Genomic DNA, 113687 nt, shown 5'->3' on the forward strand with positions numbered 1-113687 from the left:
GACCCGCGTATCCTCGCAAGCGATTACGCTTGCTGCAGCAAGCGTTTCCAGGGCCCTGACGGTGATATCACCGAGGTTGCCGATCGGCGTGGACACGATGTAGAGCGCGGGTTCCAGATTGGGTGCAGTGAAGACATGTTCGGAGAGGCTGTAGCGGTTCTTGTCCGCAGCCGGCCCGGCTGTTTCCTTGACCATGTTGCCTTTCCTCTTGTCCGCCGCGAATAGCAGCATCGGCCCCGTTTGCGCCCTTGCGCTAGCCTTTCAGTACAACCGATGCAAGGCAAATCCACCGTTGATCGGGCCGATATGCCATTGAAAGGCCACTAAATCTTTACAGGCCTGTAGCGAATACGTAAGTCTTTCCCAAAGGGTGAACCAACAAATATGGCAAGTGCAAGACGGGGCGACATCGTGCAACAGCACAGACGTGTTTTCTTGAAAACGGCGCTGGCTGGAGCCAGTACGATGTTGCTGGGTGGCTGCATGGGGTCCACGCTCGGCTCTCTGCCGGGTGACCAGATCCAGCCAAGTGCCCAGCCGCAACCGACTGGTGAAATCATCGGAACGGGCGGGGTGCGCATCGGATTGCTGTTGCCATTGGCAAGTTCCGACGGCAATGCCTCCATCGGTACGGTTTTCAAGAACGCCGCCTCTCTGGCGCTGCAGAACTTCCCGAGCGCGGATGTGCAGTTGCTGGTGAAAGATACCGGCGGCACGTCCGAAGGCGGACGCGCGGCAGCGCAGGCTGCCATTTCGGAAGGCGCGGAACTGATCCTTGGCCCGGTGTTCTCACCGGCGGTATCCGGCGCTGCGCAGGCTGCGCGGGCAACCGGCGTTCCGGTCATTGCCTTCTCTACCGACACCTCCGTCGCATCCCGGGGCGTCTATCTGCTCAGCTTCCTGCCGGAAAGCGACGTGAAACGGGTCGTCGGCTATGCCAACAGCCAGAAGAGACATTCCTATACCGCCCTGATCCCCGAAGGCTCCTATGGTGCCATCGTCGAGGCGGCGTTCCGCCAGGAAGTCGGCCGCGGAGCAGGCAGGATCGCATCGATCCAGCGCTATTCCATGAACGGATCGGACACATCCGATCTTGTTGCCAAGACCACGGCGCTGAAATCGGTTCTGAACAATGCAGACGCCCTGTTCGTACCGGCCGGGGGCGGTGTGCCGGCAGTTGTCGTGCAGACCCTGGTCAGCCAGGGCGCCAATCTGGGCAATGTGAAATTGCTCGGTACCGGACAGTGGGATTCTCCCCAGGTCAAGAACAACCCGGTGCTTGCCGGTGCCTGGTTCGCCGGGCCGGAGGACAAGGGTTTCCTGGCCTTTGCCCAACGCTACCAGAGCATCTATGGCTCCGCGCCGCCGCGCAATGCCAGCCTGGTCTATGACGGTGTCACGCTGGCCGCGGGTCTGATCCGCTCCGCCGGACAGCAGCGCTTCCAGCAAAACATCATCACCAACCGCGATGGCTTCATCGGCATTGACGGATTGTTCCGCTTCCAATCCAATGGCCTCAACCAGCGGGGCCTTGCCGTCTACCAGATCACCGGGCAGGGCACACAGGTGATTTCTCCGGCACCACGGGATTTCCGCACCGGATTCTGATCTTATCCGCCGACACCCTAGGAGTGCTGAGTTAAGATGCTGAGCGGCAAACAGATCGTCCTGATCATCAGCGGCGGTATCGCTGCCTACAAGTCCCTTGACCTGATCCGCAGGCTGAAGGAACGCGGCGCCCGGGTGATCCCGGTGATGACGAAGGGCGCGCAAGAATTCATCACGCCTCTGGCTGCCGGGGCTCTGGCCGCAGAAACCGTCTTCACCGACCTGTTCGACCGGCAGGCCGAGCACGACGTCGGCCACATCCGCCTGGCCCGCGACCATGACCTGATCCTGATAGCGCCTGCCACCGCCGATCTGATGGCCAAGATGGCCCACGGGATTGCCGACGATCTGGCGACAGCGGTGCTGCTGGCAACCGACAAGCCTGTTCTGGTTGCCCCTGCCATGAACCCGAAGATGTGGCAGCATGAGGCGACCAAGCGTAACCGGACGATACTCAAGGCGCGTGGCATTGCCTTTTGCGGCCCAGCATCCGGCGAAATGGCGGAAAGGGGCGAAGCCGGTACCGGCCGGATGAGCGAGCCGCTGGAGATCGTGGCAGCTGCCGAGGCCGTGCTGCGGGAAGAAGCGATCCGGGCCGGCAGTCTGCCGCTTGCCGGAAAACATGTTCTGATAACCTCAGGCCCGACCCATGAGCCGATCGACCCCGTCCGCTACATTGCCAACCGGTCTTCCGGCAAGCAGGGCCATGCGCTAGCCCGCGCCGCCTATGAAGCGGGCGCTCGGGTAACGCTGGTGTCCGGCCCGGTAACACTGCCGGATCCGGCCAATATCCATGTCATCCACGTGGAGTCCGCTTCCGCGATGCTAAAGGCGGTGGAAGGCAATCTGCCGGCGGATATCGCCATCATGGCCGCCGCCGTCGCCGACTGGCGTGTCGCGAGCGAGGGGGCCCAGAAGATCAAGAAGGATGGGACCGGCAAACCGCCCGCGCTGGAGCTGACGGAAAACCCGGACATTCTGGCGACTGTCGGTCATCATCCGGACCTGAGGCCAAAGTTGCTGATCGGCTTTGCCGCCGAGACGCAAAACCTGATCGACAATGCCCGTGGCAAGCTGGAACGCAAGAAGGCCGACTGGATTATCGCGAACGACGTCAGTCCGCAGACAGGCATCATGGGCGGCGACGCCAACACCATTCGGGTCGTCAGCCGTGACGGCGTCGAAGACTGGCCGGAAATGGACAAGGGTGAGGTAGCCCGCAGGATCATCGCCCGCGCAGCCGAGGCGCTCGGCTCGGACTGAGCCGAGCCAAACTGTTTCACAAACGTACGCGATGAAGGACGGGTGTTTCTGCCCGGCAGCTTTCTGCCTTTTTTCACCGAAACCGTTCTGCAGGCCTGCGCCCCTGCCGGAGCAGGGACGGTCGATGGGGCTGGTCAGGCCGCGAAGCGGAAGTAGCTCATGCTGATGGAGCCGTACTCGTAGCTTCTATGGAGAAGCTGGGCCTTTGCATCCGTTCCGCCTGCGCCAAAGGCGAAGAACAGCGGCAGAAGGTGCTCGTCCGTCGGGTGGTTGCGGCGAAAGTTCGGTGCGCTCTGGATATCGTCGAAATATCCGATCGATCCAGACTTGAGGCCATCGTCCAGCCAGCGGTCGAAATCAGACGCCCACACAGGCGTTGGCGAGCCTTGCGGCCCGAATTCACGCAGGTTGTGCGTGGTGCTGCCGGACCCTGCCAGCAACACGCCCTTGTCCTTGAGCGGTGCCAGCGCCTGGCCAAGGGCATAGACGGATGCGGGCGTGCTGCCGTGCGGCAGCGACATCGCCACGACCGGAATGTCGGCATCCGGATAGGCAAGCGACAGCGGCACCCAGGCCCCGTGATCAAGCCCCCAGTGACTGTCGAGTTCCACATCGTGGCCGGCAGCTTCCAGGAGGCGTGCCGCTTCGTCGACGTGATCCACATCGGCCTTTGCGGGATAGGAGATCTCGTAGAGCGGGCGCGGGAAACCGCGGAAATCATGATAGGTCCGCAGCGGTCCCGGTGCCGACAGCTTCAAACCGTCTGTTTCCCAATGCGCGGACAGGATCAGGATTGCCTTGGGGCGTGGCTGGCTTGCGGCAAAACTCTTCAGGAACCGGCTGGCAGCGGTGTCTTCAAGTGCCAGGGTTGGCGCACCGTGGGCAAAAAAGACGGGCGAAATACGGTTTGGTGTAGCCGTCATGGGACCACTCCTCGGGAGAATTGTTTCTACCCGAGAAGATAAGCTATTCGTCCGGAAGGATTAGACCAGAAAGGGAAGAAGGCTCGTTCGACACATGTGAACAATCCCTGCCTTCGATTTCCACTGTTCAGTCATACCGCTTCCGCTTACGGGAGCGGTATGTGTCCTTGCTTGCCGGTATCAGGCGGGCTTCAGAACGCCTGGCCCAAACCCGCCTGAGCGGCCCTTACCTGTAACCCAGGTTGATCAGCTGAACGCGCCGGTTGATGGCGGCATCCGGCTTGGACGGATCGCGCAGCTGTTCCTCACCCAGGCCCACAGCGAAGAGATAGTCGCCTGGTACGCGGAATGTGGTCACCAGTGCTTCACGCACCGCCTGCGCCCGTTTCAGCGAAAGTTCCAGGTTATATTCGCGTGCACCCTTTGCATCCGTGTGACCGACGATGAAGAAAGTCTGCCCCTGCAGATAAGGCGTGTGCAGGGCATCCGCGATCAGGCCAACGGTTTCATAGGATTCCGGGCGAATGCGCGCGCTGTCGAAATCGAACGTGATTTCCACGTTGAACTGGCGCAGAGAGGCCAGCTTGTCGGCAAGCGGCAAGGTGTTGGGAGCATTTGCACCCGGATATTTCTGGATATTTTCCAGCGCTGCTTTCTGCAGTTCATCGGCCGTAAGATCGACCTTCTGCTGGGCCCCCTGCAGGGAGTTGATGATCTCGTTGCGGCTCAGCTTGGTCTGGGCTGCAAGGCCCGAAGCGGACACGGCGAGAAAGGCGGCCGACAAACCGGCCAGAAGTATCTTGTTCATGAAAAATCTCCCGGTGCCGAGTTAGCGGTAGCCGGCCAGGTCAATGGCCGTGTTGCATTTTTCGCTGACGGAAGGCTGGGCCTTCAGCAGGCAGCGCAGAAGATGGCCCGCACCGGCCTTGACGCCCTTGCAATATTGCGCGGCATCGCGCTGGCACAGTTTGGGCGCTTCCGCCTGGGCCGCCAGCCGTGCCTGAATGAGCGAAGTCACGACCAGACGGTCGGCGTTGCACTTTTCCGAAACCTTGGACTGATTCTGTTCAAGACACTGAGTGATGCCGTTGTTGGCCAGTGTCGCGGACTTGCAATAGGATTCGATGTCCTTGCCACAGCTGGCGGCCAGGATCTTGATGGCGTCGGCATAGCCGACGGTCTGGGCGAAGGCAGCCGGTGCAGCGACCAGCATCAACCCGGTGGTAAATGCAAAAATCAATCGTCTCATGTTGCCAATCTCCCAATCGCTGGCACGTTACGATGCGTCAGAGTGTTTCAGGTGAGGATTACGACTTCAAGTAGATATCTGATTTTCATGCGAAGTTTCGTGAATGCCCGCCAGCCTTGACACGGACCGGCGAATATCGTCACTCGCCAGCAACGCTCACTGCCGGACACTTTCAATGCCTGTTACCCTGGAACTGAAGCGACTGGAGCACGGTCGCGATCTGCCACTGCCCGCCTATCAGTCGGTGCTGGCCGCCGGACTTGACCTTCTGGCAGCCGTTGACGGCAAGATAACCCTTGCACCTGGTGCCCGTGCCCTGGTGCCAACTGGTCTTGCCATGGCTCTGCCCGCCGGCTTTGAGGCTCAGGTTCGCCCCCGGTCAGGCCTTGCCGCCAAACATGGCGTCACCGTCTTGAACACGCCGGGCACCATTGATGCCGACTACCGCGGAGAGGTGAAGGTGATCCTGATCAATCTCGGTGACGACCCCTTCGAGATTTCACGGGGAGACCGGATCGCCCAGATGGTGATTGCACCTGTTCTGCAGGCGGACATTGTCGAAGTCGAGGTCCTCTCGGAGACCGAGCGCGGTTCCGGCGGTTTCGGTTCGACTGGCCGCGCGTGATGTCTGAGCTGATCATATTCGATTGCGACGGCGTTCTGGTCGATACGGAACGCATGGCCAACGCCAACATGGCCGCGATCATCAGCGAGCTTGGCGTTCCGATGACCGGGCCGGATTGTCAGCGCAGGTTCATGGGACGGACACTGGAAGACGTCCAGTCCATGATCGAAGAGCTGACAGCTCAGGTGTTGCCTGCCGACTGGCCGGACCAGGTTCGGCTGCGCGATCTGGAGAGCTTCAAGGCGGGTGTTCCGGCGATCGAAGGCGTCGCCGGCGTGCTGGACGAACTCGACCGGCGCGACGTCGCCTATTGCGTCGGGTCTTCCGGCAAATATGAAAAGATGCGCACAACGCTCGGCAGTTCCGGTCTGCTGCCCCGGCTGGAAGGCCGGCTGTTTTCCGCACAGGACTGCGAGCGCGGCAAGCCCGCGCCGGATGTGTTCCTGCTGGCAGCACGCACCATGGGCCATGCCCCGGAAAACTGTACGGTAATCGAGGACAGCCTGCCCGGCGTTCTGGCAGCCCGGGCAGCGGGCATGGGCGTCTATGCCTTTGTCGAGGATCCCGCTTGCGACCGCGAGGCCATGCAGGGCGCCGGGGCCGTCCTGTTCGAGGCAATGGCGGATCTGCCGGACCTGCTCTTTTCCAAGACCTGAAGCTTTTCTGGAAAAAGGTTTTACCCGCAGGATCGCAAAGGTGCTTTCGGCCCCTTATAACTTGCCGAAACCCGTACTATCTTATCGCTCCGATAGTCGAACGATGCCGGCGGAAGAAGATCCGGCCAACTTGGGAGACCTGCCATGACGATCAAGACCAGTGGTCGCGGAAAAATCTATTCCTCCATCACCGAGACCATCGGCGATACACCGATCGTCCGGCTGGACCGGCTGGCCAAGGCGCACGGTGTCAAGGGCAACCTCCTGGCAAAGCTTGAGTTCTTCAACCCGATTTCCAGCGTCAAGGACCGGATCGGCGTTGCGATGATAGAAGCGATGGAGCAGGCCGGCCAGATCGTTCCGGGCAAGACCACGCTCGTCGAGCCGACCTCCGGCAACACAGGCATCGCGCTGGCATTTGTCGCTGCCGCCAAGGGCTACCGGCTTATCCTGGTAATGCCGGAGACCATGTCGGTGGAACGCCGCAAGATGTTCAAGATCCTGGGCGCCGAGCTGGAATTGACCGAAGGGCCAAAAGGCATGAAGGGCGCAATCGCCCGCGCCGAGGAACTGATCAGCGAAATCGACGGTGCGGTGATGCCACAGCAGTTCGAAAACGCCGCCAACCCTGAAATCCACCGCAACACCACCGCGGAAGAGATCTGGAACGATACCGAAGGCGGTGTTGACGTGTTCGTCTCCGGCATCGGCACCGGCGGCACCATCACCGGCGTTTCCCAGGTGCTGAAGGATCGCAAGCCGGGCCTTCATGTCGTTGCCGTCGAACCGGCCGACAGCCCCGTGCTTTCCGGCGGCCAGCCCGGTCCGCACAAGATCCAGGGCATTGGTGCCGGTTTCGTGCCGGGCGTGCTCGACACCTCCGTCTATGATGAAGTCCAGACCGTCGCCAACGAAGATGCCTTCGCCATGGCCCGGGAAGTGGCAAAGACCGAAGGCCTGCCGGTGGGCATTTCTTCCGGCGCCGCGCTCACCGCTGCCATCCGCGTCGGTCAGCGCGAAGGCATGGAAGGCAAGAACATCGTGGTGATCATTCCGTCCTTCGCAGAACGGTATCTTTCCACGGCGCTGTTCGACGGCCTCTGAGCACCCAGTCGCGAAATTTCACCCCGTCGGCCGGTTCACTCCGGCCGGCGGGGTTTTTCATGTCTTGCGGTGATGCAGAACCCTGCCGATGGTGTTCATGAGAACCTGTGCCGCAAGGGTGCTTGTGGAACCGGTCGGGTCATAGTCCGGCGCAACTTCCACCAGATCGATGCCGACGATGTCGCCCTGTCTTGCCAGACCGTCGAGCAGCTCCAGCACTTCATAATAAAGAAATCCGCCGTGGCTCGGCGTGCCCGTGCCCGGTGCGATGGACGGATCGAAAGCATCGATATCGAGCGTCAGGTAATAGCGCTTGCCGGCTGGTATCCGGGCCAGAAGCGCCTCGGTGCCGAGCTTGCGGGCCTGCCGCACGGACAGGATGTCGGAGCCCATCCTGCGGGCGTCCTCGTAGCCATCGCGCGAGGTGGAGGAGACGTTGCGAATGCCGATCTGCGTCAGGCCGGTGACATAGGGTTTTTCCGCCGCGCGGCGCATGGGGTTGCCATGGCCGTAGCGCACGCCGTGTCGTTCGTCGACGAAATCCAGATGCGCATCGATCTGGACGACGTGGATCGGGTCTTCGCCATCAAAGGCGTTGATGCAGGGAATGTTGACCGAATGATCGCCGCCCAGCACCACCGGCAAGGCACCGGCCTTAAGGATCTTGCGTACGCCGAATTCGATGCGTCTGTGGCTTTCAATCGTGTCCGTATGGACGATATCGGCATCACCCAGATCGACAATGCGGGTGGTTTCCGCCGGCAGGTAGGTGATGTCGTCCTCGAAATCATAAGCACCCGCATGGCCGAAGGAAAACAGCGTCGAGGCCTCCCGGATCGCACGCGGCCCCATACGCGCGCCCGAACGCCACTGGGTGCCGAAGTCGAACGGAGCCCCCATGACGGCAACATCCGCATCGATGGCGTCCCAATCCGGCTGATAGGGATACTTGCCGAAGGTGCAGATGCCGACAAAGGGCAGGTTCAATCGCCCGCTTTCATAACCGTGTGAGGACATTCAAAGGCTCCTGTTGGGGACCGGCCAACTAGAGCATCATTGCGGAAGGGGGGAAAGGGCGGGGTTGAGGCAACCAAAAAACTACTGGCTCTGAACCTGGCTGAACTCCCTAAACCTGCTTTTCCATACGTGTCGCGGAGGAAAAACCGAACAGAAGTTCGAGATACCCGGTCTTTTCTTCCCCAACCGCCTTGAACCCCGAGCGCTCGTAAAGAGCTTTTGCCCTTGGGTTCGTGTCGATCACATCCAGCCGCACACGGGTGAGCGAGCGCTGGCGTGCTTCTTCGCCAATGGCTTTCAGCAAGGTGCCGCCGATGCCGCGGCCGCGGGCGCTTTCGGCCACAAAGATGCCGTCCATCAGCAGGCAGTCCGGCTCGATCCTGCGTTCCAGAACTTCCAGTAGAAGTCCGCGCCAGAGGCCGCCGAACGCGCCGTAAACCGCCGTCATGTCGGCGAGGCTGCCGCCGACAAGAGCTCCGTCCCGGGTCTTGTAACCGGCAAGGCCTAGCAGCCGTCCCTCCCGGTCGATAGCGCTGATGGCAAAATCCGGGTTGAGGATGCGCTCGACAAGTCGAAGCGCTTTTTCTTCCGGGGCCAGTACCTTGCCGAGCTTGCCGGAAAAGGCCTGCCAGAACAGGCGGGCGGCAACCAGCCGCTGGTCTTCCGGGAAGCCGGGAGAAATGAAAAGGTCGGATGACATGGCAGGATCAGCGGATGAAGACCGCGGTCCCTGTGGCGCTGACCATCAGCATGGAGCCGTTCTGGCCTACGGTTTCGTAATCGAGATCGACGCCGATCACCGCATTGGCGCCCATTGCCTGGGCCTGCTGGCACATTTCGTCGATGGCGATCTTGCGCGCCTTGCCAAGCTCTTCCTCGTACGCACCGGAGCGGCCGCCGACAATGTCACGGATGCCGGCAAAGAAATCCTTGAAGATATTCGCGCCAAGGATCGCCTCGCCCGTCACAAGACCCTTGTAGTCCAGATCCTTGCCCTGAATGGTGTTGGTGGTGGTGACCAGCATGCATTGTCTCCCTTTTGAACCGATGTTCGAGACATGGGTTCGTCCTCGTGGTTTTGCAAGAAACGGCGAGAATGGAAGAGGTTAGCCAGCGACAAGTCCTGCCATCACCTTCAGCAAGGCCTCGCCCTCCTCTTCCGTTCCAATGGAAATGCGCAGCCAGTTGTCGATGCGGTCCTTATTGAAGTGGCGCACCAGAATGCCTTCATCCCTAAGGCCTGTCAGAAGATCCCCTGCTGCCCTTGTTTCATGCGAGACGAACAGGAAATTGGCTGCCGACGGCAGCACGTTGAACCCGAGAGAGCGCAGGCCTTCCGCCATCCGATGCCGTTCCGTGATCACAAGGCGCCGGGTCTCCTCGAACCAGGCGGTGTCCTGCCAGGAGGCTTCTGCTCCCGCGAGTGCCAGGCGGTCGAGAGGGTAGGAATTAAAACTGTCCTTGATCCGCTGCAGTCCCTCGATCAGGTGCGGCTGACCAAGAGCAAATCCGACACGCAGGCCCGCCAGGCCGCGCGACTTGGAAAAGGTCTGTACCACCAGAAGATTGTCGAACTCGGGAACCAGACGAGCGGCGCTCTCCGCGCCGAAATCGACATAGGCTTCGTCAACCAGCACCACCACATCCGGGTTTTGCTCAAGAACGCTTCGCACCGCTGCAAGATCAAGCGCAATGCCGGTCGGGGCGTTCGGATTGGCAAGCACGATGCCACCACACGGCCCACCCAGGCTGGCCGGATCAATCCGGAAATCATCATCGAGTGGCACAGAACGGTGCGAAATGCCGTAAAGCTCGCAATAGGTCTTGTAGAAGCTGTAGGTGATATCGGGGAACAGCAGCTTGTCCTTGCCACTGAAAAAGCCGTGAAAGGCATGGGCCAGGATTTCGTCCGAGCCGTTGCCTGCAAAAACGTGATCCACACCCAGACCGAAGCTTGCCCCGATCGTTGCCCGCAACGCACCGGCTGCCGGATCGGGGTAGAGCCTCAGGCTGTCTTCGGTAGCTGCGCGGATTGCCCCGAGCGCGATGGGCGACGGGCCATAGGGATGCTCGTTCGTGTTCAGCTTGATGAAGCTGCGGTCCTTTGGCTGCTCACCCGGCGTATAGGGCACCAGCTTGCTGACTATGGGGCTCCAGAACCTGCTCATGGACCGTATCCTGACGGGAATTGCTGTGGTTTTTTCGCACAATAGGCGCCAAACCGGTGCGGTAAAAGTGATTTTGACGTTGTTCTTTTCCGGCGTTGCCGTAGCTCTGCTACGCGCAGAGACCGCTGCGTCTCGGGGCGGGAAAGGTTCAAGCCTTCGGTGGGGTAGGGAGACGCTGTTCCAGGGCCTCTCCGCACTCGTGAAATGGTAGGCCGCTTTCCAAGCAATTCTGTCACCAACCTCACGTCGTCTTCCCGGCCAAGCGAAGCGCGAGCCGGGATCGGGGAGGCACGAACGTTTCGATTTGGACGCTAACCTGTTGCAGCCACGCGTTGGTGGTTCCCCGGTCCCGGATCTTCGCTGCGCTACGTCCGGGATGACGATGGTGAGGGTGTGGGTGAGGGTGTCGTGAAAAAGGAAAGCGCCGGGGGACATTTCCCCCGGCTCTTCCATTTGGTCAGGTCCTGTCCGCGTTCCCGGTCAGGACAGGTGATGCACCTGCTGAAGGCCGTAGACCGGGGTCGGCAGGCCTTCCATCCGCGCTTTCAGCTGTAGCGCCAGATACTGGGAGTAATGGCGCGACTGGTGCAGGTTGCCACCGTGGAACCAGAGCGCTTCCTGTTGGGTCGGTTTCCACATGTTCCGCTGTTCGCCTTCCCAGGGACCCGGGTCCTTGGTGGTGTCGGAACCAAGGCCCCAGACCTTGCCAACCCTGTCGGCCATGTCCTGGCCCATCAGGTCGGCAACCCAGCCGTTCATCGAACCGTAGCCGGTGGCATAGACGATCACGTCCGCTTCCAGTTTCGTGCCATCGTCCAGAATGACACCGTCTTCCACGATCTCGGTGACCTGGCCACGCTTCAGCTTGATCTCGCCGTCGATGATGAGCTGGCTGGCGCCGATATCAATGTAGTAGCCGGAGCCCCTGCGCAGGTATTTCAGGAAAAGGCCGCTTTCGTCGTCGCCCCAGTCCAGCCAGAACCCGGCTTTCTCCAGCCCTTCGTAGAAGTCCGCGTCCCGCTTCTTCATCTCGGCATAGGCGGGGATCTGGAACTCGTGCAGGATCCGGTAGGGCAGTGAGGCGAAGATCAGGTCCGCCTTTTCCGTCGTCACGCCGGACCGGACCGCCTCTTCCGAGTAAAGCGCGCCGAGGCCAACATCCATCAGGGTGTCCGAGCGCACGATATGGGTGGAGGACCGCTGCACCATGGTCACATCGACATCATTTTCCCAAAGCGCTGCGCAGATATCGTGCGCCGAATTGTTGGAGCCGACCACGACCGCCTTCTTGCCGCGATACTGATCCGGCCCCGGATGTCTGGACGAATGATGCTGGTCGCCCTTGAAGGTGTCCATGCCGGGGAATTTCGGAACGTTTGCCTTGCCCGACATGCCGGTTGCCATGACCAGTTGTTTCGGTTTCAGAACCACTTCCTCGCCGTCACGATCCACGACGACTGTCCATTCCTTCTTTGCTTCGTCGTAAGTTGCGGATTTGGCAACGGTCCGGGTCCAGTAGTTCAGTTCCATGACCTTGGTGTACATTTCCAGCCAGTCCCCAATCTTGTCCTTGGGGCTGAAGATGGGCCAGTTTTCCGGAAACTTGATGTAAGGCAGGTGGTCGTACCAGACGGGATCGTGCAGGCAGAGGGACTTGTAGCGGTTGCGCCAGCTATCGCCGGGCCGGTCATTCTTTTCCACGATGATTGTGGGCACACCGAGCTGCCTCAGGCGCGCGCCGAGCGCGATGCCGCCCTGGCCGCCACCGATGATCAGGCAATAGGGCTGGGTCTTGTAACCGAGGTCCGCCAGTTCACGCTCGCGCTCCTCCTTCCAGCTGGTGCGGTGCTTGCTGGCGCCGTGCTTGGCCCCCAGCGGCCGGTTGAAGCCCTTCGGCTCCTCATGGCCCTTCAGCTCGGCCATGGTTGTCAGCAGGGTCCAGATCTTGCCGCCCTTCAACCGGATCAGGCCGAAGCAGCGAGCCCGTTCGGTATCGAACTGAATCCAGGCCGTGACGACATCGCCCTCTTTCGTCGGTATTTCACCTTCCGCGATGCGCCAGTTGCTCGGCCCGGTGGAGGCCAGTTGCTTTTCCAGCATGTCGCGGACCTGATCCTTGCCCTCGACGGTCTTGATGTTCCAGGTAAAGGCAATCAGGTCCCGCCAGTAGCAATCGTCCAGGAACATGTCCGTTGCAGCATCGATCTTGCCGTCTTCCAGCGCCTTGCCGAAAGTGTTGAGAAAAGTCTCGGTCTCGTGAACCAATGGTTTGTCGAGCATTCCAGTTCCTCCCTGTTTATGGAGGAAACAATGCAGAGCGCCCCTGCATTTTTCCATGGAACGCCCGTCAATTGATGACGTTAAGGGGCAGAAACTCGGTTTGCTGTTGCGCACGCAACAAGACGCAACAGATAGTCATGCACGCGGCTTGGGGTGTGGCTCCAGGCCGAGAGAGCGCATCCGCCGGAGCACCGTCGACCGATTGACGCCAAGCCTTCGGGCGACATGAGACATGTTCCAGCCACAGGCGTCCAGAAGTGCTTCCAGATCCTGTTTCGGGTCGGTTTCGACGCGTCTGGACAAAGACGCCTGCGGCAGATCGGTAAGGTCGATCACATCGGTTTCTGCAAGCGCTGTCGCGACATCCAGCAAGGTCGCGAGTTCACGGATGTTGCCCGGCCAATGCCGGCCGCTGAGTTCGGCGCGTGCCGAAGGTGACAGGCGCAGGTCCCGCGGAGAGCGTCGCAGCAGACGATCGACCAGCCAGTCGAAATCCTGGCGATGCCGGAGCGGCGGGATCCGGATGAGAGACCCGGCAAGCCTGAAATAGAGTTCCGGCCGCAGTGCGCGGATGCTTGTGGAACCTGCCGGATCCTGCCGCGTGGTGGCGACCACGCGAAGGTCACTTCGATGTTCCAGCAAGGCAAGCAAGGCAGCCTGGCCCGCCACGTCAAGATCTTCGATCCCGCGCAGGAACAGCGTTCCGGCTGCTGCGTCAGACAAGGCGCCGACCTTTTCCGGTTTCAGGGCGGAACAGCAGAGCGTATGGAACGACCGGTCGGCCGGACCCAGAACATGGATGGCCCTTGCCAGATATTCCTTGCCCGTTCCGGTTTCGCCAGACAGCAGGATAGGAACCTGCGTTGGTGCAAGCCGGGCAACTTTCGACACCACCTGCGACAGCGTCGCATCCTGCCCGCAGATGCCGCGCAGCGGCGTGGGCAAGGTCCCGGAAACGGGGCTGCGTGCCATGCGAGCGGCTTGCGGAGCGATGGCATGACCGTATAACCCACCACCGTCGCGCCGGCGCAGAACCCGATCTTCCGCCGGGCGGCCTCGCATCAGGGACGGCAGATCGTCGACATCCAGGTCCAGGTACATGTCGATCCGGCTACCTATGAGGTCTGTGGAACCGGTCGGGGCCAGACAGGCGAGTGCGCCGTGCGTCATTCCTGTTATCCGTCCGCTGTCGTCCAGGGCGATGGCGGCTTCCGGATCGACTTCCAGAAACTCCGGCGATGTCGAGAAGCGCAAGACCCATTCCTTGCGCGTGGTCGCCATCAGGTTGGCCATCTCGACCCGGCGAGTGGAAGCCTTCACCAGGTTCATCGCGAGGTTCTGGCTCGATTTCGGGCTTGGGGAGCGCAGGAGGGAAATATCCAGAACCGCCGCCAGCTTGCCGCAGGTGTCGTAGATGGGGGCCGCCGTACAGGACAGCGGTGTATGCGACAGCCCGAAGTGATCGCTCTGGTGGATCGTGACGGCTTCCCCCGTCACGATGCAGGAGCCGACACCGCAGGTTCCCGCAAGATCCTCGGACCAGTCGGACCCGAGATAAAGGCCCGCCTGCCGGAGATCGTCCTCGAACCGAGGATCGCCAAAGAAGTCGACGCACACACCCTTGGCATCGGCCAGCAGCAGTACGTAGTTGTGCCCGGCCACCTGCTTGAACAGGGTGCGCAGGCCGGAACGAGCCGTCGCGATCAACCGCTCGGACTGCTCCTGATGTTCGCGCAGTTGCTGCTCGGTGACGATATGTGCCGGTTCCGGACGCGCCGGATCCATGCCGTACGTCTGGACACAGCGCCGCCAGCTTTCCGACACCAGCCCATCCCTGCCGGTCTCGTACCCCTTCAATACGCGGTCGATTTCACTCACATGTTCAAGGTCGCGCATGTCATCCTCCCTTGACACAGCACTTCACGATAGCCTTTCGGGCAGGCTTTGCAAATTTTGCCGGCGCAATTCTGCGTTCGTAAAGCTTGTGCAGCGGGGAAGCCGGCCAGGGATATCAGCCTGGCCAGGTCAGAAGCGTGTCCTTGTTGATGGTGAAATTCGCATTCGGCCTTCTGGCGTTGGCGGCAACGTTGAGATCGACAATGTTTTGGAAGGTGGACGTCGCCTCGATTTCCGTCATGCCATACTCGGTGAAGACCTCCGGGCCGAAGATATTCTTTGCCAGAAGCGGGTTGGTGAGTGCCTGGGAGAAGGCGTCGGACCCGACCATGGCCAGAAGCAGGGGCGGCAGCGGGCGCGCCCGCATCTGGTCTTCTGCCAGCAGTCCGATGGGAAGATCGACCCGGTCGATGCCGCGCACGCCGTTCCAGTCGGGATAGAGTGCTTCCAGCTCTCCCGCCAGACCGGCGTCGCCTCCGGTCAGTTCCAGGAAACTGTCGTACGGACGCAGCTTCCAGGAGGCGCGGTAGGCGTTGAAGGGGGCGAGCCGGAACCTGCGGGCAAATGCCAGCGTACGTTCTTCCGCGCCTTGCAGGAAGAACGGGGTGTTGTGAAGGGTCAGCTTGCCTGCCCGCTGGCTCGCCGCCGCATCGATGACCGCCTCGACCCCGTGTTTTTCGATGATCGTGTTGTTGAAGCGGAAATTCTCGTTTTCCAGTACCTCGCCTTGGAACAGGAACCGATCCGGAACCATGGCATGCCAGCGGTAAAGCAGGTCGAATTCCAGCGAGATCCGGTTGGTGCGGTACCACAGGCGCTTGTCCGCATCGCCAGGCTCCACGAAGATCTTGAACGGCGAATTGGCAAGGTGGTTGATATAGTCCTCGATAATGACCTTGAGCAGCTTGACGATGTTGATGTTGCGGGCCGTTTCGAAGACGCGGTCCGGACCGAAGTGCGGGTTCCGTTTGCCGATCTCACGCGCGAGACGATTGTGCTCGCGCAGGAAGATCGTGTTGAGTGCGCTGTAGAGGATCGTGGAATTGGCCCGTTCCAGGCCGGCCGCATAGTGGCATTTCCAGCGCTCCGGCGTGACGGCCCAATCCCCGATACCGGCCAGGAGTTCCCGAAGCTTTTTCGCCGCGCCCCATTCCGGATCGGCCCCCAGGAAGGTCGTTGCCCACATGGGCATGAAATGAATGCCGGCAAACTCGGCTTTGACTGCCAGATCCGGGCCCGCGAGCAGCGGCGGCAGCTCGCCGACGGGTGTCTGCCGGGACTTCAGAAAAGCGCCTTCCCGTAAAAACGAGGTCGTTTCCTCGCCAAGACCGTAGATCTGGCAAAGATCGATTTCGTGGTTCGAGGTGTTCAGCCGTTTGTTCAGCGGGTGAGTGCGCAGGAAACTGTCGGTGAACCACTGGGCAAAGAAGCAGAACAGCGTGCTGGTGTCGCTCTCGACCATCGCCTTGCGCCGGTAAAGTTCCGCCACCCTCGGCACTTCCGGCAGGGCATCGACAAAATCCTGATCAACGGGTGGCAGGTGCCGGCCGGTGTAGCGGCGGTCAACCAGACCCGGCCAGCTGGCGAAGGTGCTGGTGGTCTTTTCCGGATCCTTTGGGCCCGCAACCTTTTCCAGATGCGTTTCCGGATCATGCGGTGTCCAGAGGGAGAGCGGGAGCGGACGACCGGGTGGCGCGTTCGAGATGCCGTTGATGACAAGACGGTTGATCACCCGGCTGAGCGGACCGCAACGCTTGACCAGCCGGACGAGGGCGGGAAAGGCCTCGGCCAGTTTCAGTGCCTGGCCGCCGATGAAACCGAGGATCCGCTTGTGCACCGGCGGATCCCGCAGAACGTCCCGTTCAGAGCGGACGCCGAGCTGATCCAGAAACGGCACGAACACCAGGGCATAGAGGATATGCGGCCAGACGTGGTGGTGCCAGACATCCTGCAGCACGAATATGAACACAAAGGCGACGACCACATTGCCGCCGATGAAGATCCAGTAGCCGATGCGCAGTCGCCGGAACATGAGCCAGTTGGCATAGGCGCCGGCCCCCAGCGCCAGCCCGAGGACCATGTGTATCGGATCGAAATCGTAGCGGAAGAATTCCTCGACGCCGCGATAGGCCATGATCGTCCCAACGAGCAGGCAGATGATGTCGAGAAACGTTCCCTTGAAGGATGCGCTAAGCCTCATGACCGCCCCGCATATTGCTTGGATTTGAGATATTCGATCAGTGCGGATTTCTCGCCGTCCGGAAGACCGGTGCCGTAAAGATGTCCACCGTTGCCGTTACCGGTCAGCTGCGTGTCGAACAGGAAGCCACTTTCGCAGGCAAAGCCGACGTCCACCGGATCGAAATCCGTGCAGCCGCGATAGAAGGTCGCCGGACGGTCTTCCGGCGCTGACAAAAGCGCCCGAAGCGTCGGCACGGAACCATTGTGGAGATAAGGCCCGCGTGCCCAGATGGCGTCCAGCGGCGTGTTTGCATAGCCGTCCGTTGCCCGGTAGTGCGAGAACCGCCAGGTGTACCCCTTGCCGACATCGCCGAAGCGGCTGACGAAGGCTTCGTCGAAGAGGTCAGATCGTGCCGGGTCTGTCTGAAGGTCAGAAAGCGGCGTGACCTGCCCGAAGCTCTCGCCTCCTGGGTCATGACAGGTGCCGCAGCCTTCCCTTTCGTAAATCGCGGCGCCGTCTGCTGCCATGTCAGCATTGACTGGCAAGGGGTAGGCGGGCGGTGGCAGGTCCCGCAGCCATTCCGCCTGGGCATCGATCAGCCCGCGTTGCAGCAGCCATTCCTTGGCGCCGCCGGCAAGGGCGGCGGAATAGTTGCGCTCGATCAGCGAATTGTTGTTGCCGTCCCAGTGGAACCAGCCGCCCTCGCGGATGCCCTGGTTCCAGACCGAGGGAAAGTCGACCGTTCCGACCGCCTCGTCCTTTTCCGGGCCATAGCCCCAGCGCGCGCGCCAGTTGTTGCCCGCGTCCGTGCGCCCGGGGCCATGCTGCGGTTTCACCTTCATCCAGCTGAAAGCGGTCGCCAGTCCATCGGCCTGGTCCTTGATGCCGGGTACAAGAATGGTGCGCACCAGAAGACGGTCGATTGGGCCCAGAGGTCTGCCGGCCTGCGCGGCGCTTTCGATCACCGCATCCGCCGTCAGCTTGTCACTGGCGGCAACGTAGCCAAGGAACAGGATGTAGGACTGGATATCGAGCTTTTCGGCAGGTGCACCCAGCAGCAACATCGTGTTGCCGCCTGCGGTGACTTCCACGCTGTGGCAGGTGGCGCAATTGAAACCGACCCTCGGCACACCGACGCGCCGGATGCTGAAGCCGATCGGAAGTTTCTGTCCCGGTTCCTCGATGAAGCCGAATGTGCGCCAACCTTCGGGCAGCTCGTCCTTGAAAATCGCCGGCAATTCGCGCCAGACCATATAGGGGAAACCGTCCCATTCGGCGCCGATGGAACCGTATTTGAATTCGGCGGCCGGATTGTCAAAGGTTTGTGGCGGACCCGGCTTGATTGTGAGGCGCTTGCCTTCCAGGACCAGGCAGGCGATCAGCAGCAGCGCCGCGACAATCGCCAACCAAAGCGGCATGCCGTCGTTTCTGGGCGATACGGAGGGTTGTTGCATCTTGTAGCTTTCCGGAATGCCGGCAAAGACGGGTGGAACAACGCCATTGACTTCATGCCGCTTGCAAGCGGCACTCTCATAGGCTTGTCGCCGGGCAAGGTTGATGGCGCCGACGGGCTCGTGCGCCGGCAGGCTGTTCCAGGGTGAAAAGGCGATGTTCTCCGCCAGTGGGGCGTGTTGATCGACGTCCTGCTGAAAGATCTCCAGCGTCGCCAGCTTTTCGTGACGCGCGCCCGGCACCGCCGACCAGGCAATCGACGGATCATCAACCGGCTGCGCGGCCGGATCTATCTGAACATCGACGCCGAATTCAAAAGTGACCGGGCAACGGATCAGGGTTTCCCTCAGCGCGACGGCCAGTTGATCGCGTGCGGATTTGACCTCAGGTGGATCCACCGGCACCGGCCTTGGCGTCGCGGTATATTTCACCAGAAGATCGCCAAGCCGATAAGGCGTGGTGCTGAAGTATCGGCTTGCAAGCGGAGACACCGGGCGATGAGAGACAAAGGCCCGGATCCTGCCGAAAAGATAGAAGCCCGTGAACAGAAGCCGAGACAGGGGCTTCAGGCGGGCAAGACCGCGTTTCAGCACCAGGGTGTTGATGTCGTCATAGTCGCCGAGGTCACCGGTGAAAAAGGTTTCATGGTCGACGAGAATGAAGTCCTGCACCCTGCCGTCCGGGTTTTCAGCCGACAGCCACTCCCTGTCGATGCCCAGCACCTTGATGGCTATGCCGTGGGCGTCGCGCTTGCGGTCATCCAGTTGGCGGCCGTTGGAAAACCGGACAAGGGCGTCATATGTGCCCGGCAACGCGAAGAGACCGTGACGCAAGTCCTCCGGCACTTCGCCGATAATGAAGCGGGCGCGGACACAGCCGTGATGTTTCGGGTGCTGTGGGCGGCGGGCCAGACCGGGAACCGTGGAAATGGCCTCGGCATTGGTACGGGCGATGCTGTCGATCAGCCCCGCTTCTCCACCGGTTTCCGATTTGCCCGGCCGTGCCGGTTCTCTCGAGGCCATTCAGCCCGCCCTTTCGCGTTGGTGGGTCAAACGCATGGACCGGCTCTTCAACTGCCGATGCGTTTAATTACCTTACGTAAGGCTAGCTCTTATTATCAGGGAAGGGAAGGTTTCCGGCCGTTGTCCGTCACGGTGGTGTGACGGCATCCTTTTGAAATACAACCTGATTTAGCCACCGGGTTGTATTTCTTCATTCCGGCAATCATTTCTGCTCCGTGCCAGACGCTCGGGATGGCAAGGTGGCCCGGGTCAAAACTTTTGATCCGGGCCCTGTTGCCTCACAGGAGTTCAGTTGGAACTGAGGTCGACATCCGTCCCGTAGATCCGGGCGATGTCCCGAAGCATTGCGCGGGCTGCAAGAATGCCCTGCGACGTTGCCCAGACACCGTCATCGACCTTGTGGGCGTTTCCCGCCTTGACGACTTCCAGATTGGCCCAGAGAGGGTCTTTCAGCGTCTCGCCCTCCAGGGCCGTGCCCTCTCCATTGCCGGTGTCATATGTCAGGTAGAACATCCGGTCGGCTTCCATGTTCGGGATGCTTTCCTTGCCGACGGCAAGAGCCAGGCCGTCCTGCGCCTGTACCTCGGGCCGCTTGAAACCGATGTCGTTCAGCACAACACCGGAGAAACTGTCATGGCGATAAACGTAAAGCTGGCCGGGCACGAAACGGACGACGGAAACCGTATCCCCGGCATTCTCGCCGAGGGCGGCGCGCAACCGGGCGACGTCGGCCTCATAGGCGCTGACGAGCGCTTCGCCTTCCGCTTCCATGCCGACCGAGCTGGCATAGAGCTTCATGTTGTCCTTGAAATCCGTGGCATTGACCACGAACACCGTGGGCGCAATGGCGGAGAGCTGAGGATAGATTTCCTCGTGCCGCTTCTTGCTGCCGAGGATCAGATCCGGCTCGAGCATGGCCAGCCGTTCCAGGTTGACCGCAAGCTCCGTCCCCACAACTTCAACTCCGGCCATCCGGTCGCCCAGATGCGGGTACCAGGGATCGCCATACCATGATGACGCAGCCCCAACAGGCGTCTTGCCCAGCATGAGCATTGCCTCGGTGCCTTCGTTGGTGAGAACGACAATCTTCTTCGGAGTGTCCGGCACCTCGGTGGTGCCCATGGCATGGGTAATCTCGGCAGCGGACAAGGCGCCGGGCAACAAGGTTGGCAACAGGGCTGCGCAAAAACAAAGGCTGGACAGAAAACGCAAGGGGTATCTCCGGCATTACAGGTTATCTGGCTTGCCGAACCCCGACTGGCTTGAGGAATTTTCTCTTGGAAATTGCCGTCTTTGTCAAATGAAGAAGCTCAGGCCTGCAGGAACCGTCCGGGTGCAAGCTGGTCCTGTGTGATACCGAAGGCGGACAGATCACCCGGCAAGTCCCGGCCGGCAACGAGGGCCGCCAGTGCCCTGCCCATCGCCGGGGATGTCAGAACCCCGCATCCGCCCTGGCCTGCGCTGACAAAATACCCCGGATGATCGGGAAATCCGCCGCAGACCGGGTTTCGGTCAGGCGCAAACGTGCGCAATCCTGCCCAGCTTGCGGATGGACGCGGCACGGCCAGCTCGGTGTCGATGCCGATATGATGGATCGCCTCTGCAAGTCGAAGATCATCTGCATAAACCTCTCCCGGAGAAACAGGATCGGCCTCTGCCGGTGACGCCGTGAAGCCGTGCGGCTGCGGATGGACGTACCAGGTGTAATCAGCCGTCGTGACATGTGGCCAGACACCGGCGTCCTGACGGTGAAGCGGAAACGTGAAGGCCGAACGGCGGAAGGCGTTGAGGCCAAGCGCCGGGACACCGGCAAGATCCGCAATCCGGTCCGCCCAGGCCCCGGTTGCATTGACCAGAACGGGCGCCGACACCGTCCGGTCTCCGGCCGTCACCTGCCATGTGTCGGCAATCCGCCGGATGGAAGTGACCTCCGCCTTGCAGACGAAGCGAGCGCCATTGGCAGCAGCCGCCTTGCGATAGGATTGAAGCAGCAGATCGACATCGATATCCATCGCATCTGCTTCGAAAACGCCCGCATGAACCCGTTCCGGCCGGAGGGCCGGAAACAGGGCCAAAGCCTCTTGTCTGTCGACAAACCGGCAGTCCGACCCGGCCTCCTGCAGCCTTGCCATCAGCCTGTCCAGAACAGGCCGATGCTCCTCACGCCCAACCGTCAGGCCGCCGCGGGGCGCGACAAGCGTCTGCTCGCAAAATCCCGGCGGCGGCGCCTGAAAGAACGCACGGCTTGCCGCGGCCAGCGCGCGCATTGTATTGGCGGAAATGCCGGCCGTGAATTGCCCTGCCGTGCGGGCTGAAGACTGCGTTGCCAGTGCCGGCTCGCGCTCCAGAAGCGTCACTTGCGCAAACTCGGACAGAAAACAGGCCGCGCTCAGCCCGGCAACACCGCCGCCGATGATGATGACGTCTGCTGTCATTGCGTCAGACAATCCCTCGCGGTGTCACGATCAACGCTTTCAAGCCGCCTTGCGGGACATGTCTTCGCCGCGGTAACTCAAGGCCTCCGCCAGGTGAATGCGGCCAACCTGATCCGCACCGTCCAGATCGGCCAGCGTGCGGGCGAGTTTGAGGACGCGGTGATATCCGCGTGCGCTCAGGGCAAGACGCTCGGCAACATCGCGCAGGAAAGCGAGCCCCTTGTCATCTGGCCGTGTCATGGTTTCGACAATCGATGCCGGTGCCTGGGCATTTGTGCGGCAGGCAAGGCCAAGTTCCAGGAAGCGTTCTGCCTGGATGCTGCGCGCTTCAGCGACCCGAGCGGCCACGACGGCGGACGGTTCGCTGGCCGCAGGGCCGATCAGGTCGGCCGCCGTAACGGCCGGAACATCGATCCTGACGTCGATCCGGTCAAGCAGCGGTCCAGACACCCGGGCCTGATAGTCGGTGACGCAGCGCTCGCCCCGGCGGCACTGGTGGCCCGGCTCGCCCGCATGGCCGCAGCGGCAGGGGTTCATGGCCGCCACAAGCTGGATGCGAGCCGGATAGGTGACCCGGTGGTTTGCGCGGGCAATCACCGCTTCGCCCGATTCCAGCGGCTGGCGCAGACTGTCGAGAACCTGCGGATTGAACTCGGGAAGCTCGTCGAGGAATAACACTCCGTTATGGGCGAGCGAGACCTCACCGGGCCGGGCGCGCATCCCGCCACCGACCAGGGCGGCCATGGAGGCGGAGTGATGCGGCGCGCGGAAGGGACGTCGTTCGGTCAATTTGCCTTCGGCCAGCTCGCCCGCGAGCGAGGCGATCATGGACACTTCCAGAAGCTCGCGCGGGGTCAGGGCCGGCAGGATGGACGGCAGGCGCTGCGCCAGCATGGATTTGCCGGAGCCGGGAGGACCGGTCATCAGCATGTTATGCACTTGAAGACCCCTAAATGGATGCTCTATCAGGAACCTAAATACCACCATGCAAACAAAGAGTAACAGGTTGAAAGCATACTCGTATCTCCGCTTCTCCACTCCAGAACAAATGAGAGGCGACAGCTATCGACGTCAAGCCCAGCTGGCCAAAGACTACGCAGAACGGCATGGCCTTATCCTCGACGACAAGCTCACTTTTGAAGACTTGGGTGTTTCTGCATACAGGGGCCGCAATCGTGACGCGGGTGGCCTAGGTGCCTTCTTGGCTGCTGCTGAGGCCGGGCTCGTTGAACGTGGTAGTTATCTTCTTGTCGAAAGCCTTGATCGTATCTCACGAGACAAGGCTCGCAAGGCCTTCCGCACCTTAGAGGACATCTGCGAAGAAGGAATCACTGTTGTCACTCTTGTCGACGGTAGGCGGTACACCGCGAAGACATTGGATGAGGATCCAACCTCCCTTCTGATGTCAATCCTTATCTTCATGCGGGCAAACGAAGAGAGTGCGACCAAGGCGAGGAGGCTCAAAGCGTCTTGGGAGGCGAAGCGGGCGAAGGCAAGTGAAGTCCCTATGTCTTCTCGTGCACCGGCTTGGCTTTCACTCGACAAAGACGCTGGTCGATTCAACGTGATTGAAGAAAGAGCAGCAGTCGTTCGACGGATCTTCCAGCTTGCCTTGGACGGGGTAGGACAACACAAGATCGCTGAGCTGCTAAATGCTGAAAACGTACCTGTCTTTGGCAGGGGGAAATACTGGCACCGGTCATACGTGGCGAAGATCCTTGATAGCCAAACAGTGATTGGGACCTTTCAACCTCATCGATTGGAATACTCTCAAGGCAAGAGGAAACGTGTGCCTTTGCCAGCTATCGAGAACTACTATCCAGCAGTTATCGACCCAGCCAGCTTTGAACGTATGCAAGCGATGCGACACAAAACGTCGACACCCCAACGAGGTCGACATGCTGGGAAAGAACTCAGGAACCTCTTTGGTGGACTCGCGCTATGTCCACTCTGTGGATCTCACATGACGCGAGTTAGCAAAGGCAGCCGGAAGAAGGCTGGCCAACCTCGGTTGGTCTGTACAGTGGCTAAGGTTGGCGCAGGCTGTGAATACCGATCAGTGCCATACCAGGACGTGGAAGATGCATTTCTGCAGAATGCAGACTACCTTCTTGGAACCATACCAGCAGGTAAGGACGATCCAGAAGTTGACGCCGAAATTTCGAACCTTGAGAGGTCGATATCAGGCCTAGAGGACGGTCTGGAACGGCTCCTTGATGCTCTCCAACACCAAAGCTCTCAAGCGATCATTGACAGGGTCCACAGTAGCGAAGAGGAGCTTGATCGCCTGCGTCGTCAACACGATGAGATGTTGCAACTCCAAGCTCTGACTACAAATCCGTTGGCGTACGTAAAGGCCGGTGACCTAGCCGCGATACTGGAAACAGGTGAGCTGGACAGAGGACTGGTCAATGCACTCTTGAGACAAATGATGACAGGTATCACCGTGGACTTCAGGACAGGTACCTTGCATTTCCATTGGCTACATGGTGGTGAGAGCAACGTCACCTATGCCTGGACCGAGGACGGCGATGCTTAGCCGCACCATCAAATTCAATTGTAACCGAAACTAAACCTGCCCACTGACTGGCACTGTAGATCGTGGAGGGACTAAGTCCTCACGAGCCTTACAGCTGTTTCAGTCGATGCCAGTGCAGGGTGGCTATCTTTGGGTACGTCAATCTGAGGAACTATGAAGGCAAATCAACAACGAGAAGTCGAAGCAGATACGGTGCTATCGGTGCAACTCAATGATCGCCCGTTCAACCCGTGGCGAACACCAAAGAGCGACAACGTTAGGCTCGTCATCGAAGAAATCATCGGCATGCTGCAGGCCTACGAAGAGCACTTCGGCCTCAGGCAGCGCAAACGCAAGCCAACTGACCAAGAGACGTTTGAGCAGGCTGTGTCGGCAGTCCTTTGTGATGTGATGTATCACCACCTTCTGGGCGAGCCGGGAGGTGTCGCGATCACCCGTTCCAACACCGTACTTGGACGTAAGAGCCGCTACAGGCCCAGCGCCTACAACAAGAAGCTACCTGCCATACTTGATCTGATGGCTGCTCCCGAGATGGCGTTCATCACGCAGGAGATGGGGCACCAAGAGCATTTTTCTGCCGCGAGACGAACTGTGATCGCCGCCGGGAGCCGCACCGTTGATCGGATCAAAGCAAACGGCATCAAGCTCTCCGACTTCTGCTTGGCTGACCAGCGAGAGGTCGTTTTTCTGCGCAGAGAGAAGGACGACTTCTGGGACGATGGCGGGAACATGGAGTACGACGACACCGCCGACACGGTGAAGTTCAGAGAACAACTCAGGCAGATCAATCAGTGGCTCTCAGCAGGGAATATCGACTTCGGCGAACTCTCGGACACCACCCGAGATCGACGTGTGGACCCCTTTGATACCCATCTTCGACGCATCTTCACACAAGGTCGCTTTGTCTCGGGTGGTCGTCTGTTTGGCGGGTTCTGGCAACAGCTGTCGAAGAGAGACAGGTTCGAGACAGTCTTCATCGACGAGGAGGAGATCGTAGAGCTGGACTTTGGACAGATGACACCCCGGATTCTGTACGGATGGGCTGAGGTGAAACCTGCAGGTGAAGACCTGTATCAGGTCCCGGGCTTCGAGGAACACCGAGCAGGTATCAAGCAGTTGTTCAACGCTATGGTGTTCTCAACCAAGCGGCTAAGCAGGATGCCTCAAGGGGTCCGCAAGTCCTTCCTGAAGGAGCACTCTGTTGAGCAGGTGATGAGGCAGATCGAGAAGGTACATGCACCCATAGCGGGTTACTTCTTTGTTGGTGCTGGACACGGGGCTCAGTTCATTGAAAGCAACATACTCGTAGACGTCCTGCTGGAGTTGAAAGAGCTTGGTGTGACAGCTCTGCCCATTCACGATGCAATCCTAGTACCCAGGTCGAAGGTAGCAACCGCGAGGTCCACCATGTTGGAGGCCTTCAGGAGGCACACAGGAATTGAGGGTGTCGTGTCTGTCGCGGAGGGTGAAGCTCTTGGTTGACTACCAAGCTGTTCCTCCTCGGCCACTTCACGCTGCACCTAGGGGGAAGACACCTACATCAAGGTGTCAATCTAGTAAGTGGTGCTGGAGGGTGGTCCCCTTTGGCTACCACGTAAGTATCCACCCTAGGTTCCCCCTTTGAGGGACTCATAAGGACATGAGCAACATCAATCAGAAGATCCGCCGCAAAGCCGAGGTGAAGGCGAAGGCACAAGAGCCGAGTTCAATCTTCGGCCTTTGTCGTGTCATTGGATGCGGAAAACCCACTCGGGCTGCCACGTCAGATGGCCTTGACAAGAAATTCTGTCGATCACATGCCGAGCACTACCAGCGTCACGGCAGCCCTTACAAGCGGTCTTACACTGCCAATGAGGTCAATCCATACCGTCAAGCTGCGCTGCTCTGGATCGAAGACCATGAAGAGGACTGGTGGGTCCAAGCTGCATTGGCGAACGTTCGCGGCCTCTATCGTGATGCAGGTCCGCACATAGAGGCTTTCAGGCTACGTGGACTTACTCCAAGAGAAAGAGCCAACGCCGCATGGGCGAGACTGAGTAAGGGTAAAGTTGACCCCAAGCTGGTGGTCGCTGCAGGTATTTCCGTTGAGATGATCATTCAGGACGATCCTCAGCCTGACCTGTCACGCGAGTTCAGGCTCGTGCAGTCTGCTAAGTTGGTCCATCGGCTGGCATCGGGGAGCCACAAGAAGTGGACTCGTGAGGTTCCCGATCCTGCTTGGGGTGGCGCCAGGACAAAAACAGTCACCGAGGAAATGCATGTCTACCCTCGACCGCGAGGCCGTGTCTTGCGGGTTATGGGAGACGATATCGAGGAAGCCATCGCGCTACTCGTGCAACACCACTTGGCAGCCGCGCAAGCATTCAAAGCGGAGCGGGATAAGTCCGGGTCACACTCGGACAGGCCAACCCCGAAGAAACGCGGTGCTAGAGACAACAATGGATAAGCGGGATGTTTGGTGCAAAAATCTGAGCGGCCAATCTAATGATGCCTACCGCGCCTTACCCCCCTTGCCCCCTTCTTGTGGCAATACAGGGTCCCTGAGGGCCCGCTGGGGCATCTCCGCTGGTATCCTAGCCGCCCGCCCCTAGAATGCCCCTCAGTGGACTCCTGAAGACTCCTGAGAGTCACTCCTGTGGGGCCAAGGCCCTGTACACCGTCGCCTTCGACAGGCCCGTCCTGGACATGATCTGCGGCACGGTGAAGTCCTCCTTCTCACGCATCGTCCTGATCGAGGCGATCACGTCAGGGGTGAGTGCAGGCTTGCGACCGAACTTGGTGCCCTTGGACTTCGCCTTGGCAATGCCGTCCATCTGCCGTTCCTTGCGGATGTTGCTCTCGAACTCGGCAAACACCCCCAACATGCCCAGAAAGGCTTTCCCAGCGGCGTCTCTTGTATCGATGGACTGGTCGAGCACCTTTAGCGTAACCCCTTTGCCTTCAAGCTCTCGGACAATCCTGAGGAGATCCTCGGCACTACGGGCCAGCCTGTCTATCCGGGAGATCACCATGGTGTCGCCTTCACGCAGGTACTCAAGGCATCGCGTTAGTTCCTCACGGTTTGCATCGATGCCAGACCTCTTCTCTTCAAACAGCTTGTCGACACCAGCTGCTTCAAGCTTCTCCTTCTGGACGTCCAAGGACTGTCCAAGGGTTGACACACGGGCATATCCCACCAATGCCATTCTCATAACTCCTAAGATGTAACGAGAATAAACTTATGAGACATGAAAAGAGACACGTCAAGAGCCTGACTCAAAAGCTATAGATTGTGAGCCCCTTGAGGCCTCTCCAATCAGAAATGTTACATGAACAAGAACAGTGTTGCGACGGTTCTTTCTGCGACCTAAGCTACCTTAGGATGTGTTTTTTGGGAGCTACGTTATGGAAATAGATTTCAAGTTATGGGACACAGCCCTTAGGACCTTAGCCATTTTTGCAGGCATCTACATTATCTACCACTCACCAAAGGTCTATCAGTTGCAAGATCGGTCATCGCCACTGAAAGCGGCAGCGACTTTTTTATTTTTTGGCACGGTGCTCACCGCATCTGCTGTCTGGGCTCAAGTAACTCTCTCTGTAGACGGCAAAGGTCTAAAGGCAGAACTCGCGCAGGTAGCCTCAGCACTCAATCAGATTGAAAAACAAAACCAAGCACTCAAAACAGAGGTCGCCTCTCTGAAAAGCGTTGGAAGCAGCAAAAACATAGAAACTATATTGGCTAACACAAAAAGCTTTGAATCCCAGGTAAATTCACTACAGGAGGAGTTTGCCAGAATTTCAAATCAGGTGTCGAAAGCCAACACCGCACTAACGATGTACAACTCAAAGATAGACAACGTGGCCACTAAGGTTGACGCCATCGACGAGTGGGCGACCTTTGCGCGGGAGAACTCTGGCAATTTAGTTTTGCCCGGATCGTTCAAATATGAAAAGAATGACAAAGAATTCTTGTGGGTTCCTGACCAAGACAACGATTGGATCGAAGAATACCTGAAAAACAATCCAGATGTTATCGAAAGGTTAGACAAGAAAAATCAATAAAATTAATAGATAATACCATCCCTCTATGAGTAGTGGATGAGGATCAACCTGAGCCACTACTCCGATTACCTGATCAGCATTTTGTATGAAACATTCCGGCTCCTCACCCGTCCTCGGTGAAGAAGTCCTCGTCCAGCCGTTGGATCTGGATAGTCTGCTGAGATCGAGTACCGACACCATGCTCGATCATCAGGTCGGCGAGCCTGTTGCCGTCGATCAGGATAACCCTCTGGGGCAGATTGTGGGCATACTCGACGGCTCCCCTTGAGAAGCCTGAGGTTGTTACGAAGACCCCTTTGGTCGCTCCAAGCCCCACCAGTGAGCCCACGAATCCCTGCACCTCAGGGCGACCGATGGAGTTCCCTTCGGCGTACCGCTTAGCCTGGACATAGATTCTATCGAGGCCCAGCCGATCCTCGTTGATGACACCGTCAACACCGCCATCCCCGGACCGTCCAAGCTGCTCGGCTGCGTTCTTGTGAGAGCCGCCGTAGCCCATGGCAACCAGAAGGTCGACGATCAGCTTCTCGAAGAAGGTCGGTGAGTTCTCCCTGATGCGGTCCAGAAGGTCGGCTCTAAGGGCGGCATTGAGCGAACGATAGGACTGTTCGATCTGCTCTTCTGGAGTGGCGGAACCACCTGCCGTTTCTACTTGGTTCGCAGCGACTTGGCTGACCCCACCATTTCCCGGCTTGCTGCTCTCATAGAATTCGACAAATTCGGGGATCTGCATCAGCGTCGGGGTGTCGAGACGTTCCGGGTTGCTAGCGAGAAACCGCTTGCCAGCCTCGGAGGCAACGAAGCGGCCACGGGCGGGGCTATCAATCAGACCGGCCTTGCTCATGTAGAACTTCGCCCAGTGGACCCTGTTGTGCAGCACTCGTTGACGACCGCTGGGAAGCAGTTCCTCCCGCTCTTCCTCCGACAGCCCGAGATCGTTGGCGATCCTGTCAGCAAGATCGGGTACCCGCTGTTCGCCCTCAGCAGCGTAGCGAAGCACAGGAAGCATCAGGGCCTGGTAGTCTGGTATCATCGATGCTCCCCGAACCGCTCGCGACCGAGCATCGGCAAGCGATCTTCATCAGTTAGAATTGAATCTATTTCCGCGAGTTTTTTACGTGATACGAGCCGCTGACCAGTCCAACTGGCTGGTAGGGTCGATATGATGAGGTGTTCAGGCCCATTGTAAAAGACCCTGCCCTCGCAGTTGTCGAAATTGAGGTCGAAGAAGAGCAGATGATCTGCCCGTGTCGCAACGGGGCGAAACGCTGGACCTAGACCACGTCCGGTTGCCTTCACCTGAACGCTTCTACCGTCGGCACTGTAGCCATCAATGCCGGGATGCGACTTTCCGTCGACCAATCTGATGCCAAACAGTTCCACCGCTAACGCCTCGCCAATGTCTCCAACTAGGTTCCCATCAAAGGTGTACTCCAGGGAGATCTCATGTCCTCCGCGTCCGAGCAGATCCTTGTAGTGATCACGAACTCGGTTTCTCGCGGCCACTAGGTCGGCAATCGCATCGGGTAGCAAAAATGATTGCATATGGTCCCACCTAAATGGTTCAACAATGGCGTGAATCAGGCTGCGTTCTTCAGCCCAAGATTACAATAGGCCATGGCTTAGGTGAAGCAGCTCGCCCATCAGCAGGAAAGAATTTCACTACTCCGAAACTATTTTTTAACCTCATGGGTTGATTTTTTTCACAGCTTTGATTACATGATCGGGTGCGAAGGGAGAACCGCGATGGCAACCAGTGAGATTGGAAAGGAGTTGCGGAAGCTGCGTATCGACAACGACGAGCGTCTACTCGACATGGCTGGGCGTTTGAATAAGTCAGCAGCGTTCTTGTCTGCGATTGAGACGGGGAAGAAAACGCCTCCGACGGGTTTTGAGGAGCTCGTTGCGAACGCCTACGGCCTCATGGAAGCAGCAGCAGTCAAGCTTCGACGTGCGGCGGACCGTTCCCGGAAGGCTTTCACGATTGAAGCACACAGTGTGTTGGCGAAAGACACAGCCGGGCTACTGGCCAGAAAGATGGACACGTTATCAGACCAGGATCTGAAGAACATACTTCAAGTCCTGCGCAAGGGGGACGCCGACTGATGGCTCTAGAGGGAGACTTCAAAGTACCAGCAAAGTCATGGCCCCAAATCGGAGCTGAGGCTGATAGGATTCGAAAGAGTCTTGGTCTTGAAGGGACTCCTCGGTTTCCAATCATCGACGTCATTGAGAAACTACTATGTGATCGTCTCGAGCTTGTTCAATTCGAAGTATGGACGATGGCTGATATGGGTGACGCTGAGGGATATACTTGTCCTCAAGGTAGCTTCATTCGACTGCGGGAAGATGTCTACGAAAAGGCCTGTAACGGTGATGGCCGAGCCCGGTTCACCGCAGCTCATGAGCTGGGGCACTTCGTACTTCACACCAATATTCCTCTGGCACGAACAAGGCGTGGTGATGGCACTGCGCCTTTTCGTTTAGCTGAACCTCAAGCAAATCAATTCGCTGCAGAGATCCTGATGCCCCGTGAGTACGTTCGCGGGGTCGCGAGTGCGCAGGCTCTGGTCGACGCACATCAAGTGTCTTTTGAAGCAGCAACGAACAGAATCCGATACGCAATGAAGCAGGGAGGTGCCTTCTAAAACAGCAAAGGCTCAGGTTGCAGCCCGAGCCTCTACCGTACAATCTGTATCGTGCACACGGGCTTGTCGATGCAGAGCCAACCAGTGACGAACACAAGTGTCGCAAGCTACGTTGTATCGTGATTTGCTGGATCTGGCAATATACGCCCCTAGGGAGTGGCAGGATGAAGAAAAAACTTCCTCCGCCGCCGCCCGGTTATCGGTACATTTTCCGTCCGTCACGGAAGTGTCCGAAGACCGGTGAGACCCTCTACGCGAAAGCGTTTGGGTTCCGCGCATGGCCGATTTTGATCCCTGACTCCTGAGTGAAGGGTGACACGGTGAACGATAACGCGAGGGGCGGTGGGAGACCATTGCCCCTTGGTTTGTTTCAGGACGATAACGTGAGATCATCAACTTAGGGTCTTGAGTACCTAATAGGAGCAGGTTGTGCCCGCCGGCAGCGGCGATCTCCAGCGCCCGTCTGGCGCTTTCCTGTCCCTTGACCTCGGCAAGATCCGGCAGCACACCGGCATTGCCGCGCAGCCGGGCCACCGGCCGGGAGAGCACCTGTGTTCCCTTGAAGTGATTGGCGAGCTGGATCAGCGAGCGAGGCGCGAGAATGTCCATGTCTGCGTCGGCCCAGGCAGCCTCGCCGCCGCTGGCTTCCGGGCAGATGAGGCCCTTGCCGATGCCGTTGGCGCCCATGGCGGCCGGCAGGACACCGGCAACAGGCGCAAGCGTGCCGTCGAGACCAAGCTCGCCGAGAACAACGTATCTTTCCAGAAATTCAGCCGGTATGGCGCCGATGGCGGCCATAACGCCCAGCGCGATCGGCAGATCGTAATGCGAGCCTTCCTTGGGCAGGTCGGCAGGGGCGAGATTGACTGTGACGCGTTTGGCCGGCAGGGCCAGGCCTGAAGCGGCAAGCGCCGCGCGAACTCGTTCCCGACTTTCTGCAACGGCCTTGTCCGGGAGGCCGACGATGGTGAAGGCAACCATGCCCGGCCCGACATGTACCTGCACGTCTACCGGAACTGCCTCGATGCCCCGAAACGCGACCGTCGTGATCCGGCTGACCATATTCACCTCTACTTACAGATGCAGGTCAACGAAGCATATGTCGATAAAAGACGGCGATATTATATTTGACACACCACGCCTCATGAGTGTGTGATATTCCTGCCTGCAATCAGGGAGGAAACGATATGGCTACCTATTGCGTATCATTTAGACTTGCGAATAAGACGATTGGCGGAAAGTCATATGACGAAAGGCGCAAACTGATAGAGACGAACGTTTGGGCAAAAGGTCAAGGGTATTGGGATGAAACGACCTCTTTCATCCTTGCCGGTTCCGATCTGGATACATTTTCTTTTGCGAAGAAAGCTTCCGAAGGGCTGGGCGCTAAAGACGATATCCTATTGGTTTTCGACCCAAGCGACATGTCTGCTGCTTACTTTGGGCCAGTCGATTCACCGGAGATTCTAGGTTCGTTTTTCAACGTCCTAAAAAAAGTGGATTGAACATCGATAGGAACACCGAATAACCGGGCTAGGGCCATTACGAGACGCAGTCTGAAGGCTTTGCCAATATCCATTTAGATCTCCAACAAAAAGCCCGGCTCAATGGCCGGGCTGCGAATTCTATTTAAGCGTGACTATTGTTTGGGAACTATTGGAGTGACAGGAAAATCCAGCGGCGAAGGCGCAGGAGAAGGAACTGCCCCCTGCTGCATGATGAACACAGGCGTATCGTCATCCAAGCCATACTCGTCTTTTATGGCTTTCCACTTATTCACCTCTAAAGGTCCGCCAGTCATGTAATTGATCGGGATAGAGCCTTTAATCTCCTTGAGAGACTCCTCGATCCTGCCAAGGCTCTCAAACACGCCGTCCAGTTTGATTTCCTGTTGGCCGTCCTTAACCCGCAATTCGGCTATTCTGTCAGCAATGTCTTCAGCCAACGCATCGCGCTGATCATCAAAGCGCCTGACCTCAGTTCTAATATCTTGATTTACCAGCCTGACAGTTTCACTTAGGCCATCAAGGCTGGATTGGAGCGTGTTAACTGAGAGCGAAATCTGTCCGACAGATGCCTTAACCACATAGTCAGCGACATAAAAAGACACGCCCCACGTGATGAGCACGCCGAACACTGAGCTAATCGCAAGCTTGATTCCGAATATGACCCAATGGTTCAAATCATTGCTCCTTTTTGGGTACTTCATTCTCTTTTAAATTGTTCTTCCTTGCAATACGCTTAAGGTTCGCATCAAAGGCTTCCTCGGATTCATCGCATCCAAGCTCTTTGGCAGCTTCTTTAAATTTGTCGATTTGAGCTTTTTCAGAGGGCAATGTGACTATAGCTCCAGTTTATAGGCTGTATGTCGATGAGCATGGGACTGACACGCTCAAAAACCTTGGCCACCCGAACAACCGCTATCTCAGTTTAACAGGTGTTGCGATGCGCATCGACCATGCGCGCGATTTTCTCACAAAGGAACTTATCCGCATCAAAGCAGATGTATTGAACGACGATCCAGACAACCCGGCAATCTTGCATCTGTCCGATATTCGCCAGCGTAAAGGCCCATTCGGCAAACTAAATAACGATGCTGTATTATCACGTTTCAATTCAGAAATTACAAAGTGGATGAGGTCCACTGAGTGCACAGTTATAACAACAATAATCGATAAGAAATGGATGGTTGAACAAAAGCACTGGAAGCAAAACCATCCATACCATTACCTGGCAGAAATACTTTTCGAAAAATATACGCAGTTTCTTGAACGAAAGAAATCGCTTGGCGACATAATGCCGGAAGCGCGAGATAAACCACTTAATAAGGCTCTCCAAAAAGAATTTGATCGAGTCCGTTTAAAAGGAAGCAGATATGCTTCTGCTGCCCAAATATGCAGGCGAATCCCTGTGTCTAAACTTAAATTTATGGAGAAATATCGCAATGTTGCCGGGCTCCAACTTTGCGACATATTCACTTACCCAAGCCACTACATCGCTAGATCATTTCTTGACTGCAATTTCAAACCAAACGAATTTCACAAAGCCATCGGCCAAATCCTCCTTGAAGACAAGTATGATCGGTCTAGATGGAACGGTGAGATTGTCGGGTATGGCATCAAATGCCTGCCATAAACTAGAAAGGAGCCTAAGGCTCCTTCCGATGGATTTTGTACCATCATCTACCGGCTGCCGAAGCACCGGGTTGGTAATATAGATATCGCAAATCGTTGATTCAGTCAATAGAATCAACGGTCTTTCCGCACCCGAAACGAAAACCGTAGCTGAACCGGCTTTCGTCTAAATTCCCTTTTCGCCTCAACTAGATTGCCTATAGCTCAGGCGCTTGCCCTTCACATTCAGCAGCGCAATATCAGCCCGCATTTTGTCATCGATACCAAGTTTGATCCGGTTGGAATAACGGAAATCATATTCCGCCAGATAACGGTGCAGGTGGTGTTCTGCGCAGTGCTGGTAGACGCCTTTCATGCCGCGCTTGAAGATGGAGAAGAAACCCTCAATCGTGTTTGTGTGGGCCTTGCCACGGACGTATTCTTTCTCCGTGTGGTTCACCATTTCATGCGAAGCGAAGTAGGTGCCGATTTCGGGGTACATCCGCGCCGTGTCCGTCATCAGATCAGACTCGTGCTTAACGTTCGTATGAACGATGTAACCAATCTTGTTTGCCGTTGCGCTGTCGATATGAAAGCTCTTTGCACGACCACCGCGCTCGACCAGCGTCAAGACAACGTTCTTGTGAGCTGCTCCAGCCTTCATTTTCGGGAAGCCGGAAATGCGACCGATATAGGTTTCATCAACCTCAACAGTCTTGCCTTCACCACCAAAAGGGGTTTTGTCCGTTGAACGCATTGCCTCACGAATGCGATGGCTCAGGAACCAAGCAGACTTGACCGTGATTTCCAGAACGCGGGCGAGCTGGTTAGAGCTGATGCCCTTCTTAGAGGAACACATCAAGTAGATAGCCTGAAGCCACTTATGCAGCGGGATATGGCTTTCCTCGAAGATCGTGCCAATACGCACCGTGAACTGCTTACGGCACTCACCACACTTTTTCAGGCCGTGACGCTCTACACCTTCAGGATTCTTTTTTGAAGGCTTGGAACGAACGCCCTTTAACTCGTATATCTTTCCTGCGTTGCCACAGTGAGGGCAATGCGGACCATTCGGCCACAAAGCACTCTCAACATGCTCGAAAGCGGCGGCTTCACAGTGAAAATATTCGCGAGACAGTACAGACATTTTCCCAACTCCTTGATTCTATTGAATCAAAGTCCGTTGGGTGTGTCAAGTATAATATCGCCTAAAAGACGCAAGAACAAATATGGAACAGACGGGGTCTGCCTAGTCAGGATACCAGCACGCGCAGCTTGCTTCCGCTGGCAACAGTGAAGTTGGCACGGGTCAGAACTGCATCGAGATAAGCGGGCACCTTAAAGTCTTCACTCGGCTGCAAACCGTTGGTTTCCAGCCAGTCGGACACAAGTTCAAGGAGCCGGTCCGGGTCTTTTTCATAGAGGGCCCGACACAGCTCCATGTCGAGCTTGGCCCCGGCGGTGTTGGCGGCGGTGAGTATCATCGATCCAATCGCATTCTGTTCATCAATCATAGCGTGCTGCCAACATGCTTGCAATTTCCGGGAAAGGCCAGCACATAGCGGTTATGTGGGCGTTGGCCACCATAACCCGCTGTTATGGTCTGACCCCTTCGGTCTGCTTTCCGGCCGCAAAGCCCGCCAGGCCGCAGCACAGAAGCCCGGCTGCGAAGAAAAGTGCCGAATGGCCGACAACCGGAATGAGGAAGCCGCTCAGCACGGGTCCGACCCCCTGCCCCAGGGAAATCAGGAAGAAGGTAAAGCCGAACCCGATGGACGGTGCCTGCCGGAACAGCCTCATGCTCCACATGCCGAAAAGGGCGGTCATCACGATGAAACCGACGCCAAAACAGGCCGCTGACACGTAGATCCCGAGTCTTGTTTCCACCAGCAGCGGCAGAGTGCCGATTGCGGTCCCGACCAGAACCGCCAGGACACGATAGGCAGCCTGCAAACCCCAGCGATCGACAAGACCACCGGCGAAGCAGCCGGTAACGCCCGAAATGCCCAACACGATCCAGAACAGGATTGCGTCTCGTGGATTGCCCGTCAGCATGGTCAGGAGTTCGACGGCATAGGTCCAGTAGACGGCGGTGACGATGCCGAAAAGAAATGCCGCGACAAACAGTCCGCGCGCTGTCCGATCCATAAGGATCCAGACGGACACCCTGGGCCGGGCATGTTCCAGATGCACGCTGCGCCTGGGCAAGGTGGCTGCGTTCCAGATGGTTACACTGAAGGCGATAACCGCGAAAACCAGCCAGGCGAGCCGCCAGTCACCACCGGCGAAGAGTGCCAGCGGCCCGGCAAAGGCAACGCCGAAACCGGTGCCGGAGTTGATCCAGGCATAGACGCTGTTCTGCCGGCTGAGTTCCGTATGACGCACGATGACATCGGAAAAGGGCGGATAGGAAAGGCCCGGGCTTGCTCCTGCAACGAAGACGCCAAGCGCCAGTACAAACGGCGTCTGTGCCAGGGCGATCATGGCCATGCCTGTTGTGGCGGCGAGGCCGCCGAGCAGGATCGGCAGGCGCGGTTCGAACACCGTCGACAGCCAGGAACCGACGAAAGTCGCCGCCAGATAGCCCAGATAGGACAGACCGGCGATCAGGCCGACCGTTTCCGGCGACAGCGCGAATTCCTGACGGATTTCCGGCAGGAACAGGCCAAAACAATAGCGTGCCAGTCCGTAGGTGACAGCGACGATGGCCAGGCCCGCGGCAGTAAGACCGCGGGTCTGTGCCAAGGTCATCTCAAACCCGGCGGGAGAGCTGGAAGTGAAGTGTTTGGTCATCCGTGTAGCTCTCGCCGAATATTTCGAAATGGCCACCCTCCTGCCGGTACGAGCGATACTGATCGCGCGTGAGTTTCAGGCAGAAGTTGGAAACATGCAAGTTTCTTCCGCTGATTGAATGCGCGAATTCTTCGGCCAGAATGGCCACTTGCGCACTCTGGCCATCCTCGAACACGACAGGCAGCAAAAAGAAGCGATTCAGCGTCGGCAAACTGCGGTCCACCGCCCGTTCGAACGCAATTCGCGAAAACCGCTGCATGGCCGGGTGGGCGTAAAAACCGGAGATCTTGTCGGTCTGTTCGATGGTGTAGAGCTGGCTTTCGGACAGCAGCAGGTCTCCTGGCCGGGTAATGTCCCGCAGCCAGCCGTTGACCACTGCCGGATCGTCATTGCCTTCCTGAAAACCGAGCATTGTCACGAGGGCGGGCGGCGCACCGTCTTCGATCATGTCTTCCAGGCGGCAGGCCTCGAAAGGCGCGGTGACAAACTCAAGTGGAGTGTTCGGCAGGATCGCCGCGAGGGCTGCCCGCATCGGCGCAGCCGACATCGGGTTGATGTCGACGGCGATATAACGATCTATGATGACGCCCAGGCCCTGCAGTGTCTTGAGAATGAACCCGGTCTTGACCGGCTCCGGCCCCAGTTCGACATACACCAGCCGCTCACCTGCAAGCTCGGTTGCAATCCGCCCGCAGCTTTCTTCCAGCGCCGCCCGAAAAGACCTGCCGTCTTCATGAATTCGGCCAAGCGTATCCGATGCGATGCCGGTCTCGTTCAGCTGGCGCATCAGCTGAAACACCTCGTCCAGAGGACCGGTTGCGGTCTCCGAACTGCCTTCGTTTGTGTATTTCACCCGGTTGTCCTGGGTCAGGATCGTATCGAGACTGAATTCCGTGTGGCAGGCAATTGCCCTGTGAACTCTTTGTTGCAGCGAAAGGGGGCCGGTCGTCTGGTGATCTGGCCCATGCTCCGGCTGGCCATAGGAAAGCGCTAAAGTCATGGCGGATACCTGTTTTGACAAAAGAGACTCTCGGATTACGGGATTTTTTACCGACCCTTAAATTTATAATTGAAGCGCCCCATAATGGAACGTTATGCTTGTGTGGCGCTGGACCGGCGGAAAACCGCGTAGGTCGTCTTGCGCTAAAACGGAGGCAGGGACATGACCATAGGCCGTTTTAATATCGAGTTGCTGGAAGCCTTTGTGGCTGTTGCAGAAGCAGGCAACGTCACACATGCGGGATCTCGGTTGAACCGCACACAACCCTGCGTCAGCACTCAGCTGCGGCGTCTGGAGGAACGGGTCGGCAAACCGCTGATCGAGCGCAGTGCCCGCACAATGAACCTCACGCCCGCCGGGCGTATCCTTTATCAACACGCCACGGAAATCCTGCGCTCACACGAGGAAGCCAGGTTGCGCCTGTCTGCGCCGGAACTGACCGGCACGGTGCATGTCGGCCTGCCAGAATGGTATGCGACCGGCCAGCTGCAATCGATTTTCTGCAATTTCGTGCGCATTCACCCCAACGTGAAACTTGAGATGACGGTCGCCGACAGCGCCACACTGCACGAAATGCTGTCGAACAACGAAATCAACCTCGCAATAGCCCTTGTCTCGTCTACCAAGCAGATGCCGGTCGAGATTTTCGAGGAACCGCTGCACTGGGCGGTTGGCGACAACTGCCCGCTAACCGATCCGCTGCCATTGATCATGTTTCCCGAACCCTGCCCGTTCCGGGAAATCTCCTTCGGTTCGCTCGCCCGCGCCGGACGGCAGTGGTACGAGCGCATCACCACCACCAGCGTTGCCGCCGCCCAGGTAGCCGTTCTGTCGGGTGCAGGCCTTTGCTGCCTGCCGTCGGGAGCCATTCTGGAAGGCTTCAAGATCCTGAAGGAGCAGGATGGCTTTCCGAAGCTTCCGGCAACACAGCTCGCGATCTACACCCAGTCGACAACGCAATCGCCCATCGTCGATTACCTGGAAGAGCATCTCAACGACCTCCTGCAGAACGCCATTGCGCCGCGCTCGGCGCTGGCGGGCAAGATACAGCCGGATTTGCGGGTGGTCTGACGGCCTGAAGCCTCAGGCCCGTTCTGCCAGGATTTCCAGCAGCTTCCTGTGCGCCTCGACCGGTTTGCGGTCGACGCGCCAGACAAGATAGGTGACGGTTTCGCCAAAAGGCGGCGGGAGCGGGGTCGTCGTCAACTGGTCGGCATTGCGAAAGCCCAGGACAGCGCTTTCCGGAGCAACCGTGAACCCGAGACCGGCCTCCACACAGCCCAGAATTCCCTCCAGCGTGCCCAATTCCGTTACTTCCCTGTCGCTCTGGCCGATACTGCCGAGCCACGCCTGCGCCGCCGCCCTGTAGCTGCAGCCATGGCGAAAGGCCAACAGCGGGCCCTGCGCCGAAGTGGCCGGACCACTGGCGCAGACAAGCTGTTCGCTGAAGGCACGAACCGCCTGAAACCTGGCCTTGTCGACAGGCCCGGCGACAAAGGCGGCATCGATCTTCTGATCCCACACCTTTGACAGCAGGTCTGCGGTCGGGCCGGTCGTCAGGGAAAGCGGTGCTGCGCTTTTGTCTCTCAGACGTTTGAGAAGAGCGGGCAGGCGAACGGCTGCCGTTGTTTCCATGGAGCCGAGCCTGAGCGGCGCACCTGCTCCGGCAGCTTCCAGAAGATCACGCTCGGCCGCCGCAAATTGTTGCAGAAGCACGATCGCGCGCGCATGGACCTGTTCACCGAATTCCGTCAGCCGGGCCCCGGCCTTGCTGCGCTGGAAGACCTTCTGGCCGAATTTTTCCTCAAGACGCCGAATACGGGAGGTGACGTTCGACTGCACGCAATTCAACGCCTGGGCAGCCCCCGAAAAGGAGCCTGTCTCGGCGACTGCCATCAGTGTTTTCAAAAGCACGATGTCCATACTATTCAAATTAGAGATATCAAATTCCTTCTTCAATCATTTTTCCTGAAATGATTTTCATGGCAGCGTGTCTGCATGAAACAGCTGCTCGATACGCCCTTTACCCGCCGCTTTGCCGTCTCCCATCCGGTCGTGCTGGCGCCGATGGACCGGATTTCGGACGGCCATCTGGCCGCTGAAGTCAGCCGCGCCGGTGGCTTCGGTATTATCGGCGCCGGTTACGGCGACCTGGACTGGATCGACGCTGCCTTCGATGCGGCCGGCGACCAGCGGGTCGGTCTTGGTGTCATCACCTGGAGTATTCTGAAAAAACCGGCCCTCGTGGATCGGATCCTCGACCGCAATCCGGCGGCCCTGTTCGTTTCCTTCGGTGACGCGGAACCGATCGTAAAGGCCGCCAGTGAGCGCGGAATTCCAACCATCTGGCAGGTGCAACGACTGGACCAGGCCGAACAGGCCCTGAAGGCCGGAACGGACGTTCTCGTCGCCCAAGGCCAGGAAGGTGGCGGTCACGGCATGGACCGGGGTCTGTCCGCCCTTCTTCCCGCGGTTCGCGATGCCGCCGGCAAGGAGACGATCGTGTTGGCGGCCGGCGGGCTTGCGGACGGGCGCGGACTGGCAGCAGCTCTCATGCTGGGCGCGGACGGTGTCATGATGGGGACCCGTTTCTGGGCAAGCGTCGAAGCGAACGGATCGGAGAAGGCCAAGGTTGCCCTGACCAAGGCGCACGGGGACGACACGGCCCGGTCGAGTGTGTTCGACGTTGCGCGCGGACTAGACTGGCCGTCGCAATTCACAGGGCGGGTTGTTCAGAATGCGTTTTCCCGCCCCTGGCTGGAAGATCCGGCAGGCTTGTCCGGCGCAGCTCACAAGATCCAGAAAACCTATGAGGCTGCCGATCCGGACGACTATTCCGTTCGCGCCCTGATTGCCGGAGAATCCCTCGATCTTGTGAACACCGTTCAACCGGCGGCAAGGATCGTGGAGAACACTGTTCGAGAGGCGGCAGCGCTTCTTGCTCGCGCGCCGGATTTCGTCATCGGGTGAATTCGCACCGCTTCCTCAAGACCTCCCTGTCACCCTCTCCCATCACTATCGACGCCTTTTCGGTCCAGCCGGTGGTGCGGCAAATTGTATGCGGCTTGGGACACTCCTGAGGGTTTTGGCACCGGGACCTGATGTGAACCCCCGGAAACCCTGGGCTTTTGAGCTGCTGACGGAAATCACCAAGCGCCCGGTTCTTCGCGGTGGCGACAACTGGTTACAAATTCTCGGCCAAACACCCTGCTGTTGCCTTTGACGCAGCGAGATCTTCGGCTTAGGCCTGTTGAAGCCGGTGGAGGAGGACCCGGCAACCGTCAAATCCGGTCTGAAACGGGCAGCAGCACCATGTCTTTCAAACGCATCATTTTCTGGGCGCATCTCGTCGTCGGGGTCGCCTTCGGTCTCGTTATCCTCCTGATGTCAGCCACCGGCGTGGTCCTGACCTACGAGCGCCAGATCATCTCCTACATGGAAAGCCGCGCAGTCGAAAAACCGGCCGATGCGCAGCTCCTCTCTGTCGATGAACTGGCAACTGCCGTTCTGGCCAACGGCGGCCAACCCGGCAATTCGCTGGTCTTGCCAAGGCAGGACGGCGCCCCGGCCACACTTTCGGTCAGCCGCCGCGAGAACCATTTGCTCAACCCTTATACCGGAGAGCGGATCGACAATGCCGCGGAGGGCACAAAATCCTTCTTTGGCACGGTGACCGCGCTGCACCGCTGGTTTGCCCTTACAGGTGAAAACCGCAGCCTTGGGCGGGCCGTGACCGGTGCTGCCAATCTCGGCTTCCTGTTCATCCTGGTGTCCGGAATTTATCTCTGGTGGCCGAAGAAATGGACCTGGCGGATCGTCAAGCTGAACCTTTTCTTCCGCAGAAACCTGCCGACCGCGAAAGCACGCGACTACAACTGGCACCATGTCTTCGGCATCTGGTCGCTCGTACCGCTGTTTGCGGTGGTGGTCTCCGGCGTCGTCATTTCCTATCCCTGGGCCAGCAACATGGTGGCCGCCGTCTTCGGGCCGGTTTCGCCCGCAGCAACCGGCCAGGCTGCCAGTGAAGAGCGCCAGGGGCAGAACCGCGCTCAGGGCGAAGCCGTCAGCCTGCAGGCCATTGCCGACACGCTGAAACAAGCCCAACCGGACTGGCAGACACTTTCGGTCAAATTGCCCAACGGACAGGCTGCACGTGTGGTGATGACCGTCGATACAGGCAACGGCACTCAGCTTTCCCGCCAGACGACCTATACGGTCTCCAGGGTTTCAGGCGAGGTTCTGGGCGTCAGCGGCGCTGAGGACCAGCCGGCAGGCCGGCGCGCCAGGGTCTTCCTGAGATTTCTGCACACCGGCGAGGTCTATGGCTTCATCGGCCAAACGCTCGCGGGGCTTGCCTCGCTGGCGTCGGTGTTTCTCTTCTACACAGGCTTTGCGCTTGCCTATCGCCGGTTGATCCAGCCGCTGTTCCGGCGCCGTGCCCAGCAGGCCTGAGACGTTGAAGCTTTTATCAATAACCTCGTTGTTGGCGGTAGTAGACTGATACTTATTGTGAGTTCCAGGAAGGAATACTGAATTTTGATGGAGCGAAGAAGCTAGGTATCTTTAAAAGATATAAAGCGTCCGTCAGATTAACAAAGATAATCAGCTAACTAAGGTAGTTTTTACTTTCAACCTATGAATTTTCATTCCGACAATAAGTCGCAATTAGACAAGTAGGTGTTCGCTGAGGGGTCGGTACCCACAACATTTAACACTCATTGTTTTGAAGCCTGTTCGCTTATCGAAAATAGTCCAAATTTGAAATAATTAGAGTATCTATTGAATGGTAGGACGTATACAGAAATAAACCTAAGAATATAAATATTAGCGCGTCTAATATCCACTGCTTTAGAGGGACTATTATTCTAATAGTATCATAAAGTAATTTATTTGGAACTATTTTTGCCAGATAGTCTGAATGAAGCATCAAAGCAACGCTCATTATTATTGATGCGCCAAATAGAGTAGCCTGAAAAGGGTTCAATAGCACGAATGATACTACATTTACCAAGTCTTCGGATACTTCAAGCTCTCTATGGTTTGCAACACCTAACAGCGAAGCGAATGCAATGGCCACAGCTGACAATGCCAAAGTAATTGACAAACTACCTCTAAGTAGCTCTGGCATCTTATTTTCTTTATATTTTGATGAAATTATTGACGCCTTTAGAGATTCTATTAACTCAGTGCGATTGTAAACAGATTTTTCCTCAAATCCTTCCAATTCCTTTTTAAAAATATTATAAAAAGATGAGGCATAGGAGAGAACACCCATAGACTCCGACAAATCTACTAACGATCCATTCCGCCTCCTGTTAATTACTTTGCGATAAAGGGTATAAAGGACGTCAAGTTTCCATTCTTTTTCTTGCCTGCCGATAGATTTTTTAGGGTCTATTTTGTAGATTGATAAAATTGAATCCGTCGTTTTCGAGTGATGCTGATGTCTGTGTAGACAATCTTTCAAGAAGAAATATACCTGTGATGCTATATTTTCTTCTGTTTCCTCCGACCACTCAATATTTGATTTTTCCCCCGACTTAATGGATCCAATAAAAATTTTCCCGTTTCTTAAAACTTTATATTCTGCTGTCGCAAATGCATGACTTAAATTTAAAGAATTTACTGCCTCCAGATATCTCCAAGGCTCGTCATCTTTAGACGTTGTATTGTTTAATTTATCACCACTCTCTTCGAGAGTTCTCTTATACCTTCTCCAAATCTTCTTCCCGAAGATTCCCACGATACCGGTTAAAGAATTTTCCCTCATATCGTAAGATGCGGTGGCACACATCCACATCTTACCTGTTTTTCCAAACAGATAGTTGTCAATAAAGTCCAGTATTTCCGGAGAGTACGAAAGAATCGGAATCGTAATGTCTGAAAGATATCTTTTTTGAACGCAAATTACACAGCGTTCAGTTTTATCAGCATAGGACCACTTAGCCGCTTTAGTCGGGTAGTCAAGGTTACCAAACTCCGAAAATGCAAGTCGTCCGGAGACAGTTGGAATCCAACCTCGATAATCCATTTGGAGCCCAGTTTAAGGTGCAATTGAATGAATAGTTTCGTCAGAAATTTTTCCCTGACTCACCCACTTTTTCTTTTTGTTACTTTTCTGGACAGCTAAACCAGCAGCAATCCGAAAATCCCGTCTCCCGTCGTGCACGGGCTCTAAATCCCCTGTCACGGTTCTTCTAAAAGATTTCGCACTTTTCCTTGCGGCAAGCACTGCTGGGTGTTTGCCAAATCGCACTTTCCAAACAATTAGCAGCAAGGCTAAAGACACCACGGGAGCGATAGCTGCTAAAAGCATCTGAAAAATAGACATTTTTCTGCTCCATGATTCGTTTCTTGCCTAATAGGTAACCAAAGGTAGTGTAAATTTAGTATACTTTCAATCTCGCAACCCAGCATCAGTGCTCCGAGTCAATAATTTAAATCTTTTCATCCACAGCAAACTGCCTTGCGCTAATGCGCTTCGTCCCAATTGTCGGCGGCGCGGGCATCGACCTGAAGCGGCACGGAAAGTTTCAGCGCCGGATCGCAGGCATTTTCCATCACGTCCCTGATCACCGGAATGGTTGCTTCCACCTGCGCGTCCGGCACTTCGAAGATCAGTTCGTCATGCACCTGCAGCAGCATCTGCGCATCCAGCTTTGAGCCTTCCAGCCGGTTTTCCATACGCACCATCGCCCGGCGCAGGATATCCGCGGCAGACCCCTGGATCGGGGCGTTGATGGCGGCGCGTTCATAGAAGGCGCGCATGTTCGGGTTCTTGGTGTTCACTTCCGGATAATGCGCCTTGCGGCCGAAGATCGTGGTCACGTAGCCGTTCGCATGAACCTGCTTCTTGGTCGCTTCCATGTAGTCCTTGATGCCCGGGAAACGCTCGAAATAGGTCTTGATATAGTCGCCCGCTTCGCCGCGCGAGATGCCGAGCTGGTTGGCGAGGCCGAATGCGGAAATGCCGTAGATGATGCCGAAGTTGATCGCCTTCGCCCGGCGGCGGACCATCGGGTCCATGCCTTCGATCGGCGTTCCGAACATTTCGCTTGCTGTCATGGCGTGAATGTCCAGCCCGTCGTCGAACGCCTTCTTCAACTGAGGAATATCGGCCATATGCGCCAGGACGCGCAGCTCGATCTGGCTGTAGTCGGCCGAGATCAGCTTGTGACCCTTTTCGGCGATGAAGGCCTTGCGGATCTTGCGGCCTTCCTCGGTCCGGACCGGAATGTTCTGCAGGTTCGGTTCCGACGAGGACAGACGCCCGGTGGTGGTTGCCGCCAGCGCGTAGGATGTGTGCACACGCCCCGTTTCCGGATTGATGTAACCGGGCAGGGCGTCGGTGTAGGTGGATTTCAGCTTGGAGAGCTGGCGCCAGGAGACGATCCGCGACGGCAGTTCGTGCCCTTCCGCGGCCAGATCTTCCAGAACCTGCGCCGAGGTCGACCAGGCGCCGGTCTTTGTCTTCTTGCCGCCGGGAAGACCCATCTTGCCGAACAGGATATCACCAAGCTGCTTGGGCGAACCGATGTTGAAGCTTTCACCGGCCAGCTCGTAAATCTCGGCTTCCTTGCCCGCCATGCCTTGCGCGAATTCACCCGAAAGACGCGACAGCATCTGCCGGTCGACGGAGATGCCCCGCTTTTCCATGCGCGCAAGCACCGGCACCATCGGCCGTTCCAGCGTCTCGTAGGCGGTTGCCATATGCTCGGAAGCGAGCCTCGGCTTCAGGATCAGCCAGAGACGAAGCGTCACATCGGCGTCTTCCGCCGCGTAGGCGGTTGCCTTGTCGATGGCGACCTTGTCGAAGGTGATCATCGACTTGCCGGAGCCGCAGATTTCCTTGAACGGGATCGGCTTGTGATCGAGCCAGCGCTCAGACAGTTCGTCCATGCCGTTGCCGCCCTTGCCGGCATCGACCGTGTAGGAGAGCAGCATCGTGTCGTCGTATGGCGTGATGTCGACACCGTACCGTGTCATCACCAGCCAGTCGTACTTGAGATTTTGCGCGATCTTGAGAACCGAGCGGTCCTCCAGCATCGGCTTCAGCACTTCCAGCGCGTCTTTCAGCGGGATCTGGCCTTCGACAAGACCGCCGCCACCAAGAAGGTCACCCTCGCCGTCGACGTGGCCAAGCGGCACATAACAGGCCTTGCCGGGCTCGGTGGACAGCGAAACACCGACAAGCTCTGCCTGCATGGCGTCCAGCGATGTCGTTTCGGTGTCGAAGGCGACGTAGCCCTTTTCAAAGGCCGCGTCGCACCATTCCTTCAAGCGGTCGAGGCTGGTGACGGTTTCATAGGCGCTGCTGTCGACCGGGATCGCCCGGATCGTCTGGGCGCGTGCATCGGCAACCGTCTGCGGTACCAGCAGGCCGGAGTTGTCCGGATCAGCGTCGCCCGGAGTTTTTGCAGCTTCCGAACCTGCGCTGTCACTGCCGACTGCACGCTCCATCATCCGGCCCTTGTGGTCCGGAACATCCCATCCCGGAACCTTGAGGTCCGATGCATCGACCGTATCCAGATCGGCGCCGGTCACATCCGCAACGCGCCGGGTGAGGGTGGTGAACCCCATCGCCTTCAGGAATCCGAGCGCCTTGGGTCCGTCAACATCGGTTACCGACAATTCGCCCACCGGCACCTTGACCGGCACATCCTGCTTGAGAGTGACGAGCTGCCTGGAAATTCGCGCCTGATCGGCAAATTCGATCAGGTTTTCCCGGCGCTTGTTCTGTTTGATCGTGTCGGCCTTGGCGAGCAGCGTTTCCAGATCGCCGAATTCGTTGATCAAAAGGGCCGCGGTCTTCAGGCCGATACCCGGCACGCCGGGCACGTTATCGACGCTGTCGCCCGCCAGCGATTGCACCTCGATGACCTTGTCGGGACCGACGCCGAATTTCTCGAACACCTCGGCTTCGCCGAAGGTCTTGTTCTTCATGGTGTCGATCATGCCCACCTTCGGGCCGATCAACTGCATCAGGTCCTTGTCGCCTGAAACGATGGTGACGCGCGCACCCTGTTCGGCAGCCTCACGGGCATAGGTCGCGATCAGGTCGTCCGCCTCGAAGCCTTCCTGCTCGATGCAGTGAACCGAAAAGGCGCGTGTCGCTTCGCGGATAAGGCCGAACTGCGGCACCAGATCTTCCGGCGGGTCCGGCCGGTGGGCCTTGTATTCCGGATAAATCTCGTTCCGGAACGTCTGCGCGGAATGGTCGAAGATCACCGCGAAATGGGTGGGCTCGTCGCCTTCCTCCGGTGTCAGGCCTTCCTGCAGCAGCTTCCACAGCATGTTGCAGAAGCCAGAAACCGCCCCGACAGGAAGCCCGTCCGGCTTGCGTGTCAGCGGCGGCAGCGCGTGATAGGCGCGAAAAATGAACGTGGACCCGTCGACCAGGATGAGGTGGTCATCGGCGGTGAGGGCGGAGGAGGTGCTTTGCGTCGACATGGCGCGGATCATGCCCGCAGCCTGTTCTGGAGAAAAGTCCTAAAGTTAAAAATTCCAAGCTTGCCGATCACTCAGCTGCCTGTGCCTGACGTTTCCCGCCAAAGGTTCCGCTGAGATAGGCCCAGGCGGGCCTGCGGAACAGGAACCAGCCGATGTTCGTGCGGCGGATCAGCCAGAACAGGATCATCGGACTGACCGACGCCACCAGCGTCACGATCAACGACGTTGTGCCGATATCAAGGATGCCCAGCTTCAGCAGAATCACCCGCGTCACGCCCATGGGGAAGAAGAAGGCGAGATAGATGACGATCGAGTTTTCGCCGAAATGCCGAAGGAAACCGAGCCGGCCCCATTTCACGATCAACGCGCTGGTGAGGATGATGGCACCTGCACCGGCCGCGCCAAGAACAAGGGCAATGACCGGCAGATGCGCCCAGCCGGCATAGACCAGCGTGCCGTTCACCAGGCCCCAGACCAGCAGACACGCGAGACTGATCCCGATCCGCTCGCGCGCCCAGTCGGCCAGGGCGAAGATCTGCGGAGCAAAAACGAAGCCGGCATAGAAGAAAACGAAACGGGCCGCGAATTCATCGACCAGCAGCCAGCCGGTGTGGATCGGCGCGATCTGCAGAAGTGCGCCGACGGCCAGAACCAGTTGCCACGGCACATGCTTGTCGTGGGCGACCTTCGACACGACGAAGAAGACCGGCAGCATGTAGATGAACCACAAGGTACCGAAGGGCTCGATGAAACTCAGGAAATAGAGTTCCACCGTTGCGCGAACGCTGGTTTCCTCGATGAAGACGGGCGCCTTCACCAGAAACTGGATCGTCATCCACAGCACATAAAAGTAGGCAAAGTGGACGACCTTGCGATCAAGATAGAGTTTCCAGTCGCGGGTAATGACGTTCGACAGGAACAGGCCGGAGATCAGGAAAAAATCCGGCATGCGGAAGGGGGCTGCAAAGGCGACGACCACATGCATCCAGCCTGTCTGGCCAGCGGCGGCTTCCACGCCGAGCACCGAATGCATCATCACGACGAAGATGATGCAGATGCCCTTGGCGGTATCCACCCAATCTACACGCCTGGCGCTCATTCTGCCGCTGCCTGCTCCGCTTCAGTCCGGTTTCGGGTCCAATTCAGGGCAGACATAACCTTGACTGGTAAATTATACGCATACACCAGCAGTCACGTTTTAGTGAGCGTTTGGGAAATCAGGGCTTCGCGTTATCCGAGCCATCCTGCCAGGGGCTGAGCTTCGGCTGGCCGGAGCCACCACCCGTGCCGCTGTTTTTTTCGCTCCAGTCGCCTTCGTCCAGATCCACGACGCCGTCATTCGGCCGGCGCATACCACCGCCGCCATCAACGATAACGACGTTCGATCGGGCAATGATGAACCGTGCCAGCGCTTCGCGCACCGGCGGTATGAACAGGAGCAGGCCGATGGCATCCGTGACGAAACCCGGGATCAGCAGCAGAATGCTGGCAAGAACGATCATTGCACCCTGCATCACCTCGTTTCCGGGTGTGCGGCCGGCATCCAGCTCCGTTTGCATGCGCATCAGCAGTGACAGGCCCTGCTGGCGCAGCATCACTGTCCCGGCCAACGCGGTGATCACCGTCAGCAGGATTGTCGGGAACACACCGATCAAGCCTCCCACCCAGATGAACATCGCAATCTCGATCAGGGGCAGAAGAAGAATTGCGGCAATGATATAAAGTCCCACGGGAGCTCCATCGTCTGATAAGCTATTCGGACCTAAGGTAGACATTCACTCGCAAAAATGCGAGCAGGCAGTCACGAAATGGCTATGAATGCAAAGATTCAGTCTTGCTCTTGGGTCTGGATGCTGGTTCAAGGACCCCCTAAATAGGAAGCAGACAGGCCTTGCGTACGAGGCTGCGCTCACCTGGCAGTTAGAGCAGGCGGCTCTAGGGCCTCAAAAAGGGTAACCGGAAGTTACGATGAACGAGATTTTTGACCCGTTGAACCTCCTCCTGATGGGACTTGCGGTTTTCATTCTGTTCAGACTGCGATCGGTGCTGGGCAAACGCACCGGCAATGAGCGCCCGCCATTCGACCCCTATTCCAAGCCCGATCAGCCGCGTGAACGCAAAAACGGCAACGATCAGGACAATGTCATCCCGATGCCGAACCAGACCACGCTGGAGGCCGAGCCGGTCGAGGAGAGCGGTCGTGGTGGCGACGTCGTGATCGACAAGGTTGCCCCGGCGGGCTCCGCATTGAACAGCGCCCTGAAGCAGATCCTGTCCGTTGACCGCAGCTTCGAGCCGGAACCCTTCCTGGAAGGCGCACGCGCGGCCTACGAGATGATTGTGATGGCGTTTGCGGACGGCGACAAGAAAGCGCTGAAGAACCTTCTGTCCCGCGAAGTCTATGAAGGCTTCGTCACCGCAATCGACGATCGCGAAAAGCGTGGCGAGACCATCGAATCGACCTTTGTCGGCATCGACAAGGCAGAAATCGTCGAAGCTGCACTGAAGAATTCGACCGCCCAGGTAACCGTGAAGATCCACAGCCAGCTGATTTCCGCCACGCGCGACAAGGCCGGTGAAGTGGTCGACGGCGATCCGGCCAAGGTAAGCGAAGTGATCGACATCTGGACCTTCGCCCGGGACACCACGTCCCGCGATCCGAACTGGAAGCTGGTCGCGACCGAATCCGCAGAGTAATCACGATGCAGGGCAAGCGGAACACGCGGCCCCGGCCGGGCTTCCGGCTTGTCCCACTGCTAAAGGGCGCGGTTCTGGCCGCGCCGCTTTTCTTTTCAGGAGCTGCCTCAGCCATGGTACCAGGCCAACGGATCCCGGACCGGTTCGAGGCAATCTCCTTCACCAGTCTGCCGGGCTGGCAGAACGACGATCATGCCGCCGCCCTTGCCGGTTTTCTGCGCCTGTGCCGCAAACCGGAAATCCTGACCCAGGACACCGTTTTTCCCTCCATCGCCACAGCAGATCTGCAAAAGCTCTGTAACGACGCCGAAAAGGCGGCAAAGTCCGGTGATGAAGCACCGCGAGACTTTTTCGAAAGCCGGTTCACGCCGCACCGAATTGCCCAGAGCGGATTTGTGACGGGCTATTTCGAGCCGGAACTGGCCGCCTCGCGGGTCAGAACCGACATATTCCGGTATCCCTTGCTCAAAAAACCGGAAGGCCTGGAGGCGATCACGCCGGAAAACCGGCCACAGGACTGGCCCGAAACGCTCAGCCATGGACGGCGGGTTGATGGACGCGTCACCGAAATGCCGGATCGGAGCGCCATCATGGATGGCAAGCTCGATCCGGAAAATCTCGAACTCGTCTGGCTTGCCGATCCGATCGACGCCTATTTCGTACATGTTCAGGGCTCGGCAAGGCTGCGTCTTGCGGACGGAAGCGCGATGCGGGTCGGTTATGCGGGCAAGACAGGCCACCCCTACACCGGTATTGCCCGGTTGCTGGTAACGCGCGGAGAAGGCACGCCGGAGGACTTCACGGCTGCTGGACTTCGTTCCTGGCTGGAAGCGCATCCGGAAGAGCGCGATCAGCTGTTCCGGCAAAACCGGTCTTTCATCTTCTTCCGGGAGGTCGACGAAATCGGCGTGAACGACGGGCCCGTCGGGGCCGCGGGCCTTCCCCTTGTGGCAGGCCGCAGCCTTGCGGTCGATCCGAGTTTCATTCCCTATGGATCCCTGGTTTTCGTTGCCTCCGCGCTGAAGGATCACGACAGCGACGACGGCCCTTTCCAGCGGCTGATGGTGGCAGATGACACCGGATCGGCAATCAAGGGCCCGGCGCGGGGTGATATCTTCGTCGGATCCGGGCAGACGGCAGGCGCTATTGCCGGAGAAATCCGCCACAAGGCCGACTTCACGATCCTGGTGCCGAACATCCGTCTTGGTCCCGCTGGTGTGGCGGCGGACTAAGACATGGCAAGACGGGGCAAAAAAGGGACACTGTCGCCGGAGGACAGGGAACTGTGGGGCAAGGTTGCCAAAACCCTGACGCCGCTGCATCCGGACAGGGCTCAGGACCTCAAGGCCGAGCTTGAGAAAATCGCCGAAACCGAACCGGCGGCACCCGCAAAGGCGCTGAAAACCGCGACCGCGATCCAGGCTCCCGCTGTAGCCAAGGCGCCGCCAACACCGCTACCGCTGCATCAGCTGGAACACCGCTACCGCCGCAAGCTGGTGCGCGGCGTGAAGGCCATCGATGCGCGGATAGACCTGCACGGCCTGACCCAGCATCAGGCGCATGACCGGCTGCGCGGCTTTCTCTACCAGGCGCAGGCGAGAAGTCATAAGGTTGTGCTGGTAATCACGGGCAAGGGCAGCGGTGACGCACGCGCCTATATGGACGAGCGCGGCGTTTTGCGCAGAATGGTGCCCCAGTGGCTGTCGATGCCCGACTTGCGATCCGTGGTACTTGGCTACGAGGAAGCCCACGCGAACCACGGCGGCGGCGGCGCACTGTACGTTCGCATTCGAAAAAGAAGGTAGGGCCGTGACCCCACTTGGCGCAAAAATCCGGGAACTCAGGATAAAACGGGATGTGTCGCTGAAGGAAATGGCAGCGGCCTTGTCGGTATCCAGTGCCTATCTGTCCGCGCTGGAACATGGCAAGCGCGGCAAGCCAACCTGGTTTCTGGTGCAGCGAATCATCACCTATTTCAACGTCATCTGGGATGAAGCGGAAGAAATCCAGCGTCTGGCCGAACTGTCCGACCCGCGCGTCACCATCGACACGGCCGGCATGGACCCGAAGGCCACCGAACTTGCCAACCAGCTTGCGCTGAAGATCGGAGGCCTTTCCGAAGAGTCTCTTGCAGCCCTCCTGCACCAGCTCCGGGTTGCCGCCGTGAAGGACGGTGTGTGACGACGCATGCCCTCGCCAGGTTCAACCCATGGCGTGGCGGTGCATTGCTGTTTCTGTTCCGCTTGGAACGCAGCCTCTTTCAGGTCAGTTCAGGATTTACGTGTCCTTCAACCCCATCCTCTATATAACCTCCAGCAAACCTGCGCCTGCTGAACGGAACACTGGACCAGTATGAAACTCTCCCAGGAAGACCTTGCCGGACTGATCGATGCCGATGACCTGAGAAATCGCCTCACCGCGCTGACCGCCGGCAATGACGGCGACGGTTCGGACATGAAGACCCGCTCGGCTGTTCTTGCGATGCTGAAGCAGGTGGTGAAAGACGCTCGCGGCAAGGCCCAGGCGATGCTGGACGAGGACGGAGGCGGGCTGCTGTGCGCCGGGCGGCTGTCCTATATCCAGGACGAGCTGATCCGCGTGATCTACGATTTCGCCCTGCACCACGTCTACCGGATCAAGAACCCGTCCGCCGCGGAGCGCATGGCCATTGCCGCCGTTGGCGGTTACGGCCGAGGCACACTGGCGCCGGGGTCCGACATCGATCTCCTGTTCGTGCTGCCGTACAAGCAGACCCCCTGGGGCGAACAGGTGGTGGAATATATCCTCTACATGCTCTGGGACCTGGGCTTCAAGGTAGGCCACGCGACCCGCAATATCGATGAATGCATCCGCCTGTCCAAGGCGGACATGACCATCCGCACCGCCATTCTGGAAGCCCGCTACATCTGGGGCGACGAGGCCCTTTTCGAGGAACTCGTCCAGCGTTTCGACAAGGAAGTGGTGGAAGGCACCAGCTCGGAGTTCATCGCCGCCAAGCTGCTGGAACGCGATGACCGCCACAAGCGCCAGGGTGCCTCGCGCTACTTGGTCGAGCCGAACATCAAGGAAGGCAAGGGCGGTCTGCGCGATCTCAATACCCTGTTCTGGATCGCCAAGTACCATTATCGGGTCAACAGACAGTCGGAACTGGTCAAGAAAGGCGTTCTGACCCGTTCGGAATATGCGCGGTTCAAGAAGTCTGACGACTTCCTGTGGGCGGTCCGCTGCCACCTGCATTTCCTGACGGGACGGCCGGAAGAGCGCCTGTCCTTCGATGTCCAGCGCGAGATCGCGATCCGGCTCGGCTACACCCAGCACCCGGGCATGAAGGATGTCGAGCGTTTCATGAAGCACTACTTCCTGGTGGCCAAGGATGTCGGCGATCTGACCCGCATTATCTGCGCCGCGCTGGAGGAAGAGCACGTCAAGGAGCCGCGCGGCAAGGGCCTGACCGGCATGATGCGCCGCCTGCGCGCAGGCCGCGTTTCGGCAACGGCCAAGCCCGTTGAAGGGGCGACCGGCTTCGTGGTGGAGAACAACCGCCTGAATGCGGTATCCGACACCGTGTTCGAAACCGATCCGACCAACCTCCTGCGGGTGTTCCAGATCGCGGACAAGCATGACTACAACATGCATCCGCAGCTGACCCGCCTGATGCGGCATTCGCTTAAGCTGGTCGATGGAAGCCTGCGCGCCGACCCTGAAGCGAACCGGCTTTTCCTGTCGATCCTGACCTCCCGGCACGCGCCGGAAAAGACCTTGCGCAAGATGAACGAAACCGGCGTGCTCGGCCGCTTTGTGCCAGAGTTCGGCAAGGTCGTGGCGATGATGCAGTTCAACATGTATCACCACTACACGGTCGACGAGCACCTGATCCGCTCTATCGGCGTGCTGGCCGATATCGAGCGCGGCAACTCCGGCGACGACCATCCACTGGCGACAGACCTGATCCTGACGCTGCAGAACCGCAAGGTGCTGTTTGTCGCCATGTTCCTGCACGACATCGCCAAGGGCAGGCCAGAAGATCATTCGATCGCCGGCGCCCGGGTCGCGCGCAAGCTGTGCCCGCGTTTCGGACTGAACGACGCGGAAACCGAGACGGTTGCCTGGCTGATCGAGCATCACCTGGACATGAGCACCATTGCCCAGTCGCGCGACCTGTCAGACCGCAAAACGATCACGGATTTCGCCAACACGGTGCAGTCGCTCGAAAGGCTGAAACTGCTCCTGATCCTGACCGTGGCCGACATTCGCGCCGTCGGGCCCGGCGTCTTCAACGGCTGGAAAGGCCAGCTGCTGCGCACGCTGTACTATGCCACCGAACCGCATCTGTCCGGCGGACACACGAAGATGTCGCATCGCCAGACCATCGACAAGGCCAAGGAAGAGCTCGGCAGCAAGCTGGAGCACTGGTCCGCCAAGGACCGCAATGCTTATCTGAACCGGCATTATCCGGCCTACTGGCTGCGTACGGAGCCGGAGCGGCTGGTGTCCCATGCCGAACTTCTGCACAAGGCCGACAAGGACAAGAGGCAGCTTGCTTTCCAGGTCATCCCGCGCGCCTTCGAGGGTGTGACCGAGCTGACGATCATGGCGCCGGACCATCCACGCCTGCTGTCGATCATTGCCGGAGCCTGCTACACGACCGGTGCCAATATCGTTGACGCACAGATCGACACCACCACAGACGGCTACGCGCTGGACACGATCTTCATCGGCCGGGAGCTGCCGGACGACGAAGACGAAAAGCGCCGCGGCGAGCGGATTGCCAAGCTGATCGAGACCACACTGCGCGGCGAAGAGCGGCTTCCGGAGCCTGTTTCCAAGAAGACCGGCGTCAAGGGCCGCATGAAGGCCTTCAAGGTGGCCAGCGAAGTGCTGGTCAACAACGCCCTGTCTGACGATTACACGGTGCTGGAGATTTCCGGTCTCGACCGGCCAGGCCTGCTCTACGACCTGACGCGCTCCATCGCGACGCTCAATCTGAACATCGGCTCGGCCCACATCTCGACCTTCGGTGAGAAAGTGGTCGACGTTTTCTACGTCACCGATCTCACCGGACAGAAAATTGCCAACATCGGGCGTCAGGAAATCATCCGTGAGCGCCTTGCCAATGCGGTCGACGGCCATGTGGAACTCGATCCGGCAGCTCCGGCAACCCGCAAGGTTCAGCGGCAGGCTTCATAAGTGCATACCTTCCTCTTCGGAGTCCTTCCGGCATGAGTCTCGTCCGCAATTTCGCAACCGTCGGCAGCGCGACCCTGCTGAGCCGCCTGCTCGGCTTCGTTCGCGACGTGCTTCTGGCCGCCGTCGTCGGGGCCGGTCCGGTTGCCGATGCCTTTGTGGTGGCCTTCCGTCTGCCCAACCTGTTCCGCCGACTGTTCGCGGAAGGGGCCTTCAACTCCGCCTTCATCCCGCTGTTCGGGCGAACGGTCGAGGAAGAGGGCGATGCGGGCGCCAAGCGGTTCGCCGGGGAAATTGGCGCAGCGCTGCTGTTCTGCCTGCTGGTGCTGACTGCTTTTGCACAGATTTTCATGCCGCTGGTGGTGTGGGCACTGGCGCCGGGTTTCGTGGAAGACCCCACCAAGTACGACCTGACAGTTCTGATGTCGCGGATCGCGTTTCCCTATCTGATCTTCATGTCGATGCTTGCCTTCATCGGCGGCATTCTCAACACCTATCAGCGCTTTGCCGCCGCTGCCTTCGCACCGGTGATGCTGAACGTTGTGATGAGCGCCGTTCTGGGCGCAGTGCTTTATCTCGGTATCAAGGACGACACGGCGCTCGGGGTCATTCTGGCCATCGGCGTCACCGTTGGCGGGATCGTGCAGTTGATCGTCGTCCTGATTGACCTGAAGCGCCTCGGCTTCAAGATCCCCGTCTTCCGCCCGCGCTATACCAAGTCGGCCAAACGCCTGCTGATGCTTGGCATTCCTGGCGTCGTTGCCGGCGGCGTCACCCAGATCAACATTGCCGTCGGCCAGATCATCGCCTCCATGCAGGAAGGCGCCAATGCGCTGCTCTATTTCGCTGACCGGCTCTACCAGTTGCCGCTCGGGGTGATCGGTATCGCCATCGGCGTGGTGCTTTTACCCAGCCTGACACGCCAGCTGCGCGCCGGGCAGATGGGCGCTTACCAGCACAGCCTGAACCGCGCACTGGAGTTTTCTCTGGTGCTAACCCTGCCGGCCGCGGTTGCCCTCGCTGTCATACCGCAGGAAATCGTCTCGGTGCTGTTCCAGCGGGTGCGCTTCGATGCCGCCGCCGTGGAAGGCACGGCTGCAGCCCTGACGGCATTTGCCTTTGGCCTGCCCGCCTTTGTACTCAACAAGGTGTTTTCGCCCGGTTATTTCGCGCGGGAAGACACCAAGACGCCGATGATCTTTGCCGTTGTCGGCATGGTCGTGAATGTCGGCTTCTCGATCGCGCTGTTTCCCATGCTCCAGCATGTGGGCATCGCGCTGGCCACAACGCTGGCTGGCTGGGTGAACACCGGCCTCCTGATCATCGTTCTGTGGCGACGGGGCCATTTCCAGCCCGATTTCAAGCTGCTCCGACGGCTGTCGCTGGTGGTGCTCGCCAGCCTGCTGATGGGGGTCGCGGTGCATTTTGCTGCCATCTACATGGCCTCCTGGCTATCGGCGCCGTGGCTGGCGGTGCGTGCGGGCAGTCTCGTTCTGCTCGTACTCGTCGGCATGGTCACCTTTGCCGTCTTCACCCAGCTCAGCGGCGGATCCGACCTTGTCGGCATGCTGAAAGCGTTGAGACGGCGCAACACCTGACCGCGAAACGCCGGCGCACGCCGTTTCCAGCTTGCATGCATAACGGACCGGGCTTAAACCCGGCCCGCCCAAACATTCATAGCGCCCTTCCAACCGGCCGCACCACTAAAGGGATTTGAAATGGCGGAGTTCCAGCCCCGTGTCTTTTCCGGCGTCCAGCCGACAGGCAACCTGCATCTTGGCAACTACCTGGGCGCCGTTTCGCGCTGGGTTCCGTTGCAGGATCAGATGCCGACGATCTTCTGCGTCGTCGACAGCCATGCCATCACGGCAGGGTTTCCGGATCCGCACGAGCTTGCCCAGGCAACCCGTGAAGTGACCGCTGCCTATATGGCGGCCGGCATCGATCCGAAGAAATCGATCATCTTCAACCAGAGCCAGGTTCGCGAACACACCGAACTTGCCTGGATCTTCAACTGCGTGGCGCGCATGGGCTGGCTCAATCGCATGACCCAGTTCAAGGAAAAGGCCGGCAAGAACAAGGAAAACGCTTCCGTTGGCCTGTTCGCCTATCCGAACCTGATGGCTGCCGACATTCTGGCTTACCGTGCGACCCATGTTCCGGTCGGCGACGACCAGAAGCAACACCTGGAACTGACCCGCGACATCGCCGCCAAGTTCAACAACGACTTTGCGGACCGGATCAAGGAACTGGATATCGGCATCGAGAACCCGACGCCGTCTCCGGAACTGCCGGAATATCTCTATTTCCCGATGACCGAGCCGATGATCGCCGGCCCGGCTACCCGGATCATGTCGTTGCGCGACGGCACCAAGAAGATGTCGAAGTCCGATCCGTCGGACCTGTCGCGCATCAACCTGACGGACGACGCGGACTCGATCTCCAAGAAGATCAAGAAAGCCAAGACCGATCCGGACGCCCTGCCGAGCGAAACCGGCGGCCTGGAAGGCCGTCCGGAAGCAGACAACCTTGTCGGCATCTATGCCGCCCTGAGCGGCGCGACCAAGGCCGACGTCCTGAAGGAATACGGCGGTCAGCAGTTCTCGGCCTTCAAGCCGGCCCTGTCCGACCTGGCGGTGGCGAAACTCTCGCCGATGACCGACGAAATGCGCCGCCTGATGGACGACAAGGCACAGATCGACGCCATCCTGAAGGAAGGTGCCGAAAAGGCCTCCGCCATCGCCGAACCGGTGCTGAAGGACGTTCGCAAGATCATCGGTTTCCTCGACGTCCGGTAAACCGACGCGACAACAACCTGATCCTGAAAGCCCGGCAGGTTTCTGCCGGGTTTTTTGTTTGGGTAACCGCAATCCGCAACGTTCCACCTTACACCGTTGCGCCTTGCCCGGAAAAAAGCGGAGATCCGCCTCATACCCTTGCAGGTCGTCATCCCATGGCTCGACCATGGGATCCATGCCGATACGCTCCAAATCGGCGAAGTTTTGCGGTGGACGAAGGTCAGGGGATGGATTGCAGGGTCGAGCCCTGCAATGACCGGGTGGGGTGAGAGGCTGGGACTTTCATCCGGCCGACGGGGCTCACCAGCCGGTTTGTGCATTGCCACTGCAGCCGCTCCCTGGGTTGCCCCGTGATCTACACTGTCAAACGCTATCCTTGCGCTCGATCACGAGCACTCTTGCCTCTCCGACGGGATGGGCCACATGGGCATCGCCGTCGCTGGCGAAGAAGATCTGTCCTTCGGTCAGGCGTTGAACCTTCTCGGTTCCGGCCTCGCGGTAATGCATGTCGACAGTGCCCGACAGAACCACGAAGACTTCCGGACCGTCGTTGACGTGCCATTTGTAGGGCTTGTCCGTCCAGTGCAGGCGGACCGTGATGCCGTCCAGTTCACCGATCAGACGTGACCCCCAGGCTCTTTCCGCCGTAAAGCTGCTTGTATCGAGATGGAAATCCATGAAACTCTCCCGCTGCAAAATCACTCAAGGGTGCTATCGCGGACAGGCTCTCGTTTCTTCCGGCATTTTGACCGGTTCGGCCGGTCAATTGCCGGTGAACGCAGGCAGTTCGACACACAGGACAATGACAGAAGACCCATGGATTCAATCGACCGGACCTTGCTGCAACTGCTGGAAGCCGACAGCCGGACACCTGTGAAAACGCTGGCAGCCCATGTCGGCCTGGCCCGGTCGAGCGTTCAGGCCCGGGTCCGGAAGCTGGAAGAAACCGGCGTCATTCGCGCCTACACGATCCGGATCAGCGATCCGGAGCCGGCCGAAATCGAAGCCTATCTGTGGATCCGGACGGGTTCGGCGACCTGTGCGGCGATTGCGCCGGTGGTTTCGAAATTCGAGGAGGTTCTCCAGTGCCGCTCGATTTCCGGCGACAGGGACATGGTTCTGCTGGTGCGCGCCCGGACGCTGGAGAGCCTCGCCGAGCTTCGCAACCGTATTGCTGCCCTTGATGGAATTGCCAATGTCGAGACCCATCCGGTGCTGAAAGACTGGATATGAACGCGGCGCGAAATTCCCGATTTACTTTTTTTGTCAGGCAATGAAACGGTTTCTCAAAGTTTACAACGCACTCTCAAGGTAACAGGATCTTGTAGAGAGTAGTTATCTTGGTCAGTCAAAACAGCGAACGCGCCGTCAATGCCGCGCCAGAAGCCGATGACACGCAGGACAAATTCTTTGCCGAAGAGCAAAAGCTTTCCTCTGTGGACACCGTAACTACAGACGAATATTCTTCCAGCATCACGAAACCCCTCGACGAGGAGGACGTCGGTCCCGAAGTCGGCCCAGGCCGCCGGGCCACCGACGCGCCCGTCTCCGCGCCTGCCAAATCACTGCAGCATCTTGCCCTGGCGGGCATGATCATCGGCCTTGCCGCCGGTTTCATCATGGTTTCCAGCGACAGCCTGAACCGGTTTCTTGGTCTTGGTCTGACCTTCTTTGCCGGCGGGCTGGCTGTCTGGCGGCTGTTTGCCGACGACATGCAGCGCTCGGTGCAGGCGTTACAGGTGAAGGATGACAAGATCCGCCGCCTGATGGCACGCTGCGAGGAACTGGAAGACCGCGCCTGGGAACTTGGCGAATCCGACGAACGTCACGCCAGCATCCTGGCAACGCTTGGCGATGTCGTCGTCCGGCGCGACCAGGACGGCACCATCACCTATGTGAACTCTGCTGCAGACGATGTGTTCGGGCTCGGCCATGCCTTGCAGCCGGGTGCAACCCTGCATCTGCCGCTGCTTGAGGAAGTGGGCTTTGAAAGCGCCGTCACGCAGGCCCTGGACAAGACGACCCCGGGCATGGGCTTTCAGGATCTCCACATCGACACCGCACAGGGCCCGCGCTGGTTCTCACGTATCGACATTCCGGTGCGCGACACCACGACGGACCGCCAGCTGGTGCAGACCGTTCTGCGCGACGTGACCGAGCGGCGCCTGATCGAAGAAGAACTGCTGGCTGCCCGTCATTCCGCCGAAAGCTCCAACGAGGCGAAATCCCGCTTTCTCGCAACTGTCAGCCACGAGATCCGTACGCCGCTCAACGGCGTGCTCGGCATGGCCGCGCTCCTGCGCGACACCCGCCTGACCAAGGAACAGAGCGCCTATATCGAGGCGCTGGAAACCTCCGGCGAAACATTGCTGCTCCTGATCGATGAAGTGCTCGACTTTTCCAAGGTGGAGGCCGGCAAGCTCGACATTCAGGCTGCCCCGGTTCGGGTTGGCGCCCTGGTGGAAAGCGTCGTTGAACTGCTTGCTCCGAAAGCCCACGCCAAGTCGCTTGAAATCGGCTCCATGCTTGACCCGAACCTGCCGGAAGAGGTGACGCTGGACGCCACCCGTGTCCGCCAGATCCTCTACAATCTCATCGGCAACGGCATCAAGTTCACCGATGAGGGCGGCGTTGCCGTCGAACTGACAGGGCGCCCCAATCCGGACGGTGGCGGTTTTCTGGATATCGACGTGCGCGACAGTGGCATCGGCTTTGACGAACAGGAGGCCGAGCGGCTGTTTCAGGAGTTTGAGCAGGTCGACCATGGCCCGGCGCGCAAGTTCGGCGGCACCGGCCTCGGTCTGGCCATCGCCCAGCGGCTTGCCGGCCTGATGGGTGGCGAAATTGCCGCGCAGCCCTCCGAAGACGGCGGCGCGCAGTTCCGCGTGTCCTTGCCGATCCCCGAATCCCTCGTTGCCGACACGGATCCACGCCTTGCCAAGCTTGAGGGCCGCAGGATCGTGTTCGTCAGCACCAGCCAGATCGAATGCCCGCTGCTGGCCAGACGGCTGCAGTATCACGCAGCCAATGTGTCCGTGCATGCGCCGGGCAGTACGGATCTCGATGCCGCGCTGGCCGAGGCCGATCTACTTGTTGTCGACAACGGCGCCCTGTCCGACAGCGGCGGCTGGCTGGCCTCTGCCCGCCTGACCGGATGCAAGGCTCCTGCCGTCGTTATGATCGCCCCGCCGGAGCGCGAGCGCCTGGAACATCTGCGCGAAGCCGGGTATGCCGCCTATCTGATCCGCCCGGTGCGGATCGAGACCCTGGTCCAGATCTTTTCCGGCCTGCTGGACGACGACGGCATGGAACACGCCTGGGACGCAAGCGCGGAGCCCGTCAGCAACGGCTTCCTGCCGAACCGCTACAAGGTTCCGGCCCGGCCGCTGCGCCTGCTCGTGGCGGAAGACAACGACATCAACCGCCTTTTGAGCGAAGCCATGCTGCGCAAGCTCGGCCATGTGCCGGTGATGGTGATCGACGGCGAAAAGGCAGTCGAGGAAGCCGCCAGCGGCGCTTATGACGCAATCCTGATGGACCTGCACATGCCAGGCCTCGACGGATTCCAGGCCATTCGACAGATCCGGTCCGACGAACAGGCCGCCGGCCGGGCCAATGTACCGGTGCTGATCGTGACCGCCGATGTCATGAAGGATGCAAGGGACAAGGCGACCGAAGTGGGCGCTGCCGGCTATCTGACGAAACCGCTTTCCGTGGAAGCGATTTCCGACGCATTGGCCGAAATCAGCCGCGCCTGACGCAGCGAACTTTCCCTGTCGCGACAGCCGGAAGTGGAAACGCTTCCACTGGCGCCCGTAGAAATTCACAAAGCCGCAAGAGTGGGCTAAGCTTGCACGTGGAAAACACGGCGCAAAAAACCGAGTGTCATCCAGCTGTCGGAATAGTATGTTCTACGGCAGGCTTGAAGCACACTGACCGGGTTCGGACGTAATGTTCCGGCGAAGGTAATTCGGCAAGTGAAACAGACGAGAACCTGTGAAACCTGTCAGTGCGCCATAAGGAATACACGAGGGTGGAATGTCCATAATGCGCCAAGGGCTTTTTTCTCCCAGGAAACTGGTCAGGAAATTCACACCGGCAATGCGTCCGGACGCCAACCTCCCCAACGCGCAGCGCATCGGGCCAGCGCTGCAGACCCCGGTCAAGACCGGCGAAACGCTCGGCCGGATCGGATCCCTGGAAGTGCGGATGGCCCGCAACTTCAAGGAAGTTAAAAAGGCACAGCGCCTGCGCTATGACGTTTTCTACGAGGAAATGTCGGCCATTGCCGATGCGCATACGCTGGCAACCCGCCGTGATGCCGACCCCTTCGACGCCTATTGCGATCACCTGCTCGTGGTCGACCACGACTTGCAGAAGCGCAACAAGCTGGGCCGCCTGAAGCCTGAAATCGTCGGTACCTACCGGATCCTGCGCCAGGAAATCGCCGATCAGCATGCCGGTTTCTATACCGCCGCCGAATACGACATCCAGTCGCTGATCGACGCAAACCCGGGCAAGCGCTTCATGGAACTCGGCCGGTCCTGCGTTCTGAAGCCGTACCGCAACAAGAAGACCGTCGAGCTCCTGTGGCATGGCATCTGGTCCTATGTTCTGCGCCACAACATCGATGTCATGCTCGGCTGTGCCTCGATCGAAGGCACCAATCCGGATGCCATCGCCGGCCAGCTCGCCTTCCTGCATCACAATGCCCGTGCCCCGGAAGAATGGCGCGTGCGCGCGGTGGAAGACAGATACGTCGAAATGAACCGCATGCCGGCCGAGGAACTCAATTCCAAGGAAGCGCTGCGGGCCCTGCCACCGCTTGTGAAGGGCTATCTGCGCCTCGGCGCGTTCATCGGCGACGGGGCGGTGATCGATCACCAGTTCGGCACGACGGATGTGCTGATCATCATGCCGGTGTCCGAACTGAACACGCGCTACGTCAATTATTACGGCGCCGACGCAAGCCGCTATTCCAGCTAGCTCCGGCGATTGCTGCCAAGCTTTCCTTCGTCCTCCCGGCCAGGCTTGACCCTTAGCCGGGATCGCGGAGGCACAAGCCTTTGCATTTTTCCTGCGTTTGAGCGGCTATCGGTTCCCGGTGTTGCGGGTTTGCTGCCTTTTGTGCGGGATGGTTATCGAGCTAGTGCGCGCCGCCTGTAGCTGAACATCCCGTCCTCTTGCCCGTGCAAAAGCCCGTAGCCTTAACGCCCCCTTAAATCGCCGCAATTTAAGCTCATCTCCGGGGAAACCGGCGTTTGCCGGATAACGCCAACCCTGGTTGGTACGGAGTTAGGGGACGAAGGATCAATGGCGCCTCGGGCGAAACGCCAGCCGCGTGTTGAACCGACATTCGGAGATTCAGGCAGCAGCCTGCTCGACCTGCGCTTGAGCCCGCAGGACCGTCCAGCTGCGCCTTCTTCCAAGTCGTCTGGCAAGGGCAAGACCCGCAAGGCTCCGGCCAAGAAAAAACCCGCATCCTCCACCCGCAAGACAGCCAAGAACGGCAACGGCAATGGCCGAGGCAACGGAAGGGGCGGCGGCCGGTCCGGTGCCAAACGGCGCAAGGCCAAACGCAAGAACAGGTTCCAGGCACCGACCGCCTTCGGCCGCCTTCTCAAGCGCGGCTTCTACTGGAGCATGGTGCTCGGCATCTGGGGCACCATCGCCGTTGTCTGCCTGGTCGGCTATTACGCCGCCTTTTTGCCGCCGACCTCCGAATGGCAGGTTCCGGCGCGACCGCCCAACGTCAAGATTGTCGCCGCCAATGGCGAATTGCTGGCAAACCGCGGAGACACCGGCGGCGAGGCCGTGCGCCTGGAGCAATTGCCGCCCTATCTGCCAAATGCCGTCATCGCCATCGAGGACCGGCGCTTCCGCTCCCATTTCGGTGTCGACCCGGTCGGTCTTGCCCGCGCCGTCTACACCAACTTCACCTCCGGCCGCCTGCAGCAGGGCGGCTCGACGCTGACCCAGCAGCTTGCCAAGAACCTGTTCCTGGAACAGGACCGGACGATCAAGCGCAAGATCCAGGAACTGGTGCTCGCCTTCTGGCTGGAGGCCGAATATTCCAAGGATGAGATCCTGGAAATGTACCTGAACCGGGTCTATCTCGGCTCCGGCGCCTATGGCGTGGATGCAGCTGCCCGCAGGTACTTCGGCAAATCGGCACGGCTTTTGACCATTCCGGAAGCTGCCACCATCGCAGGCCTGCTCAAGGCGCCATCGCGCTATTCGCCCGCCCGCAACCCGGACCTTGCAGAAGACCGCGCCCAGCTTGTGCTCGCTGCCATGAACGAGGAAGGCTACATCACGGGCGATGAAGCCAAGAACGCCCTGGCCGCGCCCGCCAAGGTGGTGCGCCGCTACACCACCGCCAGCGAGAACTATGCCGCCGACTGGGTGATGGACGTGCTGCCGCATTTCATCGGCTCGATCGAAACCGACATCGTGGTCGACACCACCATCGACCCCAAGATGCAGCGGGCTGCCGAACAGGCGCTGCGCAGCGCCCTGAAGGAAAACCGCGAGAAATACGGCGTCTCCCAGGGAGCTGTCGTGACACTGGACACCGCGGGCGCCGTGAAGGCACTGGTTGGCGGGGCCGATTATTCCAAGAGCCAGTTCAACCGCGCAGCCTATGCCAAGCGGCAGCCGGGCTCGTCCTTCAAGCCGTTCGTCTATCTGGCTGCGCTTGAAAACGGCCTTTCGCCCCAGACCATCCGGCAGGACCAGCCGGTCCGGTTCGGCAACTGGTCACCCCAGAACTATTCCAAGGACTACTACGGCCCGGTGACGCTCACACGGGCGCTCAGCCTGTCGCTGAACACGGTGGCCGCGCAGCTGACCTACGAGGTTGGCGCGGGAACCGTTGCCGACACGGCCAAACGGCTGGGTGTCACCTCGGAAATGAAGAACAACCTGTCGATCGCGCTCGGCACCTCCGAAGTTACGCCGCTGGAAATCGCCGGTGCCTATGTGCCGTTCTCCAACGGTGGCTATGGCGTGCTCCCCCATGTGATCCGGCGGATCAAGACCGTGGACGGCAAGACGCTCTATTCCCGCTCCGGCGATGGCCGCGGCCGCGTCATCGACCGCCGTCTGGTCGGCGAAATGAACATGATGATGTCGGAAACCCTGGTAACCGGCACGGGCCGCAAGGCACGGCTGGAAAGCGGGCGTCCCGCCGGGGGCAAGACCGGTACCAGCCAGGATTTCCGCGACGCCTGGTTCATCGGCTATACGGGCAATCTGACCACCGCCGTCTGGTTCGGCAATGACGACAACTCACCGACGCGCAAGGCGTCCGGCGGCGGGTTGCCCGCCACTGTCTGGAAAGAGGTGATGGATGCCTCCCACGAAGGCCTGCCGGTGGCAGACCTGCCCGGCGTGCCGGATGTACCGGCAACCGTCTCCGCCCCGCGCAAGCCCGGCCCGGTGGAAACCGTCGGCTCCGGCAGCGAACCAATACCGCCAGCCCCCATTGGTGGCGGCGGCGAAGGCAACGGCGAACGCCGCGGCCCGCTGAACCTGCTGCGCAATCTGTTTGGTGGCGGCTGATCCGGGCACTGTTGTTCACGGCTCACAAGGCCGCGTTCGAATGCCCTCTCGGCGGAACTGCGCGTTCCGACCGTGTGTGTGCAGCCCATCCTTCGAGACAGGCTTTCAGCCTTCCTCAGGATGAGGTTCACTATGTTGATCTTCCCTGGCCTTCAACACACATCTTCCTCATCCTGAGGAAGGCCAGAGGCCTGTCTCGAAGGATGGGCCACTTGCTCCATTTCTCAGAAATACCTGCGACACATATCCGTTAATTCCACCTCAGCACTGATGGCTGTAGGTGAATACCAGCGTGTCGGTGGTGAAGCGGCCGGTCGGGCGGCAGCGGTTGAAGACCTCGCGGGTTCCGGTGACAGTGACCTGAAGCTGGTCGCCGCGCACCGGGCCTTCGACGAAATATTCCAGCGGTGAACCCGGACAGTATTTGGAAAACACCCGGGCGGTGCCGGAATACCAGTTGCCGTTCTTGGCACCGCTGAAGAGCAGCGTGCCGCGCTGCACGCCGGCGTTGCGCAGGACAGGTTTTGGCACTTCATAGGACAGCCATCGCTGATTGCCCTGCGCCTGAAGCCGCATGAGCGAGCCATTGTGGTTCCAGCAGCTGTCGGCCATCGCCTGACCGGAGAATGTCAGTCCCGGCAGGGCAAGGCCCAGCAAGGCCAGCGCCACGACTTTGATCGGATATCTCAAGCTTTTCATGTTGCATCTCCCAGCTTCCCCCGGGGAATCGAAGCAGATTCTCCCGTGTTTGCAACTGGTTTTGCCCGGCCGCCGCTTATCCTTTTGCCTCCAGAAGCCCCTGCAGGCCTTCGCGCACATAAGGCAGGTATGTTTCCCCTGCCGGCGTTCCGGCGACGATGCGAAGTTCCAGGTGCGGCAGGGCAGGCAGCGAGGTGACTGTGGGCAGGTCGGCGGCATGGAACCCGGCGAGGGCCGGAGCCACGGCGATGCCGGCACGGACAGCCGCCTCGATGACGACAAGACCGGACACGGTGGCCTTGGTCGTCCATTTCACGGAGCTCGTGTCCAGCGCGGCAATGGCGGCATCGCGCATGGCGCATCTGTCGGCATAGACCGCAAGCGGCAGGGCATTTTTCGATGTTGAAAGCGGCGCGCTGCCGAGCCAGACAAGCGGCACGCTGGCAACAAGGTCACCGGTCCGGGACCGCTGGGGCGACACCACGATGACAAGATCGTACCGGGAGCCGAGACTTGCCAGAAGCATCTGCGAGGAGTGGGTTTCCAGATCGAGAGAGCAGGGCTCCGGGCCGTCTTCCAGCGCTCTCAAAACAGGCACGAGGCCATAGGCGGCGATGTCGTCCGTTGCGCCAATGCGCAGGTACGGCAGCACCGAAGCCCCGCGCGCGGCGGATACCGCCTCGCGGTGCCGGGCCAGCAGGCTGCAGGCATGGCTGTAGAAGGTCTGTCCTGCCGGCGTCATCTCGACCGAACGGGTGGAGCGGTTGAACAACTGAACACCGAGTTCGGCTTCTAGGCCCTTTATCTGCTGGCTGACGGCAGACTGGGTGCGCCCGACATCCTCGCCGGCGGCACGGAAACTCTGCCGGTCACAGACGGCGACGAAGGTGCGCAGGACATGCTCATCCATTGAGTAGCTTTTCTTTTCAATAAGTCCAGAACAATTAATTTCACAATAGGACCAATGACTGGCTATGTCCATTTGAGGAGACAAGCCATGACACACATCCAGACAAATGACGAAAAACGGGTCTGCTTCGATTTCGAGATCGATTTCTCGAACGGTGGCGGCATTCAGGGGCAGGGCTTCCGGCTCGACATTCCCGGAAAGACCATCTCGGACGACGAACTTGCAGACTACATTGTGCGCGATATGCGGCTGTTGATGGTCGGCGAGGTGCGTATCCTCAACAAGACGATCATTACCGAAGCGCACAAGCGCCAAGCGGCGGCGAAAGGCCGGACGGAGACCCGGCCTTGAAGGGACGAGACATTTTGCTCGCGCTTCTTGTGGTGTCGGTCTGGGGGTTCAATTTCGTGGTGATCAAGATCGGTCTGCAGGAACTGCCGCCAATCCTGTTTGCCGCATTGCGCTTTGCCCTGGCAGCTTTTCCGGCCGTCCTTTTCCTGAAGCGGCCGCGCACGTCGATGAAGCTGGTCGTCCTGTTCGGCCTGTTCATGTTCGCGCTGCAGTTCGGACTTCTGTTTGCCGGCATGCACCTTGGAATACCGGCAGGACTGGCCTCGCTTGTGCTGCAGGTTCATGTGTTCATCACGATAGCACTGGCCGTTGCCTTTCTGGGTGAAACGGCCAGTCCGGCGCAGATTGCCGGAGCCATGCTGGCGACCGCAGGCCTTGGCCTTGTGGCATTCAACCTGACGGGCAGCACAACGCTCACCGGGCTTGGTCTGGTCGTTCTGGCCGCCTGTTCCTGGGCCATCGCCAATCTCATTACCAAGCGCATCGGCACCGTTGATCTGCTGTCGCTGGTTGCCTGGGGCAGCCTTGTGGCTCCGCTGCCGCTATTGCTGCTATCGGCCTTCGTCGAGGGTCTCGACGTCTACCGGCAGGTCCATGAAACCGTTTCGTGGCGGGGGCTGTTTGCTCTGTTCTACATCGTCTACCCGACGACCTTGCTGGGCTTTTCGGTGTGGAGCGGCCTTCTGGCAAGATATCCGGCGGTGACCGTGGCGCCCTTCACCCTGCTGGTACCGATCGTAGGCATGCTCTCAGCCGCCCTTGTTCTGGGCGAACCCCTGGAGCCGTGGAAACTGGGCGCGGCAGCGCTGGTGGTATCGGGTCTTTGCGTCAATCTGTTCGGTTGGCCGTCTGCAGCGCGCCTGCGCCGGACGGGCGGCTAGAAATGCAATTTCAGCCGTATCCGTGCAGGCGAACCCCGTTCTGCTTCAGCCAGACGCGGGCCTTCGGTGTTTGCGGGGCAAGCTGTTCGCACAGGCGCCAGAAGCGTGCCGAATGGTTCATTTCCTTCAGATGCGCCACCTCGTGGGCCGCGACATAATCGAGGATTTCCGTTGGTGCCAGAATGAGCCGCCAGGAAAAGGAAAGTCGTCCGTTGGAGGCGCAAGACCCCCAGCGGCTGGTGGTGTCGCGAATGCTGATGGCCGCGACCTTCTTGCCGATGGTTGCGGCGTGGAGTGTTGTGCGGGCCGAGAGGTCCGCCCGGGCCTGTTCCTTCAGCCAGGTGGTGACCTTGCGCGGGATGTGGTCTTCAGCCCCCGGCACGAACAGCGCCGGCAAACCGGCGTCGTTCCGGCCAAGGGTAATCAACCCGCGCAGCTTGCCGGTTGGCACGATGACGTGATCCTCACCGCGCAGGGGCACGATTTCCCCGGGCAGAAACGTGACGTGGTCCGCCCTGTCCTGCAGACGTTCTATCAGCCAGTCGATGTGCTGGCGCGCGAACCGCTCGGCACGGGCAAGATCGCCGCCCTTGGGGACGGTCAGCACCGGACCGGACCTGTCGGCCGGCAAACGCAGAAGATACCGCTGCGCGCGCGGATTGGCCTTGAGGCGGATGCGCACGGCACTGGCACCGGTCTGGATCTCGATATGGTCGGGCAGCGTTTTCTTGCTGGCGCGGAGAAACATCAAGGGCGAAGGTCCATCGAATCAGTTGTTCCGATTTTAGCGAATTTGCGAGCGATTTCGCGGCAATTCTAAAGGGGGGAAATTGATTGAGATTCCGGCTTTCTGAAGGCCGGCTGCAATTCTGGCTGTTCTGAAACGGACAAGAGCGGCGCCTTTTCAGGCGCCGCTCTTGGTCTGGCCGTCGGGGAACGGGTCCGGGAGGAGGAGACTTTACAGCGGTGTGGCTTCGTCGCCAGTGCTGCGGCCCCGATTGGCCATGAAGCGATCGAATTCTTCCTGATCGCGCGCGCGGCGCAATTCGCGGAGGAAATCATCGAACTCGGCGCGCATGGTGTCGAGCTTGGCACGCTCTTCTTCCAGTCGCTTCAGTTCGCGCTCGCGATAGTCGTCAAATGCGACGTTGCCCGTGCGGGCATAGGCAGTCGTATTCATCTGCTCGAAGGCTCCCTTCAGCGGGCTGCCCCGCCACTGATCTTTCGCATCGCGGAGCATGCCTTCAAAGCGGTCGCCCCACAAAATGTAGGCAAGCATGGCAAGGCCAAGCGGCCAGAATGCCACGAAACCCAGCACCATCAGGCCGATAGTTACCGGCGTCCAGGCAGGTTTGATCATGCAACTTTTGGCTGTTGTCATCGTCCTATCCATTTCAGACATCCACGACTTTCCAAGTGGGGACGATTGCAGGCTCCTTCAAGGATTCGTGACAGGGATCACAGAATTCCCGCAACGAAAAACCCGGCCTGCAAAGTTGCGGACCGGGTCTACTTCATTGATTTATATGTAAAATGCGAAACGGATCAGTCGAATGGGCCGTCGATCACATGTTGCGCCGAATAGTTCGCCAGGAGCTTCTCGCGGTGCCATTCAGCCGCCATCGGCGCGTTGGCGTATTCGTGGAAGCAGGGCGTGCCGAGCGTGAAGTGAAGAAGTTTCGCGTCGGGGTTGGGGCCGAATTCATCCGGCAGCCAGTTCCATTCCTTCGGCAGCTCGCCAACGAGTTCGTCGTCCAGCCAGGTGAACCGGTGCAGCTGCGCGCCGGTGGCATTCATAACGAAGTCGGGCGTTACCACTTTGTTGGCCGGGTGACCGCAGTTCCACAACACCACGCTGGACCAGTTCTTGCGCGGGTAGTTCTCGTTCTTCGAGCCGAGATACTTGGTGGTCTGCCGGGTCTGGTAGTCGTGGTGGACACACATGACCGCCTTGCTCTCGTCGCGCATGGCGAACAGCTTGGCAATGTCGTCCCGCACGATCATGTCGCCGTCCATGAACAGCGCCCAGCCGTTGTAGTTCATCAGGCTCGGGATCAGGAAGCGGGTGTAGATGAAGTGATTGGACCCGTCGGTATGCGTCTCGTTGTAGGTCTTCAAATTGTGCAGCGACAGCGGCGTAATCGCCAGCACGTCGCTCGAAAGCCGGGTCAGGCTGTTGGCGCAAACATGATAGGCAATCGCTTCACGCGGATCGAAACCAATAAAAATATTGAGCACTACTGAAACCTCCGGCCTCGCTGTCTGACCGGCACTTGTATTGGGCCGAAAGGCCAGAATCAATAGCAGCAGGCTGCCTGCCGCCAGAAACCGGACTTTTTGGGACAAGTTAAAGGCACGCGGCCAAAGGCACCCATGGCGGGTGCCTTCACCGATGCTTGTTTCAGCTCACCGTTTCGGAAAGCTGGCGGGCCTGTTCGATCCAGTTGTCCCGGGCGATACGGCCACGGAAATCCAGCTTGGTGTCCAGGGCCTCGATCTGCTCTTCCGTCAGGCCGGCGATTTGCCAGAAGTGGAAGATACCGGCTTCGTTGAGAGCCGATTCCAGTTTCGGGCCGACACCGCTGATCGATTTCAGATCATCCGCGGCACCGTCCGGCTTGGTCAGCAGGATGCTCTCTAGCGAATTGCCGCTGCTCTTTGCAGCCGGTTTTGCCTTGGCAGGCGCTGCCTTCACGGCCGGTTCGGCAGCTGCTTTCGCAGCCGGTGCGGCAGCAAGCGCAGGAGCCGGTGCAGCGGCCTTGGCGACCGGTGCCTTAGGGGCAGGCTTGCGCAGGTCGGTGCGGTTGGAGCGGATGAAATCCATGACCCGCGGCGCGATCTCGGACCGCCAGCGCGATCCGTTGAAAACGCCGTAGTGGCCGACATTCGGCTGCTCGTAATGCGCTTTCATGTCGTCGTCCAGACTGGTGCAGAGCTTATGCGCCGCCTTGGTCTGGCCTCGGCCGGTGATGTCGTCCTTCTCGCCTTCAACGGTCAGAAGGGCCGTACGGGTAATCTTGCCGCAATCGACCAGACGGCCATTGTGCATCATGGTGCCGTTCGGCAGCGCGTGCTCGATAAACACCGTTTCGACGGTCTGCAGATAGAATTCGGCCGTCAGGTCCATGACGGCGAGATATTCGTCATAGAAGTCGCGGTGTTTTTCGGCGTTGTCGCCGTCGCCTTCCACCAGATGCTGGAAGAAGTCCCTATGCGCGGTCACGTGACGGTCGAGGTTCATGCTCATGAACCCGGAAAGCTGCAGGAAGCCCGGATAAACGTCCCGCATGAAACCCGGATGCGGGAAGGGAACCTTCATGACGACGTTGTTCTTGAACCAGTCTATGCCCTTGGAAACCGCCAGGTCGTTGACCGCCGTCGGCGCCACGCGGGTGTCGATCGGTCCGCCCATCAGCGTCATCGTGGAGGGTACATAGGGGTCTTCGCGGTCTTCCATGACAGCGACGGCTGCCAGCACCGGCACGGACGGCTGACACACGCCCAGAATGTGTGTGTCCGGCCCGAGGAAGTGCAGCATCGAGATGATATAATCGATATAATCATCAAGATCGAACTTGCCTTCCTGCACCGGAACCATGCGGGCATCGATCCAGTCGGTGATGTAGACATCCGCATTCGGCATCAGCGCTTCCACCGTGCCGCGCAGCAGCGTGGCGTAGTGGCCGGACATCGGCGCGACGATCAGGATCTTCGGATCGTTGCGGTGCGTCGTGACCCCGCGTTCGAAGTGGATCAGGTCGCAGAACGGACGGCTCCAGACGCTGACTTCACGTACAGGAACGCGCACACCGCTTACGGTGGTTTCCTTGAGACCGAACTCCGGCTTGCCGTAGCGGCGCGTCGTGCGTTCAAGCACCTCGCAGCCGGCAGCGATCGAACGGCCGTAGCTGGTATGAGTCAGCGGATTCAGCGGGTTCTGGAAGTAGAGCCGGGTCATGTCGGCCAAAGCTCTGAAGGGCGCCATCGCGGCGTGGTTCAGTTCGTAAAGGTGGTAAAACGGCAAAGACGTCTCTCCTTTGCTGAACCAACTGGTGCCGGCCCCATTGGCATTGTTCGTAAACATTTTTTTCGGCCCGTCTCTTCTTACACCATCTATTGCATTGCAACAGGATAGCTATGCCTGTTGCAGCCCGCAATACTTCTAATTGGTATGTGAATACGCGCCTAAGTGCTCAGGATCGCGGCGAAAGACATTTTCGCACCAAATCACTGTGCAATGCAAAAGACCCAATAGAACATTTAAATCAATTTGGTAGCATTATATTAACGGCGTTCCAGAACGGCTCAGGCGGCCAGATCTGCGACCACTGCATCGAGCACGAAAAAACCTTCACGGGTTGCGCGAATGCGGTTTTCCCCGATTTCTTCCACCATGCCATGCTCGATCAAGGCTGCCAGACGAAGCGGATCGATGGAGCGGCTCGCATAACGCTCGTAGCGTTTCAGGTCGATCCCCTCGGTCAACCTTAGTCCCATGAGCAGGAATTCGTCGCCTTGCTCCTCTTCGGAAAGACCGGCGTTTTCGGTCAATGAATGACCGTGGCTTTCGACATTTTCCAGCCAGGTTTCCGGATGGCGCTCGGTCGCGGTCGCAAGCTTGCTGACACCCACCGTGATGCGCCCATGTGCGCCGGGCCCGACGCCGACATAATCGCCGTAGCGCCAGTAGACCAGGTTATGCCGGCATTCGGCGCCCGGACGGGCGTGGTTGGAGACTTCATAGGCGGGCAGACCGGCAGCCGCTGTCACATCCTGCGTCAGTTCATAGAATTCGGCGCCGAGATCCTGATCCGGCATCTTCAGCTTGCCGGCGTGAAACAGCGTATGGAAGGGCGTGCCTTCCTCGATCGTGAGCTGGTAGAGCGACAGGTGATCGGCGGCGAGCGCGATGGCCTCGTTCAGTTCCTGTTCCCAACCGGCCAGTGTCTGACCCGGCCGGGCATAGATAAGGTCGAACGACAGGCGCGGGAAGGTTGCCCGCGCGGTTTCGATAGCGGTGCGGGCCGTGCGCGCATCATGCAGGCGGCCAAGCAGTCTCAGATCCGTATCGATGAGTGACTGCACGCCCAGCGAGACCCGGTTGACACCTGCTGCCCGGTAACCGCGAAAGCGCTCGGCCTCGACCGACGAAGGATTGGCCTCCAGCGAAATCTCAACATTTTCGTCCATCGACCAGCGATCGGAAACCGCCTTCAGGATACGGTCCACCGTCGCCGGTTCCATGAGCGAAGGCGTGCCGCCACCCAGGAACACGGACTGAACCGTCCTACCCTTCGTCAAATCGGCAAAATGAGAGAGTTCGCGTTCGAAAGCGGCCGCGAAACGGGCCTGGTCGACCGGCTGGTGACGGACATGGGAGTTGAAGTCGCAATAAGGGCATTTGGCTGCGCAGAACGGCCAATGAATATAAATGCCGAAGCCTCCTTCGGCTGCCCCCACACCTGTCACGTCTTTTTATCCTTCCAGGCAGCCGGCAGAAAAGAGCTGGAATGCCCGCGCCCTGTGTGAAAGGGCGGATCCGTCCTTCGACCAGCCGTGTTTTTCTTCCGAGGTCATTTCGCCGAAGGTCCGCTCATGGCCATCCGGCTGGAAAACCGGGTCGTAGCCGAAGCCCTGCGTACCGCGCGGCGGCCAGACGATCTGTCCCTCGACCTCGCCGCGGAAGAACTCTTCGCTGCCGTCCGGCCAGGCCAGGCACAACACGGCAACAAAAGATCCCCGGCGCTTGTCGTCCGTCGTTGCGCCCAGGGTCTGAAGCTTTTCCTCGATCGTGCGCATGGCCATCGCGAAGTCCTTGTCCGGACCTGCCCAGCGAGCGGAATAGATGCCCGGATCGCCGTTCAGTGCCGCAACGCAGAAGCCGCTGTCATCAGCCAGGGCCGGCAAGCGGGAAGCCTTGGCCGCCGCATGGGCCTTGATGGCTGCGTTTTCCTCGAACGTGACACCTGTCTCGTCCGGTTCCGGCAGGTCCAGCTCTCCGGCGGAGATCACTTCGAAACCATAAGGCTGAAGCAGTTCGTTGATCTCGCGGATCTTGCCCTTGTTGTGGCTTGCGACAACCAGTTTGCCCGGTTCCAGCTTGCGATGGCTCATGGTTTGCGCCCTTAGAGAATGGCCATTTTCTGAAGATCGACCAGCTTGCCGATGCCCAGCTTGGCCAGGCCCATGAGCTTGCCGAATTCTTCTTCGGAGAACGGTGCACCCTCGGCCGTTCCCTGGATTTCGACGATGCCGCCGGACCCGGTCAGAACGAAGTTGGCGTCGGTCTCGGCGGTGCTGTCCTCGGCGTAGTCGAGGTCGAGCACCGGGGCACCTTCGTAGATGCCGCAGGAAATGGCGGCAATGTGATCCTTCAGGACCTCGCCGGAGACCATGTCACGGGCCTTCATCCACTCGATGCAGTCGCGCAGGGCAACCCAGGCACCGGTGATGGACGCCGTGCGAGTGCCGCCATCGGCCTGGATGACGTCGCAGTCCACAGTGATCTGGTTTTCGCCGAGGGCTTCCAGATTGACGACGGCGCGCAGCGACCGGCCGATGAGACGCTGGATTTCCTGCGTCCGGCCGGATTGCTTGCCGGCACTGGCTTCGCGGCGCATGCGGTCTCCCGTGGCGCGCGGCAGCATGCCGTATTCAGCCGTCACCCAGCCGCGGTTCTGTCCGCGCAACCAGGGCGGAACCCGCTCTTCCAGGCTGGCGGTGCACAAAACGTGGGTGTCGCCGAACTTGACGAGGCAGGACCCCTCGGCATGTTTGGAGACCCCGCGCTCCAGTGTGACCGCACGGAGTTCATCGGCTGCGCGTTTGGACGGACGCATGCATATCCCTTTCGACTTTCGTTCCGGAAAAACCGCCGTTTCTCCAGTGTATTCGTTGGGGCCTTGTAGACCCCAACTTCCTTCGCCGTAAAGGCCTTGCGTTGTGATACTTCACGCAAGCCCCCTTTTGCGCCTATATCTTTTTGATGAAAGCCCGGTCGACCCCGGTGAGTGGTCACATTCGGAGAACAAGCCTTGAGCCTCAGCGACCTCGACAAGAGATCCCGTGAAATCTTCCGTTCGATCGTGGAAACCTATCTGGAGACCGGCGAACCCGTCGGGTCCCGGAACGTTTCGCGCAAGCTCGGCATTTCGCTGTCCCCTGCCTCGATCCGCAACGTGATGTCTGATCTGGAACATATGGGCCTGCTGCATTCGCCGCATACCAGCGCAGGCCGGCTGCCGACCGAAATCGGGCTTCGGTTCTTCGTCGATGCCCTTCTGGAAGTGGGCGACCTGACCCAGGACGAGCGCCGGGCGATCGATGCCCAGGTGCGGGCATCGCAAAAGGCGAATTCGGCGGAGCAGGTACTGACGGAAGCCAGTCAGATGCTGTCCGGCCTGTCCATGGGCGCCGGCGTTGTCTTGACTCACAAGTCGGACATGCGGTTGAAACACATCGAGTTCGTGCGCATCGAACCGCTAAAAGCCTTGGCGATCCTCGTCAGCGAAGACGGGTCCGTCGAGAACCGCGTTGTCGATCTGCCGGGTGACCTGCCGTCCTCAGCTCTGGTGGAGGCCAGCAACTACCTGAATGCCCAGATCAAGGGCCGGACCCTGTCGGAAATCCGCTCCGAACTGGAAAAGGTCCGCGATGCGGACCAGGCCGAACTGGATCTCTTGAGCCAGAAGGTCATTGATGCGGGTCTTGCGGTCTGGGGCGGCGAAAGCGCCACCGATCCGGGCACGCTGATCGTGCGGGGCCGGTCCAATCTCCTGACCGACCTGGACGCCGTTGAGGATCTGGAGCGCATTCGCCTGCTGTTCGACGATCTTGAAAGCAAGAAGGATCTTATCCAGTTGCTGGGTCTTGCCGAACAGGGCGACGGGGTGCGCATTTTCATCGGCTCGGAGAACAACCTGTTCTCGCTGTCCGGATCCTCCCTGGTGGTGTCGCCCTACAGGGACAGCAACCAGCGTATCGTCGGTGTTCTCGGCGTAATCGGACCAACCCGGCTGAATTATGCAAGGGTGATCCCGATGGTCGACTACACCGCCCGGCTGGTGAGCCGGATACTCGGATAAACCTGCCGGATACCGGATTTCCCGAGCGGGCACGGGCTTGACCTGCCGCCGCCACCACCCCCATGTGTACCCGAGATCAGCCAGACAGGACCTGACATGCTTTCGCCCGCCGAACTGGAACGCTACGCTCGCCATATCGTGCTGCAGGAGATCGGCGGCGCCGGCCAGCAGAAGCTGAAAAATGCACGTGTGCTGGTGATCGGTGCCGGCGGCCTCGGCGCGCCGGTGCTGCAGTATTTGGCAGCCGCCGGTGTCGGCACGCTGGGCGTTGCCGACGACGACACGGTGTCTCTTTCCAACCTGCAGCGGCAGGTGATCCACGATACCGACCAGCTGGGTGAGCCCAAGGTTGCCAGTGCGGCAGAAGCGATCGCGCGGCTGAACCCCAATGTGAAGGTCGAGCCGCACCCCACCCGCCTTGCCGGCCACAATGCCATGCAGCTCGTTTCCCGGTATGACCTCGTGGTGGACGGGTCGGACAATTTCGACACCCGCTACCTGGTGTCCGATGCCTGCTTCTTTGCGCAAAAACCGCTGGTAACGGCCGCCGTTGGCCAGTTCGACGGCTCGTTGACCACCTTGAAGCCCTATGAGACAGGCCCGGACGGCAGCGCCAACCCGACCTATCGGTGCCTCTTCCCGCAAAAGCCGCGCGACGGCCTGCTGCCGACCTGTGCCCAGGCCGGCATTCTGGGTGCGCTGACGGGCATCATCGGCGCTATGCAGGCCATGGAAGTGCTGAAGGAACTGACTGGAACGGGCGAGGGGTTGGTCGGCCGGATGATCCTCTTCGACGCCAGAACCGTGCGCATGGAAACCATTCGCTACAAGCGTTCCGCGAAGAACCCCCTCAACGGCGACACTCCAAAAACCTGGGCGGAGCTGCTGGAGGAGGCGTGATACGAGATCGCCCTCCCGCAGGGAGTGAGAAACCTGCTGTTGGCCGCTTCCCTCACGTCTGACCGGACAGTCTTTCGGGCAAACAAAAACCCGCCCCGGTTGCCCGGGACGGGTTCCGTGAAACTGTGGTCTGACCGACCTTAGTTCGGCTTCTGCTCAGTCGCCTGCTGGGCAGCGGCCTGCTGGGCCATGTTCTGGCGGTAGAGCTGAGCGAAATCGATCGGGTCGAGCATCAGCGGCGGGAAACCGCCGTTGCGGGTCGCTTCGGAAAGGATGTTGCGGGCGAACGGGAAGATCATGCGCGGGCACTCGATCATCACGAACGGATGCATGTGCTCTTTCGGCACGCCGGTGATCTTGAACAGGCCTGCGTAGACCAGCTCGACGTTGAACATCACCATGTCCGGGCGTTCTGCCTTGGCGGTCAGGGTCAGGACGACTTCAAACTGGTCGTCACCGATCTGCTGGGCACCGACGTTGACGTTGATATCGAGCTTCGGCTGGTCGCCCTGTGCCAGGGAGCGCGGCGCATTCGGGTTTTCGAAAGACAGGTCCTTGATGTACTGGCCAAGGATGTGCATACCCGGCGCTGCTGCGCTCTCCGCCTGCGGCTGCGCGCCGCCGTCATTGGTGTCGGTCATCATCTCATTCCGTTGCGCGGTGCTGATCTGAAATGAAGAGCTATTAAATCCCTCCGGCTGGCCGCCGGCCCGCGTGATCCGGACAGCCGTGTTAGCGGGTGGCTACCACTTACGCCTTGTCGGCACAAGAGCCCCGGCCTTGCCAGCCGCCGGAATCCGCTTCAAAAGAGGGAAGTTGCCGTTCTCCAAGAAGTCCAGATGCACGAACAACCGACATCCAATATCACCCTGCCGCACCGGCGCCTGAAACTCGACACGCTGGTGCGCCTGCGCTGGCTTGCCGTGGGCGGCCAGTCCGCAGCGCTCCTGGTCGTGCATGTCGGTCTGGGCTATCCGACGCCGGCCGGACCTGCCTTTGCCATGGTGGCCCTGTCCGCCTGGCTCAACATCTTCCTGAAGATCCGCTGGCCCTCGGCCATGCGCCTTTCGGAACGCGCCGCAGCCCTGCAGCTTGCCTATGACATCCTGCAGATGAGCGGCCTTCTGTTCCTGACCGGCGGTCTGGGCAATCCATTCGCGTTCCTGCTGATGGCGCCGGTGATGGTGTCCGCGACGGGCCTGTCAGCCCGTTACACGGTGATCCTCGGTATTCTGGCCACGGTTTGCGCCAGCCTGGTTGCGGTTTTCCACCTGCCTCTGCCATGGCCGGTGGGTGACGACTTCTCGCTTCCGATCGTCTACTCCGTCGGCATCTGGACCGCGCTCGTCTCCACGCTCGGCTTCATGGCGATCTACGCGTTCCGGGTGGCCGAAGAGGCCCGCCAGATGGCGGACGCGCTTGCGGCAACCGAACTCGTGCTTGCCCGTGAGCAGCATCTCAACGCGCTTGACGGGCTGGCAACCGCGGCCGCGCATGAGCTCGGCACACCGCTTGCCACCATCTATCTGGTGGCCAAGGAACTGACGGACGAATTCGAGGCGAGCGACCCCAGGGCCGAGGACGTGGACCTGATCCGCTCACAGGCCGAGCGCTGCCGGTCGATCCTGCGTCAGCTCACGAGCCTGTCGAGCGAGGAAGACCGGACCTACCAGCGCATGCCGGTGTCGCAACTGCTGGAAGATGTGGTCGACCCGCACCGGGGCACGGGCGTTGCGATCCACTCCACCGGGTCCGGAACCGGCGCCGAGCCGGTGGGTACACGAAACGCGGCAATCCGTTACGGACTTGGCAACCTGCTGGAAAATGCCGTCGACTTCGCCAAGACCCGCGTCGATGTGTCCGCCAGTTGGGACGAAACGACACTCTCGATTTCCATCAAGGACGACGGTCCCGGATTTTCGGTCGAAATTCTGGGCAAGATCGGCGACCCCTACGTTTCCGTGCGCGGCGGAAAGTCGCCGCAACGCGGCACCGGCGGAGGGCTTGGTCTTGGCATCTTCATTGCCAAAACCCTGCTGGAACGCACGGGTGCCAAGCTGCATCTGGAAAATTCGGCCCCACCCCAGACAGGGGCTCACATCCGCGTAAGCTGGCCGCGCAAGGTGTTTGAACAGGACGGCAGAGTGGACGAAACGGCTTTTTCACCCCATAACGGCAATAAAGCGCAAACAATGCATGCTGTGCCCGTGAATCCATCCGGGGTGCAGGAGAAGACGCAAGAATAAGACCGGTAGAGCCAAATGACGGACCAGACACCTGCCCTGAACAGTTCGGAGGACATGACCCTCCTGATCGTTGACGACGACAAGCCGTTTCAGCAGCGCCTCGCACGCGCCATGGAAAAACGCGGCTTTACGACGGAAACAGCCGACAGTGTTCAGGACGCAGCCGGCAAGATTGCCCAGAACGCCCCGGCCTTCGCCATTGTCGACATGCGGCTTGAAGACGGCAACGGTCTTGATGTCATCGAACAGCTTCGCCAGCGCCGTCCGGATGCCCGCGCCATTGTGCTGACCGGATACGGCAACATTGCCACTGCGGTCACGGCGGTCAAACTGGGGGCCATCGACTATCTCGCAAAGCCCGCCGATCCGGACGATATCGTTGCAGCGCTTGCGCGCAAGCCCGAAGACAAGGCGCAGCCGCCGGAAAATCCGATGTCGGCCGACCGGGTCCGCTGGGAACATATCCAGCGGGTGTACGAGCTTTGCGACCGCAACGTTTCGGAGACCGCACGCCGGCTGAACATGCACCGCCGAACCCTGCAAAGGATCCTGGCAAAGCGCGCGCCGCGCTGAGAAAGCCGGGGCTTCCCGCCATTGCGGGCTTGCCCTTAGACTGCCACTTTGCCTAAGTATTCCCAAACGGTGCTAACCTGCGCTCCCACGGAGATCGCTTATGCGGCTTGATGCTGCCCATGCTCTTGTTACCCCCGCGCTGAAATCCGGCCTGCTGGCCGCGTGCAGTGTGGTTCTTATGATGTCGGCTTTGCCTGCACAGGCTCAATCGGTTCCCGAAACCGTGCGCATCAACGTGGAACCGCCGCAACCCGGCATCCGGTCCATCACCGTGAACAAGAAATACCGGCCGATCATCAGCCGCGACGACAAGGGTGTGGTCATCGACACGATGGGCAGCGACAACAAGTTGCCGCCCTGTGACGTCAAGCTTGAAGTCACTCTGGAAAACAGCCGCGTCCTGCATCGGGATGCCAGCTTCTGCTCCGGCGGCACGCTTGTGGTCGACGTCTCGAACGACGGCAAGCCGGGCGCGGTCGCCCGCATCGTCGGCACAACTTCCGGAACGGCCGCCGGCCCGGTTTCCAATGCTCCGGCGGCAACACAGTCTTCCCAGCAGGATCGACCTGCCGAAGGACAGCAGACCGCTTCCAACTCCAACGGATCATCAACCCCATCCGTTGAGGAAATCAAACCACCTGCCGAAGAGGGCGGACTGAAGCCTCTCGACCAGGTCGATACCCCGATTTCCGCACCCGGCACCGAAACGGCCTCCCTGCCTGATGACATCGACACGGTAACCGGTGACGGTTATCCGGGTGCCGCCAATTCCGAACCGGTTCTGGTAAGCCCGAACGAGGCGCGCGAGTGGCTGGCCGAACCGGGTACGCAGCCCGGAACACCATCGCTGCTTCAGCACGCCGTAGCGCAAACCGACGACCGGGATTTCCGGGCCGATTGCACCACCCAGTCCGGGTTTGCCAAGATCACGTTCCAGCAGGCTCCCGCCGGGCTTCTGGAAGGCATGCCACAGGCCGTGCGCATTTCCGCAGGCGAATTCGACAGCGTCTACAATGCTTTCGGTTCTTCCAGCGCCAATGAAGCCGGCACGTCGCTGCCCGAAGTCAACATTGAAATGACCGACCCGCTGTGGGAGGCCATGATCAAGCAGTCTGCCCTGTCGATCGCGGTCGAAGGCCTGCCTGCACACGAAGTTTCCCTCAAAGGCAGCGCCAACCCGGTGCGTCTGTTCGTTGCCACCTGTGCCCAGCCTCAGCAGATCGTTTCGGACGATGCCTACGGCAGCGGTGCGGAAGAAGCGAACTCGGATCTTTCCTGCTCCGAGGCAGGCCGGGTGCGGTCGGTCGAAGCCGTCCGGCCTGGTCAGATCGTGTTCCGCAACGCCAGCCGTCAGCCCATTGAAGTGAGCTGGGTGGATTACCGCGGTGGCGAGCGGCCCTACGCGCGCCTTGAACCTGGGCAGATCCTGGAACAGCAGACCTATGTTTCCCACGCCTGGACCGTGCGCGGCTCCAGTGGCGAATGCCGGGGTATTTACGTCACCAAGACCCCGTACCGGGAGGTCGTGATCAACGGACCGGCGAACTTCGGTGCCCCCGGTAACAACGGCTTTGGTAACAACGGGTTCGGCAACAACGGCTTCGACAATAATGGCGGCACCTGGGGTGCCCCCAACGGTGGCGGTTTCGACGGTCAGCCCGGCAACGATTTCCCGTCCGGCCCCGTCCCCCCGGGATCCATCGAAGGCTCAAACCAGCCGAATTTCCAGCAACAGCAGACGGCGCGCGCCAATGTGGCCGACTACCTGTGCACCGCCGGCATAGATCTGAATGTCGTGTTTTCGCCGGACATGCAGTCCGCGACCGTTGCCGAAATGGGCTATGGCGCAGTCACCCTGCAGAGACAGGGCAGCGCCAACACGTTCTATTACGAATCCCAGGGGCATGTGCTGAAGGGCCAGGTTCAGAATGCCACCTGGTCCCGTCCCGGATTGCGGGACGTGTTCTGCGCCCGCAGATAAATTTCAGACACACCTGTAAAAAACGTCAGGTTTAATACTTGGTAGAAATCCGGACTGTCTGACAGTTTTCGGAGCCTTAATCGTTTTAACGGCATAAATCTTCTGTCTTCTTAAGCATTTGGTCAATTATTGAGAGGAAATCTTGTCGGACAGAGTTCGATAGGAATCACTTAACCATGTCCTTCGCCCGTTGGCCCATTACCTGGAAGATCAGCCTCCCGATCGCGACCATCCTGCTGTTCACAGCCGCGATCTGTGTGGTCAGTCTCAACAGTCTTTATTCGGCGATGTTCGCGGAACGCCTCAAAAAGATTGAAGAAATCACCGAAGGCGCGGTTTCGATCGCCGCCTATTACCATGGCCAGGAAGCAAGCGGGAAAATGACCCGCGAAGAGGCCCAGGCCTCAGCCCGGGAAGCCATTGGCGCCATCCGGTTCGAAGGCGACAACTATGTCTTCGCCTATGACTACCAGGGCATGAACCTGGTTCATCCGAACGCAAAGCTCGTCGGTACCAACATGATCGGCTTCTCCGACAAGACGGGTGTGAAGATCGTTGCCGAACTGATCAAGGATGCCAAGGCCGGCGGCGGTTCGCTGCTCTATTACTGGCCGCGCACAGCCGGCGAAGAACCGATTGAAAAATATAGCTGGGGTTCCGGTTTCGAGCCCTGGGGCTGGATGATCGGCACCGGGGTTTACGTTGACGATCTCGAAGCTGCCTACTGGAGCGCTGCCACTTCGATCATCGCCCTGGCGCTTGTTGGTGCCCTGATTGCGACCGGCATTGCCTTTGTCGCCGTCCGTAACACGGTTCGCCCGCTGCGCGCGCTGACCGACAACATGAGCCTGCTGGCCGATGGCAACACCAGCATCACCATTGACGGCACCGACCGCGGCGACGAAATCGGCCAGATGGCAAGCGCCATGGAGGTTTTCGTCCGCAACGAAGCTGCACGGCGCGAACTTGAAGAGCAGCAGAATTCCAGTCAGGAAGACGCCGCCCGCAAGGGAGCTGAAATCCAGCAGCTCAGCGGCGACTTCGATCGTCAGATCATGGAAATGCTCAACATCATCGACAGCTCCGTGCAGAACCTGCAGGCTGCTTCCGCCGACATGACCGGCGTCGCGGCACAGACCACGGAACAGAGCGGTCGCGTTTCCAACGCCTCCTCCCAGGCAGCCCACAACGTTGAAACCGTTGCGGCGGCGGCGGAAGAACTGTCGGCCTCGGTCAACGAAATCCGCCGTCAGGTGCAGTCTTCCAGCGAGATTGCGGCCCGCGCTGCCGGAGAAGCCCAGGCAACCAACCAGCGCATGCATGGCCTTTCCGAAAGCGCCAGCCGCATCGGCGAGGTCGTGAACCTGATTCAGGCGATTGCCGAGCAGACCAATCTCCTGGCGCTTAACGCGACCATCGAGGCGGCACGCGCAGGCGAAGCCGGCAGGGGATTTGCGGTCGTTGCGGCGGAAGTCAAGGAGCTGGCCACCCAGACTTCAAAGGCGACCGAGGAAATTTCCAGCCAGATCACGGCGATCCAGGATGAGACCGGTCATGCGGCCAGTGCCATCTCCTCGGTTACCGAGATCATCAACAACATGAACGAAATCGCCTCGTCCATTGCCTCTTCCGTGGAAGAGCAAGGCGTCGCGACGCAGGAGATCGCCAGCAACGCGACCGAAGCCTCGCGTAGCACGGTTGAAGTGACCACGAACATCGAGACCGTTGCAGCGGCTGCCGAAAACACCCGCGACACCGCGGAAAAGGTCGATAGCTCGGCCCAGCAGCTGAAGGAAAACGCCTCGATGCTGCGCAATCAGGTCGGCACCTTCCTGCAGGAAGTCCGCAAGCGCTCCGTGGCCTAAGGTCCGGCCACCAGACGCAAAAAGCCCGCAGTCCCTCAAAGACTGCGGGCTTTTTCGTGTCTGCTTCCAAGTGGTATGTCAGCCCGGCGGGGTAGTCAGAAGGCCTTCTCCAAGAACCTTGAAAGCGTCGATCACCTTCTTCAGGTCCGCTTGCGGGTCATCGCTTGCCGCAATCCAGAGCGCTGCATTGAAGGCAGCGCCGTTCAGTAGCCGCGCAGCGGCTTCCGCGTCGACGGGTTTTACCAGGCCTTCGGCGATCAGACGTTCAAGCGCATTGGTCGTTGTCTGCAGGCAAACATTCTGGCTCGGCCACTGTGACGGATCGCCAAGTACGGATGGTCCGTCCAGCAGCACGATACGCTGCACTTCCGGCTTCAGAGCCATCTCGATATAGGCGATGCCTTCTGCCATGAGCGACTCCCATTCGCTCCCGCCAAGCCGGCTGGCGGCTTCCTTGGCTTCGGCTGCAATTTCGCCATCGAGCTGATTGACCACCGCCTGCAGAAGACCCTTCTTGTCTCCGAAATTGTGATAAAGCGCGCCGCGCGTCAGGCCGACAGAAGCGGTCAGTTCATCCATGGACGCAGCCGCGTAGCCCTGTTCGGCAAAGGCTTTTCGCCCTGCCGCTATCAGCTTTGCCCGCGTTTCCTCCATCATTTCGGCTCGTTTTCCAGGCGCCATCCTTACCTCGCAAATTCGCATACGTCGCGTATGCCAATTGACATACGGCGCGTATGTGAGCTATTCACATACGCAGCGTATCTCAATAAGCGCTCCCCGTTAAGCCCGGTTTCACACCGAAGCTCCAGCCTTGAAAGGACTGAACATGACCAAGAGCCAACCCGTTTTTCCGGAAGGCCGCCACGCCCTTTATGACACGCATAAATATTCGGCCGCTCTTCGCTCCGGCGACCTTCTTTTTGTATCCGGTCAGGTCGGCAGCCGCGCAGATGGCACGCCTGAACCAAACTACGAAGATCAGGTGCGCCTGGCCTTTGAAAACCTGCAAGCCGTGCTCAAAGCGGCCGGCTGCGGACTGGACGATATCGTCGACGTCACGACCTTCCACACGGACCCGGAAAACCAGTTCGAGAGCCTGATGAAGGTGAAGGACGAGGTTTTCGAAGAAGCGCCTTATCCGAACTGGACGGCTGTCGGCGTCAACTGGCTGGCCGGTTTCGATTTTGAAATCAAGGTCATCGCACGAATTCCCGGCGACGCCTGACACCTTTTCGGCAGACCTGCCTTCCGGTTTCATCGAGCCTGAAGGCAGGCCGGGCCGAAACCAACTCTTCAACGGTTGCAAGCAGCGACGTGGCACACCACGTGCGGAAAGCGCTGGGAGACGGACACTGACCTTCTCCAGCGCATGTCTGCCGATGCATGTTCAATGGAGACCAGGTTATGAACGACACCACGAATTGGCACCTTTCCGAAGAAATCCGGACATCTGCCGGTGTCGTCATGGCGGGCCGGGCGGGTGAAGGGCCGTCGCTGGTGCTCGCACACGGCTGGCCGTGGTCGTCCTGGTCCTGGCATCGGCTCATTCCGGTACTCTCCAGGAAGTTCCGCGTCCACTGGTACGACATGCCTGGATACGGCCAGTCGGCAAAGTCACCTGATCAACGCACATCCCTCGACATTCAGGGCAAGGTCTTTGCCGAAATGCTCGATCATTGGCAACTCGAACGACCCTCGGTCGTGGCCCATGACTTTGGCGGGGCAACAACGTTGCGGGCGCATCTTCTGCACGGCTGCGATTTCGAGAAATACGTCTTGATGAACGTCGTTGCCCTCAGCCCCTGGGGGTCGGAGTTCTTCGATCACGTCGGCCGCCATGTGGAAGCCTTTGTCGGGCTCCCGCCGCATATCCACCGCGCGGTTGTCGATGCCTATATCGGCGGCGCCCTTGTCAACGAAATCGGGGCCGAGGCCCGCGCGGCACTGGCAAAGCCCTGGCTGACCGAAGAAGGCCGCGGCAGCTTCTATCGCCAGTTCGCCCAGGCAGACGAAGCCTATACCAACGAGATCGAACCGCTTTACGGCGACATTCGGTGCCCGGTGAAGATCCTTTGGGGAGAGGACGATCCGTGGATCCCGATCGACCGGGGCCGGGCTCTGCATGAAGCCATTCCGCAGTCGACATTCGAAGCGCTGCCGAACGCCGGCCACCTGCCGCAACTCGAGGTGCCGGATCTTGTTCTGGCCAAGCTGGGTGCCTTCCTCTGAGGGACAGGCGTCAGCTGCAGCTCAGATCTTGCGCAGGGCGACCTTGGCAATCTTGTGACTGGAATCCTTGGTCAGGATCAAGTCTGCACGAGGCCGCGTCGGCAGGATGTTTTCGCGCAGGTTGACCAGGTTGATGTCGTTCCAGATGCGATTGGCGGTCGTAACGGCTTCCTGATCGGTAATCCGCGAATACTTATGGAAATAGGATCCCGGATCGCGGAAGGCTGTCTCGCGCAGGCGCATGAAGCGGTCGACATACCAGTTCAGCAGCAGGGTTTCATCGGCGTCGATATAGACCGAGAAGTCGAAGAAATCCGAAACGAACGGCACCGCGCGCCCGTCCTTGGGCAATTCGCGCGTCTGCAGCACGTTGAGGCCTTCGACAATCAGAATATCGGGCCGGTCGACCGTCACCGTGTGGCCGGGCATGACATCGTAGTAGAAGTGCGAATAAACCGGTGCCCGGACGAACCGCTTGCCTGCCTTGATGTCCGACAGGAATTTCAGCAGACGTGGCCTGTCGAAACTTTCCGGAAAGCCCTTCTTGGACATCAGCCCTTCGGCTTCCAGCACCGCGTTTGGATACAGAAACCCGTCGGTGGTGATCAGGTCGACCTTGGGACTGGCCGGCCAGCGGGCAAGTAGCTCACGCAGCACGCGCGAAGTGGTCGACTTGCCGACGGACACCGACCCGGCAACACCGATGATGAACGGTGTCTTGCCGTCACGCGTGCCGAGGAAGTTCTGCGTTGCCTGAAAGATGCTGATGGTTGCTTCGGCATAGAAGGCAAGCAGACGGGAGAGCGGCAGGTAGATTGTCTCGACCTGCTCGATCGAGACCGGCGCATTGAGGCCCTGCAACTGGGCCACCTCATGCGCATCCAGCGTCATGGGCGTGTCCGCACGCAGTCTTGCCCACTCGCGCTCGGTGAACACCTGGTAGGGGGACAGATCCATGTCCAGGGCCGTGGCGACTTTCTGATCCATTACTTCGCAGTTCCTGCTGCGCGGCTGAACGCCGGATCCGGTACAGAGCCTGCAGGCCCTGGATTATTCCTGAGGCCGGGACGCCTTTTCTTCCAGTCCGGTCTGTCCCGTACGGCTCGCAAGCTCCTTCATAACATCCCCGAGGGGGACATTGGAGACATTGAGAACCACCAACAAGTGATAAAGCACATCGGCGGCCTCGGCCGTCAATTCCTGCCGGTCCTTCTGAACGGCGGCAATCGCCGCCTCAACCGCTTCTTCCCCCAGCTTCTGGGCGCATTTGGCAACGCCCTTGTTGACGAGCTTGCGCGTATAGGACTTGTCGTCCGCGCTATTCGCACGTGCAGCAATAATGGCGTCCAGATCTTCCAAAGTGAAGTCGGTCATTCGGCTAGTTCCCTTGAGGCCGTTTCAGGCGTCGAGGCGCATCGGTACGCCGGCATCGTTCATGTAGTGCTTGGCTTCCTGAATGGTGTATTCGCCAAAGTGGAAGATCGAGGCGGCCAGCACCGCAGTGGCATGGCCATCACGGATGCCTTCCACCATATGATCCAGGTTGCCGACACCGCCCGAGGCGATCACCGGCACCGGCACCGCATCGGCAATCGCCCGGGTGAGGGCGATATTGTAGCCGGACTTGGTGCCATCCCGGTCCATGGACGTGACCAGCAGTTCGCCGGCACCCAGTTCGACAACCTTCCTGGCGAACTCAACAGCATCGATGCCGGTGGCATTGCGGCCGCCATGGGTGAAGATCTCGAATTTTTCCGGTTCGCCCGGAGCGTTGACCTGCTTGGCATCGATGGAAACGACGATGCATTGCGCGCCGAATTTTTCCGCCGCTTCGCGCACGAAATCCGGATTGGTAACGGCCGCCGTGTTGATCGACACCTTGTCGGCTCCGGCAATCAGCAGCTTGCGGATGTCTTCCACCGTGCGCACGCCGCCACCGACGGTAACCGGCATGAAACAGGCTTCGGCCGTGCGCCGGACAACGTCGTAGATCGTGTCCCGACCCTCGTGACTGGCGGTGATGTCGAGAAAGCAGAGCTCGTCCGCCCCGGCCGCATCATAGGCCTTGGCGGCTTCCACCGGATCACCGGCATCGACCAGATCCACAAAGTTGACGCCCTTGACGACACGGCCGTCCTTGACGTCGAGACAGGGAATGACACGGGCTTTCAAGGTCATGATGCTTTGCTCCGCGCGGCCAGGATCAATTCCATGGCCTCTTTCGGATCGAGACGGCCATCGTAAAGCGCACGGCCAGAGATTGCCCCTTCCAGGATAGCGCAGTCCGGCTCCAGCAGACGGTGAATGTCGTCGATCGACGCAAGGCCGCCCGAGGCGATGACCGGAATGGAGACGGCGCGGGCAAGGTCCAGCGTCGAGGGAATATTGAGCCCCTTCAGGACGCCGTCACGATCGATATCGGTATAGATGATCGCCGCAACGCCTGCATCCTCGAACTGCCGGGCAAGATCGACTGCGGTAAGTTCGGACGTTTCCGCCCAGCCCTCGACGGCGACATAGCCGCCCTTGGCATCAATGCCGACGGCAACTTTGCCGGGGAACTTGCGGCAGGCTTCCTTCACCAGGTCCGGATCGCGCACGGCAACAGTGCCCAGGATGACGCGGCTGATGCCTTTGTCCAGCCAGGTTTCGATATGTTCCAGCGTCCTGATCCCGCCACCCAGCTGTACCGGGTTCTTCGTTGCCCCCAGAATGGCATCGACAGCCGCGCCGTTGACGCTCTCGCCGGCAAAGGCGCCGTTGAGATCGACCACATGGAGCCATTCGAAGCCCTGATCCTCGAACGCCCGGGCTTGCGCGCCCGGGTTGTCGTTGAACACGGTTGCCTGGTCCATGTCGCCCAGTTTCAGGCGAACGCACTGGCCATCCTTCAGATCGATGGCGGGAAAGAGGATCATGTCGCTTTAAATTCCTTCAACGATGACGATTTCGCCATCGGCTACCTTCTGGCGGATTTTCACCGCTTCCTGATATTCCGGCGAATTATAGCAATCCACCGCGTGCTGGAAGCTCGGAAATTCGATGATGACGTTGCGCGCCCGGCCCGGGCCTTCGATGGCATCGGTCTTGCCGCCGCGGGCAAGGAAATTGGCGCCGAACCGCTCGAAAGCGGGCTTTGCCGTTTCCACGTATGCCGGATATCCGTCGGCGTCATGCACGTCGACACGGGCGATCCAGTAACCTTTGCTCATGTTGGCCTCCCAGGCGCTTTTAGATTAAGGGGTCCAGTCCAGGAAATTGGCGATCAGCTCCAGACCGAGCCGTTGGCTTTTTTCCGGGTGGAACTGTGTGCCGATCATGTTGTCCTTCGCCACCATGGCGGTGAAGGTGCCGGCATAGTCGAACGTTGCCAGGCGGTCTTCCGCCCTGGCACAGGCAAAGTGGAACGAATGCACGAAATAGGCGTGCAGGCCATCCGGTCCCGTTTCCAGCCCCTTGAAAACCGGGTGGCTTTCCGGACGGACCTCAATGGTGTTCCAGCCCATGTGGGGGATTTTCAGCGTCTTGTCTGCCGGTTCCATGGCTGTAACGTCGCCTTCGACCCAGCCAAGACCTTCAACGGTCTCGAATTCCAGGCCGCGGCTTGCCATCAGCTGCATGCCGACGCAGATGCCGAAGAACGGCTTGCCGTCCTTGCGAACGACCTGTTCCAGCGCCTCGGGCATGCCTTCGACAGCCCACAGGCCGCGCTTGCAGTCGGCAAAGGCGCCGACACCCGGCAGCACGACACGGTCGGCCTTCAGTACCCTTTCGGGGTCGGACGTCACAATAACGTCGGGCGTGTGGGCGTGGGCGCGGGCCGCGCGCTCAAACGCCTTTTCGGCCGAGCGCAGGTTGCCCGAGCCGTAATCGATAATCGCAATTGTCATTGACGGGTCTCCGGACCGAGGGTCAGGCCCACCACCTGCTCGCTACCGATCCTCGGGATGATCGGTTGGGAGGCGGGGCGCTGTTGCCGGTCGATTTGAGGTCTGGGCGGCGACACTCGGTCAGCCGCCTTGTGGAGAAATCGGAGTTCGGCTTCGCTCTTGTTGTGCGCGTCGACGATGCCGACAACGCGCCAACCCTTGCGCTCCAGCGACCAGCGGCGCAGCGCCTGGGCCTCGAGGCCGAACAGGATGGAGGTGAAGAGGGCAACGACGGCCATGGCTTCCTGACTGACGGACAGCGCCAGCAACTCGATCACCAGCGTCGCGGCGAGATAGCCAAGCAGCACCAGCCACATGCGGTTGACCAGCAGCCAGATGACGGCAAACAGGAACGCAAGTGTCGAGAAGCCGTCCGGAACGAAGGCGAGCCTGTCGGTCTGGCGAGGATCGCCAGCCACGTCTTCGAATTCTGGCGGAGCCATCACAACATATGTGCTCATGCGCCGTTTCCTGCCCTAGCTGCCGAGCTGGCCCTTGGTGGTCGGAATGCGGTCTGCCTGCCGCGGATCGATCTCCACCGCCTTGCGCAAGGAGCGCGCAACCGCCTTGAAGCAAGTTTCGGCGATGTGATGGCAATTGGAGCCATAAAGGTTGGCAATATGAAGGGTAATCCCGGAATTCATCGCAAATGCCCGGAAAAACTCCTCGAACAGCTCCGTGTCGAATTCACCGATCTTGTCCCGGTCGAAGGTGACGTCCCAGACCAGGAAGGGACGGCCGGACACATCCAGCGCGCAGCGGGTCAGCGCTTCATCCATGGCAAGATGGGTATCGGCATAACGGGTGATGCCCGCCATGTCGCCCAGCGCTTCGGAAATTGCCTGGCCCAGCGCAATGCCGGTATCCTCGACCGTGTGGTGAAAGTCGATATGAGTGTCGCCATCGGCACGGGCCTTGATGTCGATCAGCGAATGTCGCGACAATTGCTCCAGCATATGGTCGAAGAACCCGACGCCGGTCTGGACGTCGTATGCGCCCGTGCCGTCCAGGTTGATCTCGACCGCGATGCGGGTTTCCTTGGTGTCGCGCGATACACTCGCTGTGCGCATGTGCTGATGCCCCGTGGGTAATGGGAAAGAAGAACCGCGGTGTTGTAGCAGCCTGAACCGTCTAAGAAAATAGCGGTTTCATAGTGAAAGGGTTCTGTGGCCGGACTATCTTGCAGACAGGCAAATCGGCATTCGTCTGTCGCCGCGTTCCTGAAATCCATTTTGGGGGAAATCCATCATGTACAAAAAAGCCATTTCAGAAGGCGGGATTGCCGTCGTTACCGGTGCTGCCAGCGGCGTCGGACTGGCCGCTGCCACCCGCTTCGCCCAGGCAGGACTGGGCGTCATTCTTGCCGATCTGCCCGGTCCGGCCCTTGAAGAGGCAACGGAAAAGGTGCGTGCCGCCGGTACGGTCGGTGTCGATATTTTCGCGGTTCCGACCGATGTCGGTGACATGGCGCAGGTGGAAGCCCTGGCCGAGAAGGCTTTTCAGACCGGGCCCGTCGCGGTCCTGATGAACAACGCCGGCATCAGCCTGCCGACCTCTGCCTGGGAGGACTTCGACAATTGGGTCCGCCTGATGGACATCAATTTCTACGGCGTCCTGCGCGGTGTCCATGCCTTCACGCCGCGCCTGATCGAGGCTGCCCGCCCGGCGATCATCGTCAACACCGGATCGAAGCAGGGCATCACGACACCTCCGGGAAACCCCGGCTACAACACCACCAAGGCAGCCGTGAAAGTGCTCAGCGAACAGCTTGCCCATGAACTGCGGCAGGCCGGTGCGCCCATTTCGGTGCATCTGTTCGTGCCTGGGTTCACCTACACGGGCATGACCGCAAGCCACTTTCCGGAGAAGCCGGACGCGGCCTGGACCAGCGAGCAGACCGTCGATCATTTCATCGAACGGATGTCAGCGGGCGATTTCTACATCCTGTGCCCGGACAATGACGTCGACAGCACCAGGGACAATCGCCGGGCAGAATGGGCCATCGGCGATATCATTGAAAACCGGCCGCCGCTGTCGCGCTGGCATGACGACTACAAGGATGCCTTTGCAGAATTCGAGCGAACAGGCAAGGCGTAGTTCTGGGTAGTTCTGGCGCTGGGCGATCCTTGGTGCTATGCACTGGCACCTGCCCCAAAATCCGAGGATCTGCCCATGCCGACCAGCCCTTTCTCCCCGAAAACCGCTCTGGATCGCCTGATGCTGCCTGTCGACGTGCCGACGGTTGCCGAGGCCGAGAAGCTGGTAAAGCAGACTGAAGGCAAGGTCGGTGTCTACAAGATCGGCATGGAACTTCAGTTTGCCGGCGGGCTGGAATTCGCCCGTGACCTGGCGCGTGACGGCAAGAAGATCTTTCTGGACGTCAAGCTGCACGATATCGACAACACCATCGAAAAGGCCGTACGCAATGTCGCCAAGATGGGCATGACCTTCATGACCCTGCATGGCTACCCGAAAACCATGCGTGCTGCCGTGAAAGGCCTGCGGGAGGAGGGTAATCCCGATCTGTGCCTGCTTGGGGTGACGGTGCTGACCTCCATGGACGAGCAGGACCTGGTCGATGCAGGGTATCGCGGCCCGATTGGCGATGTGGTGGAAGCGCGGGCGAAGGACGCCCGTGTGGCTGGCATGGGCGGCATCGTCTGCGCCGCCACCGAAGCCACAAAAATGCGCGCCATCCTTGGAGACGAGCTTGTGATCGTCACCCCCGGCATCCGCCCTGCCGGCAGCGACGCCGGAGACCAGCGCCGGGTGATGACCCCGGCGGACGCGATTCAGGCTGGTAGCGACTACCTGGTGGTCGGCCGCCCGATCAGCCGGGCCGAAGATCCGGGTGCGGCGGCCGATGCCGTGGTTGCCGAAATAGAAGAGGCGCTGAACCTGCCGCCGCTAGTCGATAACACCGGTAACCGGAAAGCCGCATCCTTCGGCAACTTTTCGATATGACGCGGTAAATCCGCTCAGGGAAGCGGTATAGATGAGGCCACTCGGTCCGACGATATCGATCTGCCCGTTTCGTTGCATCGCCTGCAGGACGCGCTGAGCGTCCTCAATCGGGAAATAGGTCTGGGCGACGGCGAAACCGTCTTCATCGAAATAGGCTTGGACCGTTGCCTGCGCGCTGTCGCCGTCATCAAAGACGAAATTGACCTTCTGATCATTCTGAAGAACCGTCGCATGGCCGCGGACGGCACGTTCCGTCAGCTGGACACCGGGGAAGAAGTCCGGCGGCAATGCATCGCTGTTGGACGTCGCAAAGCCTACGGTGGGCAGGCCGTCGCCGCCGGTCCACATGGTGCAGTTGATACGAAAGTCTTCGCCCGTATCAAACGACTGAATCTCTACATTCCAGTCCTTGTAGGAAAAATACTGTTCCTTGGCCTGAACAGCGGAAGCGGCAAGCAGGCCGAGTCCGAGGCCGGTCAAAATTCTGAATGTCATCAAAAGGTCCCCGAAAAGGTAGGATGACGCCAACTCAACACCGAAAACCTTAAAATAAGTGACTGATGTCAGGCGTTTTTTGGCATCACCCTTGTCGGGTCCCACTTCCTCTCCTGAACAACGCGAACCGGGTTCCGCCATGCTTTCCCGGGATGACACTAGTGCTTTCCGGAACCGTTTCTTTCCCTGGAGAGAAGGGGTAGAGGCCGGTTGACCAAGGCCAGAAAAAAACCACCGCCGAAGCGGTGGTCCAGTTTGCTACAATCACGTGATCTCAGGTCACGCTGCCTGGTTGTCTCCATTGGCCGCAGACCGGAGAACCATGCCGTAGAGGTCACGCGGGTCGTCCGGATCAGCCAGCAGGTCGAGCTTCTCGAAGTGACCGGTTCTGGGCAGAAGATCGCGGACGTAGCGCAGGGCGGCAAAGTCCTCGATGGCAAAGCCGACGCTGTCGAACAGCGTAATCTGGTCCTGCGAAGCGCGGCCTTCTGCCTTGCCGGCGTAGACCTGCCAGAGTTCGGTAACCGGATGATCGCGGTCGAGCTGCTGGAATTCACCCTCGATATGGGTCTGGTCCGGGAACTCGACAAAGATATCGGACCGCAGCAGGATATCGCGATGCAGCTCGGTCTTGCCCGGGCAGTCGCCGCCGACCGCGTTAATGTGAACGCCGGTGCCGACCATGTTGTCGGTCAGGATCGTCGCCGATTTCTTGTCCGCGGTTACGGTGGTGATGATCTGCGCGCCTTCGATCGCATCTTCCGGCGTCTTGCAAATGGTCACGTTCAGCCCGGAAGTGGCGAGGTTGCGGGCAAGGCGCAAACTTGCAGCGCTGTCGATGTCGTAGGCGCGGATGTCGGTGATCCCGAGCATGTCCTTGAACGCCAGGCACTGGAAGTCGGACTGTGCGCCATTGCCGACGATCGCCATCGTGGTGGACCCCTTGGGTGCCAGGTATTTGGCGGCAAGCGCCGAGTTGGCTGCCGTGCGCAAGGCCGTCAGGATGGTCATCTCGGTGAACAGCACCGGATAGCCGGTCGTCAGGTTCGACAGAACACCGAAGCCGGTAACAGTCTGCAGACCATCACGGGTGTTGCCGGGATGACCGTTGACATACTTGAAGCCGAAGGTCTTGCCGTCACTGGTCGGCATCAGCTCGATGACACCCTGAGGCGCATGCGCCGGAATACGCGGTTTCTTGTCGAAGCTTTCCCATCGCAGGAAATCCTGCTCGATATATTCGGCGATGCCACGCATGAAGGTTTCGACGCCAATCGCGCGGACATTGCGCATCATGTTGTCGACGCTGACGAAGGGCACATAGGCCAGATCCGACGGCAGGAGATTGATGGGGCTGTTTGACATTGTTCGGTCCTCTAGAAGCTTCTTGTCGGCCGGTCGAAGACCCGGCGGCCAAACAGGCTGCCGGTCAGTTCGACCATCAGACGCGCGGTTTTTCCGCGTTCGTCCAGGAAGGGATTGAGCTCGACCAGGTCGAGAGAGGTGACGAGACCACTGTCATGCAGCATCTCCATCACCAGATGGGCTTCGCGGAAGGTCGCGCCGCCCGGAACGGTGGTGCCGACGGCCGGGGCGATTGACGGATCCAGAAAATCGACATCCAGGCTGACATGCAGAAGGCCGTTTTCGGCCCTTACACGCTCCAGAAACGGCTTCAGAAGAGTGCCGATGCCTTCCTCATCGATCCGGCGCATGTCGCTGACACCGACGCCGTGGCTGACCAGCAGGTTGCGCTCGGCATCATCGATCGAGCGAACGCCGAGGATCTCGACATTCTGCGGTTTCAGGGTGTGTTCCAGCGGGCTGCCGAGCAGATCGTCAAATCCGGGCAGGCCGCACAGAAACGCGAGCGGCGTACCGTGAAGGTTGCCGCTGGCGGTGCTGTCCAGCGTGTGAAAATCCGAATGCGCATCGAGCCAAAGCACGAAAAGCGGGCGCCCGAGTGCTGCTGCCGCCCTTGCCTGACCCGAAACGGTGCCCGCCGCCATGGCGTGATCGCCGCCAAGATAAATCGGAAAACCCGGTCCTTCGCCAAGTTCCGCCGCCTTCTGGTGGAGCGCCCGGGTCCAGGCAACATAGGCGCGGTAATTCCGCAGTATCCTGTTGGGAGGGGTGAGGCTGCCAACTTCCGCCGGGCTCAGATTTCCGTGGTCGACGACCGAATGGCCGAGTTCCTGCAGCGTCTCCTGCAGGCCGGCGGTTCGATAGGCGTCCGGTCCCATGAGGCAGCCGCGCTGACCGGCGCCTTCATCCACCGGAGCTCCAACCAGCACAATCTGTTTCTCAACGACGTTCACGTCCTGCTCCGCCTCAAAATTCAACTGTCAAAAGTGTGCTGAAACGCCGCGGCGGAGTAAATCCGGACACTTGATCAAAAGAGCAGCCAGATTTATCATTTTGATAAGCTCAATTTATCGGAATGGAAAAATGGACGATCTGGATCTTCGATTGATCTCGCTTCTGCGCCATGACGGGCGAAGGTCAGTGTCCGAATTGGCAGGTGATCTGAAGGTCTCACGCGCCACCGTGCGCTCTCGCATGGAGAAGCTGGTCGACACGGGAGAAATCCTGGGATTTACCGCCGTCCTGCGCGACGACTGGCGCGATCTGCCGATCCGCGCGGTGACGCTGGTAGTCGTAGACGGCCACAACACCGAACCGGTGATCCGCTCGCTCAGCGCCATGACGGAGGTTCGCGCGATCCATTCAACAAACGGCAAGTGGGATCTGGTACTGGACGTCGCCACGCGCGATCTTGCTGCCTTTGACGATGCACTCAATCGCATTCGCCTGATCGAGGGTATTACCGGCACGGAGACGAGCCTGCTTCTGACCACGCGCAAGGGACCTGCGGTTTCGGCCAGCGAATTCAAGGATGTTCTGGGGTAGCAACGCCAGTCCCGGTTTCTGTGCAGTCATTCCGGCCGAGTGAAGCGGAAACTGGTACCAAAGCGCCAAGGATCATGAGACGGATCGCAAATCGGGTCGATCCCCTGTTGTTCGCCGACTAAGATCGGAGCAGACTTCAAGTTCAGCATGAAGAAACCGCCATGACCAAAGCGCTCGACCTTACCAGCCTGACGTCCGAACCGACCCCGATCTCCATCGGCGAGGAGGCTGCGCAGCACTACGACGTCGTTCGCCGCACCTTGAAGCGGATCACCGAAGACTGGCGCGAGCAGCCCACGCTGGACCAGCTGGCCAGGGAAGCCGGTCTTCAACCCATCCAGCTGCAACGCGTGTTTTCGCGCTGGGCCGGACTGACGCCGAAGCAGTTCCTGCAGGCAATCACGCTGGATCACGCCAAGGCGCTGCTGCGCGAGTCCGCCAGTGTTCTCGACGCGACCTACGAAGTGGGCTTGTCCGGATCCGGCCGGCTGCACGACCTTTTCGTCACCCATGAAGCCATGACGCCTGGCGATTACCGCAATCGTGGCGCAGGTCTTTCAATTGCCTACGGCTTTCATCCTTCCCCTTTCGGCCAGGTTCTGGTGATGGCCACCGACAAGGGTTTGGCCGGTCTGGGATTTGCCGATCCGGGCGAGGAAACCTCTGCCCTGGAAGACATGTGCGAGCGCTGGCCCGCAGCCGTTTTCGTCCAGGATCAGGATGCGACGGCGCAATTTGCCCGGCGCGTCTTCGATCCGAAAAAGTGGCAAGAGGATCAACCGCTCAACATCGTTATGATTGGTACCGATTTTGAAATCAGGGTCTGGCAAACCCTGCTGAAGATCCCGATGGGCAAGGCCACCACCTATTCCGACATCGCCGCCTGCCTCGGCAACCCGAAGGCATCCCGCGCTGTCGGCACCGCAGTCGGCCGCAACCCGCTCTCGTTCGTCGTCCCCTGCCACAGGGTGCTCGCCAAAGGCGGCAAACTCGGCGGCTACCACTGGGGCCTCACCCGCAAACGCGCCATCCTCGGCTGGGAAAGCGGCTTGTCCGGGCCGGTTCTGGAGTGTCTTTGAGGGGGGGCAAAATGAACCCACCGTCCGTCATTCCGGACAAGCGCAGCATCGATGCGCGCAGATCCGGAATCCAGACATCAGCATGAGCGAAGCGAAACCCGCTTGAAAGAAGAAGCGGCCGCGCCTTAGGCGCGAAAAGCATCTGGATTCCGGATCTGCGTTCGGCTTGCCTCACTTGTCCGGAATGACAGCCGGAGACCCTAAAACACCGGCCCCTTCGGCATCGGATAGTTGCCGGTGATTTCCCAGCCGAATGCGGCGATGCGTTCGGCGGCCATGGGTGTGACGTCGCCGGTGATCAGGAAGTCGACGCCCGTTGGCGGGAAGGGCAAGGTGCCGAGGCCTTCGTGCATGGCGGAGAAGGTCTGCGCCACGGTCTGGGTCCAGGCCACATGATCGAAAGGCATGACGATGGCGGCGATGCCGTCACGGCGCAGGGCGACGGGGATGCCGGACACCAGCTTGATGTCTCCCAGCGGCGAAACCGTGCTGTTGTAGGTTTCCATGAGAACGACACGACGAAGCTGGAAATAGGCAAGATCCCGGCTGTCGGCATCAGCCGCCTTTTCGGCAATCAGGTAAAGGTCCTTCACACCGGGCATTGCCTGCATCTGATAGGCGATCGCGGCCTTTTCGGAAGCCGTGTAGAACGGATTGCCCATGAGCTTGGCATTCGTCACCTCGGGCACGCCCACGGCGCGCAGAACGCTTGAGGTGCGTTCCTGCAGCTCGGTCGGCGTGCTGTCGACGATGAGATTGCGGAAATTGTCTGCCTGCCGCGCGGCATTTACGATGATACCGCCGGGCAGGAGGCTGGTAATTGCGCTCACCGTCCAGTTGCCTGCCGTGGTCACGCTGGCGGTTTCGTCGAGCTTTTCCGATAACGGCCGGTAGAACGTATAGGGATCGACACCCACATCGACCGCAAGTTCGCGCCGGGCCTTGGCCTGGCCGGTGATCGACTTGGCAAGTTCCGCCGGAGATCCGCCCTTGCCGCTGACAGCGGCCTCGACGCCCTTGGTGAGGCGGCCGAACATGCGGCCGACACCGGAAACGGTGTTCTTTGCGGTTCCCACAGGATCGGTCACCGTGCTTTCGACGAACTCGACCGGCTTCATGGCCGCCTGCTTGAGGCCGTCAACGAAGCTTGCGTCGTTCTTCAGACTGTCTAGGGCAATCAGCACCTGGATTTCGTGCAGGCGCAGCTTGAGCATGCCGTCGCCTTCGATCTGCTCGACGCCGAGATCGGTCTGAACCTGATAAATCCGCAGGAAACCGTCACCGCGCACCGGCGAGAGTACCGCATAGCCGGGACCGAGTTCCTTGCCGTCGAGAAGTGTGGCCGGATCCTGCTCCGGTGGCGTCTCATATTGTTCGGTGAGCGCGTTTGCAGGCACGCTCAAGAGCAGAGCGCCCAGGAAAGCGCCTGCAAGCTTTGGGCGACAGGTTTCAAAACCGAACATTCAGGGCCTCCTCGGGCAGAGGCCGGTGACGCCTCAGACCGGCGCCAGACCGCTGCGCGCCAGAACTTCACCAGCCAGATAGAGCGACCCGCAAATCAGAATCCGGGGCGGCTCGCCATCTTTTGCCGCACAAGCTGCCACATCTGCCAGCGCCGCGTCCAGTGATTGAAACGGCGTCGCTTCAAGTCCCGCACAGCGGGCAAGATCGGCCAGGTCTTCCGGCTCCCTTGCGGTGGGTGTCGTGGTGATCGGCACCGTGCCGACATGGCGTGCAAGTCCGTGGAACGGACGGAAGAATCCGACGGGATCCTTTGTCGTCAGCATGCCGGACACGAGGTAAAGCGGCCGGGGTGAGCGCTCTTCCTGTTCGCCCATGAACTGGGCGATCGAAATGCCCGCGCCGGGATTGTGGCCACCATCGACCCAGACTTCCGACCCTTCCGGACACAGGTCATGCAAAGGTCCGCTGGTGATCGGCTGCAGCCGTCCGGGCCAGTTGACCGTTTTCAGGCCGTGGGCAATCGTATCGCCATCCGGCAACATGCCCGCCGCCTTCAACGCCGCAATGGCGACAGCCGCATTGGAGAACTGGTGACGGCCACCAAGCACGGGCACAGGCAGGTCGATCAATTCGTCCTCGTCCTGAAACGCCATGCGGCCCTGGTCTTCCTGGGCTGCGAAATCCTGCCCGAACACTTCGATCGGCGCCTTGTTGCGCGCTGCCTGACGCGCAATCGTTGCCATGGCGCTGTCTTCCTGCGCAGCGCAGATGACCGGCACGCCCGGCTTTATGATTCCGGCCTTTTCGGCAGCAATCACCGACAGGTCGTCACCCAGAAACTTCTCGTGGTCCATCGAAACCTGGGTAATCACCGTGGCAAGCGGCCGGTCGATCACGTTGGTCGCGTCTAGACGGCCTCCGAGACCGACTTCAAGCAGCAGCACATCTGCGGGATTTTCCGCGAACAGGAGCAAGGCAGCAGCGGTGGTGATCTCGAAAAAGGTGATTTCCTCACCGCCATTGGCTTCTTCGCAGCGGTGCAGGGCCTCATAGAGGACCGGATCGGAGACGAATTTGCCATCCGAGCCGAGCCGAATGCGCTCGTTGAAGGAAACCAGGTGCGGCGAGGTGTAGACGTGGCAGCGTTTTCCGGAAGCTTCCAGGATCGCCCGCATGGTGGCGGTAACCGAGCCCTTGCCGTTGGTACCGGCGACGTGAATCACCGGCGGCAGGCGCTGTTCGGGATGCCCGAGCGCTTCCAGCAGGCGGTACATGCGACCGAGCGAGAGATCTATCTCCTTCGGATGCAGCGCCAGCAAACGGTCCAGAATTTTCGTGATTTGATCCAAGGCGCCCTCCGCAGGGTCCCTTTTTCCCGGTTGCGTTTGACTAACGCCTTTACGGGAAGGCCGCCCGCGAGACAAGCGGACAGCCCGGAAATGTCGTGTCAGGCCGCTTTCGCGACGTATTCGTGTAACGAAGCCACCTAGCTGGCAGCTTCCGCGCCCTTGGCAGGCTCCGCAGCCGTTTCGGCAGGCTTGGCTTCGGCTTCCGGTGCCGGCTCCTTCGGCGCTTCAAGCTTCGGCAGTTCGACTTCCCGCTTCATCAGGATACCGCAGATGCGTGCCAGTGTTTCCTTCATCTTCTGGCGCGGCACCACCATGTCGATCATGCCGTGGTCGAGAAGATATTCGGCAGTCTGGAAATCGTCCGGCAACTTTTCGCGCACGGTCTGTTCGATCACGCGGCGGCCTGCGAAGCCGATCTGGGCGCCCGGTTCGGCAATGTGCACGTCGCCAAGCATGGCGTAGGAGGCCGAGACGCCGCCTGTGGTCGGGTTGGTCAAGACGACGATATAGGGCAGTCCCGCTTCGCGCAGCATCTGCACACCGACCGTGGTGCGCGGCATCTGCATCAGCGACAGAATGCCTTCCTGCATGCGTGCACCGCCGGAAGCGGCAAACATGACGAAAGGCGTCTTGTCCTCGACCGCTTTCAGCATGCCGGCAAGGATCGCTTCACCCGCGGCCATGCCGAGCGAGCCGGCGATGAAATCGAAGTTCTGCACGGCAATGGTCAGCGGCGTGCCGTTGACCTGGCCCTGGGCCACGATCACAGCTTCGTCTTCGCCGGATTTGGTGCGGGCTTCCTTCAGGCGGTCGGTGTAGCGCTTGCTGTCGCGGAACTTGTGCGGATCGGCATGCACTTCCGGGGTATCGACCTCGGTGTATTTGCCGCCGTCAAACAAAGCCTCAACGCGTTTGCGCGCCGGGATGCGCATGTGATGACCGGAATTCGGAATCACCCAGAGATTGGCTTCCAGATCCCGGTGAAACACCATTTCACCGGTTTCCGGACACTTGATCCAAAGGTTTTCCGGAACTTCGCGCTTTTTCCAAAGATCACGGATCTTGGGGCGTACGATAGAATTGATCCAGTTCACGTCAAACGCGTCCCGCTACTCGAGTTACCATTGGACGGAGATATGGGGTCCGTCCGAAATCCTTCAATTCAGACCAGCCGATGGCTGACCAGTCAGGCTGTTCTTGACCGGGCGCATCCGGAGGCCAGGTCGGATACCAGGTCGACGACGGTCTGAACGGTTTTGTCAGTCGCCTTGCCGGCCTCATCGAGGCTGTCACGGATGGCATTGACCAGAACCGACCCGACCACGACACCGTCGGCATCCTTGCCGATTTCCGCTGCCTGGTCTGCGGTCTTCACGCCGAAACCGACGGCAACCGGCAGGTCCGTGTGGCCCTTGATCCGCTTGACCGCGGTGGTCACCCGACCGGTATCGGCGATATTGGCGCCGGTGATGCCGGTCACGGAGACGTAATAAACGAAACCGGAGGTGTTGGCCAGAACGGCAGGCAGACGCTTGTCGTCAGTGGTGGGTGTTGCCAGGCGAATGAAATTGAGACCTGCTTCCAGGGCCGGAATGCAGAGTTCGTCATCTGCTTCTGCCGGAATATCGACAATGATGAAGCCGTCGACACCAGCGTCCTTGGCTACTTGCACGAAAACCTTCGGGTCTCGCACGTAGATCGGATTGTAATACCCCATCAGGATGATCGGCGTATCCTGGTCCTGCTTGCGGAACTCACGAACCATGTCCAGGGTCTTGTCCATGGTGTGCCCCGCAGCCAGCGCACGCTGATTGCCAAGCTGAATCGGGATGCCTTCGGCCATCGGGTCGGAAAACGGCATGCCGAGTTCGATAACGTCGGCACCTGCTGCCGGAAGGGCGTTCAGGAGGGCTTGCGAGGTCTGCAGATCCGGATCGCCTGCGGTGATAAAGGTGACCAAGGCCGGCCGGCCGGCATCCGCACAGGCTTTAAAACGGCGGTCGATACGCGTATCCGTCATTCACTGCTACCCTTTTTCGCGCCATCCGGGACCCTCCGGGGCGTTTCCGTTTCAGCGATGTACGGGGGCAGTGCGTGCAATGTCAATTGTCTCATGCAGATTCGGAGCGTTGAAACAGGCTCCGAACCCAGACCGGTCAGCGGCTTGGATAGTCGATCAGGCCGATAGCGCGCAGGGCGGCATCCGCCCGGTAGACATGTTCGCTGCCCATGGGCTTCGCCCGGCCGGAGCGCGTGAACGGGTTTCCGGCACCGCGAAACACGGTGGCGAGGGGCGCTGCCGATGGCGCGCTGATATGGAGGGCCTGCAAGGTGCTCATCTCAAAAACCAAAAAAGATTGATGCCGCGATCCGGAATCGCAACCGGGCCGCACCTTATGGCTTTTTTGCAGTGCAGCAAGCTGTGGAAGCGCAGGTCAGACCCGCGAAAAATGCATGGCTGATAGGCGAAATGTGCACAAATTGCGCCTAGAAAAATGCACTGCGTGCACCTATTGTAGAACGAACCACTGAGCCACCAAACAAATAAGGAGCTGAAAATGGCCCATTCCCTGTTCGAACCCGCTCCTCAGCCTTTCACTGAAAAGCTGTGGCGCCGGATGAGGGATTTTCACCTGGGTTTTGCCCAGCGCAAGGGTGTTGCCGAAGTTTCTTCCGCGCAATCAGACCCGGCGCTGGCACAACAGGCGACCGGTCTGGACGCCCGGGGCCGCCAGCAGTTGCTGGAAGCCATGTTGACGGCAAAACCCATAGCCGTGCCACTGCGCGCTGCTTACAAACGCAGCGCCTGACTGGCTGCAGCCTTAGCGCCGTTTGAAATGACGGGCGAAGGCGCGGCTGGTGATTTCGCTGCGTTCCAGGCCGAGATCGGCAAGCTGGGCGTCGTTCAGGTGGTTCATGCGTGCGATTTCGCCGGCAACCTTGCGGGAAGCGCGAAAGTCGCGGACGAAGCCGGTCAGAAGATCGAAAGCCATTTCGGGGTTTCCTCAAGCGGCCGGCAATAGCGCCGACCCTGTTTCATTCGCGGCTGATTTAGTCTTTCCCGGCGGATTCACAACGCACAAGTTTGCATTGCAGCATTTCCAAACTGGCGGGGCTGGTTAACCGGCGTTAGGGGCCGGTGGCAAGCCGCGTTGTCATCGCGGTCAAAATGGAACGTCGGCCCTATCCAAAACCCGCATTGATGACGTGCAGGCGCCAGGCCTTTCTCTTGGCGGAGGGGATGACAGTCCGGAGCGGCAAAAAGAAAAACCGCGCACCTTTCGATACGCGGTTTTCCAGGGTTCCGTTCGAAGCGGGCTATCAGAGATCGAAGCCCAGCATCTGGCCAACGGCAAAGACGTCCTTGTCGCCCCGGCCGCACAGGTTCATGACGATGATCTGGTCCTTGTCCATTTGCGGGGCCAGTTTCACGACATGGGCCAGCGCGTGGGCCGGCTCCAGCGCCGGGATGATGCCTTCAACGCGTGTGAGCATCTGGAAAGCTTCCAGAGCCTCGTCGTCCATGACCGGTACATAGTCCACACGGCCGATTTCCTTCAGCCAGGAATGCTCCGGTCCAATGCCCGGATAATCGAGACCGGCGGAAATCGAGTGACCTTCCAGGATCTGGCCGTCGTCGTCCTGCAGCAGGTAGGTGCGGTTGCCGTGCAGAACGCCCGGCTTGCCTGCGGTCAGGGATGCGCAGTGTTCTTCCCCCTGAAGGCCACGGCCACCAGCTTCGACGCCGTAAATCTTGACGTCCTTGTCGTCCAGGAACGGATGGAACAGGCCAATGGCATTGGAACCACCACCGACGGCGGCAACCAGCGCATCCGGCAGCCGGCCTTCGGCTTCCATCATCTGTTCGCGCAGTTCCTTGCCGATCACCGACTGGAAGTCGCGCACCATTTCCGGATAGGGATGGGGGCCCGCGGCAGTACCGATCAGGTAGTAGGTGTCCTCGACGTTGGTCACCCAGTCGCGCAGCGCCTCGTTCATGGCGTCCTTCAAGGTGCCGGCACCGGCGGTCACCGGCACGATTTCCGCGCCCAGAAGTTTCATGCGGAAGACGTTCGGCTTCTGCCGTTCCACGTCGGTCTTGCCCATGTAGACAACGCAGGGCAGACCGAAGCGGGCACAGACTGTCGCTGTCGCGACACCGTGCTGACCGGCGCCGGTTTCCGCGATGATGCGGGTCTTGCCCATGCGCTTGGCGAGCAGGATCTGACCGACGCAATTGTTGATCTTGTGCGATCCGGTGTGATTCAGCTCATCACGCTTGAAGTAGACCTTGGCACCGCCGAGTTCCTTCGTCAGACGCTCGGCAAAATAAAGCGGCGACGGACGGCCGGTGTAGTGTTTGTTCAGCGTCTCGATCTCGGTCTTGAAAGCCGGATCGTTCTTGGCGTCCTTGTAGTGCTGTTCCAGGTCCAGGATCAGCGGCATCAGCGTTTCGGCAACATAGCGGCCGCCAAAAATACCGAAATGCCCGCGGTCGTCCGGACCGGTCCGGATGCTGTTAGCCATATCGTTCACGCGTTTACTCCTTCACCCGGGGTTCAGCCCGGAACCTTGACGCCCTTGGCCGCCGCCAAGAATGCGCGAATGAGACCACTGTCCTTGACGCCCTTTTCCCGCTCGACGCCGGAGGAAACATCCACCTCGCTGACGCCGCTCAAACGGATCGCCTCGGCGACGTTCTCCGGATCAAGTCCTCCGGAAAGCATGAAGGGCTTCTTCAGGTCAAGGTCTTTCAGGATCGTCCAGTCGTAGGAGACGCCGTTACCGCCGGGCAGTTCGGACCCTTTCGGTGGCTTGGCATCGAACAGGAGACGATCTGCCACAACAGCATAATAGTGCGCCTGCTCCAGATCTGAACGGTCGGAAATCGAAATCGCCTTCATGACCTTGGTGCCCTGCATCACCTTGGCCGCTGCCAGGGCTTCCGGAGCTTCCTCGCCATGAAACTGGAACGTATCGGGCTTCACCAGCTCGTTGATACGGGACAGGCCGTCGAGATCCATGTTGACGGTTACCGCCACGATCTCCGCCCGGCCGCGCGCCATATCGGCCAGCCGGCAGGCCTGGCTGAGCGACACATGACGCGGGCTCTTCGGGAAGAACATCAACCCGACCATATCCGCACCGGCATCCAGCGCCGCCGCCATGGTGTCCTCGGTCGAAAGACCGCAGATTTTGACTTTAATATCCGACATGGTTTCGAGGTATCGCCGTTGGGGCAGGGTTTGTCAAAAAAGATTAGCTATCGCGAAGCGAAAAGGCGCAATTGCACGCTATCGCCCCTCTATCGAGTGACTTGCAGCTTAAGTACGACGAGACACCGGACTTTGGATTTCCATGTGTGTTGCCGCAGCGCTTCGGGGCTCCCCGATCCCGGATCTTCGCTACGCTGCGTCCGGGATGACGACCGAGAGATCAAGGTAGTTGTTACTGATTTAGAACCAGATACAGATCCTGCCAGTCCGGGTTCATCTCCTCGATCAGATCGAATTTCCATTGCCGGCGCCAACGCTTGATCTGTTTTTCGCGGGTAATCGCAGCCCCGGTCTCTTCGTGCTGTTCTTACCAGACCAGGGATTTCGTTCCGTATCGGTTGGAAAAACCCTCAATCAGACCTTCGCGGTGCTCGTAAACCCGGCGGGCCAAGTCCGTCGTCACGCCCGTGTAAAGAGTTTCGAACGGTCGCGAGGCAAGGATGTAGACCCAGGCTGTCAAACGATGGTCACTCCGGGTTTCGAGAGGTTTTGGGGTGGCTCCCCGATCCCGGGTCGCGCTTTGCTTGCCCGGGATGACGACTGAAAGGTTTTACCAGACCTATCTTCGTCATCCCGGACGCAGCGCAGCGGAGATCCGGGATCGGAGCGCCCCTAATTCAGCGGAATAATCACCACCTCACGTCACATTGAACGCCGCGATGGCGGCCATGTTGACGATGTCGCTGTCCTTCGCACCCAGGGGAACGATCTGGATCGACTTGTCGAAGCCGACGAGCAGCGGGCCGATGACCGTGGCGCCGCCCAGTTCCTGCAACATCTTGGTAGAGATGGATGCCGAGTGGAACGCCGGCATGACCAGAACGTTGGCCGGACCGGACAGGCGGCAGAACGGATAGGCGGCCATTCGGTCCATGTTGAGCGCGATGTCCGCGGCCATTTCGCCGTCGAATTCAAAGTCAACGCGGCGGCGTTCGAGGATCTTGACCGCCTCGATGACCTTTTCCGAGCGTTCGCCCTTTGGATGGCCGAAGGTGGAATAGGCCAGCATGGCAACACGCGGTTCGTAGCCGAATTTGCGTGCGACATGCGCCGCTTCCTCGGCGATGTCCGCCAGTTCTTCCGATGTCGGCATGTCGATCACCGCCGTATCGGCGATTAGCACGGTACGGCCGCGGGCCAGTGCCAGCGACACGCCGATGACCCGGTGACCGGGCTTCGGATCGATGGTGGCCTTCACCGTATCGAGAGCGACGGAATAGTTCCGGGTCAGACCGGTCACCATGGCATCGGCGTCGCCGCGCGCGACCATGATCGCACCCCAGTAGTTGCGGTCGTTGTTGACCATGCGCTGGCAGTCGCGCAGCAGGTAGCCCCGGCGCTGCAGGCGGCCGTAGAGATACTGCGCGTAGTCGCTGTTGCGGTTGGAAAGCCGCGCGTTCTGGATGGAAATGCCCGGCCGGTCGATGTCGATGCCCGCGCGTTCGGCCATGGATTTGATTTCGTCTTCGCGGCCGATCAGGATGGCCTCACCCAGGCCCTGCGACACGAAGCTTGTCGCTGCGCGGATGACCGGTTCTTCCTCGCCCTCGGCGAAGACGACCCGCTTGGGCTGCTGGCGCACCTTGGAGAAGATCCGCTGCAAGGTGCCGGCGACAGGGTCGCGGCGGGCGGAGAGCTGGTGCTTGTAGGCCTCCATATCGACAATCGGCTTGCGGGCGACGCCGGACTCCATCGCAGCCTGGGCGACCGCAGGCGGAATGGTGTGGATCAGGCGCGGATCGAAGGGCACCGGAATGATGTATTCCGGACCGAACTTCGGCCGGTTGCCCCGATAGGCCGCGGCAACTTCGTCCGGCACTTCCTCCCGCGCCAGTTCCGCCAGTGCGTGTGCGCAGGCAACTTTCATGGCGTCGTTGATCGTGGTGGCCTGAACATCAAGCGCGCCGCGGAAAATATAAGGAAAGCCGAGCACGTTGTTGACCTGGTTCGGATAGTCCGAACGCCCGGTCGCGACAATTGCATCGTCGCGCACTTCCGCCGCCTCTTCCGGCGTGATTTCCGGGTCCGGGTTGGCCATGGCGAAAATGATCGGGTTCGGTGCCATGACCCGCAGCATGTCAGGCGTCAACGCGCCCTTTGCAGAAACGCCGAAGAAGACGTCAGCGCCCTTGAGGGCGTCATAGAGCGAGCGTGCCTTGGTTTCGACCGCGTGGGCGGACTTCCATTGGTTCATGCCCTCTTCGCGGCCCTTGTAGATGACACCCTTGGTATCGCACAAAGTGACGTTCTCGTTCGGAATGCCCATTGCCTTCACGAGTTCGATGCAGGCAATGCCGGCCGCACCCGCGCCATTGCAGACCACCTTGGTGTCCTTCATGTCGCGACCGGTCAGGTGAAGGGCGTTGATGAGACCCGCCGCCGCGATGATGGCCGTGCCATGCTGGTCGTCATGGAAGACGGGAATGTTCATCAGTTCGCGCAGGCGCTGTTCGATGATGAAACAGTCCGGCGCCTTGATGTCCTCCAGGTTGATCCCGCCGAAGGAAGGACCGAGATAGCGGACCGCATTGATGAATTCATCGACCTCTTCGGTATCGACTTCCAGATCGATGGAATCGACGTCGGCGAAGCGCTTGAACAGGACGGACTTGCCTTCCATCACCGGCTTTGAGGCAAGCGCGCCCAGATTGCCGAGGCCCAGAATAGCCGTGCCATTGGAAATCACCGCAACCATGTTGCCTTTGGTGGTGTAGTCATAGGCACGGCTGGGGTCTTCCGCGATCGACCGCACCGGCACCGCCACGCCGGGCGAATAGGCCAGCGACAGGTCGCGCTGGGTCGCCATCGGTTTGGTGGGCGCAATTTCCAGCTTCCCGGGGCGGCCTTCCTGGTGGAATTGCAGCGCTTCCTGGTCGGTGAAGCTGACATTGGTCTTGGTCGGTTTCTTGTCGGCGGACATGGTTTGGGCGTTTCCTCTTGCGCGCTCTCTTTACGGGGCGGGAGCCCGACCTTATCCCCTGGAAAATGAAGCCTCAAGCCAAGATGGAATAGGCCCTTGGTGGAATGGTCCGCTCAGTTTGCTAGGTATCAGGCATGAGTGGACAGAGCGCGCAAGAAATCACCCCGGCGGACAGCAAGGTCACGCCAATGATGGCCCAGTTCCTGGAGATCAAGGCTGCCAATCCGGACAGCCTTCTGTTCTACCGGATGGGCGATTTCTACGAACTGTTTTTCGAGGACGCCGAGGTTGCCTCCGCCGCGCTCGGAATCACGCTGACCAAGCGTGGCAAGCACCAGGGTGCCGACATTCCGATGTGCGGGGTGCCGGTGCATGCAGCCGACGACTATCTCAACAAGCTGATTGCCAAGGGGCACCGGGTATCGGTCTGCGAACAGACGGAAGATCCGGCCGAGGCCAAGAAACGCGGCTCCAAATCCGTCGTCCGGCGCGATGTCGTGCGTCTCGTCACCCCCGGAACGCTGACGGAAGAACGCCTGCTGGATGCCGGTGCCAACAACTACCTGATGGCGCTGACCCGGTTGAAGGGCGGCTCGCTGGACGGCAGCGCGGTCTATGGCCTTGCCTGGATCGACATGTCCACCGGCTCCTTCCAGGTGTCGGAAACCGATCATCAGCGTCTTGCCGCCGACCTTGCCCAGGTTTCCCCGCGCGAACTGATCCTGTCGGACAATCTGCTGCAGGAAAGCGAGTTGCGCCTGACAGCCGAACAGGCGGGCGGTGCGCTGTCACCGGTGCCACGTGCCTTTTTCGACAGTTCCACCGCCACGGACCGGCTTGCGCATTACTTTGGTGTGAAGACCCTCGACGGCTTCGGCACCTTCAGCCGGGCGGAGCTTTCCGCCGCCGCCGGCATTCTTGCCTACATCGAGAAGACCCAGCTCGGCGAACGCCCGCCGCTGGATCCGCCCGTGCGCGAGGCCGGCGCCGGGCGCATGCTGATCGATCCGGCAACCCGGGCCAATCTGGAGCTGTCCCGCACGCTTTCGGGCGAAAAGCAGGGCTCGCTGCTGGCGACAATCGACCGGACAGTGACAGGCGGCGGCTCGCGCCTGCTCGCCAGCCGCCTGGCCGGACCGCTGGTCAATGTCGATGCGATCCAGCACAGGCTCGACGGCGTTGCCTTCTTTCTTGAAAACGAAATCATGCGCGAAGGCCTGCGCCAGACACTGAAAGGCGCCCCGGACATGGCCCGGGCCCTGTCGCGGATTGCGCTCAACCGCGGCGGGCCGCGCGATATCTTGTCGGTTGCCCAGGGGCTTGAGGCCGCGCGGGCAGTGCTCGACCAGACCAGTGCGACGGCGGGAACGATTCCGGCGGAAATCGCTGCTGCGCGCGCCAGTCTGGAACAGGCCCCGCACGATCTCGGCAGCGAATTGACGATGGCACTGAAAGAAGAGCCGCCGCTTCTGAAACGCGACGGCGGTTTCATCGCCACCGGTTACAACGCCGATCTGGACGAACTGCGCTCCCTGCGCGACGAAAGCCGAAAGGTCATCGCGAAGCTTCAGGCAGACTATTCAGAAGAACTCGGCCTGAGGTCGCTGAAGATCAAGCACAACAATGTGCTCGGCTGGTTCATCGAGGCGCCTTCCGCGCAGACGGAAAAGCTGACCGGAGATCCCGGCCGGTTCATCCACCGCCAGACCATGGCCGGCGCCATGCGCTTCACCACCACGGAGCTTGCGGATCTGGAATCGAAGATCGCCAGTGCCGGCGAACGCTCGCTTGCCATCGAGCTGGAAATCTTCGACCGGCTTGCCAAGGCGATCATCGACGCAGGGGAAGCAATCAAGGCCGCCGCCCACGGCCTCAGCATTCTGGATGTTTCGGCGGCGCTTGCGAAACTTGCCCAGGAAGAAAGCTATGTCCGGCCCGTCGTCGATGACAGCCGCGCCTTCGACATCAAGGGTGGACGTCATCCGGTGGTCGAAAAGGCGCTGAAGAAATCCGGCGGTGACAGTTTTGTTGCCAATGATGCCAATCTCGGTCCGGAAGTGGACGAGGATATCGGCCATATCTGGCTGATTACCGGTCCGAACATGGCCGGTAAATCGACTTTCCTGCGCCAGAACGCACTGATTGCCGTGATGGCCCAAACGGGCGGATATGTGCCGGCAGCAGCAGCCCATATCGGCGTGGTCGACAGGTTGTTCTCCCGCGTCGGCGCGGCAGACGATCTTGCGCGCGGCCGTTCCACCTTCATGGTGGAGATGGTCGAGACCGCCGCAATCCTCAATCAGGCCGGTGACCGCTCACTCGTGATCCTGGACGAAATCGGCCGTGGCACTGCGACGTTCGACGGCCTGTCCATTGCCTGGGCGACGATCGAACATCTTCATGAGGTCAACAGGTCCCGTGCCCTGTTTGCGACTCACTACCACGAACTGACTGCCCTTTCCGCCAAGCTGGCCCGGCTTTCAAATGCCACCGTCTCGGTGAAGGAATGGAAAGGCGACGTTATCTTCCTGCACGAGATCGTTCCGGGCGCAGCCGACCGGTCCTACGGTATTCAGGTGGCCAAGCTGGCGGGTCTGCCGGTATCCGTCGTCGAACGCTCCAAGCAGGTGCTCAGCCAGCTGGAAGAGCAGGACCGCCGCTCGCCGGCTGAGAGCCTGATCGACGAACTGCCGCTTTTCGCAAGCCTGACCGCGCCTGCGCCCAGCGCTCCGGCAGGGTTTGCGGAACCCGATCCCGTCTCGGTCGCGCTTGAAGCAATCAATCCGGATGACATGACCCCGCGCGAAGCGCTGGAAGCGCTGTACCGGCTGAAGACGCTACGGGTGACGCCGGACGACTAGTTGTCAGGTTCGAATTGTGCCGCTGATTTGAGTGGCGATAGCGTTCGGGATTGTCTGGTTTTCGAAACTTTCCGAAACCGGTTGCGCGATCGGCAGACGCGCGTTCGGCAAAAAAAAGCGGTGACGGGGCGATACAACCCAGTTAGGTTGTAATTCTTGCTTATTTCACTTTTCCGGCGATCGTCATGTTGTCCCTCCTGCAACTGCCCCGACAGGCATTGCTGATTCTGCTTCTTCAATTCACCAACAGCCTCGGCGTTTCGGCGCTGGTGCCGCTGATGAGTTTTTTCATTGTGGAAGGGCTGGGCGCCGAACCCTGGCAGGTGGGGCTTTACTCCGGTCTGGTGATGCCGCTGACGCTGGCCGTCAATCGATGGGCAGGCGAACGGCTGGACAACCGTTTTCCGGTCAAGAGCCTGCTGGTCGTCTCTGTTGTCGCCTATATCACGCTCGCCGCACTGCTGACCCAGATCAGCAGTCTGGTGATGCTGCTCGTTCTGATCGCCCCCCTGATGAGCCTTTCCAACATGGGCGCGGGTGTCGTCTTTACCTTCGGCCGCCTTTTTGCCGAACAGCAGGGCATGGACGTTGCCAGGGTCAATTCCTGGCTGCGCATGATGGTTTCACTTGCGTGGATGATCGGGCCGGCAGTCTCCTTTTCGGTGGTTGCAGCCTTCGGCTTTGCCGCCGCCTTCCTGTGCGCCTTTGCGATCGGCATTGTCTACCTGATGCTCTGGTACATTGTCGTTCCGGCGGACTTCAGGTCAGCACGAGAGCGTTCCAAGACAAACGGCAAGGCGCCGATCAACTGGGGTCTTCAGATTGCCGGGCTGACCTGCCTTGGCTTTGTCATCACCAATTCGCTGTTCGTCTCGGCGATGCCGCTGTTCTTCGTGCAGGAAACACATCTGCCCGGCGCAACACCCGGCTTGGCACTGTCGGTCAAATGCCTGCTGGAAGTCTTTGTCATCTTCGGCTCGGTTCGCCTTGCCGAGCGCATCGGCATTCGCCAGGTGCTGCTGCTGGCAGCGTGCCTTGCCGCGGTCAGCATGGTGCTGTTTGCCCAGGTGACCGCACTCTGGCAGGTGCTGGCCATCGCGGTACTGGAAGGGACTTATTATGGCCTGTTTGCCGGTGTCGCGATCAGCTTCGTGCAGAGCTTCGCACCGGACCGGCCGGGCCGGGCAACGGCGGTTTACATGAACAGCCTGTTCCTCGGTGGCATGATCGGCAGCATTTCGATGGGTTTCATCGCCAGTGCGGCCAGCTTTCAGACCGTGCTTTACACCGCAGCGCTTTCGGCAACCGCGGCCCTGGCCGTTCTGCTTGCAACGCTCAAGGTGCAGCCCAAAGTCATTGAAGAAGGAGCCTAGACACCGCCTGACTTGGCGACGGACAACGCATTGGCCATGGCACCGGCAAAACTCGTTCTGTCATCGGGATTCAGGAAATTGCCGAGATCGACCTGTTCACCCCGACTGAGGAGGGTCACCTTGACGACCCCTTCGTCCTCGATCCGGTCGACCGTCAGGCGGACCCAGAAGGGATTGAAACGGTATTCCTGGTATTTCTTGCCCGGGCCAACCTTGCGGATCGCGATCTCGTGCCGCGAGACAACCACTTCCTCGAAAGTTCGTGCGGAGTGGTAGTTCATCCGAAAGGCAAACCAGAGCAGCGCGATATCAAGTCCGAAGAACCCGAAAACCGGCCAGGCGCCGATACGCAGAAACAGAATACCGGCGATGAAACTGACACCGCCGAAGAAGCACATGAGAACCAGGAATCCGTTTGGCCCCAGAGACCGGTGAGGGGTCAGAACGGCAGTGAAAAACGGCCGGTCCTGATCCGGCAATTCGCCATCCCGCAGGGGTTTCGGATTGTTCTTGCTCATGAGGAATGATTATAGAGAGAAGATGACGCAAGCAAAGAGCCCTTCCAAGACTGCGGCAGCACGCCGGCCCGCAAAATCCAAACAGACCCGGAGAAAAGCACCCTCCGTGGACAACCCCGGC

General features: G+C 59.7%; 107 protein-coding genes and 3 pseudogenes (2 of these 110 cut by a window edge). 45 read left to right on the plus strand and 65 right to left on the minus strand.

Translation table 11 applies throughout. The features are described from left to right. Positions 1 to 195, minus strand: partial view of a 16S rRNA (cytidine(1402)-2'-O)-methyltransferase gene (gene rsmI, locus Q666_RS38530; RefSeq protein ID WP_031269925.1) — the start only. Its footprint begins 720 nt before the window's first position; the window shows 195 of its 915 coding nt (coding positions 1–195); it begins with the start codon at positions 193 to 195; its stop codon lies beyond the left edge, outside the window. 189 nt (positions 196 to 384) lie between these two features. On the opposite strand from rsmI, the gene Q666_RS38535 reads away from it, so the two are divergent. Both Q666_RS38535 and coaBC read left to right on the plus strand, forming a co-directional pair. Continuing rightward, on the plus strand, positions 385 to 1608 hold the full coding sequence (locus Q666_RS38535) for a penicillin-binding protein activator (protein ID WP_023014453.1): 1224 nt from the start codon (positions 385 to 387) through the stop codon (positions 1606 to 1608). Between the two features lie 36 nt (positions 1609 to 1644). Further along, positions 1645 to 2871 carry a bifunctional phosphopantothenoylcysteine decarboxylase/phosphopantothenate--cysteine ligase CoaBC gene (gene coaBC, locus Q666_RS38540; protein WP_023002338.1) on the plus strand — a complete coding sequence of 409 codons (1227 nt, stop codon included), beginning with the start codon at positions 1645 to 1647 and terminating at the stop codon, positions 2869 to 2871. Positions 2872 to 3005: 134 nt separating this feature from the next. Here coaBC and Q666_RS38545 read toward each other — a convergent pair whose 3' ends face one another. The 3 genes from Q666_RS38545 to Q666_RS38555 all read right to left on the minus strand — a co-directional run bounded on the left by Q666_RS38545 (position 3006) and on the right by Q666_RS38555 (position 5043). Then, complete coding sequence (locus tag Q666_RS38545) at positions 3006 to 3794, minus strand: class III extradiol ring-cleavage dioxygenase (RefSeq protein WP_023002340.1); 789 nt, start codon at positions 3792 to 3794, stop codon at positions 3006 to 3008. A gap of 226 nt (positions 3795 to 4020) precedes the next feature. Beyond that, complete coding sequence (locus Q666_RS38550) at positions 4021 to 4602, minus strand: OmpA family protein (protein WP_023002341.1); 582 nt, start codon at positions 4600 to 4602, stop codon at positions 4021 to 4023. A gap of 21 nt (positions 4603 to 4623) precedes the next feature. After that, on the minus strand, positions 4624 to 5043 hold the full coding sequence (locus Q666_RS38555; RefSeq protein ID WP_208992429.1) for a hypothetical protein: 420 nt from the start codon (positions 5041 to 5043) through the stop codon (positions 4624 to 4626). 175 nt (positions 5044 to 5218) lie between these two features. Between Q666_RS38555 and dut the strand changes: the two genes are divergently transcribed. From dut to cysK, 3 genes are all read left to right on the plus strand, one after another. Next, complete coding sequence (gene dut / locus Q666_RS38560; RefSeq protein WP_023002343.1) at positions 5219 to 5668, plus strand: dUTP diphosphatase; 450 nt, start codon at positions 5219 to 5221, stop codon at positions 5666 to 5668. Beyond that, the gene (locus tag Q666_RS38565; protein ID WP_023002344.1) at positions 5668 to 6324 is read left to right on the plus strand and encodes an HAD family hydrolase; all 657 of its coding nucleotides are present in this window, start codon (positions 5668 to 5670) and stop codon (positions 6322 to 6324) included. The genes dut and Q666_RS38565 overlap by 1 nt, the downstream gene beginning before the upstream one ends. 144 nt (positions 6325 to 6468) lie before the next feature. Further along, entirely contained in the window at positions 6469 to 7428 is a 960-nt protein-coding gene (cysK, locus tag Q666_RS38570) for a cysteine synthase A (RefSeq protein ID WP_023002345.1), read from the plus strand. A gap of 57 nt (positions 7429 to 7485) precedes the next feature. Here cysK and speB read toward each other — a convergent pair whose 3' ends face one another. From speB to Q666_RS38620, 11 genes and pseudogenes are all read right to left on the minus strand, one after another. After that, positions 7486 to 8445, minus strand: coding sequence for an agmatinase (gene speB / locus Q666_RS38575; RefSeq protein ID WP_023002346.1), 960 nt, complete (start codon positions 8443 to 8445; stop codon positions 7486 to 7488). Positions 8446 to 8554: 109 nt separating this feature from the next. After that, positions 8555 to 9145 (minus strand): GNAT family N-acetyltransferase, encoded by a 591-nt coding sequence (locus tag Q666_RS38580; protein ID WP_023002347.1) that lies wholly within the window; start codon positions 9143 to 9145, stop codon positions 8555 to 8557. 7 nt (positions 9146 to 9152) lie between these two features. Further along, positions 9153 to 9470, minus strand: a complete 318-nt coding sequence (locus Q666_RS38585) for a heavy metal-binding domain-containing protein (protein WP_023002348.1) — start codon at positions 9468 to 9470, stop codon at positions 9153 to 9155. Positions 9471 to 9551: 81 nt separating this feature from the next. Then, the gene (gene hisC, locus Q666_RS38590; RefSeq protein ID WP_023002349.1) at positions 9552 to 10613 is read right to left on the minus strand and encodes a histidinol-phosphate transaminase; all 1062 of its coding nucleotides are present in this window, start codon (positions 10611 to 10613) and stop codon (positions 9552 to 9554) included. Between the two features lie 480 nt (positions 10614 to 11093). After that, positions 11094 to 12893, minus strand: a complete 1800-nt coding sequence (locus Q666_RS38600; RefSeq protein ID WP_023002351.1) for an NAD(P)/FAD-dependent oxidoreductase — start codon at positions 12891 to 12893, stop codon at positions 11094 to 11096. 135 nt (positions 12894 to 13028) lie between these two features. Continuing rightward, positions 13029 to 14789 (minus strand): sigma-54-dependent Fis family transcriptional regulator, encoded by a 1761-nt coding sequence (locus tag Q666_RS38605; RefSeq protein WP_023002352.1) that lies wholly within the window; start codon positions 14787 to 14789, stop codon positions 13029 to 13031. 115 nt (positions 14790 to 14904) lie between these two features. After that, entirely contained in the window at positions 14905 to 16989 is a 2085-nt protein-coding gene (locus tag Q666_RS0132835; RefSeq protein WP_023002353.1) for a peroxidase family protein, read from the minus strand. Beyond that, positions 16986 to 19445 carry a hypothetical protein gene (locus tag Q666_RS64710; RefSeq protein WP_023002354.1) on the minus strand — a complete coding sequence of 820 codons (2460 nt, stop codon included), beginning with the start codon at positions 19443 to 19445 and terminating at the stop codon, positions 16986 to 16988. Before Q666_RS64710 ends, Q666_RS0132835 begins: the two co-directional genes overlap by 4 nt. Before the next feature lie 288 nt (positions 19446 to 19733). After that, complete coding sequence (locus Q666_RS38610; RefSeq protein WP_286133912.1) at positions 19734 to 20657, minus strand: iron-siderophore ABC transporter substrate-binding protein; 924 nt, start codon at positions 20655 to 20657, stop codon at positions 19734 to 19736. Between the two features lie 98 nt (positions 20658 to 20755). Next, positions 20756 to 21880, minus strand: coding sequence for an FAD-binding oxidoreductase (locus Q666_RS38615; RefSeq protein WP_023002356.1), 1125 nt, complete (start codon positions 21878 to 21880; stop codon positions 20756 to 20758). Positions 21881 to 21919: 39 nt separating this feature from the next. Further along, positions 21920 to 22816: pseudogene (locus Q666_RS38620) on the minus strand (ATP-binding protein); the annotation flags it as partial. Between the two features lie 49 nt (positions 22817 to 22865). Between Q666_RS38620 and Q666_RS65430 the strand changes: the two are divergent. The 3 genes from Q666_RS65430 to Q666_RS38635 all read left to right on the plus strand — a co-directional run bounded on the left by Q666_RS65430 (position 22866) and on the right by Q666_RS38635 (position 26865). Next, positions 22866 to 24419, plus strand: a complete 1554-nt coding sequence (locus Q666_RS65430) for a recombinase family protein (RefSeq protein WP_081713186.1) — start codon at positions 22866 to 22868, stop codon at positions 24417 to 24419. A 153-nt stretch (positions 24420 to 24572) separates the two neighbouring features. Beyond that, positions 24573 to 25901 (plus strand): hypothetical protein, encoded by a 1329-nt coding sequence (locus Q666_RS38630; protein ID WP_023002359.1) that lies wholly within the window; start codon positions 24573 to 24575, stop codon positions 25899 to 25901. 157 nt (positions 25902 to 26058) lie between these two features. Beyond that, positions 26059 to 26865, plus strand: coding sequence for a hypothetical protein (locus Q666_RS38635; RefSeq protein WP_023002360.1), 807 nt, complete (start codon positions 26059 to 26061; stop codon positions 26863 to 26865). A gap of 181 nt (positions 26866 to 27046) precedes the next feature. Here the strand turns inward: Q666_RS38635 and Q666_RS38640 are convergent, their stop codons facing one another. Next, entirely contained in the window at positions 27047 to 27604 is a 558-nt protein-coding gene (locus Q666_RS38640) for a recombinase family protein (protein WP_031269934.1), read from the minus strand. Positions 27605 to 27803: 199 nt separating this feature from the next. On the opposite strand from Q666_RS38640, the gene Q666_RS38645 reads away from it, so the two are divergent. Next, the gene (locus Q666_RS38645) at positions 27804 to 28463 is read left to right on the plus strand and encodes a hypothetical protein (protein WP_023002362.1); all 660 of its coding nucleotides are present in this window, start codon (positions 27804 to 27806) and stop codon (positions 28461 to 28463) included. A gap of 103 nt (positions 28464 to 28566) precedes the next feature. Here the strand turns inward: Q666_RS38645 and Q666_RS38650 are convergent, their stop codons facing one another. Beyond that, positions 28567 to 29496: a restriction endonuclease gene (locus Q666_RS38650; protein WP_023002363.1), complete on the minus strand. Its 930-nt coding sequence runs from the start codon at positions 29494 to 29496 to the stop codon at positions 28567 to 28569. Further along, positions 29493 to 30008 (minus strand): hypothetical protein, encoded by a 516-nt coding sequence (locus tag Q666_RS38655; protein WP_023002364.1) that lies wholly within the window; start codon positions 30006 to 30008, stop codon positions 29493 to 29495. The genes Q666_RS38650 and Q666_RS38655 overlap by 4 nt, the downstream gene beginning before the upstream one ends. Positions 30009 to 30209: 201 nt before the next feature. Here Q666_RS38655 and Q666_RS38660 point away from each other — a divergent pair, with 201 nt between their 5' ends. After that, positions 30210 to 30569 carry a helix-turn-helix transcriptional regulator gene (locus Q666_RS38660; RefSeq protein WP_031269935.1) on the plus strand — a complete coding sequence of 120 codons (360 nt, stop codon included), beginning with the start codon at positions 30210 to 30212 and terminating at the stop codon, positions 30567 to 30569. 185 nt (positions 30570 to 30754) lie between these two features. Then, positions 30755 to 31111, plus strand: coding sequence for an ImmA/IrrE family metallo-endopeptidase (locus tag Q666_RS38665; RefSeq protein ID WP_286133940.1), 357 nt, complete (start codon positions 30755 to 30757; stop codon positions 31109 to 31111). Positions 31112 to 31522: 411 nt separating this feature from the next. On the opposite strand, the pseudogene Q666_RS66670 reads toward Q666_RS38665, so the two are convergent. Continuing rightward, positions 31523 to 32173 (minus strand): annotated as a pseudogene (locus Q666_RS66670) (magnesium chelatase domain-containing protein); the annotation flags it as partial. 125 nt (positions 32174 to 32298) lie between these two features. Here Q666_RS66670 and Q666_RS38670 point away from each other — a divergent pair. Further along, on the plus strand, positions 32299 to 32616 hold the full coding sequence (locus Q666_RS38670) for a hypothetical protein (RefSeq protein ID WP_023002368.1): 318 nt from the start codon (positions 32299 to 32301) through the stop codon (positions 32614 to 32616). Between the two features lie 134 nt (positions 32617 to 32750). On the opposite strand, the gene Q666_RS38675 is transcribed toward Q666_RS38670, so the two are convergent. Then, positions 32751 to 33293, minus strand: coding sequence for a hypothetical protein (locus Q666_RS38675; protein WP_152533274.1), 543 nt, complete (start codon positions 33291 to 33293; stop codon positions 32751 to 32753). A 1-nt stretch (position 33294) separates the two neighbouring features. After that, on the minus strand, positions 33295 to 33447 hold the full coding sequence (locus Q666_RS66170) for a hypothetical protein (protein WP_161633271.1): 153 nt from the start codon (positions 33445 to 33447) through the stop codon (positions 33295 to 33297). 1 nt (position 33448) lies between these two features. Between Q666_RS66170 and Q666_RS38680 the strand changes: the two genes are divergently transcribed. After that, a complete protein-coding gene (locus Q666_RS38680) occupies positions 33449 to 34246 on the plus strand; it encodes a DUF3800 domain-containing protein (protein WP_023002370.1) in 798 nt (265 codons plus the stop codon). A 183-nt stretch (positions 34247 to 34429) separates the two neighbouring features. Here the strand turns inward: Q666_RS38680 and Q666_RS0132850 are convergent, their stop codons facing one another. From Q666_RS0132850 to Q666_RS38695, 4 genes are all read right to left on the minus strand, one after another. Beyond that, positions 34430 to 35371 carry an IS1595 family transposase gene (locus Q666_RS0132850; protein WP_031269938.1) on the minus strand — a complete coding sequence of 314 codons (942 nt, stop codon included), beginning with the start codon at positions 35369 to 35371 and terminating at the stop codon, positions 34430 to 34432. A gap of 106 nt (positions 35372 to 35477) precedes the next feature. Continuing rightward, positions 35478 to 35738, minus strand: a complete 261-nt coding sequence (locus Q666_RS38685) for a hypothetical protein (protein WP_023002373.1) — start codon at positions 35736 to 35738, stop codon at positions 35478 to 35480. An 82-nt stretch (positions 35739 to 35820) separates the two neighbouring features. Then, positions 35821 to 36969: an MFS transporter gene (locus tag Q666_RS38690; protein WP_161633272.1), complete on the minus strand. Its 1149-nt coding sequence runs from the start codon at positions 36967 to 36969 to the stop codon at positions 35821 to 35823. 7 nt (positions 36970 to 36976) lie between these two features. Continuing rightward, a complete protein-coding gene (locus tag Q666_RS38695; RefSeq protein WP_023002375.1) occupies positions 36977 to 38017 on the minus strand; it encodes a hypothetical protein in 1041 nt (346 codons plus the stop codon). A gap of 162 nt (positions 38018 to 38179) precedes the next feature. Here Q666_RS38695 and Q666_RS38700 point away from each other — a divergent pair, with 162 nt between their 5' ends. After that, positions 38180 to 39088, plus strand: a complete 909-nt coding sequence (locus tag Q666_RS38700; RefSeq protein ID WP_023002376.1) for a LysR family transcriptional regulator — start codon at positions 38180 to 38182, stop codon at positions 39086 to 39088. Between the two features lie 12 nt (positions 39089 to 39100). On the opposite strand, the gene Q666_RS38705 is transcribed toward Q666_RS38700, so the two are convergent. Further along, positions 39101 to 39940 carry a LysR family transcriptional regulator gene (locus Q666_RS38705; protein ID WP_023002377.1) on the minus strand — a complete coding sequence of 280 codons (840 nt, stop codon included), beginning with the start codon at positions 39938 to 39940 and terminating at the stop codon, positions 39101 to 39103. 75 nt (positions 39941 to 40015) lie between these two features. Here Q666_RS38705 and Q666_RS38710 point away from each other — a divergent pair, with 75 nt between their 5' ends. Continuing rightward, positions 40016 to 40987, plus strand: a complete 972-nt coding sequence (locus tag Q666_RS38710; RefSeq protein ID WP_023002378.1) for a nitronate monooxygenase — start codon at positions 40016 to 40018, stop codon at positions 40985 to 40987. Between the two features lie 342 nt (positions 40988 to 41329). Next, complete coding sequence (locus Q666_RS38715) at positions 41330 to 42469, plus strand: PepSY-associated TM helix domain-containing protein (protein WP_023002379.1); 1140 nt, start codon at positions 41330 to 41332, stop codon at positions 42467 to 42469. Positions 42470 to 42755: 286 nt separating this feature from the next. Here the strand turns inward: Q666_RS38715 and Q666_RS38720 are convergent, their stop codons facing one another. The 5 genes from Q666_RS38720 to Q666_RS38735 form a co-directional block, all read right to left on the minus strand. Then, on the minus strand, positions 42756 to 44048 hold the full coding sequence (locus tag Q666_RS38720; protein ID WP_023002380.1) for a hypothetical protein: 1293 nt from the start codon (positions 44046 to 44048) through the stop codon (positions 42756 to 42758). A 12-nt stretch (positions 44049 to 44060) separates the two neighbouring features. Next, positions 44061 to 44348, minus strand: a complete 288-nt coding sequence (locus tag Q666_RS65850; RefSeq protein WP_152533276.1) for a hypothetical protein — start codon at positions 44346 to 44348, stop codon at positions 44061 to 44063. A gap of 140 nt (positions 44349 to 44488) precedes the next feature. After that, complete coding sequence (gene polA / locus Q666_RS38725) at positions 44489 to 47479, minus strand: DNA polymerase I (protein WP_023002381.1); 2991 nt, start codon at positions 47477 to 47479, stop codon at positions 44489 to 44491. A 55-nt stretch (positions 47480 to 47534) separates the two neighbouring features. After that, complete coding sequence (locus Q666_RS38730; RefSeq protein ID WP_031269942.1) at positions 47535 to 48566, minus strand: acyltransferase family protein; 1032 nt, start codon at positions 48564 to 48566, stop codon at positions 47535 to 47537. A gap of 118 nt (positions 48567 to 48684) precedes the next feature. Next, entirely contained in the window at positions 48685 to 49197 is a 513-nt protein-coding gene (locus Q666_RS38735) for an FxsA family protein (RefSeq protein ID WP_023002383.1), read from the minus strand. A 238-nt stretch (positions 49198 to 49435) separates the two neighbouring features. Between Q666_RS38735 and Q666_RS38740 the strand changes: the two genes are divergently transcribed. The 7 genes from Q666_RS38740 to trpS all read left to right on the plus strand — a co-directional run bounded on the left by Q666_RS38740 (position 49436) and on the right by trpS (position 58146). Then, positions 49436 to 50164 carry a Tim44/TimA family putative adaptor protein gene (locus tag Q666_RS38740; RefSeq protein WP_023002384.1) on the plus strand — a complete coding sequence of 243 codons (729 nt, stop codon included), beginning with the start codon at positions 49436 to 49438 and terminating at the stop codon, positions 50162 to 50164. Between the two features lie 113 nt (positions 50165 to 50277). Further along, positions 50278 to 51396 (plus strand): MltA domain-containing protein, encoded by a 1119-nt coding sequence (locus Q666_RS38745; protein WP_208993972.1) that lies wholly within the window; start codon positions 50278 to 50280, stop codon positions 51394 to 51396. A gap of 3 nt (positions 51397 to 51399) precedes the next feature. Then, positions 51400 to 51969, plus strand: a complete 570-nt coding sequence (locus tag Q666_RS38750) for a Smr/MutS family protein (protein ID WP_023002386.1) — start codon at positions 51400 to 51402, stop codon at positions 51967 to 51969. Positions 51970 to 51973: 4 nt separating this feature from the next. After that, the gene (locus Q666_RS38755; protein ID WP_023002387.1) at positions 51974 to 52345 is read left to right on the plus strand and encodes a helix-turn-helix transcriptional regulator; all 372 of its coding nucleotides are present in this window, start codon (positions 51974 to 51976) and stop codon (positions 52343 to 52345) included. Between the two features lie 171 nt (positions 52346 to 52516). Beyond that, positions 52517 to 55351 (plus strand): [protein-PII] uridylyltransferase, encoded by a 2835-nt coding sequence (locus Q666_RS38760; RefSeq protein ID WP_023002388.1) that lies wholly within the window; start codon positions 52517 to 52519, stop codon positions 55349 to 55351. Positions 55352 to 55383: 32 nt separating this feature from the next. Next, complete coding sequence (gene murJ / locus Q666_RS38765; protein WP_023002389.1) at positions 55384 to 56946, plus strand: murein biosynthesis integral membrane protein MurJ; 1563 nt, start codon at positions 55384 to 55386, stop codon at positions 56944 to 56946. Between the two features lie 120 nt (positions 56947 to 57066). Then, positions 57067 to 58146, plus strand: coding sequence for a tryptophan--tRNA ligase (gene trpS, locus Q666_RS38770; RefSeq protein WP_023002390.1), 1080 nt, complete (start codon positions 57067 to 57069; stop codon positions 58144 to 58146). Positions 58147 to 58509: 363 nt separating this feature from the next. Here trpS and Q666_RS38775 read toward each other — a convergent pair whose 3' ends face one another. Continuing rightward, the gene (locus Q666_RS38775) at positions 58510 to 58824 is read right to left on the minus strand and encodes a cupin (protein ID WP_023002391.1); all 315 of its coding nucleotides are present in this window, start codon (positions 58822 to 58824) and stop codon (positions 58510 to 58512) included. A gap of 138 nt (positions 58825 to 58962) precedes the next feature. Here Q666_RS38775 and Q666_RS38780 point away from each other — a divergent pair, with 138 nt between their 5' ends. The 4 genes from Q666_RS38780 to Q666_RS38795 all read left to right on the plus strand — a co-directional run bounded on the left by Q666_RS38780 (position 58963) and on the right by Q666_RS38795 (position 65709). After that, entirely contained in the window at positions 58963 to 59379 is a 417-nt protein-coding gene (locus Q666_RS38780) for an Lrp/AsnC family transcriptional regulator (protein WP_158514149.1), read from the plus strand. Between the two features lie 107 nt (positions 59380 to 59486). Then, positions 59487 to 61904 carry an ATP-binding protein gene (locus Q666_RS38785; protein ID WP_023002393.1) on the plus strand — a complete coding sequence of 806 codons (2418 nt, stop codon included), beginning with the start codon at positions 59487 to 59489 and terminating at the stop codon, positions 61902 to 61904. Positions 61905 to 62193: 289 nt separating this feature from the next. Continuing rightward, positions 62194 to 63132 (plus strand): GNAT family N-acetyltransferase, encoded by a 939-nt coding sequence (locus Q666_RS38790; protein WP_031269943.1) that lies wholly within the window; start codon positions 62194 to 62196, stop codon positions 63130 to 63132. Between the two features lie 327 nt (positions 63133 to 63459). Then, complete coding sequence (locus tag Q666_RS38795; protein WP_023002395.1) at positions 63460 to 65709, plus strand: PBP1A family penicillin-binding protein; 2250 nt, start codon at positions 63460 to 63462, stop codon at positions 65707 to 65709. A 261-nt stretch (positions 65710 to 65970) separates the two neighbouring features. Here Q666_RS38795 and Q666_RS38800 read toward each other — a convergent pair whose 3' ends face one another. Further along, positions 65971 to 66408 (minus strand): hypothetical protein, encoded by a 438-nt coding sequence (locus Q666_RS38800; protein WP_023002396.1) that lies wholly within the window; start codon positions 66406 to 66408, stop codon positions 65971 to 65973. 76 nt (positions 66409 to 66484) lie between these two features. Beyond that, positions 66485 to 67318 carry a LysR family transcriptional regulator gene (locus Q666_RS38805; RefSeq protein WP_023002397.1) on the minus strand — a complete coding sequence of 278 codons (834 nt, stop codon included), beginning with the start codon at positions 67316 to 67318 and terminating at the stop codon, positions 66485 to 66487. An 87-nt stretch (positions 67319 to 67405) separates the two neighbouring features. Between Q666_RS38805 and Q666_RS38810 the strand changes: the two genes are divergently transcribed. Together Q666_RS38810 and Q666_RS38815 are read left to right on the plus strand one after the other, a co-directional pair. After that, positions 67406 to 67669 carry a hypothetical protein gene (locus Q666_RS38810; protein ID WP_023002398.1) on the plus strand — a complete coding sequence of 88 codons (264 nt, stop codon included), beginning with the start codon at positions 67406 to 67408 and terminating at the stop codon, positions 67667 to 67669. After that, positions 67666 to 68550: an EamA family transporter gene (locus Q666_RS38815; protein WP_035907866.1), complete on the plus strand. Its 885-nt coding sequence runs from the start codon at positions 67666 to 67668 to the stop codon at positions 68548 to 68550. The genes Q666_RS38810 and Q666_RS38815 overlap by 4 nt, the downstream gene beginning before the upstream one ends. Before the next feature lie 10 nt (positions 68551 to 68560). Here the strand turns inward: Q666_RS38815 and Q666_RS38820 are convergent, their stop codons facing one another. From Q666_RS38820 to rph, 7 genes are all read right to left on the minus strand, one after another. Then, a complete protein-coding gene (locus Q666_RS38820; RefSeq protein ID WP_023002400.1) occupies positions 68561 to 69298 on the minus strand; it encodes a SprT family zinc-dependent metalloprotease in 738 nt (245 codons plus the stop codon). Between the two features lie 210 nt (positions 69299 to 69508). Further along, positions 69509 to 69931, minus strand: coding sequence for a DUF2852 domain-containing protein (locus Q666_RS38825; protein ID WP_023002401.1), 423 nt, complete (start codon positions 69929 to 69931; stop codon positions 69509 to 69511). Positions 69932 to 70095: 164 nt separating this feature from the next. Then, a complete protein-coding gene (locus Q666_RS38830; protein WP_031269948.1) occupies positions 70096 to 70788 on the minus strand; it encodes a glycosyltransferase in 693 nt (230 codons plus the stop codon). A 163-nt stretch (positions 70789 to 70951) separates the two neighbouring features. Further along, the gene (phaZ, locus tag Q666_RS38835; protein WP_031269950.1) at positions 70952 to 72574 is read right to left on the minus strand and encodes a polyhydroxyalkanoate depolymerase; all 1623 of its coding nucleotides are present in this window, start codon (positions 72572 to 72574) and stop codon (positions 70952 to 70954) included. A gap of 281 nt (positions 72575 to 72855) precedes the next feature. Further along, positions 72856 to 74010, minus strand: a complete 1155-nt coding sequence (gene hemW / locus Q666_RS38840) for a radical SAM family heme chaperone HemW (protein ID WP_031269951.1) — start codon at positions 74008 to 74010, stop codon at positions 72856 to 72858. Between the two features lie 15 nt (positions 74011 to 74025). Further along, complete coding sequence (rdgB, locus tag Q666_RS38845) at positions 74026 to 74664, minus strand: RdgB/HAM1 family non-canonical purine NTP pyrophosphatase (RefSeq protein ID WP_023002405.1); 639 nt, start codon at positions 74662 to 74664, stop codon at positions 74026 to 74028. Between the two features lie 11 nt (positions 74665 to 74675). Further along, positions 74676 to 75389, minus strand: coding sequence for a ribonuclease PH (gene rph / locus Q666_RS38850; RefSeq protein WP_023002406.1), 714 nt, complete (start codon positions 75387 to 75389; stop codon positions 74676 to 74678). A gap of 171 nt (positions 75390 to 75560) precedes the next feature. Here rph and hrcA point away from each other — a divergent pair, with 171 nt between their 5' ends. Further along, on the plus strand, positions 75561 to 76634 hold the full coding sequence (hrcA, locus tag Q666_RS38855; RefSeq protein ID WP_031269953.1) for a heat-inducible transcriptional repressor HrcA: 1074 nt from the start codon (positions 75561 to 75563) through the stop codon (positions 76632 to 76634). A gap of 96 nt (positions 76635 to 76730) precedes the next feature. Beyond that, positions 76731 to 77534 carry a molybdopterin-synthase adenylyltransferase MoeB gene (locus Q666_RS38860; RefSeq protein ID WP_023002408.1) on the plus strand — a complete coding sequence of 268 codons (804 nt, stop codon included), beginning with the start codon at positions 76731 to 76733 and terminating at the stop codon, positions 77532 to 77534. 140 nt (positions 77535 to 77674) lie between these two features. Here Q666_RS38860 and secB read toward each other — a convergent pair whose 3' ends face one another. Next, complete coding sequence (secB, locus tag Q666_RS38865) at positions 77675 to 78175, minus strand: protein-export chaperone SecB (protein WP_031269955.1); 501 nt, start codon at positions 78173 to 78175, stop codon at positions 77675 to 77677. A 198-nt stretch (positions 78176 to 78373) separates the two neighbouring features. Between secB and Q666_RS38870 the strand changes: the two genes are divergently transcribed. From Q666_RS38870 to Q666_RS38885, 4 genes are all read left to right on the plus strand, one after another. Beyond that, a complete protein-coding gene (locus tag Q666_RS38870; RefSeq protein ID WP_023002410.1) occupies positions 78374 to 79780 on the plus strand; it encodes an ActS/PrrB/RegB family redox-sensitive histidine kinase in 1407 nt (468 codons plus the stop codon). A 15-nt stretch (positions 79781 to 79795) separates the two neighbouring features. Continuing rightward, entirely contained in the window at positions 79796 to 80353 is a 558-nt protein-coding gene (locus Q666_RS38875; protein ID WP_031269958.1) for an ActR/PrrA/RegA family redox response regulator transcription factor, read from the plus strand. 100 nt (positions 80354 to 80453) lie between these two features. After that, positions 80454 to 82334 carry a hypothetical protein gene (locus Q666_RS38880; protein WP_023002412.1) on the plus strand — a complete coding sequence of 627 codons (1881 nt, stop codon included), beginning with the start codon at positions 80454 to 80456 and terminating at the stop codon, positions 82332 to 82334. Positions 82335 to 82510: 176 nt separating this feature from the next. Beyond that, positions 82511 to 84199 carry a cache domain-containing protein gene (locus tag Q666_RS38885; RefSeq protein WP_023002413.1) on the plus strand — a complete coding sequence of 563 codons (1689 nt, stop codon included), beginning with the start codon at positions 82511 to 82513 and terminating at the stop codon, positions 84197 to 84199. Positions 84200 to 84277: 78 nt separating this feature from the next. Here the strand turns inward: Q666_RS38885 and Q666_RS38890 are convergent, their stop codons facing one another. Next, on the minus strand, positions 84278 to 84856 hold the full coding sequence (locus tag Q666_RS38890) for a TetR/AcrR family transcriptional regulator (RefSeq protein WP_023002414.1): 579 nt from the start codon (positions 84854 to 84856) through the stop codon (positions 84278 to 84280). A 169-nt stretch (positions 84857 to 85025) separates the two neighbouring features. Between Q666_RS38890 and Q666_RS38895 the strand changes: the two genes are divergently transcribed. Together Q666_RS38895 and Q666_RS38900 are read left to right on the plus strand one after the other, a co-directional pair. Beyond that, positions 85026 to 85424, plus strand: a complete 399-nt coding sequence (locus Q666_RS38895; protein ID WP_031269960.1) for a RidA family protein — start codon at positions 85026 to 85028, stop codon at positions 85422 to 85424. Between the two features lie 179 nt (positions 85425 to 85603). Then, positions 85604 to 86428, plus strand: a complete 825-nt coding sequence (locus Q666_RS38900; RefSeq protein WP_031269962.1) for an alpha/beta hydrolase — start codon at positions 85604 to 85606, stop codon at positions 86426 to 86428. Positions 86429 to 86449: 21 nt separating this feature from the next. On the opposite strand, the gene coaA is transcribed toward Q666_RS38900, so the two are convergent. The 8 genes from coaA to hisB form a co-directional block, all read right to left on the minus strand. Then, positions 86450 to 87415, minus strand: coding sequence for a type I pantothenate kinase (gene coaA, locus Q666_RS38905; RefSeq protein WP_023002417.1), 966 nt, complete (start codon positions 87413 to 87415; stop codon positions 86450 to 86452). 63 nt (positions 87416 to 87478) lie between these two features. Beyond that, a complete protein-coding gene (locus tag Q666_RS38910) occupies positions 87479 to 87802 on the minus strand; it encodes a phosphoribosyl-ATP diphosphatase (protein WP_023002418.1) in 324 nt (107 codons plus the stop codon). A 24-nt stretch (positions 87803 to 87826) separates the two neighbouring features. Further along, positions 87827 to 88606, minus strand: a complete 780-nt coding sequence (gene hisF, locus Q666_RS38915) for an imidazole glycerol phosphate synthase subunit HisF (protein ID WP_023002419.1) — start codon at positions 88604 to 88606, stop codon at positions 87827 to 87829. Then, complete coding sequence (hisA, locus tag Q666_RS38920) at positions 88603 to 89346, minus strand: 1-(5-phosphoribosyl)-5-[(5-phosphoribosylamino)methylideneamino]imidazole-4-carboxamide isomerase (protein WP_023002420.1); 744 nt, start codon at positions 89344 to 89346, stop codon at positions 88603 to 88605. The genes hisF and hisA overlap by 4 nt, the downstream gene beginning before the upstream one ends. Positions 89347 to 89352: 6 nt before the next feature. Continuing rightward, positions 89353 to 89640 carry a DUF1330 domain-containing protein gene (locus Q666_RS38925; RefSeq protein ID WP_023002421.1) on the minus strand — a complete coding sequence of 96 codons (288 nt, stop codon included), beginning with the start codon at positions 89638 to 89640 and terminating at the stop codon, positions 89353 to 89355. Positions 89641 to 89664: 24 nt separating this feature from the next. Further along, entirely contained in the window at positions 89665 to 90318 is a 654-nt protein-coding gene (gene hisH, locus Q666_RS38930; RefSeq protein WP_023002422.1) for an imidazole glycerol phosphate synthase subunit HisH, read from the minus strand. Continuing rightward, positions 90315 to 90818 carry a DUF2628 domain-containing protein gene (locus tag Q666_RS38935; RefSeq protein ID WP_031269963.1) on the minus strand — a complete coding sequence of 168 codons (504 nt, stop codon included), beginning with the start codon at positions 90816 to 90818 and terminating at the stop codon, positions 90315 to 90317. The genes hisH and Q666_RS38935 overlap by 4 nt, the downstream gene beginning before the upstream one ends. Positions 90819 to 90833: 15 nt before the next feature. After that, a complete protein-coding gene (gene hisB, locus Q666_RS38940; RefSeq protein ID WP_023002424.1) occupies positions 90834 to 91427 on the minus strand; it encodes an imidazoleglycerol-phosphate dehydratase HisB in 594 nt (197 codons plus the stop codon). Between the two features lie 178 nt (positions 91428 to 91605). On the opposite strand from hisB, the gene Q666_RS38945 reads away from it, so the two are divergent. Continuing rightward, positions 91606 to 92454, plus strand: coding sequence for an SDR family NAD(P)-dependent oxidoreductase (locus Q666_RS38945; protein ID WP_023002425.1), 849 nt, complete (start codon positions 91606 to 91608; stop codon positions 92452 to 92454). Positions 92455 to 92529: 75 nt separating this feature from the next. Then, the gene (pyrF, locus tag Q666_RS38950; RefSeq protein ID WP_023002426.1) at positions 92530 to 93321 is read left to right on the plus strand and encodes an orotidine-5'-phosphate decarboxylase; all 792 of its coding nucleotides are present in this window, start codon (positions 92530 to 92532) and stop codon (positions 93319 to 93321) included. On the opposite strand, the gene Q666_RS38955 is transcribed toward pyrF, so the two are convergent. The 3 genes from Q666_RS38955 to rocF form a co-directional block, all read right to left on the minus strand. Next, the gene (locus Q666_RS38955) at positions 93265 to 93816 is read right to left on the minus strand and encodes a hypothetical protein (protein WP_139314178.1); all 552 of its coding nucleotides are present in this window, start codon (positions 93814 to 93816) and stop codon (positions 93265 to 93267) included. The genes pyrF and Q666_RS38955 overlap by 57 nt on opposite strands. Positions 93817 to 94095: 279 nt before the next feature. After that, positions 94096 to 95181: an ornithine cyclodeaminase gene (locus tag Q666_RS38960; RefSeq protein WP_023002428.1), complete on the minus strand. Its 1086-nt coding sequence runs from the start codon at positions 95179 to 95181 to the stop codon at positions 94096 to 94098. A gap of 11 nt (positions 95182 to 95192) precedes the next feature. Beyond that, a complete protein-coding gene (rocF, locus tag Q666_RS38965; protein WP_031269967.1) occupies positions 95193 to 96134 on the minus strand; it encodes an arginase in 942 nt (313 codons plus the stop codon). A gap of 130 nt (positions 96135 to 96264) precedes the next feature. On the opposite strand from rocF, the gene Q666_RS38970 reads away from it, so the two are divergent. Together Q666_RS38970 and Q666_RS38975 are read left to right on the plus strand one after the other, a co-directional pair. Next, positions 96265 to 96726 (plus strand): Lrp/AsnC family transcriptional regulator, encoded by a 462-nt coding sequence (locus Q666_RS38970; RefSeq protein ID WP_023002430.1) that lies wholly within the window; start codon positions 96265 to 96267, stop codon positions 96724 to 96726. Positions 96727 to 96887: 161 nt separating this feature from the next. Beyond that, positions 96888 to 97805: a bifunctional helix-turn-helix domain-containing protein/methylated-DNA--[protein]-cysteine S-methyltransferase gene (locus Q666_RS38975; RefSeq protein ID WP_023002431.1), complete on the plus strand. Its 918-nt coding sequence runs from the start codon at positions 96888 to 96890 to the stop codon at positions 97803 to 97805. A 200-nt stretch (positions 97806 to 98005) separates the two neighbouring features. Here the strand turns inward: Q666_RS38975 and Q666_RS38980 are convergent, their stop codons facing one another. From Q666_RS38980 to Q666_RS39000, 5 genes are all read right to left on the minus strand, one after another. Further along, positions 98006 to 99268: a hypothetical protein gene (locus tag Q666_RS38980; protein WP_023002432.1), complete on the minus strand. Its 1263-nt coding sequence runs from the start codon at positions 99266 to 99268 to the stop codon at positions 98006 to 98008. 33 nt (positions 99269 to 99301) lie between these two features. Then, positions 99302 to 100618: a folylpolyglutamate synthase/dihydrofolate synthase family protein gene (locus Q666_RS38985; protein ID WP_031269969.1), complete on the minus strand. Its 1317-nt coding sequence runs from the start codon at positions 100616 to 100618 to the stop codon at positions 99302 to 99304. Between the two features lie 137 nt (positions 100619 to 100755). Further along, positions 100756 to 101712: an acetyl-CoA carboxylase, carboxyltransferase subunit beta gene (accD, locus tag Q666_RS38990; RefSeq protein WP_023002435.1), complete on the minus strand. Its 957-nt coding sequence runs from the start codon at positions 101710 to 101712 to the stop codon at positions 100756 to 100758. Positions 101713 to 101804: 92 nt separating this feature from the next. Continuing rightward, complete coding sequence (trpA, locus tag Q666_RS38995) at positions 101805 to 102638, minus strand: tryptophan synthase subunit alpha (protein WP_023002436.1); 834 nt, start codon at positions 102636 to 102638, stop codon at positions 101805 to 101807. A 136-nt stretch (positions 102639 to 102774) separates the two neighbouring features. Then, on the minus strand, positions 102775 to 102957 hold the full coding sequence (locus Q666_RS39000; protein WP_023002437.1) for a hypothetical protein: 183 nt from the start codon (positions 102955 to 102957) through the stop codon (positions 102775 to 102777). Between the two features lie 219 nt (positions 102958 to 103176). Between Q666_RS39000 and Q666_RS39005 the strand changes: the two genes are divergently transcribed. After that, the gene (locus Q666_RS39005; RefSeq protein ID WP_023002438.1) at positions 103177 to 103428 is read left to right on the plus strand and encodes a hypothetical protein; all 252 of its coding nucleotides are present in this window, start codon (positions 103177 to 103179) and stop codon (positions 103426 to 103428) included. 12 nt (positions 103429 to 103440) lie between these two features. Here the strand turns inward: Q666_RS39005 and Q666_RS65435 are convergent, their stop codons facing one another. From Q666_RS65435 to Q666_RS39025, 5 genes and pseudogenes are all read right to left on the minus strand, one after another. Beyond that, positions 103441 to 103611: a DUF1127 domain-containing protein gene (locus Q666_RS65435; protein ID WP_023002439.1), complete on the minus strand. Its 171-nt coding sequence runs from the start codon at positions 103609 to 103611 to the stop codon at positions 103441 to 103443. A gap of 328 nt (positions 103612 to 103939) precedes the next feature. Beyond that, the gene (gene trpB / locus Q666_RS39010) at positions 103940 to 105145 is read right to left on the minus strand and encodes a tryptophan synthase subunit beta (RefSeq protein WP_031269970.1); all 1206 of its coding nucleotides are present in this window, start codon (positions 105143 to 105145) and stop codon (positions 103940 to 103942) included. Between the two features lie 32 nt (positions 105146 to 105177). After that, the gene (locus tag Q666_RS39015; RefSeq protein ID WP_023002441.1) at positions 105178 to 105834 is read right to left on the minus strand and encodes a phosphoribosylanthranilate isomerase; all 657 of its coding nucleotides are present in this window, start codon (positions 105832 to 105834) and stop codon (positions 105178 to 105180) included. Positions 105835 to 106066: 232 nt separating this feature from the next. Next, positions 106067 to 106354, minus strand: a pseudogene (locus Q666_RS39020) (GIY-YIG nuclease family protein). Positions 106355 to 106531: 177 nt separating this feature from the next. Then, on the minus strand, positions 106532 to 108814 hold the full coding sequence (locus tag Q666_RS39025; protein WP_023002443.1) for an NADP-dependent malic enzyme: 2283 nt from the start codon (positions 108812 to 108814) through the stop codon (positions 106532 to 106534). Between the two features lie 134 nt (positions 108815 to 108948). Between Q666_RS39025 and mutS the strand changes: the two genes are divergently transcribed. Together mutS and Q666_RS39035 are read left to right on the plus strand one after the other, a co-directional pair. Then, on the plus strand, positions 108949 to 111675 hold the full coding sequence (mutS, locus tag Q666_RS39030) for a DNA mismatch repair protein MutS (protein ID WP_023002444.1): 2727 nt from the start codon (positions 108949 to 108951) through the stop codon (positions 111673 to 111675). 185 nt (positions 111676 to 111860) lie between these two features. Further along, the gene (locus Q666_RS39035; protein WP_023002445.1) at positions 111861 to 113048 is read left to right on the plus strand and encodes an MFS transporter; all 1188 of its coding nucleotides are present in this window, start codon (positions 111861 to 111863) and stop codon (positions 113046 to 113048) included. Here the strand turns inward: Q666_RS39035 and Q666_RS39040 are convergent. Continuing rightward, the gene (locus Q666_RS39040) at positions 113045 to 113566 is read right to left on the minus strand and encodes a DUF2244 domain-containing protein (protein WP_023002446.1); all 522 of its coding nucleotides are present in this window, start codon (positions 113564 to 113566) and stop codon (positions 113045 to 113047) included. The genes Q666_RS39035 and Q666_RS39040 overlap by 4 nt on opposite strands. Positions 113567 to 113588: 22 nt before the next feature. On the opposite strand from Q666_RS39040, the gene nth reads away from it, so the two are divergent. Next, positions 113589 to 113687: the start of an endonuclease III gene (nth, locus tag Q666_RS39045; protein ID WP_023002447.1), read on the plus strand. The gene runs 717 nt beyond the window's last position; only the first 99 of its 816 coding nucleotides appear in the window; its start codon is at positions 113589 to 113591; its stop codon lies beyond the right edge, outside the window.

It is taken from the genome of Labrenzia sp. C1B70 (assembly GCF_000475395.1).
Classification (GTDB): Bacteria; Pseudomonadota; Alphaproteobacteria; order Rhizobiales; family Stappiaceae; genus Roseibium; species Roseibium algicola.

What these genes read in the sequence shown, in the direction of transcription:
- Q666_RS65435 (WP_023002439.1), bottom strand. Translation starts at nt 103,611, where the DNA reads ATGGCTTTCGATCTTCTGACCGGCTTCGTCCGCGACTTTCGCGCTTCC.
- Q666_RS38650 (WP_023002363.1), bottom strand. Translation starts at nt 29,496, where the DNA reads ATGATACCAGACTACCAGGCCCTGATGCTTCCTGTGCTTCGCTACGCT.
- trpS (WP_023002390.1), top strand. Translation starts at nt 57,067, where the DNA reads ATGGCGGAGTTCCAGCCCCGTGTCTTTTCCGGCGTCCAGCCGACAGGC.
- Q666_RS39035 (WP_023002445.1), top strand. Translation starts at nt 111,861, where the DNA reads ATGTTGTCCCTCCTGCAACTGCCCCGACAGGCATTGCTGATTCTGCTT.
- Q666_RS38900 (WP_031269962.1), top strand. Translation starts at nt 85,604, where the DNA reads ATGAACGACACCACGAATTGGCACCTTTCCGAAGAAATCCGGACATCT.
- mutS (WP_023002444.1), top strand. Translation starts at nt 108,949, where the DNA reads ATGAGTGGACAGAGCGCGCAAGAAATCACCCCGGCGGACAGCAAGGTC.
- Q666_RS39000 (WP_023002437.1), bottom strand. Translation starts at nt 102,957, where the DNA reads ATGAGCACCTTGCAGGCCCTCCATATCAGCGCGCCATCGGCAGCGCCC.
- Q666_RS38980 (WP_023002432.1), bottom strand. Translation starts at nt 99,268, where the DNA reads ATGTTCGGTTTTGAAACCTGTCGCCCAAAGCTTGCAGGCGCTTTCCTG.
- Q666_RS38640 (WP_031269934.1), bottom strand. Translation starts at nt 27,604, where the DNA reads ATGGCATTGGTGGGATATGCCCGTGTGTCAACCCTTGGACAGTCCTTG.
- Q666_RS39005 (WP_023002438.1), top strand. Translation starts at nt 103,177, where the DNA reads ATGGCCCATTCCCTGTTCGAACCCGCTCCTCAGCCTTTCACTGAAAAG.
- Q666_RS38630 (WP_023002359.1), top strand. Translation starts at nt 24,573, where the DNA reads ATGAAGGCAAATCAACAACGAGAAGTCGAAGCAGATACGGTGCTATCG.
- hisB (WP_023002424.1), bottom strand. Translation starts at nt 91,427, where the DNA reads ATGCGCACAGCGAGTGTATCGCGCGACACCAAGGAAACCCGCATCGCG.
- Q666_RS38790 (WP_031269943.1), top strand. Translation starts at nt 62,194, where the DNA reads ATGCGCCAAGGGCTTTTTTCTCCCAGGAAACTGGTCAGGAAATTCACA.
- pyrF (WP_023002426.1), top strand. Translation starts at nt 92,530, where the DNA reads ATGCCGACCAGCCCTTTCTCCCCGAAAACCGCTCTGGATCGCCTGATG.
- Q666_RS38535 (WP_023014453.1), top strand. Translation starts at nt 385, where the DNA reads ATGGCAAGTGCAAGACGGGGCGACATCGTGCAACAGCACAGACGTGTT.
- coaBC (WP_023002338.1), top strand. Translation starts at nt 1,645, where the DNA reads ATGCTGAGCGGCAAACAGATCGTCCTGATCATCAGCGGCGGTATCGCT.
- Q666_RS38665 (WP_286133940.1), top strand. Translation starts at nt 30,755, where the DNA reads ATGGGTGACGCTGAGGGATATACTTGTCCTCAAGGTAGCTTCATTCGA.
- Q666_RS38800 (WP_023002396.1), bottom strand. Translation starts at nt 66,408, where the DNA reads ATGAAAAGCTTGAGATATCCGATCAAAGTCGTGGCGCTGGCCTTGCTG.
- Q666_RS38565 (WP_023002344.1), top strand. Translation starts at nt 5,668, where the DNA reads ATGTCTGAGCTGATCATATTCGATTGCGACGGCGTTCTGGTCGATACG.
- Q666_RS38645 (WP_023002362.1), top strand. Translation starts at nt 27,804, where the DNA reads ATGGAAATAGATTTCAAGTTATGGGACACAGCCCTTAGGACCTTAGCC.
- Q666_RS38745 (WP_208993972.1), top strand. Translation starts at nt 50,278, where the DNA reads ATGGTACCAGGCCAACGGATCCCGGACCGGTTCGAGGCAATCTCCTTC.
- Q666_RS38910 (WP_023002418.1), bottom strand. Translation starts at nt 87,802, where the DNA reads ATGACCGACTTCACTTTGGAAGATCTGGACGCCATTATTGCTGCACGT.
- hisF (WP_023002419.1), bottom strand. Translation starts at nt 88,606, where the DNA reads ATGACCTTGAAAGCCCGTGTCATTCCCTGTCTCGACGTCAAGGACGGC.
- Q666_RS38730 (WP_031269942.1), bottom strand. Translation starts at nt 48,566, where the DNA reads ATGAGCGCCAGGCGTGTAGATTGGGTGGATACCGCCAAGGGCATCTGC.
- Q666_RS38700 (WP_023002376.1), top strand. Translation starts at nt 38,180, where the DNA reads ATGACCATAGGCCGTTTTAATATCGAGTTGCTGGAAGCCTTTGTGGCT.
- Q666_RS38885 (WP_023002413.1), top strand. Translation starts at nt 82,511, where the DNA reads ATGTCCTTCGCCCGTTGGCCCATTACCTGGAAGATCAGCCTCCCGATC.
- Q666_RS38750 (WP_023002386.1), top strand. Translation starts at nt 51,400, where the DNA reads ATGGCAAGACGGGGCAAAAAAGGGACACTGTCGCCGGAGGACAGGGAA.
- Q666_RS0132835 (WP_023002353.1), bottom strand. Translation starts at nt 16,989, where the DNA reads ATGAGGCTTAGCGCATCCTTCAAGGGAACGTTTCTCGACATCATCTGC.
- Q666_RS39015 (WP_023002441.1), bottom strand. Translation starts at nt 105,834, where the DNA reads ATGTCGGATATTAAAGTCAAAATCTGCGGTCTTTCGACCGAGGACACC.
- Q666_RS65430 (WP_081713186.1), top strand. Translation starts at nt 22,866, where the DNA reads ATGCAAACAAAGAGTAACAGGTTGAAAGCATACTCGTATCTCCGCTTC.
- Q666_RS38710 (WP_023002378.1), top strand. Translation starts at nt 40,016, where the DNA reads ATGAAACAGCTGCTCGATACGCCCTTTACCCGCCGCTTTGCCGTCTCC.
- Q666_RS38875 (WP_031269958.1), top strand. Translation starts at nt 79,796, where the DNA reads ATGACGGACCAGACACCTGCCCTGAACAGTTCGGAGGACATGACCCTC.
- Q666_RS38795 (WP_023002395.1), top strand. Translation starts at nt 63,460, where the DNA reads ATGGCGCCTCGGGCGAAACGCCAGCCGCGTGTTGAACCGACATTCGGA.
- Q666_RS38890 (WP_023002414.1), bottom strand. Translation starts at nt 84,856, where the DNA reads ATGATGGAGGAAACGCGGGCAAAGCTGATAGCGGCAGGGCGAAAAGCC.
- dut (WP_023002343.1), top strand. Translation starts at nt 5,219, where the DNA reads ATGCCTGTTACCCTGGAACTGAAGCGACTGGAGCACGGTCGCGATCTG.
- hisH (WP_023002422.1), bottom strand. Translation starts at nt 90,318, where the DNA reads ATGACAATTGCGATTATCGATTACGGCTCGGGCAACCTGCGCTCGGCC.
- Q666_RS38545 (WP_023002340.1), bottom strand. Translation starts at nt 3,794, where the DNA reads ATGACGGCTACACCAAACCGTATTTCGCCCGTCTTTTTTGCCCACGGT.
- Q666_RS38660 (WP_031269935.1), top strand. Translation starts at nt 30,210, where the DNA reads ATGGCAACCAGTGAGATTGGAAAGGAGTTGCGGAAGCTGCGTATCGAC.
- Q666_RS38955 (WP_139314178.1), bottom strand. Translation starts at nt 93,816, where the DNA reads ATGACATTCAGAATTTTGACCGGCCTCGGACTCGGCCTGCTTGCCGCT.
- Q666_RS38945 (WP_023002425.1), top strand. Translation starts at nt 91,606, where the DNA reads ATGTACAAAAAAGCCATTTCAGAAGGCGGGATTGCCGTCGTTACCGGT.
- hisC (WP_023002349.1), bottom strand. Translation starts at nt 10,613, where the DNA reads ATGAGCAGGTTCTGGAGCCCCATAGTCAGCAAGCTGGTGCCCTATACG.
- Q666_RS38670 (WP_023002368.1), top strand. Translation starts at nt 32,299, where the DNA reads ATGGCTACCTATTGCGTATCATTTAGACTTGCGAATAAGACGATTGGC.
- Q666_RS38810 (WP_023002398.1), top strand. Translation starts at nt 67,406, where the DNA reads ATGACACACATCCAGACAAATGACGAAAAACGGGTCTGCTTCGATTTC.
- trpA (WP_023002436.1), bottom strand. Translation starts at nt 102,638, where the DNA reads ATGACGGATACGCGTATCGACCGCCGTTTTAAAGCCTGTGCGGATGCC.
- Q666_RS38925 (WP_023002421.1), bottom strand. Translation starts at nt 89,640, where the DNA reads ATGAGCAAAGGTTACTGGATCGCCCGTGTCGACGTGCATGACGCCGAC.
- Q666_RS38825 (WP_023002401.1), bottom strand. Translation starts at nt 69,931, where the DNA reads ATGACAACAGCCAAAAGTTGCATGATCAAACCTGCCTGGACGCCGGTA.
- rdgB (WP_023002405.1), bottom strand. Translation starts at nt 74,664, where the DNA reads ATGAGCCATCGCAAGCTGGAACCGGGCAAACTGGTTGTCGCAAGCCAC.
- Q666_RS0132850 (WP_031269938.1), bottom strand. Translation starts at nt 35,371, where the DNA reads ATGTCTGTACTGTCTCGCGAATATTTTCACTGTGAAGCCGCCGCTTTC.
- Q666_RS38805 (WP_023002397.1), bottom strand. Translation starts at nt 67,318, where the DNA reads ATGGATGAGCATGTCCTGCGCACCTTCGTCGCCGTCTGTGACCGGCAG.
- Q666_RS38685 (WP_023002373.1), bottom strand. Translation starts at nt 35,738, where the DNA reads ATGATTGATGAACAGAATGCGATTGGATCGATGATACTCACCGCCGCC.
- Q666_RS38895 (WP_031269960.1), top strand. Translation starts at nt 85,026, where the DNA reads ATGACCAAGAGCCAACCCGTTTTTCCGGAAGGCCGCCACGCCCTTTAT.
- Q666_RS38580 (WP_023002347.1), bottom strand. Translation starts at nt 9,145, where the DNA reads ATGTCATCCGACCTTTTCATTTCTCCCGGCTTCCCGGAAGACCAGCGG.
- Q666_RS39025 (WP_023002443.1), bottom strand. Translation starts at nt 108,814, where the DNA reads ATGTCCGCCGACAAGAAACCGACCAAGACCAATGTCAGCTTCACCGAC.
- Q666_RS38705 (WP_023002377.1), bottom strand. Translation starts at nt 39,940, where the DNA reads ATGGACATCGTGCTTTTGAAAACACTGATGGCAGTCGCCGAGACAGGC.
- Q666_RS38720 (WP_023002380.1), bottom strand. Translation starts at nt 44,048, where the DNA reads ATGGATTATCGAGGTTGGATTCCAACTGTCTCCGGACGACTTGCATTT.
- Q666_RS38695 (WP_023002375.1), bottom strand. Translation starts at nt 38,017, where the DNA reads ATGACTTTAGCGCTTTCCTATGGCCAGCCGGAGCATGGGCCAGATCAC.
- Q666_RS38880 (WP_023002412.1), top strand. Translation starts at nt 80,454, where the DNA reads ATGCGGCTTGATGCTGCCCATGCTCTTGTTACCCCCGCGCTGAAATCC.
- murJ (WP_023002389.1), top strand. Translation starts at nt 55,384, where the DNA reads ATGAGTCTCGTCCGCAATTTCGCAACCGTCGGCAGCGCGACCCTGCTG.
- Q666_RS38715 (WP_023002379.1), top strand. Translation starts at nt 41,330, where the DNA reads ATGTCTTTCAAACGCATCATTTTCTGGGCGCATCTCGTCGTCGGGGTC.
- Q666_RS38600 (WP_023002351.1), bottom strand. Translation starts at nt 12,893, where the DNA reads ATGCTCGACAAACCATTGGTTCACGAGACCGAGACTTTTCTCAACACT.
- hisA (WP_023002420.1), bottom strand. Translation starts at nt 89,346, where the DNA reads ATGATCCTCTTTCCCGCCATCGATCTGAAGGATGGCCAGTGCGTTCGC.
- Q666_RS38820 (WP_023002400.1), bottom strand. Translation starts at nt 69,298, where the DNA reads ATGTTTCTCCGCGCCAGCAAGAAAACGCTGCCCGACCATATCGAGATC.
- coaA (WP_023002417.1), bottom strand. Translation starts at nt 87,415, where the DNA reads ATGGATCAGAAAGTCGCCACGGCCCTGGACATGGATCTGTCCCCCTAC.
- Q666_RS38740 (WP_023002384.1), top strand. Translation starts at nt 49,436, where the DNA reads ATGAACGAGATTTTTGACCCGTTGAACCTCCTCCTGATGGGACTTGCG.
- Q666_RS38870 (WP_023002410.1), top strand. Translation starts at nt 78,374, where the DNA reads ATGCACGAACAACCGACATCCAATATCACCCTGCCGCACCGGCGCCTG.
- Q666_RS38860 (WP_023002408.1), top strand. Translation starts at nt 76,731, where the DNA reads ATGCTTTCGCCCGCCGAACTGGAACGCTACGCTCGCCATATCGTGCTG.
- Q666_RS39040 (WP_023002446.1), bottom strand. Translation starts at nt 113,566, where the DNA reads ATGAGCAAGAACAATCCGAAACCCCTGCGGGATGGCGAATTGCCGGAT.
- Q666_RS38655 (WP_023002364.1), bottom strand. Translation starts at nt 30,008, where the DNA reads ATGCAATCATTTTTGCTACCCGATGCGATTGCCGACCTAGTGGCCGCG.
- Q666_RS38585 (WP_023002348.1), bottom strand. Translation starts at nt 9,470, where the DNA reads ATGCTGGTCACCACCACCAACACCATTCAGGGCAAGGATCTGGACTAC.
- Q666_RS38760 (WP_023002388.1), top strand. Translation starts at nt 52,517, where the DNA reads ATGAAACTCTCCCAGGAAGACCTTGCCGGACTGATCGATGCCGATGAC.
- Q666_RS38550 (WP_023002341.1), bottom strand. Translation starts at nt 4,602, where the DNA reads ATGAACAAGATACTTCTGGCCGGTTTGTCGGCCGCCTTTCTCGCCGTG.
- Q666_RS38780 (WP_158514149.1), top strand. Translation starts at nt 58,963, where the DNA reads ATGGATTCAATCGACCGGACCTTGCTGCAACTGCTGGAAGCCGACAGC.
- speB (WP_023002346.1), bottom strand. Translation starts at nt 8,445, where the DNA reads ATGTCCTCACACGGTTATGAAAGCGGGCGATTGAACCTGCCCTTTGTC.
- Q666_RS38605 (WP_023002352.1), bottom strand. Translation starts at nt 14,789, where the DNA reads ATGCGCGACCTTGAACATGTGAGTGAAATCGACCGCGTATTGAAGGGG.
- Q666_RS38935 (WP_031269963.1), bottom strand. Translation starts at nt 90,818, where the DNA reads ATGAGCACATATGTTGTGATGGCTCCGCCAGAATTCGAAGACGTGGCT.
- Q666_RS38555 (WP_208992429.1), bottom strand. Translation starts at nt 5,043, where the DNA reads ATGAGACGATTGATTTTTGCATTTACCACCGGGTTGATGCTGGTCGCT.
- polA (WP_023002381.1), bottom strand. Translation starts at nt 47,479, where the DNA reads ATGATCCGCGCCATGTCGACGCAAAGCACCTCCTCCGCCCTCACCGCC.
- Q666_RS38960 (WP_023002428.1), bottom strand. Translation starts at nt 95,181, where the DNA reads ATGTCAAACAGCCCCATCAATCTCCTGCCGTCGGATCTGGCCTATGTG.
- cysK (WP_023002345.1), top strand. Translation starts at nt 6,469, where the DNA reads ATGACGATCAAGACCAGTGGTCGCGGAAAAATCTATTCCTCCATCACC.
- Q666_RS38970 (WP_023002430.1), top strand. Translation starts at nt 96,265, where the DNA reads ATGGACGATCTGGATCTTCGATTGATCTCGCTTCTGCGCCATGACGGG.
- Q666_RS38775 (WP_023002391.1), bottom strand. Translation starts at nt 58,824, where the DNA reads ATGGATTTCCATCTCGATACAAGCAGCTTTACGGCGGAAAGAGCCTGG.
- Q666_RS38635 (WP_023002360.1), top strand. Translation starts at nt 26,059, where the DNA reads ATGAGCAACATCAATCAGAAGATCCGCCGCAAAGCCGAGGTGAAGGCG.
- Q666_RS64710 (WP_023002354.1), bottom strand. Translation starts at nt 19,445, where the DNA reads ATGGCCTCGAGAGAACCGGCACGGCCGGGCAAATCGGAAACCGGTGGA.
- trpB (WP_031269970.1), bottom strand. Translation starts at nt 105,145, where the DNA reads ATGGCTAACAGCATCCGGACCGGTCCGGACGACCGCGGGCATTTCGGT.
- rph (WP_023002406.1), bottom strand. Translation starts at nt 75,389, where the DNA reads ATGCGTCCGTCCAAACGCGCAGCCGATGAACTCCGTGCGGTCACACTG.
- Q666_RS65850 (WP_152533276.1), bottom strand. Translation starts at nt 44,348, where the DNA reads ATGTCTATTTTTCAGATGCTTTTAGCAGCTATCGCTCCCGTGGTGTCT.
- Q666_RS38615 (WP_023002356.1), bottom strand. Translation starts at nt 21,880, where the DNA reads ATGACAGCAGACGTCATCATCATCGGCGGCGGTGTTGCCGGGCTGAGC.
- secB (WP_031269955.1), bottom strand. Translation starts at nt 78,175, where the DNA reads ATGACCGACACCAATGACGGCGGCGCGCAGCCGCAGGCGGAGAGCGCA.
- Q666_RS38975 (WP_023002431.1), top strand. Translation starts at nt 96,888, where the DNA reads ATGACCAAAGCGCTCGACCTTACCAGCCTGACGTCCGAACCGACCCCG.